Origin of the sequence: Bilifractor porci (genome assembly GCF_009696005.1) — a bacterium.
GTDB classification, from domain to species: domain Bacteria; phylum Bacillota; class Clostridia; order Lachnospirales; family Lachnospiraceae; genus Bilifractor; species Bilifractor porci.
The window spans coordinates 230,403-313,032 of record NZ_VUMV01000003.1; the positions used below are offsets into that span (position 1 = coordinate 230,403).

71 protein-coding genes (1 of these 71 running past the window's edge) are annotated in these 82,630 nt (G+C 48.6%); 26 read left to right on the forward strand and 45 right to left on the reverse strand.

Annotation, left to right across the window (positions count from 1 at the left end; genetic code table 11):
- Together trmB and trxA (FYJ60_RS06160) are read left to right on the forward strand one after the other, a co-directional pair.
- Positions 1–487, forward strand: the 3' portion of a protein-coding gene (gene trmB, locus FYJ60_RS06155; protein WP_154457789.1) for a tRNA (guanine(46)-N(7))-methyltransferase TrmB. 302 nt of this gene lie to the left of the window's left edge; only the last 487 of its 789 coding nucleotides appear in the window; its start codon lies off the left edge, out of view; the stop codon is at positions 485–487.
- Positions 488–551: 64 nt separating this feature from the next.
- Positions 552–866: a thioredoxin gene (trxA, locus tag FYJ60_RS06160; RefSeq protein WP_154457790.1), complete on the forward strand. Its 315-nt coding sequence runs from the start codon at positions 552–554 to the stop codon at positions 864–866.
- Positions 867–1,085: 219 nt separating this feature from the next.
- On the opposite strand, the gene FYJ60_RS06165 is transcribed toward trxA (FYJ60_RS06160), so the two are convergent.
- Positions 1,086–2,045 carry a 3-hydroxyacyl-CoA dehydrogenase gene (locus tag FYJ60_RS06165; protein WP_154457791.1) on the reverse strand — a complete coding sequence of 320 codons (960 nt, stop codon included), beginning with the start codon at positions 2,043–2,045 and terminating at the stop codon, positions 1,086–1,088.
- Positions 2,046–2,812: 767 nt separating this feature from the next.
- Between FYJ60_RS06165 and FYJ60_RS06170 the strand changes: the two genes are divergently transcribed.
- Positions 2,813–4,012, forward strand: a complete 1,200-nt coding sequence (locus tag FYJ60_RS06170) for a pyridoxal phosphate-dependent aminotransferase (RefSeq protein ID WP_154457792.1) — start codon at positions 2,813–2,815, stop codon at positions 4,010–4,012.
- On the opposite strand, the gene addA is transcribed toward FYJ60_RS06170, so the two are convergent.
- Together addA and FYJ60_RS06180 are read right to left on the reverse strand one after the other, a co-directional pair.
- A complete protein-coding gene (gene addA / locus FYJ60_RS06175; protein WP_154457793.1) occupies positions 4,013–7,831 on the reverse strand; it encodes a helicase-exonuclease AddAB subunit AddA in 3,819 nt (1,272 codons plus the stop codon).
- Complete coding sequence (locus tag FYJ60_RS06180) at positions 7,828–11,250, reverse strand: PD-(D/E)XK nuclease family protein (RefSeq protein WP_154457794.1); 3,423 nt, start codon at positions 11,248–11,250, stop codon at positions 7,828–7,830. Before FYJ60_RS06180 ends, addA begins: the two co-directional genes overlap by 4 nt.
- 269 nt (positions 11,251–11,519) lie before the next feature.
- Between FYJ60_RS06180 and FYJ60_RS06185 the strand changes: the two genes are divergently transcribed.
- Positions 11,520–11,789, forward strand: a complete 270-nt coding sequence (locus tag FYJ60_RS06185) for a hypothetical protein (protein WP_154457795.1) — start codon at positions 11,520–11,522, stop codon at positions 11,787–11,789.
- Between the two features lie 70 nt (positions 11,790–11,859).
- Here FYJ60_RS06185 and FYJ60_RS06190 read toward each other — a convergent pair whose 3' ends face one another.
- From FYJ60_RS06190 to FYJ60_RS12470, 3 genes are read right to left on the reverse strand one after another with little or no spacing between them, the layout of a single operon-like run.
- Entirely contained in the window at positions 11,860–13,782 is a 1,923-nt protein-coding gene (locus FYJ60_RS06190) for an NAD(+) synthase (RefSeq protein ID WP_154457796.1), read from the reverse strand.
- 38 nt (positions 13,783–13,820) lie between these two features.
- Positions 13,821–14,705, reverse strand: coding sequence for an Hsp33 family molecular chaperone HslO (gene hslO / locus FYJ60_RS12465; protein ID WP_205838981.1), 885 nt, complete (start codon positions 14,703–14,705; stop codon positions 13,821–13,823).
- 3 nt (positions 14,706–14,708) lie between these two features.
- Positions 14,709–15,524, reverse strand: a complete 816-nt coding sequence (locus FYJ60_RS12470; RefSeq protein ID WP_205838983.1) for a class I SAM-dependent DNA methyltransferase — start codon at positions 15,522–15,524, stop codon at positions 14,709–14,711.
- A 628-nt stretch (positions 15,525–16,152) separates the two neighbouring features.
- On the opposite strand from FYJ60_RS12470, the gene FYJ60_RS06200 reads away from it, so the two are divergent.
- Positions 16,153–17,310 (forward strand): uroporphyrinogen decarboxylase family protein, encoded by a 1,158-nt coding sequence (locus FYJ60_RS06200; RefSeq protein ID WP_205838985.1) that lies wholly within the window; start codon positions 16,153–16,155, stop codon positions 17,308–17,310.
- 207 nt (positions 17,311–17,517) lie between these two features.
- Positions 17,518–17,835 (forward strand): RuBisCO large subunit C-terminal-like domain-containing protein, encoded by a 318-nt coding sequence (locus FYJ60_RS06205; protein ID WP_272818876.1) that lies wholly within the window; start codon positions 17,518–17,520, stop codon positions 17,833–17,835.
- A 120-nt stretch (positions 17,836–17,955) separates the two neighbouring features.
- Here FYJ60_RS06205 and FYJ60_RS06210 read toward each other — a convergent pair whose 3' ends face one another.
- Complete coding sequence (locus tag FYJ60_RS06210) at positions 17,956–19,335, reverse strand: hypothetical protein (protein WP_154457798.1); 1,380 nt, start codon at positions 19,333–19,335, stop codon at positions 17,956–17,958.
- Positions 19,336–19,632: 297 nt separating this feature from the next.
- Between FYJ60_RS06210 and FYJ60_RS06215 the strand changes: the two genes are divergently transcribed.
- The 4 genes from FYJ60_RS06215 to FYJ60_RS06230 are packed head-to-tail and all read left to right on the forward strand — an operon-like array spanning position 19,633 to position 25,276.
- Complete coding sequence (locus tag FYJ60_RS06215; protein ID WP_154457799.1) at positions 19,633–20,334, forward strand: metallophosphoesterase family protein; 702 nt, start codon at positions 19,633–19,635, stop codon at positions 20,332–20,334.
- Complete coding sequence (locus tag FYJ60_RS06220) at positions 20,327–21,781, forward strand: hypothetical protein (RefSeq protein WP_154457800.1); 1,455 nt, start codon at positions 20,327–20,329, stop codon at positions 21,779–21,781. The genes FYJ60_RS06215 and FYJ60_RS06220 overlap by 8 nt, the downstream gene beginning before the upstream one ends.
- Positions 21,781–23,604: a serine/threonine protein kinase gene (locus FYJ60_RS06225; RefSeq protein ID WP_154457801.1), complete on the forward strand. Its 1,824-nt coding sequence runs from the start codon at positions 21,781–21,783 to the stop codon at positions 23,602–23,604. Before FYJ60_RS06220 ends, FYJ60_RS06225 begins: the two co-directional genes overlap by 1 nt.
- Positions 23,594–25,276 carry a serine/threonine protein kinase gene (locus FYJ60_RS06230; RefSeq protein ID WP_205838986.1) on the forward strand — a complete coding sequence of 561 codons (1,683 nt, stop codon included), beginning with the start codon at positions 23,594–23,596 and terminating at the stop codon, positions 25,274–25,276. The genes FYJ60_RS06225 and FYJ60_RS06230 overlap by 11 nt, the downstream gene beginning before the upstream one ends.
- A 144-nt stretch (positions 25,277–25,420) precedes the next feature.
- Here FYJ60_RS06230 and FYJ60_RS06235 read toward each other — a convergent pair whose 3' ends face one another.
- A complete protein-coding gene (locus FYJ60_RS06235) occupies positions 25,421–26,416 on the reverse strand; it encodes a hypothetical protein (protein WP_154457803.1) in 996 nt (331 codons plus the stop codon).
- Positions 26,417–26,890: 474 nt separating this feature from the next.
- On the opposite strand from FYJ60_RS06235, the gene FYJ60_RS06240 reads away from it, so the two are divergent.
- Complete coding sequence (locus FYJ60_RS06240; RefSeq protein ID WP_154457804.1) at positions 26,891–27,358, forward strand: hypothetical protein; 468 nt, start codon at positions 26,891–26,893, stop codon at positions 27,356–27,358.
- Positions 27,359–27,484: 126 nt separating this feature from the next.
- Here the strand turns inward: FYJ60_RS06240 and FYJ60_RS06245 are convergent, their stop codons facing one another.
- Positions 27,485–28,810: an IS1380 family transposase gene (locus FYJ60_RS06245; RefSeq protein ID WP_154457805.1), complete on the reverse strand. Its 1,326-nt coding sequence runs from the start codon at positions 28,808–28,810 to the stop codon at positions 27,485–27,487.
- A 356-nt stretch (positions 28,811–29,166) separates the two neighbouring features.
- Here FYJ60_RS06245 and FYJ60_RS06250 point away from each other — a divergent pair, with 356 nt between their 5' ends.
- Positions 29,167–29,511 (forward strand): MGMT family protein, encoded by a 345-nt coding sequence (locus tag FYJ60_RS06250; protein ID WP_154457806.1) that lies wholly within the window; start codon positions 29,167–29,169, stop codon positions 29,509–29,511.
- A gap of 159 nt (positions 29,512–29,670) precedes the next feature.
- On the opposite strand, the gene FYJ60_RS06255 is transcribed toward FYJ60_RS06250, so the two are convergent.
- The 4 genes from FYJ60_RS06255 to FYJ60_RS06270 form a co-directional block, all read right to left on the reverse strand.
- Positions 29,671–30,738, reverse strand: a complete 1,068-nt coding sequence (locus FYJ60_RS06255) for an ABC transporter permease (protein WP_330579130.1) — start codon at positions 30,736–30,738, stop codon at positions 29,671–29,673.
- Complete coding sequence (locus tag FYJ60_RS06260; protein ID WP_154457807.1) at positions 30,668–31,723, reverse strand: ABC transporter ATP-binding protein; 1,056 nt, start codon at positions 31,721–31,723, stop codon at positions 30,668–30,670. Before FYJ60_RS06260 ends, FYJ60_RS06255 begins: the two co-directional genes overlap by 71 nt.
- Positions 31,724–31,726: 3 nt before the next feature.
- Positions 31,727–32,953 (reverse strand): COG1470 family protein, encoded by a 1,227-nt coding sequence (locus FYJ60_RS06265; RefSeq protein WP_154457808.1) that lies wholly within the window; start codon positions 32,951–32,953, stop codon positions 31,727–31,729.
- Positions 32,954–33,106: 153 nt separating this feature from the next.
- The gene (locus FYJ60_RS06270; protein ID WP_205838988.1) at positions 33,107–34,609 is read right to left on the reverse strand and encodes a helix-turn-helix domain-containing protein; all 1,503 of its coding nucleotides are present in this window, start codon (positions 34,607–34,609) and stop codon (positions 33,107–33,109) included.
- A gap of 355 nt (positions 34,610–34,964) precedes the next feature.
- Between FYJ60_RS06270 and FYJ60_RS06275 the strand changes: the two genes are divergently transcribed.
- Complete coding sequence (locus FYJ60_RS06275; protein ID WP_154457810.1) at positions 34,965–36,200, forward strand: uroporphyrinogen decarboxylase family protein; 1,236 nt, start codon at positions 34,965–34,967, stop codon at positions 36,198–36,200.
- A 13-nt stretch (positions 36,201–36,213) separates the two neighbouring features.
- On the forward strand, positions 36,214–36,639 hold the full coding sequence (locus tag FYJ60_RS06280) for a hypothetical protein (protein ID WP_154457811.1): 426 nt from the start codon (positions 36,214–36,216) through the stop codon (positions 36,637–36,639).
- Between the two features lie 24 nt (positions 36,640–36,663).
- Here FYJ60_RS06280 and FYJ60_RS06285 read toward each other — a convergent pair whose 3' ends face one another.
- From FYJ60_RS06285 to FYJ60_RS06300, 4 genes are all read right to left on the reverse strand, one after another.
- Positions 36,664–38,088: an MFS transporter gene (locus FYJ60_RS06285; RefSeq protein WP_205838989.1), complete on the reverse strand. Its 1,425-nt coding sequence runs from the start codon at positions 38,086–38,088 to the stop codon at positions 36,664–36,666.
- A gap of 54 nt (positions 38,089–38,142) precedes the next feature.
- Positions 38,143–39,222, reverse strand: coding sequence for a uroporphyrinogen decarboxylase family protein (locus tag FYJ60_RS06290; RefSeq protein WP_154457813.1), 1,080 nt, complete (start codon positions 39,220–39,222; stop codon positions 38,143–38,145).
- 200 nt (positions 39,223–39,422) lie between these two features.
- The gene (locus tag FYJ60_RS06295) at positions 39,423–40,595 is read right to left on the reverse strand and encodes an MFS transporter (protein ID WP_154457814.1); all 1,173 of its coding nucleotides are present in this window, start codon (positions 40,593–40,595) and stop codon (positions 39,423–39,425) included.
- Positions 40,596–40,744: 149 nt separating this feature from the next.
- The gene (locus FYJ60_RS06300) at positions 40,745–41,752 is read right to left on the reverse strand and encodes a uroporphyrinogen decarboxylase family protein (protein WP_154457815.1); all 1,008 of its coding nucleotides are present in this window, start codon (positions 41,750–41,752) and stop codon (positions 40,745–40,747) included.
- 330 nt (positions 41,753–42,082) lie between these two features.
- Here FYJ60_RS06300 and FYJ60_RS06305 point away from each other — a divergent pair, with 330 nt between their 5' ends.
- A complete protein-coding gene (locus FYJ60_RS06305) occupies positions 42,083–43,618 on the forward strand; it encodes a PucR family transcriptional regulator (protein ID WP_154457816.1) in 1,536 nt (511 codons plus the stop codon).
- A gap of 232 nt (positions 43,619–43,850) precedes the next feature.
- Positions 43,851–44,093 carry a type II toxin-antitoxin system Phd/YefM family antitoxin gene (locus FYJ60_RS06310; RefSeq protein ID WP_154457817.1) on the forward strand — a complete coding sequence of 81 codons (243 nt, stop codon included), beginning with the start codon at positions 43,851–43,853 and terminating at the stop codon, positions 44,091–44,093.
- A gap of 175 nt (positions 44,094–44,268) precedes the next feature.
- On the opposite strand, the gene FYJ60_RS06315 is transcribed toward FYJ60_RS06310, so the two are convergent.
- The 7 genes from FYJ60_RS06315 to FYJ60_RS12770 form a co-directional block, all read right to left on the reverse strand.
- Complete coding sequence (locus tag FYJ60_RS06315) at positions 44,269–45,315, reverse strand: LacI family DNA-binding transcriptional regulator (RefSeq protein ID WP_154457818.1); 1,047 nt, start codon at positions 45,313–45,315, stop codon at positions 44,269–44,271.
- Between the two features lie 118 nt (positions 45,316–45,433).
- Complete coding sequence (locus FYJ60_RS06320) at positions 45,434–46,948, reverse strand: sugar ABC transporter ATP-binding protein (RefSeq protein WP_154457819.1); 1,515 nt, start codon at positions 46,946–46,948, stop codon at positions 45,434–45,436.
- A gap of 12 nt (positions 46,949–46,960) precedes the next feature.
- Positions 46,961–47,917, reverse strand: coding sequence for an ABC transporter permease (locus tag FYJ60_RS06325; protein WP_154457820.1), 957 nt, complete (start codon positions 47,915–47,917; stop codon positions 46,961–46,963).
- 92 nt (positions 47,918–48,009) lie between these two features.
- Positions 48,010–49,050 (reverse strand): substrate-binding domain-containing protein, encoded by a 1,041-nt coding sequence (locus FYJ60_RS06330; protein ID WP_154457821.1) that lies wholly within the window; start codon positions 49,048–49,050, stop codon positions 48,010–48,012.
- An 83-nt stretch (positions 49,051–49,133) separates the two neighbouring features.
- The gene (rbsD, locus tag FYJ60_RS06335) at positions 49,134–49,601 is read right to left on the reverse strand and encodes a D-ribose pyranase (protein WP_154457822.1); all 468 of its coding nucleotides are present in this window, start codon (positions 49,599–49,601) and stop codon (positions 49,134–49,136) included.
- Complete coding sequence (gene rbsK, locus FYJ60_RS06340) at positions 49,598–50,530, reverse strand: ribokinase (protein WP_154457823.1); 933 nt, start codon at positions 50,528–50,530, stop codon at positions 49,598–49,600. The genes rbsD and rbsK overlap by 4 nt, the downstream gene beginning before the upstream one ends.
- A gap of 88 nt (positions 50,531–50,618) precedes the next feature.
- Entirely contained in the window at positions 50,619–51,887 is a 1,269-nt protein-coding gene (locus FYJ60_RS12770; RefSeq protein WP_154457824.1) for a uroporphyrinogen decarboxylase family protein, read from the reverse strand.
- Between the two features lie 345 nt (positions 51,888–52,232).
- On the opposite strand from FYJ60_RS12770, the gene FYJ60_RS06350 reads away from it, so the two are divergent.
- Together FYJ60_RS06350 and FYJ60_RS06355 are read left to right on the forward strand one after the other, a co-directional pair.
- Complete coding sequence (locus FYJ60_RS06350) at positions 52,233–53,411, forward strand: pyridoxal phosphate-dependent aminotransferase (RefSeq protein WP_154457867.1); 1,179 nt, start codon at positions 52,233–52,235, stop codon at positions 53,409–53,411.
- Between the two features lie 113 nt (positions 53,412–53,524).
- Entirely contained in the window at positions 53,525–54,175 is a 651-nt protein-coding gene (locus tag FYJ60_RS06355) for a GDSL-type esterase/lipase family protein (RefSeq protein ID WP_154457825.1), read from the forward strand.
- 114 nt (positions 54,176–54,289) lie between these two features.
- On the opposite strand, the gene FYJ60_RS06360 is transcribed toward FYJ60_RS06355, so the two are convergent.
- The 6 genes from FYJ60_RS06360 to FYJ60_RS06385 form a co-directional block, all read right to left on the reverse strand.
- Positions 54,290–54,523 carry a hypothetical protein gene (locus FYJ60_RS06360; RefSeq protein WP_235903346.1) on the reverse strand — a complete coding sequence of 78 codons (234 nt, stop codon included), beginning with the start codon at positions 54,521–54,523 and terminating at the stop codon, positions 54,290–54,292.
- Positions 54,524–54,966: 443 nt separating this feature from the next.
- A complete protein-coding gene (locus FYJ60_RS06365) occupies positions 54,967–56,058 on the reverse strand; it encodes a hypothetical protein (protein ID WP_154457826.1) in 1,092 nt (363 codons plus the stop codon).
- A gap of 61 nt (positions 56,059–56,119) precedes the next feature.
- Positions 56,120–56,488, reverse strand: coding sequence for a hypothetical protein (locus FYJ60_RS06370; protein ID WP_154457827.1), 369 nt, complete (start codon positions 56,486–56,488; stop codon positions 56,120–56,122).
- Positions 56,433–56,636: a hypothetical protein gene (locus tag FYJ60_RS06375; protein WP_154457828.1), complete on the reverse strand. Its 204-nt coding sequence runs from the start codon at positions 56,634–56,636 to the stop codon at positions 56,433–56,435. Before FYJ60_RS06375 ends, FYJ60_RS06370 begins: the two co-directional genes overlap by 56 nt.
- Positions 56,637–56,662: 26 nt before the next feature.
- Positions 56,663–57,391, reverse strand: a complete 729-nt coding sequence (locus FYJ60_RS06380; protein ID WP_154457829.1) for a LytR/AlgR family response regulator transcription factor — start codon at positions 57,389–57,391, stop codon at positions 56,663–56,665.
- A gap of 59 nt (positions 57,392–57,450) precedes the next feature.
- Positions 57,451–57,594 carry a hypothetical protein gene (locus FYJ60_RS06385; protein ID WP_154457830.1) on the reverse strand — a complete coding sequence of 48 codons (144 nt, stop codon included), beginning with the start codon at positions 57,592–57,594 and terminating at the stop codon, positions 57,451–57,453.
- Positions 57,595–57,719: 125 nt separating this feature from the next.
- On the opposite strand from FYJ60_RS06385, the gene FYJ60_RS06390 reads away from it, so the two are divergent.
- Positions 57,720–57,992 (forward strand): MarR family transcriptional regulator, encoded by a 273-nt coding sequence (locus FYJ60_RS06390; RefSeq protein WP_154457831.1) that lies wholly within the window; start codon positions 57,720–57,722, stop codon positions 57,990–57,992.
- A 114-nt stretch (positions 57,993–58,106) separates the two neighbouring features.
- Here FYJ60_RS06390 and FYJ60_RS06395 read toward each other — a convergent pair whose 3' ends face one another.
- Positions 58,107–59,375 carry an MATE family efflux transporter gene (locus FYJ60_RS06395; RefSeq protein ID WP_330579132.1) on the reverse strand — a complete coding sequence of 423 codons (1,269 nt, stop codon included), beginning with the start codon at positions 59,373–59,375 and terminating at the stop codon, positions 58,107–58,109.
- Positions 59,376–59,445: 70 nt separating this feature from the next.
- Positions 59,446–59,817 (reverse strand): DUF5684 domain-containing protein, encoded by a 372-nt coding sequence (locus tag FYJ60_RS06400; RefSeq protein ID WP_205838991.1) that lies wholly within the window; start codon positions 59,815–59,817, stop codon positions 59,446–59,448.
- A 205-nt stretch (positions 59,818–60,022) separates the two neighbouring features.
- Here FYJ60_RS06400 and FYJ60_RS06405 point away from each other — a divergent pair, with 205 nt between their 5' ends.
- Positions 60,023–61,321 carry an O-acetylhomoserine aminocarboxypropyltransferase/cysteine synthase family protein gene (locus FYJ60_RS06405; protein WP_154457833.1) on the forward strand — a complete coding sequence of 433 codons (1,299 nt, stop codon included), beginning with the start codon at positions 60,023–60,025 and terminating at the stop codon, positions 61,319–61,321.
- A 40-nt stretch (positions 61,322–61,361) separates the two neighbouring features.
- On the opposite strand, the gene FYJ60_RS06410 is transcribed toward FYJ60_RS06405, so the two are convergent.
- The 4 genes from FYJ60_RS06410 to FYJ60_RS06425 form a co-directional block, all read right to left on the reverse strand.
- A complete protein-coding gene (locus FYJ60_RS06410) occupies positions 61,362–62,081 on the reverse strand; it encodes a Crp/Fnr family transcriptional regulator (RefSeq protein WP_154457834.1) in 720 nt (239 codons plus the stop codon).
- A 42-nt stretch (positions 62,082–62,123) separates the two neighbouring features.
- Entirely contained in the window at positions 62,124–64,709 is a 2,586-nt protein-coding gene (locus FYJ60_RS06415; protein WP_154457835.1) for an FAD-dependent oxidoreductase, read from the reverse strand.
- A gap of 95 nt (positions 64,710–64,804) precedes the next feature.
- On the reverse strand, positions 64,805–65,119 hold the full coding sequence (gene trxA / locus FYJ60_RS06420) for a thioredoxin (protein WP_154457836.1): 315 nt from the start codon (positions 65,117–65,119) through the stop codon (positions 64,805–64,807).
- A gap of 269 nt (positions 65,120–65,388) precedes the next feature.
- Positions 65,389–67,071, reverse strand: a complete 1,683-nt coding sequence (locus tag FYJ60_RS06425) for a phospho-sugar mutase (protein ID WP_154457837.1) — start codon at positions 67,069–67,071, stop codon at positions 65,389–65,391.
- A gap of 181 nt (positions 67,072–67,252) precedes the next feature.
- Between FYJ60_RS06425 and FYJ60_RS06430 the strand changes: the two genes are divergently transcribed.
- The 5 genes from FYJ60_RS06430 (at position 67,253) to FYJ60_RS06450 (ending at position 71,824) form a co-directional block, all read left to right on the forward strand.
- The gene (locus FYJ60_RS06430; RefSeq protein ID WP_154457838.1) at positions 67,253–67,798 is read left to right on the forward strand and encodes a glutathione peroxidase; all 546 of its coding nucleotides are present in this window, start codon (positions 67,253–67,255) and stop codon (positions 67,796–67,798) included.
- On the forward strand, positions 67,798–68,238 hold the full coding sequence (locus FYJ60_RS06435) for a MarR family winged helix-turn-helix transcriptional regulator (protein WP_154457839.1): 441 nt from the start codon (positions 67,798–67,800) through the stop codon (positions 68,236–68,238). The genes FYJ60_RS06430 and FYJ60_RS06435 overlap by 1 nt, the downstream gene beginning before the upstream one ends.
- Before the next feature lie 185 nt (positions 68,239–68,423).
- Positions 68,424–69,536 (forward strand): cation diffusion facilitator family transporter, encoded by a 1,113-nt coding sequence (locus tag FYJ60_RS06440; protein WP_154457840.1) that lies wholly within the window; start codon positions 68,424–68,426, stop codon positions 69,534–69,536.
- 151 nt (positions 69,537–69,687) lie between these two features.
- Positions 69,688–71,079 carry an MATE family efflux transporter gene (locus FYJ60_RS06445; RefSeq protein ID WP_154457841.1) on the forward strand — a complete coding sequence of 464 codons (1,392 nt, stop codon included), beginning with the start codon at positions 69,688–69,690 and terminating at the stop codon, positions 71,077–71,079.
- A 49-nt stretch (positions 71,080–71,128) separates the two neighbouring features.
- Positions 71,129–71,824, forward strand: coding sequence for a hypothetical protein (locus FYJ60_RS06450; RefSeq protein ID WP_154457842.1), 696 nt, complete (start codon positions 71,129–71,131; stop codon positions 71,822–71,824).
- Positions 71,825–71,988: 164 nt separating this feature from the next.
- Here the strand turns inward: FYJ60_RS06450 and FYJ60_RS06455 are convergent, their stop codons facing one another.
- The 6 genes from FYJ60_RS06455 to FYJ60_RS06480 form a co-directional block, all read right to left on the reverse strand.
- Positions 71,989–72,372: a VOC family protein gene (locus tag FYJ60_RS06455; protein WP_154457843.1), complete on the reverse strand. Its 384-nt coding sequence runs from the start codon at positions 72,370–72,372 to the stop codon at positions 71,989–71,991.
- A gap of 91 nt (positions 72,373–72,463) precedes the next feature.
- A complete protein-coding gene (locus FYJ60_RS06460; RefSeq protein WP_154457844.1) occupies positions 72,464–73,396 on the reverse strand; it encodes a ketopantoate reductase family protein in 933 nt (310 codons plus the stop codon).
- A 356-nt stretch (positions 73,397–73,752) separates the two neighbouring features.
- The gene (locus tag FYJ60_RS06465) at positions 73,753–74,940 is read right to left on the reverse strand and encodes an oxygen-binding di-iron domain-containing protein (RefSeq protein WP_154457845.1); all 1,188 of its coding nucleotides are present in this window, start codon (positions 74,938–74,940) and stop codon (positions 73,753–73,755) included.
- Positions 74,941–74,973: 33 nt separating this feature from the next.
- Positions 74,974–76,617, reverse strand: a complete 1,644-nt coding sequence (hcp, locus tag FYJ60_RS06470) for a hydroxylamine reductase (protein ID WP_154457846.1) — start codon at positions 76,615–76,617, stop codon at positions 74,974–74,976.
- The gene (locus FYJ60_RS06475) at positions 76,617–76,805 is read right to left on the reverse strand and encodes a ferredoxin (RefSeq protein WP_154457847.1); all 189 of its coding nucleotides are present in this window, start codon (positions 76,803–76,805) and stop codon (positions 76,617–76,619) included. Before FYJ60_RS06475 ends, hcp begins: the two co-directional genes overlap by 1 nt.
- A 15-nt stretch (positions 76,806–76,820) precedes the next feature.
- Positions 76,821–77,474, reverse strand: a complete 654-nt coding sequence (locus tag FYJ60_RS06480) for a cupin domain-containing protein (RefSeq protein ID WP_154457848.1) — start codon at positions 77,472–77,474, stop codon at positions 76,821–76,823.
- 243 nt (positions 77,475–77,717) lie between these two features.
- On the opposite strand from FYJ60_RS06480, the gene FYJ60_RS06485 reads away from it, so the two are divergent.
- Positions 77,718–78,386: a Crp/Fnr family transcriptional regulator gene (locus tag FYJ60_RS06485; protein WP_154457849.1), complete on the forward strand. Its 669-nt coding sequence runs from the start codon at positions 77,718–77,720 to the stop codon at positions 78,384–78,386.
- Positions 78,387–78,425: 39 nt separating this feature from the next.
- On the opposite strand, the gene FYJ60_RS06490 is transcribed toward FYJ60_RS06485, so the two are convergent.
- From FYJ60_RS06490 to FYJ60_RS06500, 3 genes are all read right to left on the reverse strand, one after another.
- Positions 78,426–79,418: an aldo/keto reductase gene (locus tag FYJ60_RS06490; protein ID WP_205838993.1), complete on the reverse strand. Its 993-nt coding sequence runs from the start codon at positions 79,416–79,418 to the stop codon at positions 78,426–78,428.
- A 73-nt stretch (positions 79,419–79,491) separates the two neighbouring features.
- Complete coding sequence (locus FYJ60_RS06495; RefSeq protein WP_205838995.1) at positions 79,492–80,898, reverse strand: MFS transporter; 1,407 nt, start codon at positions 80,896–80,898, stop codon at positions 79,492–79,494.
- 30 nt (positions 80,899–80,928) lie between these two features.
- Positions 80,929–82,011: a uroporphyrinogen decarboxylase family protein gene (locus tag FYJ60_RS06500; protein ID WP_154457852.1), complete on the reverse strand. Its 1,083-nt coding sequence runs from the start codon at positions 82,009–82,011 to the stop codon at positions 80,929–80,931.
- Between the last annotated feature and the right edge of the window lie 619 nt (positions 82,012–82,630).

The following is an 82,630-nucleotide window of genomic DNA, read 5'->3' on the forward strand; positions in this document are numbered from 1 at the left end:
CGCAGAGCTTCAGGGTGGAGGCAGTCTTGAAGATGCTTCCGCCGACTCTGCTCCCGGACCGGATTTATCGGAAAAAAGAGAGTCTTTCCTCCGTTCCTGCAATTTCCGCTTTCTGCGCCTGGACGCCAGGGAATTGGAGAGTGCTTTCGCTCCGGGGGAAATTGCGGGAATCTATCTGAATTTTTCAGATCCATGGCCTAAGGACCGGCACGCCCACCGAAGGCTGACTTCCCGGCAGTTTCTGAAAAGATATGAAACGGTACTGCAGCCCGAAGGGACGATTGAGTTCAAGACAGACAATATTGATCTGTTCCGGTTCTCCCTGACTGAAATCCGGGAAGCCGGATGGGAGCTTCTGGCGTACACCTTCGACCTGCACCACGATCCGGAACTGAATACGGGGAACATCATGACAGAGTACGAGGAAAAGTTTTCGTCCCGCGGCAATAAAATCTGCAAACTGATTGCCAGAAAACCGGATGTATGATACATTGCAGATGGAACACGACAGGAGCATTTCCCTGAATGATACAAAGAAAGGATGATATATTATGGTACATGTACTGAACGCAGATACTTTTGACACAGAGGTTTTGAAAGCAGACGGACTCGTTATCGTAGATATGTTCGCTACCTGGTGCGGCCCCTGCAAGATGATGGCTCCGATTGTCGATAATCTTGCCGAGGATTATACGGACGTTAAATTCTGCAAGCTGGACGTTGATCAGGCTCCCACCGTGGCTGCCAGATACGGTGTCCAGTCCATCCCCACCTTCCTGTTCTTCCGCAACGGAGAACTGGTTCGCACACTGGTAGGCGGAAGAGATGCCGATTCCTTCGCGGACGAGATCGACGCGCTGAAGTAAGAGGGGCTGTCTTTATTTACATGACACAGCTTCGTGCTGTCCATGCAGCTGCGAACAACAGCATGCAATAAAGTAAATTCGCAGGGGGATATTCTGAAAGAAACATCCGCAGCGCCGGTCCTTTCTCCCTGCAGTGCATAAGCGCTGCAGGGAGATTAGTACCGCTGCGCGAGGACAGAGCGCAAGCGGTTTCTGGAAGAATATCCCCCTGCGATTTATTTAATAGGTATAAAATCCTTTTCCCGCGTTAATTCCTTTTTCTCCCTTATCAATCTTCTCTTTCAGAAGCGCGGCGATTTTCTGCATGGTCGATCCTTCTTTTTTCGACTCCGGATTCAGGGAAACAATGTTATAAGCCGTTTCCAGTCCAACAATGTCCAGAATCTTAAACGGTCCTACCGGGGCGCCGGTTCCCAGCTGCCAGGTTTTGTCAATGGTTTCCGGATCCGATACTCCCTCCGCCCAGAGCATTTCTGCCGCGTTCAGGAACGGAACCAGCAGGGAGTTCAGAATATACCCCGGCTGCTCCTTGTGCAGCTGAAGCGGAACCATCTGCAGCTCCTGTGCAAATTCTACTGCTTTCCGGAAGCTTTCCGGACTGGTTCCCGCGTGTCCCATGACCTCCGCCGTATTGTTTTTCCAGATGGAATTGGCAAAATGAAGTGCCAGATACCTGTCCGGCCTTCCTGTATGCTCTGCGAACATGCTGGGCAGAAGGGTTGACGTATTCGTCAGCAGCAGGGTTTTCTCATCCAGCAGATCTCTCATCTTTTCATAAATCTCTACCTTGGCCTGCGGGTTTTCAGACATGGATTCAATCACTACGTCCGCCCCCTTCAGCGCCTCTGCCATATTCAGGCTGATATGCAGCAGACTGCCAAAGCGTTCCTTTGCCTGCGCCGCCAGCCTGTCAATTTCTTCCGGTGTCATGCCTTCCCATTTTGTGATCAGTCCTCTTGGATAAAGGAATCCTCCCATCGGGTTTCCGATCAGCTTTTTGGCTGCCTCCAGATCTGCCAGCATAGCTTCTTCGTAATGCTGTATTTTCGGCTGGGTTCTTCCCACCGAACCCTCGCTGCGCAGCCAAATTGTCGTGTCATGCCCTGTGTATGCGCACATCAGGGCAATCTGGGTTCCCAGAACTCCGCCGCCTACTACAACAACTTTTCCAAATTCCATGTTACTCGCCTCCTGCTCTATAACTGATTCGTATACCTATGGTGCCAAAGCGATCCTCTTCCCTTTTTCTGCACGAAGGAAAGAGGCATGTTAAAAACATAACATGTTCCGGTGGAAACTGCATCCGATAAAGAATTTTTCCTATGTATTTTTTTACATACAGACAATCGTATACGGAGGATATACAAAGTCAGTAATTATCTGAAAAATTGTTTCTTATCACACACAATTCCGAACCAGTTCGGAAAGATTTTTTACTACCGCAAAGTCAAGTGTTTTTCGGATTTTCTTCCACAAAAAAGCATTTTTATCAGAACTTCACAAAACATGCGTTCTGTTGAAAACTTATGGTAACGTGTTATTTCATCCTCTTTTTTGTGGATAAAGTGGATAACTTCGTTGATAACTCTATTTTCCGGGCATTTCCAGATATATTTTATGTGGATAGATTTGTGAATGAATGTCAGTAAATTTTTTTGTCTCCGACAGCCCGGAGGTTCTTTTGTGCAGTTTTTTTAATCTCAAATTTTCAAAGCAATTCAGACAATTTTATGTAACCTGAAATTGTTCTTTCAATTTCTGAAATGTGCCTCTTCTTCCGTTGATCCCCGGAAAAAAGATTTTACCTCTGCACCTGATTCGGGTATGATGGGTACAGGAAACAATCTGCCTTTGGACTTGCCGCCGGCAGACTGCTTTGTCCGGAGATTATATCCGGAGACTATATTAAGAAGAAAACCAGGAAATTCAGAAAAGAGGTTCTAAGAATGCTGAATACAAAAATGCAGGAGCTGGGGGAAAACCGATCGGTCATTCGTGACCTGTTTGAATATGGAAAGAAAAGAAAGGCGGAAATCGGAGAGGACAAGGTTTTCGATTTCAGTCTGGGGAATCCTTGTGTTCCCGCCCCTGATCCGGTGAATGAAACGATCTATGACCTGCTGGATTCACAGGATGACGTCTATCTGCACGGCTATACATCCGCGCAGGGTGACCTGTTAACCAGGCGGACGATTGCCGCAGATCTGAACCGCCGTTTTGGAACGTCTTTCCAGGCAGATAACCTTTATATGACCTGCGGGGCGGCAGCATCTCTTAAGCTCTCTCTGACTGCGCTGATTGTACCGGATGCAGGAGACGAAGTCCTGGCCTTTGCCCCGTTTTTCCCTGAATACCGGGTTTTTGCGGAGACCGCGGGAGCGGCGTTCCGGATTGTTCCCACCGACCCGGAAACCTTTCAGATCCGGATTCCGGAGCTGGAAAAGGCAGTCGGAAGGAATACCAAGGCGATCCTTATTAACTCACCGAATAATCCGTCCGGAGTTGTTTACCCGGAAGCCGTCATCCGGGATCTCTCCGCCTTTCTTGCCGAAAAAGAGAAAGAATACGGTCATCCCATCTATCTGATCGCGGATGAGCCCTACAGGGAACTTGTCTATCACAGCGGCACCGTTGTTCCCTACCTTCCGAATTATTATCCTGACACTTTGGTATGCTACTCCTACAGCAAATCTCTCTCTCTTCCGGGAGAACGTATCGGCTATATTCTGGTTCCGGACGAGGCGGCAGATTCCAAAGCTCTGTACGCGGCCATTTGCGGCGCGGGCAGGGCGCTGGGCTATGTCTGCGCCCCCAGTCTGATGCAGCATGTGATCGCGGCCTGCGACGGAATGGTATCTGATCTGGAGGCTTATAGGGTAAACCGGGATCTTCTGTATCAGTCCCTGGTTTCTTTCGGCTATACCTGCGTTCATCCGGACGGAGCCTTTTATCTGTTTGTAAAAGCCATGGAACCTGACGCCTCCGCCTTCTGCGAAAGGGCGAAAAAGCATGAGCTTCTCCTTGTTCCGGCGGACAGCTTCGGCGCTCCGGGATATGTGCGCATCGCCTACTGCGTGACAGAAGAACAGATCCGAAACAGCCTTCCGGCCTTCCGCGCACTGGCAGAAGAATACGGAAAGGGCTGATTATACCCGAATCTTCTTCCCCAGCGCGAACGAATACAGCCATGTCTCTCTGACAGGCGTTCCGGTAATCTGCTCCAGCGCCTTCCGGTAGAACAGAAGCTGGGGCCGGTATTTTTCCGCAAGATCGCGTCCGTCTCTTGTACGGACGCGGTCTGTTTTATAATCTACCAGGATAAAGCCTCCGTCTTCCTCGAAATAGGCATCAATGATTCCCTGCACCAGTATTTTTTCGTCCACGGGCCAGGAGGAATCAATCTCATCGGCCGGAACATCCAGAACAAAGGGCTGTTCCCGGTGCAGGCTGCCCTTCCGGGCCGCCCGCCGCATCCGCTCCCCCAGATCGGAGGAGAGAAAGCCTGCCATCGTTTTTTCGCTGATGACCGCCGCATCCGCCTGACTGAGTATTCCGTCATCCAGCATGCGCTGCTTTTCTCTGCGAACCGCCTCCTCCGCGTCCGTTTCTCCTGTTTCTGTTTCTTTTATCTGACTGTAATCAAAGGTCTGGAGAAAATGATGCCAGATGGTTCCGCGGGAAGCCCCGGCGGTTTCCTCCGGCAGCTTCTTCTCCCGCATAAACGCCGGGATATAGGGCACAATTCCCTCCGCGGGGTACATCTCCTTCCCTCTGTCCTCCTGCATCTCCTCCAACTCGGCTTTCTTCAGTTCACTGACCGTCATTTTGGCCGGAAGGGAAGCCGCCCTGCTGTAAGGATAGGAGAACGCCGATATTCTGCGAAGGGTCTGTAGAATCTGTTCCTCTTTCTTCTTATCTTCCGTTAAAGCACCTTCCTCCACGGTAAGACGGATGCCGTCTGCGCCGGTGTCCGCCTGATTATCCTCCCCTGCCGGCAGAGTGCCCGGTATCTCCCGCAGATTCCCGACATAGTGTTCCGCCGTCCGCTCTTCCTCCTCTTTCAGAAAGCTTCCGGAGACAATCTGTGTATCCAGGATTTTCCTGTCTTCCGGCCTGGCCGGAAGAATCCAGTCCAGATAGCACCTTGCACCCGTCAGCTTCGTGTAGGGGATGCTTTCTTCCGGTTCCGGCAGACCGGCGGCATCCGCCACGACGCCGGTCATAACCAGCTTTTCCTTCGCGCGGGTCAGCGCCACATACAGAACCCTCAGTTCTTCCGCCCTGCTCTCCAGACTGTTCTGCAGGGCGATGGCGCTGCGCTGCAGCGTAGAATGTTTGATTCGTGTTTCCGGATGAAAATCCTCCAGTCCGATCCCCAGACGGGAATTCAGAAGAACATTTCCCTTCTGGTCGGAAAGATTAAACTGCTTCCCCAGTCCGGAAACAAAAACAATCGGAAATTCCAGCCCCTTGCTTTTATGGATGGTCATGACACGGACAATATTCTCATTCTCGGAGTACAGGTTGACCTCCCCCTCGTCAATCTGATAGCGGTTCATTCTCTCGATATAGCGGATGAAGGAAAAAAGCCCGCAGTTTCCCGTCTGCTCAAAGGCATACGCCTTCTCTGTCAGCATATCCAGGTTGGCCTTTCTCTGTTCGCCCGCCGGCATGGAGGCCGCGTAATCGCCAAACCCGGTGCGGTCCAGAACTTCCTGGACCAGATCATGGACTGCCGTAAAAGATACCTGTGCCCGCAGCATGTGATACGTTTCAAAAAACGTCTGCAGCTTGTTTCTCAGCACTTCCGTCTCTTCTGTCTCTTCCCCGGAAAGAGGTTCGGACTTTTTCTCTGCAGGCAAATCCGGCTGCGCGAATTTTTCAGCAGCTTCGTAAACTGGGCTTTCGGGAAACGTTGTTTTCAGAAGAGCCATCTCGGTATCTGTCAGGTTTCCGATCGGGGAATGCAGCACCGCCGCAAAAGGGATTTCCTGTCTGGGGTTGTCCAGAATCCGGAGATAATCCAGTACCAGCACCACCTCCATCGCAGAGAAATAGCCCTCTCTGGACAGGCTGTAGGCGGGAATCCCTTCTTCATTCAGGACTTTTACAAAAACATCCGCCCACCCGGAAACCGAGCGGAGCAGTACGGCAAAATCGTTCCACTCCGGCCTGCGGAAAGCTTCTGTATCCTTATCCCACACCCATCCCTCTCTCTGCAGCTTTCTGATTTTTGCGGCCACCAGGCGGGCTTCCGCTTCAATCATCACATCCCTGCCATGATCCTCCTGAAATTCTTCCGAGCCGCGGTCCAGCAGGAGCAGCTCGCTGTCCGGAAAGTCCGGATCCGGGCAGCCCGGGTAATAAGCCGCCCCATAATGCAGGGCAGCCGCATCATCATAAGTAATACCGCCGAATTCCGGAACCATCAGTTTCCGGAACAGGGCATTGACGGTGTCCAGTATCTGTGCCCGGCTCCGGAAATTCTGAAACAGATCAATCCGGAGAGAATCTTCACCGGAACGCTCCTTTGCTTCCCGTCCGATCGGAACCGTCTGGCCGTCCTGTCCCGAACAGCTGTTTTTTTCCTGAAAAGGCAGATAAGAATGGTACTTTTCCAGGAAAAGATCCGGCCGGGCCTGGCGAAAACCATAGATAGACTGTTTGATATCGCCCACCATAAAACGGTTGTTCCGTCCTTCCCCATTACCGGAAACAGCAGCCAGCAGCGCTTCCTGGATGTAGTTGCTGTCCTGATATTCATCAATCATCACCGCCGCGTAGCGCCCGGAAATCTCTCTGGCCGCGTCTGTCCGGCGCAGAGTTCCATCCTCCCCCTTTTCCAGAAGAATCCGGAGTGCAAAATGCTCCAAATCCGAAAAATCGCAGAGATTTCTTTTCCTCTTTTCCTCTCCGAAGGCAGCCATAAAATCGGATGTCAGCTGTACCAGCTCCTCCATAAAAGGAGCCGTGTCCTCCATCTCCTGCAGAATCTCCTGCACGGTCCGGGAAAAATACTGTCCGCGCAGCACGGCAATCTGATCCCAGATCTGGTTATGGCGGTTCTTGATCTGTTCCTTTAATCCGGCGTCCTCCCCCTTCTGCAGACGCCTGGAGGAAAGCCTGTTTTTTTCCCATTCCGCCAGTGTCCTTCTGTAGTCCTCGTAGGTCCGGCAGGAACAGAGTGCGTTCACCGCGTCCCTGTCGTACGCGATATTGTCCGCGTAACAGGAGGGCGCATCCTCCCGGCGCATGTCCCCCAGATTTTTCGCCTGCAGCAGACGGATGCTTTCCTTCCTTTTTTCCGCCTCTGCCAGAACCGCCTGCATCCACGGAGCTTTCTCCAGTTCTTCCTCTTTTGTCACCGTGGATGTTTTCCGGCACTTCTCCAGCCATTCTCCCGGCCAGGGTTCGCTGACGGCCTGTTCGTAAACCTGAAGCACAAGCTCCTCCAGCCTGCTGTCCGTTTTCCCGGAGGCGAAAGACTCCGCAAAATTCTGAAACTCCGGCCTGTTTTGGGCATACCGCTCCTCAATCACATTTCCCAGAACCTCTCTTTTGATCATAGAGAGTTCATTTTCGTCCCCGATCCGGTAACCAGGATCCAAATCAATCCGCTGGTAATAATTCTGGATCACAGATGTGCAGAATCCGTGGATGGTGCTGATCTGGGCGTGATGAAGAAGCGCCCCCTGCTGCTGGAGATGCACATTGCCGGGATCCTCCGCCAGCTTTTTTTCCAGGGCGGCACCGATTCTTTCCTTCATTTCTCCGGCAGCCGCCCGTGTAAACGTGACAACAAGAAGCTCATCCAGATTGACCGGATGCTCCGGATCCGTAATCAGCGACAGAATACGCTCTACCAGTACCGCAGTCTTGCCGGAACCGGCCGCAGCGGAAACAAGAAGATTTTTTTCCCTCAGGCTGATGACTGCCTGCTGTTCTTCCGTCCATTTCACACTCATCTCTGGTTTTCCTCCTGACCTCCGGCCTTTCTCATTTTTTCCAGGACCGCGCCCTTTTCTTCCTTCCGGATCTGCCGGTACCGGTCTCCCAGCCGTTCATCGAACTGGCAGACCGCTCGGTAAGGGCAGTACCCGCAGGCGGTCTGGTCCCCCATCCGGTACGGGCTGACCGCTGTCTCCCCGCACATCATCCTGCTTCCGAGTTTTTTCACCTCTCTGTCCGTGTAGTCCAGAAGTACGCGGAAATCTTCCCCCGCCGCGGAACCGGAATTTTTGGACGGCTCCCCTCCCTTGTTCAGAGAGACAGGTATGACAAGCGACGCCCCGGAAACCAGATCCCGGTCAAACAGACGCACTATCGCATTCTCGGAACGGAGCAGTCCGTCCGGGCGCAGTTCCTTCAGAAGCGCCGCTTTTTCCATGCCGGGCTCCGCATCTTCAATAAAAGGATCCCGGATATGATAGTAAAACATTGCCCCCGGCTCCACACTTTCTCCGGGATATTTCTTCTGCTCCTCCTGCAGAACCGCCTGCATGTACACGGGAAGCTGAAGCTGCAGGCCATGATACAGCCGGGTCAGATCCAGCCGGGTCTCTCCGGTCTTGTAATCAATGATTTTTAAGTAACGTCTGCCGTCCTGCACACATTCGTCCACCCGGTCAATCCGCCCGGTCAGTTTCATCTGTGCTCCGCCTTCCAGGAAGTATCGGGCATCCCGCATTCTTCCGGAAAAAGAGGTCTCTGCCGACTCCGGCCGGAATTCCCCCGGCTTCAGCTGTTCCTGGAGCGCCCAGACCGTCTGACGCAGCATTTTCCTGAGCCGGCTGACCATAGCCGTATTCCTGGCAGTGCTGTAAAGAAGCCCGCTGTGATTTCCCAGCACATTTTCCAGAGCCGTATCCGCAAGAGCATCCCGCTCCGGCCCGGACAGCGCCGCCCATTCTCTGTGGTCTCTGCCCAGACTCCGTGTAAAATATTCCAGCGCCTCATGCATAATTGTCCCGAAATCCGCCGCGGTAAATACAAACTCCTCTCGTTCCTGCAGCCCCAGGCCGTAATCCAGAAAATGACGGTACGGGCACCCGGCAAATTCCTCCAGCCTGGTCACAGAATTTACCAGCGTCATGCCGTAAAGCTTTCCCGCTATCGCCCTGCCGATTCCGGTGTCTTTCCTGTAAAACCGGGACGCCAGCAGAAGCCGGTCCAGCTCCCTGCTCTTTTCCGGGCTTTCCCGCATCCATTTCGCAAGTCCCCGGAATTCTGCCGACGGCAGATTTCTGCGCATGCCGGACAGTCCCTCAAACAGAAGATTTTTTCTGCCCTCCGGCGTTTCCAGACGTTCCCCGGCCGGATGATCGGCATCCAGGTTTCGTATTTCCAGATCCGGGAACATTTTTTTTACGACGCTGATCAGATACGAAGGCATCTGCGCCTTCCCGCCGCCGGATGTGCGGCTGAAAGAAAGGTACAAAAGATCCCGCGGCTTTGTCATGCTCAGATACAGATAAAACCGCTGCTGATAGATTTCCTCTCTGGCCGTAGGCGAAAGCTCTATGTTTTTTTTCTGAAGCTCCTCCCGGTCCGTCTCCGAGAGCACTCCCCCCGCAGCCAGCGACTGTGGGATAATTCCCTCATTGACTCCCACAAAAAAGAGCACACGTACCCTGCCCAGCCTTGTCCGCCGGATATCTCCCACGGTAACCTGATCTTCCCCCGGCGGAATCAGGCCGACTCTTCCCTCCTGAAAACCGGCTTCCAGGACATCCCGGAAATCCTCCAACTTCATCGGCTCGTCTCCCAGAACCTCCACAATCTTGTCCAGAAGATCCATGACATATGCCCAGATCTGGGAATATTCTCTCTCCGAGAGCAGATCCTTCCCTTCCCTGAACCGCTCCTGTTCTGCCTTTATTTTTTCCTGACACCTGGTTTTTACCAGAAAGCGGTACAGCGCCTCTGCCTTTCTTCCGGCAGTTCCCATTCTTTCATGCAGCCCTTCGTAAAGCTCCTCCGTCTCCTGCAGGAATTTTTCCCGGAGTCCGTTGTAACAGAGCATCCGGTCCTCCCGGTCCTGCTTCGGCCGGCGCACAAAAGTCTCCCGATACATTTTATGCCCCCGGATGCCCGCAGCCAGGACATAGTTTTCCAGCAGGTCTGTTTCCTCTGGTGTAAAATCCGACAGACCGCTCCGCAGATAACGGAAAACCGACTCATAGCTGTAATTCCGGATCATCATATCCAAGACGGAACGAATACATTCCACCAGCTGATTTGTCATGACGCTTTTTTTCTGATCCAGAAAATACGGGATGTCCGCCGACGCAAAAATCCGTTCCGCTTTTCCCGCATAGGAATCCAGATCTCCGGTAACAACCGCAAAATCGCGGTAATGATACCCTCTTTCCCTGACCAGACGACGGATTTGTTCTGCCGCAAAGGTAACCTCCTGTGTGGGATCCGCCGCTTCTGCCAGGCGAATTCCGGAACATTCTTTCCCTGCCTGACCCGTCTTTCTGTACACCCGGTTTCCATACCGGAACAGATTCTGTTCCAGGAACGCAAGCTCCGGATTATCCGCAAACCGTCCCTTTCCCCTGCTGTCTGCCTTCCGGACAGGCAAAAGTTCTGTATGGGTTTCCTCTGCCAGCTTCGCGGTATCCCGGATCATCCGCTTGCTCATGTAAAAGAGCTGGTGGATGCCGCCCGTCTGCCAGGGATCCTCTCTCCCGTCCAGCGTAACCACAACCGTGACCTTTTCCGCCAGCGCCAGCAGCTCACGGACGACCAGATTCTGTACCGGCGTAAAGCCGGTAAACCCGTCCAGAAGGACAACGCTGTCCCGCACCAGGGACGACTTCCCAATGACTCCGCAGAGAAGCTCCGGCACCTCTTCCGTGGTGAGATAATGATCCCGGATGTAATCGCGGAACCCCTGGTAAACCGTCTGGACATCCCGGATTTTATCCGAAAAATAAGGACTGCTTCCCTCTGTCCACGCGGACAGCTCCCGCGGCTCAATCCGGTACTGCATCAACTCCGAAATCAGAGACTTCATCTGCTCCACCGCGCCCTGCCGGGACAGAGACTTTCCCAGCACCTTCAAATTCTTTTTCTGCGCGGATACCACCCGCTGTACCACAAGACTTTTCCCGGTATCCTCCAGAACCGGACGGCTGTCCCCGCCGGTTTCCCCGAAGACCCGCCAGGCCAGCCGGTTAAAACTGAGGATATCCACATTCAGAAGGCCGTGAACAGGGCTTTTCTGCAGAATTTCCTTCTGTGTCTGCATGGTAAACTGCTCCGGTACAATCACCAGATACTGTTTCTCCGGATGTTCCGCGGATTCCCGCAGAAGTTCCTCATAGACATATTGCGACTTGCCGGCACCGCTGCTGCCGGTTACAAACTGAAGCGACATTTTTTCACCTCTTGTCCTCTTTATCTGGCAGAAATATCATGGGATGATTTTACAATCTTCCCGGTAAAGGTTCAACCGGACGCCCCTCTTTCCGGTGTTTCTCACCCAACCCTCCGTCCGGATGGCGCCTGCGCCGCCGGAAAAATGTCAAGTACCAGTTTTACTGCAGGCAGAAGTTTTTCCGCACTACAACCTTCCGGGAAATTCTGCAAAAATAAGGATACTCCAAAATCGGCTCGGAGACGAAAGGCGCATACCGGGAGGCGTAAATGAAAAAAATACTGGATAAAATCTGGGAGGGCATTCTGATTCTCTGGGAAGATTTCCTGATTGGTCTGAAGATGGTCTTTTACATTCTTTTGATCATATTTTTTATTTTCGGCATTATTGCCCTGTTTTCAGGTGCCCCGGGTCTGGGAATTTTCCTGATTGTTCTGAACGCCCTGCTGTTTCTGCTGCTCCGAAAGCTGGACAAGGCATCCGACAAAAAATTTGAGAAGGAATTTGAAGAAATGGTCCGGAAAAATCGCGAAGAATGAGGAATCCTGCACTCTGTCCTTACAAGCGCAGGATTCCCCGGCCGGATGTCCGGCATGCGAGGCAGAGGGATCAAGAAAGATGCCGGATCTGCTCCATCCAGGCAGCGGCGCAGGCATCACTTGGCATGCGCAGATCCCCTCTGGGGCTGACCGCTACCGAGCCTACCTTGGGGCCGTCCGGAAGGCAGGAACGCTTAAACTGCTGTGAGAAAAACCGCCTGTAAAAGTTTTCCAGCCACTTTCTGACTGTCAAGGCATCGTACTGCCCGCCAAATGCATAGTTCGCCAGACGATAGATTTTTGCCGGCTCAAAGCCCGCGCGGAGCATGTAATACAGGAAAAAGTCGTGCAGCTCGTAGGGTCCCACCAGTTCTTCTGTTTTCTGGGCAATCTGCCCCTCCGACGGAGGAAGAAGCTCCGGGCTGACCGGCGTGTCCAGCACATCCAGCAGTGTATTCCTCAACCCTTCCTCTCCGCAGGTATCCGCGTAATAGCGAACCAGATGACGGACCAGGGTCTTTGGCACAGAGACATTGACGGCATACATGGACATATGATCCCCGTTATAGGTGGCCCATCCGAGAGCCAGCTCGGAAAGATCCCCTGTTCCAATGACCAGGCCGCCGCACTGATTGGCCAGATCCATCAGGATCTGTGTTCTCTCTCTGGCCTGCGCGTTTTCATACGTGACATCATGCGTGTCACTGTCCTGCCCGATGTCGCGGAAGTGAACCGTCACGGCGTCTTTAATGCTTACCTCGCGGAGCGTGGCTCCCAGTTTTTCCGTCAGTCTGCACGCATTGTCGTAGGTCCTGTCCGTGGTGCCGAACCCGGGCATGGTGACAGACAGGATGTTCTTTCTCGGAATGCCCAGCATGTCAAAGGCCCTTGTCGTCACCAGCAGGGCAAGTGTAGAATCCAGACCGCCGGAAATGCCGACAACCGCATGTCTGCACTTCGTATGCTTCAGTCTTTTCCGCAGACCGAGCGCCTGAATATTCAGAATCTCATTACAGCGCTGTTCCCTTGACTGTGCATCTGAAGGAACAAACGGATGCGGATCAATCCGGCGGGTCAGCCTGGTCTCCTCCACCTCCAGATCAAAGAATACCGTCTCATAACGGGCAGCGGCGTCCGCCCCTGCCTTCGGATAGGTGCTGAGCCTTCTTCTTTCCGCGGCAAGGCGGTCCACATCAATTTCCGAGACAGCCGTGTCATTGGAAAAGCGCCGGGATTCCGCCAGAATCGTTCCGTTTTCCGCAATCATATCCTGGCCGCCGAACACAAGGTCTGTCGTAGACTCATCAATCCCGGCCGAAGCATAGAGATAGGCGCACACCAGGCTGGCCGAATTCTGGCAGACCAGGGAACGGCGATAAGAGTCCTTGCCTACCATATCATCACTGGCGGAAAGATTTACCATCACAGTGGCTCCCGCCGCCGTATGCGAAATTCCCGGAGGACATGGTACCCAGAGATCCTCACAGATCTCCGCCGCCACAACCAGGTGAGGGACCTGTCTGCAGGCAAAAAGCAGATTCATGCCGAAGGGAACCTTCCGGCCGTTCCAGTCAATCCAGATCACGGACTCTTCCCCAGGCGTAAAATGTCTGCGCTCATAAAACTCATTGTAATTGGGAATGTGTTTTTTGGGCACGAACCCCAGAAGCCTTCCTCTGTTCAGCACAGCCGCCGCATTGTACAGCTTTCCCTTTACTTCCAGCGGAAGGCCGACAAAAATCAGCGCGTCTGTATCCTCCGTCTGCTCCCGCAGATTTTCCAGCTGCTGTGCCGCCTCATTCAGCAGGCGGTCCTGAAGGAACAGGTCGCTGCAGGTATATCCTGTCAAACAGAGTTCCGGAAATACCATGACTTTTACGCCGAGTTGCCGCATTTCCTGTATCCGCTGCCGGACAGCCTCCGCATTTGCCCGGCAGTCCGCCACACAAACCTCCGGTGTCGATACGCCGACTTTAATGAATCCCTGTCTCATGCTGTAACCCTCTTTTTTCTCTACTCTTTCTGTCAGTTTCAACCCTGCTGACGGGCGGCGGCAAGAATCTCCTTCATCTCTTCCACGCTGAAGCTGTAGGATTTTCCGCAGAAATTACAATTCAGCTCCGCAGGTTTTCCCTCGTCAATCAGGGACTGCAGTTCTCTGGCGCCGATGCTCAGCAGCACCTTGCCTACCCGCTCCCTGCTGCAGTTACAGTGATACTTGGCAGGCATGGTTTCCAGTATTTCCGGCCGAAGCCCGCGCAGGATCTTCTCCAGAATCTGTTCCGGAGTCAGTCCGTTTTCCAGCAGCTGTGTAACCGAATGCAGTTCCTTCAGATTATTTTCCAGCGCAGTAATTACCTCATCGCTGACTCCCGGCATCAGCTGGACAATGAAGCCTCCGGCCTCTTTGACGCTCTGGTCCCTGTCCACCAGAACACCCAGTCCGACAGAAGACGGCACCTGTTCGCTGACCGCAAAATAATTCGTCAGATCCTCTCCGATTTCTCCGGAAACCAGCTCTACCTGGCTGGAATAGGGTTCCTTCAATCCCTGATCCCGAACCACGGTAAGGGTTCCCCTGCCCACAGCCCCTCCGACATTCAGTTTGCCGTCCGGCCTCGGATCAATCCACACCTCAGGCTGATAGGGAAATCCTTTTACTCTTCCCTTCGCATCGGCCGTCACAGTGATTCCCTGCAGGGGGCCGTCACCCCGGATGGTCAGCGTAAGCAGATCCCCTTCTCCCTTCAGCATGATCCCCATCATGCACCCGGCCGTAAGAAGGCGCCCCATGGCGGCCGTCACCACCGGACTTGTCTTATGTATGCTTCTTGCTTCTTCCGTTAAATCTCTGGTAGAAGCAGCGAATGCGCGGATATATCCATCCGCGGCTGTTCCTCTGACAACATAATCCATTACTTAAACTCCTTTTTCTGTTTTCTTTCCGTTTTCCCTGGCCAGGTATACAATCCTCTGACTTTCCTCTGTGGCAGCCCTGTCTGTGTAGCTGTCATACATCGTCTCAAAACGCATTCCTGCCTCCTCCAGAATGCGGATCACTGTTTCCGGAGGATAGGCTCTTTCCAGATGAACCTCCTCCGTTTTCCTGAAAATCCGGTCATCCTCTTCCCAGTCATCATAATTCTCCGTGCGCTGTATGCCGTCATTTTCCGGCAGAAAAAGAGTCAGATCATACTCATTGATTTTTTCCTTTTCATCGTAGCTGTTCTGCCAGATAAAGCTTCCCTCTTTCCGGTTCTCCGCAATCGTACTCTCCCCGATCCGGCGGTATTTCTCCTCTGTATTCATATCAAACAGAAAGACGCCTTCCGGATCCAGATAATTATTGACCCAGCGGAAGGTCTGCAGCAGATCTTCTTCTTCCAGCAGATAATTCATGCTGTCACAGACACTGACAATCGCGCGCACCGTTCCATAAAGCTCGAAATCCCGCATATCCTGCTCCAGATAGAGAATATCATGTCCGGACACGATTTTTTTCTCCTGCGCTGCCTCCAGCATATCGACCGAGCTGTCGATTCCGATCATATCATATCCCGCGGAAGCCAGCAGCTCTGTCATGGTTCCGGTTCCGCATCCCAGCTCACAGACAAGGCCGTCCCTGATGCCATTTTCCTTCAGCCTCCTGACAATAAAATCCTTCCACCCGCTATAATCCACATCCTCCATAAAAGGATCATAGACCGAGGCAAAGCTCCCGTACATAGAATTCATGGTGTGTAAACTCCGTATTTCAGTATTTCAATGACCCGCCATGCCCAGGACAGGGCATGGCCGCATGGAACCAGCCTGCACGGCTTTATGCTCACATGCACAGAAGCATTCTATCACATTTTTAACGATAATAATCCCAGGACTTTTACAGTTCCCATCTGTTCTTATCTCCGTTCTTATCTCCATCTTCTCACATTCAACCTTTCTTTGTTATTATTACAGTATAATAAAGCAAGAAACAGACTGGCTGTCATACATTTTATCATAGGCTTCCGTCTGCATTTCCGCTATAATATTGTTAACCCTGAATTATTCATGACGACTCAAAAATCGTACTAATCAGTATTACCGAAAAATTTGTAACCCTTTTCGCAGATAACAGTTGATTGCTCCTGAAAAATGAGCGCACTTATCCTCTTGTCATGATATGGTACGATTCTGAGTTGTCAAAGTGCTTCACAATTGTTATTCCAGCTGCGGCTGTCATGTCTGCTTATGCTCCGGGAGGAAATCTTTTTACGGTGATCGATGAAGCGGCCAGGTATCAGAATTTAGCGTAGATTTTTATGATGAATAAATACGTGTTGCAGACTGATGATGCGAGATGCAAGCTATAAAGAAGAAAAAAATGATTATTCCAGACTATAACCCCAGTGAGCAGGAAACTGTCGGAACCTACAGGGTCTACCCTGCTTTTCAGGCTATGTTCAAGGCCTTCGGATTCCCCGTTTCGGATACCGAACCAAGATTCAATCGTCCGATTACTCCGAAAGAAAACATGAAGCTCCTGTTCTTGGGCCAGACTCCGTTCTGGATCCCGGAGGACAGCCCCATGATGGTGACCGCCGACACTCTCGGATTCTTTCCCAGGCAGACGCCCGATAACTTTGCCACACGACTCGTGCTCGATGGCGGTGAGGAGCCTTGCGTATTCCCCGGGCTCACACAAAAAAGCGCTTGGTTTGATCTCAACTGGCAATTTGTCCCGGCTGCAGGCGGTGCCACCGTGGCCCCGGGTGCCCCGAAGGTCCCGGATATGGCGGAATGGGAAAGGTACGTCTCCATCCCCAATCTTGACGATATGGACTGGGACGGTATGGAAGCCATGAATAAACAATACTTCTCAGATGGCAAATTCAATATCTTAAATGTCCTAAATGGGCCCTGGGAGCGTCTGATGTCTCTGATGAATGTTTCCGAAGCCGCTATGGCTTTAATCGATGCGGATCAGTACGACGGTATCCATCGCTTTTTTGACGCATACTGCATTTTCTTTGACGATTACATTACAAGGGTTGCTGGGCGCTGCAGTATTGACGGCGTGCTTATGCACGACGATTGGGGCCATCAGAACAGTGCCTTCTTTTCCCCCGCGACCGCAAAAGAAATGCTTCTTCCATATTTGAAGAGGATCGTCGCCTCTTGCCATAAAAACGGTCTGATTTACGAGCAGCATAGCTGTGGGAGAAATGAAGCGTTCATTGAAATGTATGCCGAGGCCGGTGTGGACCTCTATTGTCCACAGAACATCAATGACTTCGACTATATGTTGGAAAAATGTAAGGACAGTCAGTTGGTGCTTGCTTGTCCCACCCCCATGTTGCCCCCCGATGCCTCTCCTGAGCAGGTTTACGCTGCAGCGCAGGCGTGGTTTGACCATTATGGAAAATACCGGGTAATGGCAGGCGCTATGTTCCCGAATTCTTTATTCTATGCCGCTTTGTATGAAATCAGCCGCAAGGCTTATGCAGAGCAGGCGTGCGCATCGAGGTCAAAGGAACAATAATTGGCAACTGCCCGAGACTGAAAAAGCCGGAAATGCACAGCGTTTCCGGCTTTTTCAATATGAGGGGCAGGCAGTCAGTCTGTGGTGATTGCCAACACTTGAAATGGAGTCTCAACCTGCCTTTCGGACGGTGAAAATGAGCCTCGACGGGCAGGATTCAAAAGAGATCGAAAATAACAAATTACGTTTGATAACTACATCATTAATATGATCACCGCTAAGGCGCCGATATATGACGTGAAGCCGATGCTTCCATTCGTGGGAGACGGAGTTGTGCCGGGACTTGTTCCGAAGTTCATGAAAGATGCGGGCAATGATATTCTTCTTGGCGTAGGAGCCGGTATTCACGCACATCCGATGGGACCGCGTGCCGGTGCAAAGGCGTTCCGTGAGGCAATTGATGCGTGTATGAATGATGTGCCGCTTCGGGAGGCTGCCGAGAAAGGATCCGAAGAACTTAAGGTGGCGGTTGCCAAATGGGGAATTTACGGAGAGGATCACAGCAAGAATTTGTATGCTCTGTAATTAGTAGAAGCATTTATAATTCAATGAGGCTGGCGCGTTAGATGCGTTAGCCTTTTTTTGAGTAGTGTGACAGGCGGTGCACGATTCTAAGCAGTCTCTCTTTCAGAATCATGGTGTGTTTTACGCCACAACCTCAAAGCAGAGTGTGTTGTCGTTGTAATTATAGTAGAAACAGTCTCCGTACTGAAAACCGATTTCGTTGATCATCTGATTTAAAATCTCGCAGTTGTTACTGAGCAGATAGCCCATTGCATCCTGATAAGCGGCGAAATTGCTGAAGCGGATTGAGAGATTGCTGGTTCCGGCTGCGTACTGGACGGCAAATGCGTTTCGGATCGCTTCATAATTATAAGAATCAAAGTAGCTGCCAGTTCTCTTATTATAGTTGAAGACATCGGGATTGTTGTAATACGTGCTGTAGTCAAACTGCTTGTAATGAGAATCTATAAGATTTAATTCCTCATAGGTGAGACCAAAATAATCGTACTGGATACAGGCAGCCCCGTCAGGCTCAATGACATCCGGATCATCCCAGGTCACGTCGATATAGGTGTCGTTTCCGGGAAAACTGTCCAGGTAATTCCAGCAATGGCTCTCGTCGTCACTAACAACAACCGATGCAGCTTCTCCTGCCTGCTCCATCAGATAGGAAAAGACTTCTGCATATCCCACGCAGACGGCGTCTCCGGTTACCATGGCATACAGAGAGCGGATATAAGGAAGACTGATACTCTGGTCATAGGTAAGTCTTACGACCAGATCGTCATGGATAATTTTGGCTTTTGTCCAGCAATCTGCGCCGGCCGGAATCTTGGCCAGAACTTCATTCCTTACCGCTGCAATTTCATTCTGCTTTGAAGTAATCTGCGCCGGATCTGTTGTGTGATACGTAAAATGAACTACGATCACAGGGATGTATCCGCCAATGGAATGCTCTCCTGTATAATCCGAATAAGTGTTCTGGTCAATCCAGAAACAGTCACGAGTAATAGCGAAATATACTGTGTTGTAGGAGAGGGTACCGGCATCAATCAGAACCAGATCGCTCGGGCAGCTCATAGAGATAGAATCAAAGTAGTTTTTGGCTTCCTGCAGGCCGTTGCTCAGATCGATAACCGGGGTATTCTCGCTATAAGAAAGACTGGAGAGCACATATTCTTCCACTGTCTCCTGGGTCGGGTCATACTGGTCATTCAGGATAGAGGCTGATTCTTCTGTCTCAGAAGAAACCGTGTCATACTCATTGCTATAGAAATTAGCATCATCCGCTTCATCCGCAGATTCCTGCTGACTTTCCTCTGTGGTCTGCGCGGATTCGTCATAGTCTGAATCGTTCAGAGCGTTTATCTCCCTGCGAAAATCGGATGCAGGACTGTTGGAATCTTCCCACTCGGTTTTGACTGTGCGGGTACTTTCCTTTTCGGAGACAGAATCGTATGCCGTTAAGGGCAGGAATACGGCAGCTGTAAGAATCAAGGCTGTGATCGTTGTCTTTTTCATCTTATTTCTCCTCCTCAAGTGATTTCTGCTTCAGAAATCAACGGTGTGTCATTTGGTATGCTCTTATCATAGAAGCTGGTTTTGCCATTTTTTTCAGAATGGACTCCTTTGCCATGCCTCAGTTGCCATCTGGCTGGCGGCTGTTTCGGTCAGAATCCGTTTTCTTGAATTTAAGGTCAGATTCGGTCTTTTGCAGGACAACCAGGTCACAGGCCCGGAACGTTGATCATGAAACATTTTCGGCAAAACCAGATGCTATAGTTGTCAGGAGACAATAGATGGGAGTACTATTAAAATATGCTTTATATACGTGGCGATACGCACCGGCAGTTTGCCGGTGTCCGGGCATTCTGTGCCTGGAAAAAGACCAGCAAAGCAGATATTCTAATCATCACCGGGGATGTCGGAATCAATGGAAGAAATCCACAGCAGGATCGGATTCTGAAACAAGAGCTTCAGGAATTCCCGATCACGTTCTTCTGCCTGCGTGGCAATCATGACCGGAGACCGACGGCTCTGGAGAGCTATCGGGAAACAATCCGCTATGGGGGACTGGTCTATCGGGAAGAGGAGTTTCCAGATCTTCTTTTCGCCAAAAACGGGGAGACCTATGAGCTGAACGGGCGTAAGGCGTTTGTCATTGACGGCGCCTCAAGTTCGGATTGTACCTACCGCCTGGAGCACGGGCTCCCGTGGTGGGCAGATGAACAGCTCTCCGAGCCGGAGCGAAGACATGTGGAGCAGCAGCTTGCCCTGCAGGGATGGAAGGCAGACCTGATTCTCTCGCACACCATGCCGGAAAAGTATATCCCGAAAGAATGTCTGCAGAGGAAGCGGAAGACAGGAAATCCGGATCTGTCTATGGAAGCCTGGATGAACCAGCTGGAAGAAAAAACAGCGTACCGCAAATGGTACGCCGGGCACTGGCATGTGGAGAAACAGGTAACTGACCGCATGGAAATTTTATATCAGAATTTTACAGAGGTGGAGGATGGATAACAGAACAGACTGGTCCGTGGAATTCATTGAAAATGAGAGCAGGCGCATGGAAATCATCCGAAAGGGATTTGCGGAGCATCTCACAAGCCGGAGCGTGAATAAACTGCTGCTGGAAAACTACTGCGAGGCACTGTATGCCCGCAATATTTACGAGGCTGCGCTGATCTACTGCTTTGACCATGAGAAGACCTATGCGGAGTGGAGAGAAATGGTCACACAGTGTGATCAGGTGTATCATCCGGATCCGGATAAATCCGGAACTGTCATTCTTCTCTCGAAGCTGCGGGACTATGTGGAAAAGGAGTCAACGCAGGAGGGAAACGGGCTCAATACCGCCTTTATCACAAGGAAAATGCAATCGGAATTGGAGGAGACGGCGAGTGAGGAAAGCTTTATGGATTTCCTGCTTAAGAACATTGAGAATTTCAGTGCCGTGCGGGAAAAAGCCAGATATTATTTTTCCAAGTACACGCTTCTCTATATTGATGAGAAAATAGAAAATTATCTGTCTGCCTGCGAAAAGGTGGATATTCTCCGGAGCCGGAAGGCAGGAATGCTCTCCGAAGAAGAAAAATATCCGGAGAAAGCAGCAGTAGAGGAACTCTCTTTTCTGAAACCCCTGAAACCGCTGCAGCGCTCTGCGGATACGGCAAAATTTGACACAAAAAACTATCTTCCAATGGAAGAAAAAAAGAAGCTGCTGGGAGAAATGTCTCTGACATCCGGTGGAATTTTCGATGCCATGAATCAGTACTATTTCGGCTATATTTCCATGGACTGGCTGGAACTGTGCCTGGAGATGTATCCGGAGATCGAGGGCTGGCCGACAGAGACAAAACGAAAGATTGCGCAGGCGCTTGGTCTTTTAAAGCCGGACACGACAGAGGAGGAAGAAAAACAGATTCTGGATTCCCTGGAAGACCGGATTCTGGAGAAAGAGGAAGAACTGGAACTGCAGCGGGACAGGGCGTACGCGAGAAAAAAAGAACCTGCCACGACGCCAGCCGGAGAAGATTCCGCTTCCCCAATTACAGCTTCCGAAAAGCAGGCGGAGAATCTTTTGAATTCCGAGACGCAGGAGAAAAAGGCCACACTGGCATTTCGCGATTTTCTGCTGGGCAGAAAAGATATCAACAGGAGAACACTGCTTCTGTATCTGTTGTTCATACAGGCCAGAACGTCGCTGTCGGAGGAAAATAAGATCACGGTGCCGCGGCTCAACAAGATCCTCCTGAACTGCGGCTTTTCACAGCTTCAACCAAACAGGGAGTTTGACCGGTTTGTCATGGGCTTTTTAAAGGCGGAAGATCCGATTGGGTATTTCCAGCTCTTTGTAGAGGACAGGCTGAAAAATCAGAAGGAGTCTGTCCTATATGGAATTTATGAAAACTCCTACAGCCACCAGAAAGAACTGGTGCGTGATATGCTCAGAAAAAGGATGATGTAATGACGGAACAGGCAGAGAGTAACAGATATCTTCCGAACGGCAGCATTCTGCTGGAACGGTATAAGATTATCCGGGCGCTTGGACAGGGAGGCTTTTCCATCACATATCTTGTCTTTGACAGGGTTCTGTCGGTAAATGCTGCCCTGAAGGAGTGCTTTCCCTCGCAGATGGCAGTGCGGGAGTCGGATGGAAGAACCGTTTCTGTGCTGCCGGACCAGCAGGAGAGATTTGCGCATATCCGGGACTCCTTTCAAAAAGAAGCGGAATTTACCTTTGGAGATTACGACCAGACGGGAATCTGCGCCGTAAAGGATTTTTTTGAGGCGAACGGAACGGTCTATATTGTAGAAGAGTATCTTCCGGGAGGCACCTTCAAAGAATATCTGCGGCAGAAATCGGATCACCGGGTACCTGCAGAGGAACTTCGAAATCTGTTTCTTCCTGTCATGAAGGGGCTGGCTTTTCTGCACGAAAAGGGAAGTATTCACGGAGATATTTCTCCGGATAACCTGATGTTTGACGGCCAGGGAAGGATGAAGATTGTGGATTTTGGCTCTTCCTGGCTGTTTGCGGAAGAAAAGAGAAACTATCGGACCTTCAAGCCCGGTTACGCTGCTCCGGAACAGTATCTGACAGATGGGATCATCGGGCCATGGACAGATATCTATGCCCTATGCGCGGTTTTGTACGAGGCACTTACCGGAAAATGTCCGTACAGTGCGGAAAAAAGAAAGAAGGGAAAAGAATTACGTCCGATCCGGGATATCACAGATCTGGACCCCGGTGTGGAGAGCGCTGTTCTGCAGGGTCTGCAGCTGGATATTCCGAAGCGGTTTTTCTGGATGGGAACGCTGATGGAGCGTCTGGAAATGGAAGATGCAGATGTGCAGAAACGCCTTCCGGAAACCAGAAAACAGTGGAGCGAGGCGTGGATGCAAGCCGCCATGGCTCCCTCCTTTCTTGCTGCAAAGCGAAGACGGCTGAGCAGGAGGCAGAAGACCCTGCTAAAGCGGACGGCTATTGCTCTGGCGGCAGGGTATGGACTGCTGATAGCGGGATCCTTTCTTTATCTGCGAATGCATCCGGTGGAGGCGTTTCAGATTCGGCTGCAACAGGCCAGAGTTTCTGCACAGAGGCAGAAAGAAAATGCCTATTACCCGGCGGATGCCGCTCTGCGGAAAACGCTGGAATCTTATCCATCCTCGACCACAGACTCGCATGTCACCTACCAGTCCATACCGGAATCCTGGTTCAGGAAGCATCACATTTATGGCAATCAGGCCAATCTGTTTGCCGCGGATGTGGATCTGATTGAGGATGTTATGGCGTACGCGTATGGTCAGAATATCCATGTCGCATCCTCCGAGTTTTCTGGAGATGTGACTTATGATACGGATTATCAGGATCTGAAGGCAGCTTGTGAGGCAGAGAATACTTATCACATCCGGACGGATGATGCGGATTCTGCCACAATTATTCAGATCACCTATGATATCAGGGACAACCGGATCCTTCATCTTTCAGTCAATGGCTCGAAAGAAGCTGCGGCTGCTTTTCTGCGGGAGGTCTTCCCTTATCTGGCCGCGGGAAAATACCTGAAGGATGCGGAAATAGAAGAATTATTTGCGACGGCGCACCGGCAGAAGAACAGGCACGAAGAAGATTCCTCCGAATCCGAAGGAGCGAAATGGGAGACGAACCGGAGCGGCTGTCTGTTTTTAAAAGAAGATCCGATGAATTCGGATGATTCTAATAACTATTCTCTTGATGTTTCCAGGACAGACGACGCGTTATTCGGATGGTTTGGATACTATGAGTATTGAGGAAAAACGGATTATGGAATTGGCGTCTGGTACCATCCTGAATCAAAGATATCGGATCGTAAAAAAGCTCGGGCAGGGAGGATTTGCCATTACTTATCTGGCCGGAGATCTGCAGCTGAAAAAAAGGGTTGTGATCAAGGAGTTTTTTCCTTATGCCATGGCATCCAGAGACGGAGAGAGCGCAGCCGTATTGCCTCCGGAAGGTGAGCTGCAGAAAACGTATCTGAAGTATAAAAAGGATTTTTTGAAAGAGGCCATAATACAGGCATCCCTGTTCGAGATCACAGGCGTTGTCAAAGTACTCGGGTATTTTGAGGAAAATGACACGGTCTATGAAGTCATGGAATACGTGGATGGCATTACGCTGCGAGCGTTTCTGGAAGAACATGGAGAACTCTTGAATTTTACTCAGGTATGGAAACAGATGCTTCCCGTGCTGGAGGCTGTGGCGGCGATCCACGAAAGAGGGTATGTGCACAGAGATATCAGCCCGGATAATATTATGGTTCAGAAAGACGGGCGCCTGAAGCTGATGGATTTCGGAGCTTCCCGTGTGTACCAGACTGACACGGACCGTCAGAAGACTATGACAGTTCTTATCAAGGATGGTTTTACGCCTCCGGAGCAGTATGATTCGCATGGAAAGCAGGGCCCCTGGACGGATATCTACGCGCTTGCTGCTGTTTTTTACTATCTTCTTACCGGATATACGCCGGAAAGTGCCATGGAGCGGCAGGTGCAGGATACCCTTTTTCTGCCCTCGGAATTTGGATGTGAGATCCCACCGGAGACGGAGATGAAATTGGTGTCCAAAGGGCTTTCCCTCAATCCCAAGGAACGGTACCAGTCTGTCTGGGAGATGGAGAGCGACTTAGTCGGAGCGGAGACACAGGCTCCGAGAGAACAAAAAAGAAGAAAGGATTTTCTTCCGGCAGCTGTTCTCCTGGCCGCCGCCGCTCTCTGTTCCGTTGCTGCCGCCGCCGCTTTTGCGGATTCGCTGCATCTGGAGCCGCCGACACAGGCACAGGAGTATGACAGGAATTCAGCGAAAAATACGGAATTGAAGCAATATCTGGAGGAACATGCTGCTTCCGAAGAAGAGACAGAAGATGGGATTGTGTATCAGCTGAAAGAGGCGGACGCAGAAGCCCTGAACCTTACCAGTGATGTCAATTTTCTGAATCTGACACGGGAGGATCTGCTCTCCGGGTATGAAAAAGAAGGATTCCATGTGGAAACCGTTTCCGAAAAGGCAGATCTTACGGTGACAGAGCAATATGGAACAGACACGGTAAAATTTTTAAAGACGCAGCGACTGTCTGTGCCAGAAAAAGACTGCCTGGTGTTTGTGAACTATGATCTCTATTCAGAAAAAATCCATCGGATTTCCATTCGACTTCAGGAGGACACAGAGGACCTTGCCGCATTGAGTGACATTAGCAACGAGACACTGCAGATTGTACAGAGTTGCCTGCGGCTTCCGGACAGTGCCCGGGAAGGCAAAAAAGAATTCCCGGAAGACTTCTCAGAGATGGCTGCTCAAATAGAAGAGGGGAATCAGGCAAGCGTGGCCGGCCTCTATTTGGGAAGAGATGCAAAGCTGCTCATGCTCCATACCGATGCCTCTTCCGGGCTGACCGTACATGTTATTCCCTTTAAAGATGGAATCTGAAGATCATGATACGGAAGAGCTGCCGGCTGCCTGTCATTTGCTTATACATCTGACAGCTGCGATTGGCGGCCCTTTTCATTGGCATACAGGGAAAATGTTTACGTGATGCTGGTGTCTGGCAGATGAAAATTTCTCTCTATAAAATCAGAATTGATAATGAGAGGCGAAGATCCCATCCACATGGTTCCTGAGTTCTACTTCAGAGCGGATCTGATTGCTGTTAAACTGAATCATTTCTGCATTGCACGCGATTCTCTCCAGCTGCGCATTCGAAACCTGCGATGCCGACGCAATTCTCTGCAGATCCTGATCTACGGAAGAAATGGCGTCCTGCATCTGGCAGAGCTGCTCGCTTGATTTGTTTACCGCAAGGAACAAAGCACGCTGATTGAATTCAATTTTATTCAGATGGGAAAGAATTTTATTCTGCCCTTCCGCAAGATGATCCATTCTTGCTTCCATACTGTAAAGATTGTAAGCACCTTCGTGACCTTCCAGACTGCTGCATCTTCCCGATGACAGATACTCAAAAAAAGAAGTGACGGCAGCACGGTTCCGATAGGCCGGATAAATAATATTGTAACTGTAGATATGGGTTAAATCTTTTTCTATGACAGCAAGCTCTTTCTGCAGGTCATACAGGCGATTCTGTAAAACACCCGCTAATTTCTTTGCGGTATGTGCTTTTCGCACGCTTTGGTCATAGGCTTTCTTATTGGCCAGATACAGATCCCGGTTTTTCTGGTTCTGTGCGTCAATGCTTTTGTTTTCCTTACGAATCTTCACATTTCTGATTATGTCACAGAACCCTTTGATCACAGCAATAGTACTTCCAAGCATGGCAAAGCTCATACATACCGAAAGAGCATAGCCGACGCCGCTTCGAGCCAGTGAAAAAAATTCCATCAGAATAGAGGAAAACAGGAAGAATACAACGCCCAGGGAAATGGTTTTAAAAGCCTTATTTTCCTTCTGGGAAGGTACGACCGCCTGCACCGGCTCCGGAAGAGGCATAGTATTGTTCAGGTTCTGGATAGTGCTTTTTAAATTCTGAATCGCTGTTTCCTGATTATATTTCAGCTTTTCCATCAAATAAACATCTCCGACATATTTCTTTAACGCACCATTGCTTAACGTCATAATCTCCTCCTATCTGGATGACATATTTTACTCTGCCATCCGCTGAATGTTCTGCGTTTTTCTATGTTTCCATCTTATCCGCTGAAATTGCCAATTTTTATGTATAAGTCCAGTCGCAAAGCAGGGACGAATGCATGCTTGCATGCAATTCCGGCCCTGCTTTAGCGACTGGACTTATACATATTGTGGCAGGAGGATGGACAAATAGATTTTAAGCATTTTGTGTTATGTTCGGTTGTTCATATTTAGGAAATGCGCTATTATTAACAATAAGTAAGCATGCGTTCACTCATATAATTAGGTGAAGTGACGGCGTTTGCTGTGGTTAGACAGCGCAAAATGAAAAATAGTACAGCCGCATTGTTTCGACTGTGTTGCCAGCTCCGATTGTGAAACTGCGAGTAAGCAGGAAAGCTCCTTTGGGCAAAAAGAATTTCAGCTGGTTTTATACCTGGACCAGCTGGAACAATTTCCGTGCGTTCTACCTATTATAAAGACGAAACGGATTATGACATTGTCAGCGGACCAGAGGGAGCACTGAGCGCCGCCTCAGACTGTCTGCAGACAGGGTACAGTGCAAAGATAACGGGAAATATGGATTTTATCTATCAGCCCCACCAGAATAGCGACACTAGGGAAGAGAAGATCTACCAGTGTATGACAGAGGACGGAATGCTTCTCTACCAGTTTACTGGTACAGAGGATAAAATCCCGAAAACCCTGGAGACGGGGAGCAAGGTATATGCCCGCTCTTCCAAGAAGAATGACAGTCAGGATTCAGGTGTGGTTTTTGTTTACTATCAGCTGCAGGAAGATACGAATACGCATTACACTGTTAAAGTGACTTATGTTGATGAAGAAAGTGGCAAAGAAATAACCACACGTACCTTCTACGTCAATAATAGGCCTGAATTATTCATGACGACTCAAAAATCGTACTAATCAGTATTACCGAAAAATTTGTAACCCTTTTCGCAGATAACAGGTGATTGCTCCTGAAAAATGAGCGCACTTATCCTCTTGTCATGATCTGGTACGATTCTGAGTTGTCAAAGTGCTTCACAATTGTTATTCCAGCTGTGGCTGCAGCTTTTCTATGTTAGAAAGCGTTTCATAGAATTCCATCTTATAGGGACAACTGCTGCACAGTTTGAATGTAATATATCTTGCTGAACGAATCACCCTTGCAGCGATCTTCAGCAGCTTCAATCGGATGGTGTCGATTCTCTGCTTCCTCATGGAAGCGGAAAGCGCCAGCCGGCGAAACCAATTAAATAAGTTGTATGCCAGAGCGTGGACTCTGAGGCGGTTTGCGTTAACAACTCTGGAGTGACTGCTTACGGAAGAAAAATCAAAGCCACTTTTACTCTCTTTGATGAAGTTTTCCATCTTTCCGCGGCCACAATAATACTGGAGGACCTTGTATGGTTCCATTTCCATCGTTGTTACGACAAAGGTATAAAGATGCGTCAGCTGATTCGCCGGCTTTTCAGTCTTAAAAACCACACGTCTCGGATGTGACCAGCTTCCGGCCTGATACTGGAATTCGCCATATTCTACGGCATAATCCACGGCGTTGTATTTGGTTGCACGCGCAAGCGCATCATCCGCATTGACAGCGAGTTCCCGGAGTTTTGCATTTTCCTTTAAGCGGATTGCATACTTACAGCCGTTTTTTTCGCAGATTTCATAAACCTCAGGAGACGCAAAACCACTGTCTCCGCGAAGATAACGCTGTATGGACGGATATTTGATGCGAAACTCTTCTAATAGAGGTTCCATAAAAGCGCCTGCGCCGTTGCTGCAGTATTTCGTTCCATCCCGAAGTTCTGTTTTCAGCAGATCCCCGGTAAGACCGTCGTAGCAAAGAAGCGGATGATAACCGTGAGCCTGATAGTGGTAATTGAAGGCTTCGCCTTCCTGATTCCCATAAGTATTCAGCAGTGTTGAATCCAGATCAAAGAGCATGAATTCTGGCTTTTGGATGGAATAGACGATCTCCCTCATACGGGAGTCGATCTGATCCATCTGCGCCAGAGTGGATTCGTCCATACGGTTCCAGAAACTGGAAAGTGTAGGCTGAGAAGCCAGACGATCCTTCCCCAGAACCGTCTTAAAAATCGGATCATCTGTCAATTCATCGGAACAGTCGTCTTCAAAATATGCCGCGATGATCTGGTAGATCATCTGTAAGAGATTATCTGAATCTGTGTGCAGTCTGACTTTGGTGTAATCTGTAGTTTTAAAAAATTTCTTTACGAGGTGTATCAATCCTATTTTGGAAGCAAACTCCTTGATTAGAAGAAGTCCTGCGTCAGAAGAAAGATCGCCACCGTTGAAATTTATTTTAATTTGTTTGTTGCTTTCAAGTGAAATGGTGTTTACAATTGCCATAAAGGACTTCCTTTCGAGGTTTGGTTTTTGGATTAGGACACCTTAATCATACCAAGGATGAGGTCCTTTTTCTATTCACTTTTCAGATGAAAGCAATAAAACTTGTAACAACAGTAACTATACGGCTTTCAGCCGCAATCACCGCATCGCGGTGAATAATTCAGGTTAACTGTTCAGCACCCCTGAAAATCGATGTGAAGAGGCGGCACAAGCTTACTTGTGCGGGCCGATTTCCATCAATTTTCGGGGCGGCCAAGGCGCGCAGCGCCTATGACCGCCCACAATGTGAGGTGCGCAGCTCCTCGCACATGAGAATGCTGAATAGTTACTTATTTGAAAGAAAGGGAACCCGCGAAATGAAAGAAAACAGCTCTTTTCAGAAAATCTATGAAGTAGTCCGTAGGATTCCGGCAGGCACCGTGGCAACCTACGGACAGATTGCCGCCCTTGCGGGAAACCGGCACTGGGCCAGGGTGGTCGGCTATGCTCTCCACGCGAATCCGGATCCGGAGCATATCCCCTGCTACCGTGTTGTCAACCGGAACGGACAGGTCTCTTCCGCCTTTGCGTTCGGCGGAAAGAACCGGCAGATTGAACTGTTAGAGGCCGATGGGGTTCCCTGTCCGGATGGAATCGTTGATCTGAAAAAGTACCAGTGGAAGCAGTTTCCCCTGTCATACTTTCAGGAACAGGAAGTGTAAAAAACCGTCCCTCCCTTTGTACAGACCATCCTATCATTACCCTGGCAATGCGGTAATTCCGTGCAATGAAGTAATTATAGATAGTATTCACAAAGAAAGGAACGGTTTTCCGGCATAAGAATTGCCCCGTTCACTGTGCATATACGCACAATATATGATTTATGCTCTGATTTCTTTTCTCATAAAGCTGATGTACGCTGCCGCAAAGCCGACCACAGCCACCGCAATCATTGTAATGATGTGAGGAACAATCTGCAGCATGCTCTGCCCCAGCGTCAGGTAGCTTGCGACCGCGCCCTCCTGCGACTCCATGATGGAAATAACATTCGTCGAATGCACATTCGGATTCATCAGGATAGAAGTAATCTCGCTGAACAGATAATAGGGCGAAACCCTGTTCCATGCCATCTGCGTCTGATAGTTATTCAGCATATTCATCTGCGCATTCGCTCCGGTAAGCGGATAAACCAGGCTGGCAATCCCGGAGGCAATCAGACTCTGGAACAGCGTCAGCACCAGCCAGATGGCAACGCAGGCCAGCGCAGCTGTAGCCGCATGCCTGCAGACCACGGAAAAGAATTCCGCCCAGGCCAGCCACAGACAGATATACACAGTCGCCAAAAGAAGATAAATCACCAGGCGTGCGATCTGTTCCCCGGTGGGAATCAGTCCGGTAGCCACCATGCTGAACCCCGCGGCGATTCCTCCGATGGAAAAGATCATGATGGCAACCGCTGTGGCTCCTGCCAAAAACTTCGCGTTAATAATCGTATCTCTGTAAATAGGCTGCGCCGCCAGACGGTTCAGGGTTCCCTGCGCCATCTCTTCGTTGATGGCGTCAAAGCCCAGCATAATTCCTACCAGCGGTCCCAGAAAAGCGATAAACGTCGAGAAGGAATAAATATTGCTGCCGGAAGTTGTAAACAACTTCAGAAAAATAAACTCTGATGTCGCTGCGGCTGCCGTTTTTGCGTCTGTGGACTGCGCCGCGGAAGAAATAGAGCCGATTGCCCCGTACAGCGCGATAAACATAATAACAGCAAGAAGAAGGAACAGGATCCGGAAGCGGATGGAATTCAGATGGTCAGAGAGCTCTTTCTCATACAGAATCTTCATCCCATGACGATTGGTTTTCGCCGCACTGCTGTTTTCTTCTTCAATGAATTTTTTCCAGCTGTTCTTTATTCCGGCCAAACCGTCTTTGTTTTCCGTCTTTGCTGCTTCCACTGTTCTCTCCTCCTTCCTTTTCTGCCTGCTCAAAATACCTGCGGTATATTTCCTCCAGATCGCCGCCGCTCTGATGCATCTCCCGGATCACATAATCCTGATCCGCCAGAAGCCGAACCAGTTCCTTCTGCATGTCGCGGTTTGCCTCTACATGAATGGATCCGTCCACCTTTTTCCCAATCAGTTTCACGCCGGGGATCGACCGGATGCTCTTCTGAAAGGCGTCCGTCCAGATGTTTTCTCCGTTTCGCTCCACCTTGAAATCAAAAATATACAGCCCCTCGCTCCGAAGCTGCGCGCCCAGCTCGTCGATTCTTCCGCAGGCAATCATCTTGCCCTTCACAAAAATGCCGACGCGATCCGAGATCGCCTGAATCTGATACAGGTCATGGGATGAAATCAGGATCGTCAGCCCGTCCTTATCCGCCAGCTCCCGAATCAGTTTTGTCAATTCCCGCGTTCCCTGCGGATCAATGCCGGACGTCGGTTCATCCATAATGATAATCTTCGGTTTTTTCATCAGGACATCCGCAATGCCCAGCCGCTGCCGCATACCTCTGGAATAGGTTCCCGCCTTCCGGTCTCCCGCATAGGCAATTCCTACCCGTTCCATCAACTCGTCTGCCCTCTGCGCGGCTTCTTCCCGCGCGAGCCCGTTCATCATACCGCTGAAGATAAGATTCTCCCTGCCGGTTACCGACGGATAAAAGCCCACCTTATCCGGCAGATAGCCCACTTCGTTTTTCACAGCCAGAGAATTTCTGGTACAGTCTTTCCCATCAATCGCCGCGTGCCCCGAGGTCGGATCGGTAAGTCCAAGCAGCATCAGGGTGGTTGTTGTCTTTCCCGCTCCGTTCGGCCCAAGCAGTCCGAAAATTTCTCCCGGATAAATTTCCAGATTCAGCTTTTTTACTGCCTGCACATCTCCGTAGTTTTTACTCAGGCCGCTGGTTCTGATGATGGGTTTCGCATACGCTCTGCTCATACATCAGTGCCTCCCGAATTTTCTGAATACAGCCACAAGCGCGGCCGCGATGGCAATAATCACCACGACACCCACAACGCCCCAGACCGTCTGTGTCTGAACCGTTACACGGAACTGCTGGTCGGAGGATGTCTCTGTCGCAGACGCAGTCATTGTAACCGCGTAATCTCCGCTGATGGATGACTGAGAAGGTGTCACATAGGCGGTAACCTCCTTCGTTTTCCCGGCTTCCAGAGAATCAATCGTGCTCTCGGAAAATTCCACCGTCCAGTCGGTAGGCGCGCTGGCCGTCAGATTGATATTGGTAAGCGGAAGGTTGCTGTTATTTACCACGTCAATCACAACTGCCGTCTTTTTATTCGCCTTGGCATTAAAGGACAGCGTCTGGTCCTGCGTAGTAAGGCTCAGGCTGTAGGTACCGGTAATTTTTACCTTCAGTGTAAGGTTCAGCGTTTCATTTGCGGATTTTGCCGTAATCGGGATTTCATAGTCGCCGGCATCCGCGTCCTTTTTCGGCGTAACCGTGACGGTGACAGAAGAAGTAGAGCCTCCTTTTACGTCGACGGAAGAAACATTATTGGATTCGCCGGAAGGGGTGAATGTTGTTGTCCATCCGTCCGGGCTTTCCGCGGAAAGGCTGTAGGACTGATCGGATGTAGAATTGTTCTGAAGAGTTGTATTAAAGGTGAAGGTTCCGTCGGAAGTTCCTTCCTGGGAATCATAATCTGCTGTCAGTGTACTGGCGCCCAGATCTTCCTGCGATACGTTCAGCGTCAGATCCAGGGTATCACTGCTGGTCTCGCCCTGGGCTGTCAGTGTAATGGTATAAGTGCCCTCCGCCAGATCCTCCGGAAGATCAACAGAAAACGTCGCCAGGGCACTGTTCTGCCCGTTTTTTACATAAACGTTGCTGATGGTATTTCCTCCGCCCTGGAAATACCCGGTGGCTCCGTCCGGAACACCGGAGCTGCTCAGGCTTACCAGCTCGCCGCTGCCGCCGTTGGCAAAATCCAGGTCAAAGGATACGGTGCTGCCCGGCTTCGCGGAAACGCCCGGATAAGAAGTGCTCATCTCCAGACCGTCGCTGATAACCCGGTTCGCATCCTCCGATTCGGAAGTTGAGGTGGCTGTGTCCGCGGCAAAAACGCCTGCCGATGTCGTAAACACCATGCAGGACGCCAGTGCCGCAAAGCCCAGTGCTTTCATCCATCTTGTGCTTTTCTTTTTCATCTTTGAGTGACCTCCTGATTTTTTTCAAACCTTCCTTTTTATTTCGGGTTTATGTTTGTATGAAAATTCTAAGAAAAAATTGTGGTCAGACTGTCACTCTAATGTGTTAATTCTGTGAAGAAGGTGAAGCGACGAACAAAGGAAATATCGCACTTAACCTATTGTTTTCCATCCCTCCTCCAGCATCGCCAGCGAAGCCATCAGATGAATTCGGATTTCCGGATATTCCAGATTTAATCCGGTCAGTTCCTGTATTTTTTCTACACGATGCTGAACGGTATTTCTGTGCACAAACAATTTTTCTGCCGTTTTCCTGTAATCTCTTTCGTTAATCAGAAAACAATCCAGTGTTTGAATAAGCTTTGTGCCATGCTGTTTATCATATTTTTCCAGAATATGTACCGCCGGATGGCAGAATTCAGGACCCGCATATTTTTGAAAAAGCTCTCTTAAATATGCAAAGATATAATTCTCACATCGGTTTACAGCCCCAGCTGTATGCTTCCCGTAAATCAAAGCCGTTCTCGCAAAAACGATCTGTTCCGGAAGCTCCGAAAAATCAGTAAAGACATAACTCATGCCACAAAAACTTTCTGTGTCATGCAGCATTTTGCCAATTTTTTTATCTATACCGTTATTTGCCTCCGCGTCAGCCAGATCCAGATTTAGAAAAGCCACTGCCTGTTTTTCCTGGCAATCCGCCATAACATACATCAGATGATTCATTTTTCTGCACAGCGGAATCAGAATTCCGGAATCACCCCTGATATTTTCTATCAGCAGGATCTTTTTTCTCTGCTCCGGAGCCCATCCCAGTTTATTCGCATAGTTCTGGAATCTGGCAGCATTTGTTCTGGAGAATAATTTATCCGTAGAAAACACCGTCCGAAACAGATGATGCATCGTCAGTTCTTCATCGGCACTTTTCCGGTTTTTCTCCATCCAGATCTGAATCGTTTCTCCGAGCTTAAAAAATATCTGTTCCTTGGCTTTTTCTGCATCCGTATTATAGTTGATTTCAATCAAATTATAGATATGTATGTCATCCAGATACAATCCCATGACATAGCAGGGAGATATCCCCGGCCCGACACTGTCCAGAATAAGACGGTTCTTTAATAGCGCAGCCGTTTTTTTCTGGCGGACACGGGCGATATACTCCAATGGTAGCGACTGATTTGCCTCCACATCCTCATACAATTTTCTTTCCTTCTCAAATCCATTCTCGGTTCTTTGCAGCGGATAAGACAATTCTCCCCGGATCAGATAGCTTTCGTCTGTGACATAGACAGTATCATGAAAAAAGGGGCGGCTGGCATCCAGAATTTCCTGTAGTGATGCGCCCCGCTCTATCATTTGCATACAGGTATCGTCCCACATGTTATAAACATCAAAGCAATCCAGAATAGAATTAAAAACCTCATCTATATCATTAGTGTCCAGAACAAGCATATCCTGACGGTGAACACAGATAACTTTATTTTTTTCGCTCTCAATATAATCCTCTGCACGTGCCAGATACAGATTATTTTCCGTCCGCATGGGAACATCAGCAAGAATCCGCACTCCGCGAAGTTCCATATTGCCGGATTTAATAAACGCTCTTGGATGATAAGTCTTCAAAAAATCTCTGATTATCCACATACTCAGTTTCATCGAGTACCTTTCTCCCCCTCTGAGAATTTTATTATTTCTAAAATACTGAACATGTTTTCTTTCCGTACGGCACCGGCTCCCACACCCGGAAAGCCGGACAGCTGCATTCCCGTAATGCTCTGCGCTGTAAAAACTGTCGTACAACCTATACATTGCATAAGATTGTAATTTTTTACAACATAATTTTATCTTTTAGTCATAAAAATGTAAACCGCTACCTTGTGAATACACAGCTTCACTGGTAGCTTATGAACTATAAAAAAGCAGCGGATTCCGCACCTCGTTTTTTAGGAGAATTCTCAGCAGTCAGGATAGCCATGATCTGAAACAATATAAAAGGCAGAAAGGTAAACACATGAAAACTCAAGAATTTAATGAAAGAATCGGCCGTGTCATGGATGCAGTATCTCTGCGGGAGGGAGATCGTGTTCCGTTCATCCCATCCATGAACAATTTTTATGCTCTGCATTACGGAGTCAGCATTCAAAATGCCATGAATGACTGCCGGAGCCTTACACAAGCAATACAAAAATATGTAAATGATTACAACCCTGATATGGTTTACTCTCCGGGAGCCTTCTTCCCGATTCCTCCGATGGAAACAGCTGGCTATACCAATGCCAAGTGGCCGGGAAGTTACTGGGATTTACCGGAAAATACACCTTATCAGTATGTAGACAGCTCCTATATGGATGAAGATGACTATGAAACCTATCTGAAGGATCCTTCTGCCTTTCTTCTGCACCGGGTACTACCCGGAAAATATAAAAATTTATCGGGGCTTTCCATGCTGAATCTTCCGGGTCTCTGCGGCCAGTCCATTTACTCATTAGCCGCTTTCGGACTCCCTTCTGTCCAGAAAACACTCCAGACAATGATAAAAGTCGGCCAGCAGGTATCGGAAGCTCTGCAGCGCGGTGCTGAATTATCTTTCACGCTGGTAAATGAAGGATATCCGGTTTACGGAGATGCCGTGGCATGCTGCCCGTTTGATGATTTTGCAGATAATGTACGGGGGCTTCTTGATACTTGCATGGATCTTGTAACCGATCCGGAGCCGTTGAATGAAGTCCTGACCCGCTGGGGGGATGTCTCTATTCCTGGCGCTGTAGAGACGGCCCGCATGACACACCAGCAGTTTGTATTCATTCCTCTTCACTGCGGAACGGATAACTTTATGTCACCGGACAATTACAACAAATACTACTGGCCACACCTGAAACGCCTTCTGCTCGCACTGATCAAAGCCGGACTTACGCCTTTTGTTTTCTGCGAAGGACACTACGACACACGGCTGGAGACTATCCGGGACATTCCAAAGGGGAAAGTCATTTATTCCTTTGAATCCGTGGATATGAAAAACGCAAAACGTATTCTGGGTGACACTGCCTGCATCGCAGGAGGATTTCCCACCAGTCTTCTGATGGAAGGTCACAAACCTGAAGATGTTGAAAATAAGGTGAAAGAAATGATGGATATCTGTGCACCAGGCGGAGGTTTTATCATGTCTAACTCTGTAGCTCTGGATTATGTGGAACCGGCACTGATGCACGCCTGGAGAAACGCGACAGAAAAATACGGAACATTTTAAGGAGGATTTCCAGATGAAAAAAGCAACCGTCTCCAAACTGAGCTTTTTATCCGTTATGAGTCTGTATCTTGTCTACCTCGGAACAGCAGAAATTTCCCCGGCCCTGGCAACGCTTGCACAACATTTTACAGGAAAAAACGTCACATGGATTTCTACCGTTCCCTCTCTTTTTCTGGTTATAGGCTCCCTTCTTGCAGGTGCTGTCCTGGGAAAAAGAATACATTTTCGATCCCTGATCATTCTGGCTTATTCTGCTCAGCAGACTGTTCCAAAACGGCATAACAGGAAATCTGATCATCGATATCTTTTTACTTTTTGCTGTTGGAATTCTGTTTTTGATCCGTTCCCCATTCCGAAAAACAATAGGAACACATCCAGCCAAAACAGACTAAGACCAGCGATGCCTGAACAGGGGCTGCCGTTTGGCAGCCCCTGTTGATACACTCTTGCGATTTTGCATTTTTCACTCTGGACTTCCTGCTTTCGCAGCCTTCATCTGCTCCTGCATTTTCTTTGCGTTTTCGCCTGCATAAAAAGCAGCCTTCTCATCAGTCAGTTTGTAGAAAATGCCTGTAACCAATGCACCGATCAGTACCAGCACCGAAGGGATAATCCCCAGCAGGAACATAAAATGGTTCTGGAATTCCGGCGTTACCTGAATCCCTGCCCGGTAGCCAATCGCATCCAGCCCGTAAACGGCGATTGCTCCGCCGAGCATCATTCCTATCTTCATGGGGACAGAAAACATGGCAATGGCAATATTCCTGGTATCTTTTCCGGTCTTATACAGATAATACTCTCCGCAGTCTATAAAATAATTCGGTCCGAATCCCGTAAACAGGTAAACAAAAGCACCACCGATCGCGCCGAATACCGTGTACAGGATCCAGTTTCCTCCGACAAAGAAATACACACAGATAAAAGCCAGCGCATAAATAACCAGAGCTGATACAAATGCCCTCTTCTTTCCCAGCTTCTTGCCAAGCTGCGGAACAAACAGAGAGGCTATCGTACCCGTAATCATGGTGATTGTCATACTGACAGAGATTTTCATATAATCTCCGACGATATACATGAAATAGTAGGTGCTAAGGCCCTGAATGGTATACAGCCCAATATAGTAAATAGAATAGGCAATAAACATGACAAGCATCTGATTGTTCTTTACAACAGAGAGCACCATGTCCTTAATGGTGATCTGCGGACCTACCACCACTTTCTCCGGATTGTCGGGATCGCACTCCTTGGTAATGCCGTTCAGCATCTGAACCCCGAAAATGTACGGAATGGCAAAAATAAGCGCCACAATCATATAGCCCCATCCGGCTCCAACCACTGGAGTCAGTGCTGTTACCAGCGGTACCGTTAATGCGGAAGTAATCAGCATGGCCACACACATAAACTGCGCGCCTCTCGCACTCAGGCGGAACCGATCTGTCATGTTTCCCTTAGCCAGACAGGGCGCAAGAGCATAATAAGCATTTGTAACGAAACTGAACGTAACGTTCAGCACAATGTAACCGACAAATGCCACGCCGACCCGGAACCCCATCGGCCAGGATGAGGTATCAAAGAACGAACAAACGATACCAAAAATAATAAACCATCTGCCGAGCAGCAGCCAGGAGCGGTAACGGCCCCATTTTAAGTGAGACCTTTCAATAATACCTCCGCTGAGAATTCCGATAACCAGATCGATTGCCCTGGCTATCAGCAGAGTTGTCGCCACAACACCTGCCGAAATCATAAGCGTATCTGTCATAAAAATGGTCAGATATGTCATCTGCACCATTGCCGCCAGAGATGAAAACATCAGATACGCACCGTAAATATTGACCTGTTTATTGGACAGGGCGCCTTTTTCAGCCTGCATCGCCTGTTTTGCCATATTCAGATTCCTCCTCCACATTTCATTATTTGCCTATTCTGTGATATAGCCTCTTCATGCTTTTCCGTAGGTGCCCACCACCTTGTGGACCTCCGGACCGTTTCCGTAGAAGGCATCTCCGTACCTGTAAACCTCCTCAAAGAGCACTTTGTTTTTCCGGATAACCTCCTGATCACCGACGGCGCCCAGATAACCTCCGCACCACGCAAAGCCTCCTCCTTTTGCGTACCTGTCCATCGTGTCCCGGACAGACTGCCGGATCTCTTCATCGGTCACATCCGGTTCGATCAGTCTTCCTCTGGCATCCCAGGCTCCCATGATGGCAAGCTTATTGCCATATTTTGCCTGTATGGCATCAATATCGTTACTGAGCTGCGCCGGATCCCATCCGCTGACTCCAATAGAAAGCCAGTCATCAATAAATTCCGATGCCTCTCCGCAGCAGTGCATCGTAATCCGCATTCCTCTATCCCGCGCAAGCTTTGCTTCTCTGTCATGGCACGGCAGGAAAATATCATGATACATCTGCTCGGAAATAAAAGGTGCTCTCCAGGTAGAAACGTCGTCCATCAGATCAATGCAGTCCGGTTTCAGGATATCCAGAATATGCTCCTCTACCTCTGTATACCAGTCGCAGATGTAATCCATCAGGGCTTTTACCTCTTCCGGTTCCTCGTACAGAGCACACAGACCATTTTCAAATCCCATAAAGGCCACAAAATCCTGGAAATAGCCGGCATGCATGTTGTAAGAAAGGGCAGAATCCTCCCGGTTATAGCCCATTTTGTACAGACCGTCCATGCCGTCTTTTACGACTTTTTCCCAGTCAATCCCCTCCAGAGAAGGTGCCTTAATCACATCGTGCCATTTTTCAACGTCGTCCAGAATAAAGTTTCCCGGTTCCGGGAGAATAGCCTTTCCGGTAGAATCAGACCCCACATAATTGACTCCCCACACATCTTTTCCCCCGCCTTTCATACGGAATTCCCCGATAAACGGAGGGGTGAAAATCGCGCTGGTGCAGGGTCGTGTCTCTCCCGGCATCGGCCCGAAAGAATAAATCGGAACCCATTCGGGTTCTTTTCCGTCCAGCATCATAAGATAATTCTCACGCTCAGTTAATTTTGCCGCCATTGTGATGCTTCCTCCTTTAAAATTTCAGGCATTTCAACTTGTTTCGTCCTGCAGGAACTCTTTCGTCTGAATATTGTCTGATATTTATTCTATTATTCTGTTTGTCTCCCTTCTATGTTCTGAAAGCACAAAAAACGCGCCCTTATAGGCGCATTTTTTTGATACAGTTATTTATGATTTGTTAAGCTTGCAAACTTTTTTTACTCTCCCCGCAGGGCTGTCCAGAAAATGACGCCCATCAGATTCACAACCGCCAGTGTGATCCAGCACGCGCTGAAGGCACCTGTCGCGTCCACAATTCCGCCGACAATCATCGGGGACAGGATGGACGCCATCTGGAATACACAGTTCTGCACACCCATGGTGGAGGCAGAAAGTCCTGCCGGCGAATATTTCGTAACCAGCGCATTAAGCTGCGCATTCGGAAGATAGGTAAGAAAGCCGTAAAAGAAGCCGATCACGGAAAGCGCGGCTGCACCTGTGGTGTTCCCGAACAGCAGAGTAAACACCGAAATCAGCACATAAACGACAATCAGATATTTTTTCATACTCAGATGAAAGGTTTTTACAATGATCCCTGTCAGAAGCGAGCCGATCACGCCCCCGACACTGTAAATTGTCATCACGTTAGCCGCCTGGTTAGCACTCATCCCCAGGTTATTCAGATAGGTATTCGCCCATGTGGACACGCCCAGATTCAGGAACATATAAAAGAAACCGCCGAAGCAGACACAGACCAGGTTCCTTGTCGTAAAAACAATCCTGATTCCCGTTAACAGATTCGGCTTCACACCGCCCTGTGCTTTTGTATTCCGGATGAACACAGCTGTCAGGATACCTATAGCAATCGCCACGTAACCTACTGCCCGGAAAGCCGTTCTCCAGCTGTATGCGGTAAGAAGTGCCGCCCCCAGTTTATTGGCCACCGTCAGTCCAAGAGTCGGTCCCACCAGCAGGACGCCGAAGGCAATTCCCCGGTCTTTCTGCTCAAAGTTCTCACTGATCACCTTTGTGCAGCAGCTCATTACCACGCCTGCGCCCAGGCCTGTCACCACCCGCAGCGCAAGACCGGCTCCATAGCTGTTGATCAGCGATACGCCGATGGTCGCCGCTCCGGAAATAAAAAGTCCCACAGATAACGTTACTTTCACACCTATCCTGTCGGCCAGCGTGCCGCCCGGAATCTGTGTGATAACATATCCGATAAAAAATGCCGACATAAAGGACCCGGCGGCAACATTGCTCATATTCAGCTCGCTCATCACCGTTTTGCTGACCGGTGACCAGACAAAACGGGTCATAAAGGTCACAGCAAACGATGCCAGAAGCAGAAGCAGGATCATCCATCTTCCCGCACTATTTTTCTTTTCCACGATAGTAAGCCTCCCTGCTCATTTTTCTAATATAATGTCTTGTCACACGGACGGCGCCGCAGGTTATAACTGCTGCCGCGCCGCCTCTCTGCAGCACAATCCCTGCGCTGCTCAAAAAATAAATCACCCATGTGTGTCCGGACAGGACGTCAGGAAATTGCGACGCCGTATTTTTCCCTGTTATACCTGTTAATTTCGTCAATAATAATCTTCTCCACTTCCGGATAGATGGTTCCGGGTCCTCCATAGGTAATGCCCGGCCAATAGCCTTTCAGACCGCCGTATTCTTCACAGGCCCTGCGTGTTTCTCTGCGGATTTCTTCTTCGCTGGCATCTGCTCTGTCAATGACTGAATCAATGCCTCCCATCAGCAGCATACGGTCTCCCACTTTCTCGGAAATTGCCGCGACATTATTGGTCGGCAAAACTCCCTGCCAGATATCAATGCCGATTTCCGCCATATCCTCCACAATCGGTTCCATATAGGAATCGCCGTGATGCATGACGATTACTCCATTCTCATGCAGATAGGAGTACAGTTTTCGATAAGGCTCCTTGAACAAATCCCGCCAGGTTGACGGAGACATAAACAGGCTTGTCTTGGATCCCCAGTCATCATGAGAAATAATCAGATCCGGATGAAGGTGTTCCACAACCAGTTTCATATAGGTCAGACGATATTCACAGATCGCATCAATAAGTTCCTGCATATCGTCCGGTTCTTCCAGCATATTGCAGAGAGTGTCCTCGAAAGTCATCAACATATGCAGCTGCTCAAAAATACCTGTTCCCATAATGACACAGGTCAGATAACGGTCATGGTCGATGGCTTTTTCATTTTCTATGGCTGTCTCCCATCCTTCACTGCACCGTCCGATCAGATCCGGCACTTTGACATAATCACGCCAGTGCGTAATATCCTTGATGACCTGATTTTCTTTTGTGACAATCGGGACTGCCGCCGGCGCATCCTGCGGAAAAGAAATATGTGTTCCCCAGACATCCTCCGACTCCGTTCCGCGAATTCTGTTTCCACGGATCAGCTTAAAACAGGGGTCTCCTCCGATGGGCTTCAGCATGGTAAAGGAATTGCAGAGACATTCCGGCTTTCCGTCCTTCTTTAACGTCTCCAGCAGGTTCTGTTTTGGTGTGAGCATATGGCTTCCTCCTTCTCTTTCCTGTTACGTTACGGCCGCCAAAAGTTGATTACGGACAGCTCCGTGTTTCCATTCCATCTCCCGCTTGTGGCACTTCGTACAACATGTGAATATCCTGATCTTAGCAGGGGATTCTTTTCCTATCCATGATTTTTCATCCTCTGTTTTCTATCAATATCCGTCACTTTGATGGATCATGTACGCATCTTTTTTTACAGTTCTTGCAATCATGGAAAAAAGCTTTTATGATCAGAGACAGGCCCGCAGATAAAAAACGGGCAGTAAACAGTCCAGTCCGTATAGAATTGCCGAAAAAGAGGAGAATCCCGAATGTTTCTGACAGCTGAAATTCTGAAGAAGATGCTTTCCCGCCGGTACCGCATCATGCCGGATACTCTCCCATCGAATCCGTCATTTTGCGGCTTTCGCTTTTATAACGGTTCTGCGCCGCAGAAAGATCATCTCTGCGTCATCTCTCCGGAAGAACTTGCCTTCCTGCGGCCGGAAAACGGACCCGGAATTTTCCTCTGCAACGGTACAGGAACCGAAACAAAAGATCTTTGTCTTCCGGAAGACTTCACGGTTCTCTGCCTTGAAAACCGCGTGGAATCCGGCGAACTGATCAATGCGCTGAATGAAATCTTTGAAGAAATTGAAAGCTGGGAGGGATCCCTGACCAGGCTTACTCCCGATGTTTCCGATATTAGAAACGCATTAAATGAGAGCCGTAATCTCCTGCGGGGGAGCATTATTCTGGCAGACAACCGTTTTCACTATATTGCCTACACCGATGATTTCCGGGGAAATGCCGCCCTGATCCAGACGATAGAAGGCATTCCGAAATATGTCACGGAAGATATCCTGACAGATCCTGCCTACCAGGCGGTCCAGTCATCCAGACGCGTCATGCTCTATCAGGTGCATACCGCCCGCCAGGTTGTCCCTGCCCTGTGCTATAACCTGTTCAAAAAGGACAGCAGCATCTACAATGCTCGTATTATGCTGACATCAAAGGAGGCATTCACCCCAGACCAATACGACCTGCTGAAAATCCTTGGCGACCGGCTGGCCGATGTGCTCTGGCAGATAGCCCCCTTTTCTTTCCCGATTCCCGCCTTCAGCAGTCTGCATCACGCTGTGGCATCCTGTCTGAAGGAAGAGCCCGCATCGCGGCCGCTGGTTCACGCCATTCTCCGGATGGTTCACTGGAGTGCACAGGACAAATATGTGCTTGCTCTGTTTTCCCCTTATTTTATCCGGGAAAAAGACGAGATGAACGCGGTCTCTGTCAATCAGCTGGAGCTGCTCTTTCCGAATTCGTGCGGTGTGATTATCGACCAGCGGGTGGCACTTCTGGTAAATCTGGGCTCTAAAAAAGAGCAGGGACACTTCCGCTTCCAAGAAAATATCGCCACGTTTCTGCGGGATTCGCTATACAAGGCCGGAATCAGCAGTGAATTTGATGATTTTTTCCGAATCCGCTATGCCCTGTATGAAGCGGAATCCGCACTCCGAATCGGGAATATCCGCGACAGCATGTACTGGTACTACCGTTTTCCCGACTATGCCATGGCGTACACGCTGGATCACGCTTCCCGCGACGTTTACTATAAGGATCTGGTCAATCAGTCCTTCCTTGACCTTCTGGATTATGACCGGGAGCACTCATCCTCCCTTGCCAAAACGCTGGAACAATATGTAAAAAACAAATTTAATGTGTCGCATACAGCCTCTGCCCTTTACCTGAACCGCTCCACAGTTCTTGCCCACCTGAAAAAAATAGAGGAAATAACCTCTCTGAACCTGGATGACTGGCACACCCATCTGCATCTGCTGCTGTCCTTTGCGCTGCTGGAAAATGAATAGGGTTTGTAACTTAGACTTCCTTTAGCACGTATGCTTCAATACATTTTAACGATGCACCCCTTTTGGTATCAGGGGATTGCATGTTTTAACGATAGCACGAAGGCCGCTGTTTTAGCGCATTTTCGTCATGTGATCGCTTCTTTTTCAGACTTACATCCGCCGTCACTCAATAGGTTTAATTTCTCCTACTGCTCTGATATACTGATGTAAATGAAAAAAGGAGGTTTTTATCATGACCGTTAATACAGATAACCTTGTTTCCATCACAGAAGCTAACCAGAACTTCTCCCGGGTGGCCCGGATGGTTGACGAGAAAGGCTCTGTTGTAATTCTTAAAAACAACACCCCCCGCTATCTTCTGGTAGAATTCAACAGTGCCCAGAAGGAGCAGATCGCAGACGATGAGGATGTCATGTCCATTTCAAAACGTCTGATTGCCAAAAACCGGAAAGCCTATGAGGTGCTTGCCAAATGATCATTCTCTCCCGTGAGCAGATTATCGCCCTGCACAGTCAGCTTATTTCCGAAACGGGAGGCATTGACTTGATACGCATGGATTATTGACCATCCGATATAAAGAGTAAAAAGAAAAGCGCCTCCAATGAGGCGCCTTACCCTTTATTTCTTTTGGCTCTTTTGCATTTCAAATATTACTCTTCTATTGTTTTTATTCTTCCATCGAGATGAAGCTGCGGCTGAAAAATAACCTTTTTTTCACCTGTATCTTCTGATTTTATCTCGCTGATCAGATATTCCGCAGCCTTCTTCCCCATCTCTATCCCTCCAAGCCGAATCGTTCCTATCTGGGGTCTGATGAGGTCTGCCAGCATGGTTCCATCACAGCCAATCACCGAAATATCATCTGGAATCTGAAGTCCCCGTTCCAAAATTGCCCGGACCGCTCCGATCGCCATCAGGTCATTTCCTGCCATTACGGCAGTAAAATCCGGTTTTTTTCTGTCCCCGCATCCGTGCTCATCCAAAAGTCTCCTCATACACTCTTGTCCGGATTCAAGTTTGTAATCTCCCGTCAAAATTAAGGAATCATCCACCAACAATCCGTTTTTACTAAGTCCGTTCCGAAATCCTTCCTGCCTCCGGTTGGCATTGACCGCATTGGAAGGACCGCTGATATACGCTATCCTCCGGTGCCCGCTTCTGTACAGATAATCCACTACCTGTTCCTCGGCTTCCCGGTTTGCAAAAAGAATTCTCGGCACATCTTTCAGTTCTTTTCCATACCTTTCTACAGTAACAATCGGAAACCCTTTTTTGTGGAGATCCACGATAGTCGTATTATCATCCTTGGCATTCGATGTACTTATGATAATTCCGTCCGTCAGGTTCTCCGCCAGGCTAAGAAGATAGTCCCTTTCCTTTTTGGAATTGCCATCTGTATTGCAGAGTATCAGCTGATACCCCAGCCTGGATGCGTATTCTTCGACGCCCCGGAATAAGTCCTGGAAAAAGCTGTTATAAATATCCGGAAAAATAACTCCGATCAGATTTGTTTTCTGTGTTACCAGCGATCTCGCGATCTTACTCGGATGATAATTGAGCCGTTCAATAGCAGCCCAGACTCTCTGCTCCGTATCCTTTGAGCAGTATCCTTCCACATGATTCAAAAGCCGGGAAACTGTAGTCGTCGATACACCGCTCTCTTTCGCAATATCCCGAATTGTTACCTTTTTGCCCATCACAACAACCTGATTAATTCTGTATTGCCTGCATAGTCGGCAAAGCCGACCTCTAAACCCTATCCTTATCTTATCCTAATCGGGGAATGCTGACAATAAAACAATCCGGCAAAATTGTTTATTCATCCGCATACCGATAATCATCTTTCAAGGCGGCCGCATAGCGCATAATGCCTGCCTCTGTTGCCTCGTCTCCGCTTACTTCTCCGGTAATTTTCCCTTCATGCATCACCAGAATTCTGTCACAGAGCGAAATCAATTCCGGAAGTTCTGAAGAAACGATGACTATACCAATACCTTTGCTGGCAATTTTCCGCAGGATTCCATATATTTCATCCTTTGCTCCTACATCAATACCGCGGGTAGGTTCATCACACAAAAGAATCGACGGATGGTTTGCGATCCATCTGGCAATCACCACCTTCTGCTGATTTCCTCCGCTGAGAGTGAAAATCGGATTGGAAGGGTCTCCTGCTTTAATCAGATAATCAGAGGTCATCTTTGCCATTAGATCATCTGACTTTTTCTTATTCAGGAAGATTCCGTTTTTAATTTTATCCAGAACAACCATCTGCGCATTCTGCTGCACCGACATGGATGCAATCAACCCGTCATCTCTGCGGTTCTCCGGGATCATACTGATCCGATGCCGGATCGCGTCAGCAGGTGATTTTACACTTACTTTTTTCCCTTCAAGATAGAGCTCACCACTGTCCGGCCGGTTTGCCCCGAAAATAGCCGTAAGAACTTCTGTGCGTCCGGCGCCGACAAATCCGGCAAGTCCAAGAATTTCGCCCTTTTTCAGCTGGAAACTGACATCCTCAAACTGCCTTTTCTTGCTAAAATGCTTCACTTCCATCAATACTTCGTCCCGGACATAGCTTTCTCTTTTCTTCGACCGGTCTATTTTTCGTCCTACCATCAATGTAACGATGTCATCCATAGTCAGGTCTTTGATATCTCTTGTCGTGATAAAGCAGCCGTCGCGAAGAATCGTTGCCCTGTCTCCCAGTTCCATGCATTCCTCAAGCCTGTGAGAGACATAGAGAACCGTAGTCTTCTGATTCTTAACCAGTTCTCTGACAACTGTATACATAACATCCCTCTGGTCATCCGTAAGCGCCGCTGTAGGCTCATCCAAAATCAGAATTTTCGGTTTATAATATACAGCCTTAGCGATCTGAATAATAGACTGCTCTGCAATGCTGAGCTCCTCCACCAGCTGCGTCGGCTTCAAATTCAGCTGAAACCGTTTCAGGAGTTTTTCCGTCTCATCATTCATATATTTTTTATCCAGAAACAGTCCCTTTACAGCCTCTTTGCGATTCAAAAAGATATTTTCCGCAATCGTCATATTCAGACAAAGTGGGATTTCCTGGTGTACAATGGAAATTCCCAGCTTTTCCGACTGCTCCACTGTTTTAATGACTACCGGTTTGCCTCCGATGAAAATCTGTCCTTCTGTCGGCTGGAAAATTCCTCCGCACAGATTGATCAACGTAGATTTTCCCGCGCCGTTTTCTCCACAGAGACAATGGATCTCACCTTCGCGTATATCAAAGGAGACCTGATTCAATGCAGTCGTCCCGCCGAACTTCTTGGTTATATTCTTAAACTGAATATAAGCTCCCATAGCTGCCTCCTGTTATCCTCTGGAATCTTTTCTGTGCATAAAGGTATCCAGCAATACTGCAAGAATCAAAACGACGCCGATAAACCCATCCTGCCAGAATACCGGAACACTAAGAAGAACCATTCCGTTCTTGACTACACTGATAATCATCGCGCCGATAAAGGTTCCCAGCATGGTACCGCGTCCGCCGCTTAAAGAAGCGCCTCCAAGAATAACTGCCGCGATTACATCCATTTCACGGCCTTCTCCTGCTGTTGTCGGCACTGAGCCCAGATATGCAATACTGATCATAGCCGCAAGTGCACTTACCGCTCCTGAAATGATAAAGCCGAGAATTTTAACACGATCTGTGTTAATACCGACCAGGTTTGCTGCCTTCGGATTGCCGCCTGTCGCATACATATTATAGCCGGCCTCTGTTTTTGCCAGAACAATTCCTGCTACAATAAAAATCACCGCCATGATGAAAATCTGAATCGGAATCGGCCCCAGGGAGCCTCCCATTTTGAAAACCCAACTGTTTGTCACAGATTCCGGGAAAACACTGATACTTTGTCCACCGGAAATCGCGTAGGCCACACTGCGGAAGATTTTCATGGTACCAAGTGTTGCGATAAACGCCGGTATTTTCGTCTTTGTGACAAGGACACCATTCAGCAGTCCAATCGCACAGCCTGCAAGAATTGCAATCAGAAATGCCAATGTCGGATTAACATTACCTTTATACAGAGTTGCCGCCAGCATGCCGGTTGTACCGAAAATGGATCCTACCGACAGATCCATCTCTCCGGAAATAATCAGAAACGTCATACCTACCGCCATAATGCCAATCTGCACCGTCTGACGGACAACATTTATAAAGTTTGTGGGTGAGATAAACACTGGTCTTGCTAGGGTAAGCAAAATAATCAATGCAATCAGAACACAGATAACTCCCAGCTCACGAAATGATTTTAATTTTTCCTTCATGCTATTCACTTTTCCTTTTTACAGTCATAAATTCTCTTCCGACATTTCAGCAATGCCGGAAGAGACGCTCTTTAGCCATTTTCAGCCAGTTGTCATTCCGGTTCTACGCTGTCCACGTTGTCTGCGGTTACCATCTGTGCTCCGGTATTAATATCAATGAAATCCGCGCCGTCTGCCAGGTTCATGTAAAGTTCCATAACCGAATAATATCCCTGCAGATAAGGATTCTGTCCGACTGTCAGCTGCATATCACCATTCTTGACATGTTTCAGGGTTCCCTCTGTCAGATCAAAGCCTGCCCCGTAAACCTTTCCGGTAAGCCCGTAAGCATTGATAAAGTTTCCGATAGCCTCACTGAATACGTCTACACCGAGAAATGCGTTGACATCCTGATGTGCCAGATATGCGCTTTCAATCACGCTGTAAGCGTTGTCCAGATCTGTTCCGATATCAATAGTGTCAATATACTCCACGTCCGGATATTCTTCCGCAGCCTTTTTAATTCCTGCCTCTCTTGCTTCCAGGGCCGAATCTGTCGGTCCGCAGCTGGCAACAATATATTTGCCTTTTCCATTCATAACGGTTCCAAACATATACTTACCAAGCTGATACCCGGCGTCCTCATAGTCCTGTCCGATAAATGCCTTTGTTCCACAGTCCTCTGCATCCTGATTAAAGCCAACTACCGGAATCCCCTGATCCTCCGCTTTCTTAATGACAGAGTTGAAGCCAGTGGGATCCCATGTTACAGTCGCAATCCCATTATATTTAGCGGCAATCGCTGATTCTATCAGGTTGACCTGAGCGTCCAGGTCACTGGCCGTGGAAGGAGAAGTCACATCGACGGTAATCCCCAGATCCTTACCTGCCTGTTTCGCTCCGTCTGCAAGCGTCGTATAAAAGGAACTGTTCATGGCATGCATAACGACAGAGATTTTAATGTCCTTGGAACCGGTCTGCGTCTCCCCGGAGCCGGATGCAACTGCCTCTCCGGAGGCAGAAGTGCCAGTAGTTGTCCCCTGCGAAGCCGTGCTGTCCGCTGCTGTTCCTGATCCAGATGCTCCCCCGCAGCCAGCAAGTGCCGCTGCCATCAGTCCACTTAGTGCCAACGAAAGAATACCCTTTTTTGTCATAGTTGAAAGCCCTCCGCTTTTTTATTTTCTATATAGTTTTTGCTTTTTCGGTCGATTTCCGCCAAATTCCCTGCCGATAAAAATTATCCTTTGTATTCTACCCGTTCCTCATAATAGCCGGGAACCAGACATCCGTCCTTGGCAAACCATTTCGGTGCGTCAATCCCCGCCTGAAGAACAACATTTCCAAAAGGCTCAAAAGAACCGGTTCTAACAATATATTTTGCCTTTGGAAGATAGGTGGAAAACAGCTGCTCATGAGGCATGGTTTCCACCTGACACCTTTTGGAGAGCCCGGACACCGCCTCAAAATGCTTCGGATTGTATTTTTTCTGTTCCTCCGCCACAATCACCTTTTCATAAATCATCTCGTCCATGATGTACTTCAGCACCTGCTGAATGGTCGGAATATCCTGCGCCAGCGCCAGATCAATTCTTGTCGCGCTGTCCGGCACCGGTACCCCGGCATCGCCGATTACCATAATCTGAGTATGGCCCATATCGGCAATAGCCCTCATCAGATCTCTATTCAGAATCCCTCCTGCCTTCATTTGTTCTCCTTCCTGTAAGAATCTACTTCTTTTCTATAGGGAATGGCGTCCACCACACCATATCTGGTAACTGCAAGACCCGCCGCAATATTTCCGAACTCCGCGGCCTTGTTCGGATCCTGCCCCTCCGCAACCGCTACACAAAATGCCCCGCTGAAGGTATCGCCCGCGCCAGTGGTATCAACCGCTGCGACACGGATTCCCGGTACAATTCTGCTTCCGCTCTCCGTAACCAGAAGGACTCCGCCTTCGCCGAGCGTCATCACTACATTTTTTATTCCACGGTTACAAAGCTGTATCCCCACCTCTTCATCCGAGATATTCTCCGAAAGAGAAATTCCCAGCATCTGTCTGGCTTCTGTCTGGTTCGGGGTTACATAGTCACAATATCGGAAAATTTCCTCTGGAAGTTCCCGGAAGGGAGCCGGATTCAATACAAAGCTGACTCCTGCTTCCTTACATCTTTTTGCTGCATGAAGCACCGTCTCTACTGGCATTTCAAGCTGCATCAGAAGAATTTTGCACTTCTCAATTTCAGGGAAGATACGATCAATATCCTCGGATGAAAATTCATTATTGGCTCCCAGGCCGATAACAATCTCGTTTTCTCCGTTTTCATTCACATAAATAAGTCCTGCGCCTGTTGCTGTTCCCTCTGTGCTTTTCCGAATATATTCAGTGCTGATCCCTTCCTGCTGGTACAAATCGAGGCACATCTGTCCAAAGGAATCATCCCCGATGCAGGTGGCGTATAGAACCTCCGCGCCCATTCTGTGTGCTGCAACCGCCTGATTGGATCCTTTTCCTCCGTGCATCATCTCAAAGCCATGCCCCGGTACTGTCTGTCCGGCTGCAGGAAATTGTCTGCATCTTATGGTTGCTCCCACAGCATAACTGCCAATAACAGCAATCTTTGCCTTATTTTCCATTTTTCCGTTCTCTCAACCCGTCAATATTTATCTCTGCTAAAAAATAATCAAGTTCCAAACATCTTATTGTTCTAATTTCGTCTGCAGCCTACTGTGCGTTAAACCACTCCGGTACCCCGTACTTTTTCGCCGTATCAAACAGCGCCACGATCTTTTCCGGCGGAATGTCTGCAAGGATGTTATGGATCTGAGAAAAAACAAATCCACCTCCGGGAGCAAAAATCCGAATCATCTCTTTTGCTTCATTTACAATATCCTCAATGCTTCCGTGCGTCATCGTAGACTGTGTACTGCACGCGCTTCCCCAGATCGTAAGCCGGTCTCCGAATTCTTTCTTGATCTGAGCCGGATCCATATTGTCACAGTCCCGCTGAATAGGATTCAGAATATCAAAGCCGCTTTCGATAATATCTCCGATAATCGGATAAATGCTTCCGTCGCAGTGCAGAGAGATATGCATATCCGGGCATTTCTTTTTAATTGCCGCATTGATTTTTGCATGCCTGGGTTTTATAAACTCCCGGTAAATTTCAGGAGAAATCAGCATGGCTTTCTGTGACCCGAGATCGTCATTATTCTGCACGATCTGAATATAATCCCCTACCGCATCCAGATATCTTTCCATGTAAGTAATATAGGCATCCGTCATTTTATCGAGGTAATACTCCGCCAGATCCGGATCTTCATAAAACAGCATCAGATAATTTTCATATCCAAAATCCTTGAATCCACGTTCAAACAAACTGAAGCTGGTAAATCCCGAAATGGCAAAATCCGTGTTTTCATAGATATACTTAGCTCTGTCATGCAGGTAATGCATCTCGTAATCGCTGATCTGCGGAAGTCCGAGGTACTGGCTGTCGCCGTCTTCATCCTCAATACTGAGGCCACGGTCTACATCCTCCTCCGTCTCCGCATTTTCCAGAGGATGATATACCTCATCATAAAAAATGCCACCCTTGGGTCTGACCGCTATCAGATGTCCATGCTTGTCATAAATTCCCATCCCGCCGTTATCCAAAGGCTTTGGATGATAGTATTTTGACTGCAGACAGGGTCCGCCATTCTCCGGAAGCTCTCCGTCCGTCAATTCATCAATACGGATCCCGACGGAAGGAACCAGCCTGGGAAGAATAACAACATCGCTCCCGATTCTCTTTGCCACTTCAAAATCCATTTCAGCAAGCAGCTGCTTCACATCGAAAAGAACGGTTTTACTGTCCACGCCCAAGTATTGTTTCAATTTGTTATATGCAATGGCGTTGATTCCTGTTGATCTGGAAGAACCGAGATCAATCGGCACCCTGTCAGTTTCTTCATGATTCAAGGCCATTAACACACGCTCGCGGGAATTCACAATTTCTCCTCCTTAGTAGAAGCCTAATGTTAACCGTTATTGTTAATCGGTTTTGTTAATCGTTACACATACACTATCACTAACCCTTCCTGTATGCAACAGAAAAAGTAACTTTCTACAAATTCCATGATTTTATCCTTATATTTTTGTGCACTAATACTTGTGTTTTTCGTCTTTTCTGCAGACCATCCGCCTGTAAATAAATTGGACGCTGAACATTACCAGAAGCCATCAAAACAGTTGTAAATTCTTTATTCCCGCACGCCAACCTCTTGACTCCCTGTATCACTTATGTCAGGATTCAATCTGTAATCTGGAAATTGTTCACAAATGGAGAACTACATCATGCCGGAATTAAGCAGAAGAACAGAACAGTTTACCGATTCTGTCATCCGCAGAATGACAAGAATCTCAGATGAATACGGAGCGATTAATCTTTCCCAGGGATTTCCTGACTTCGATCCGCCCGAAGCCCTCACCGCCAGGCTGGCGGAAATTGCCCCAAAAGGGCCTCATCAATACGCCATTACCTGGGGCGCAGAGAATTTCCGGGATGCCCTTGCGGAAAAACAGCTGCATTTTTCCGGCCGGAAGCCGGACCCTGAGAAAGAAATTACGGTTACCTGCGGCAGCACAGAGGCCATGATGGCAGCAGTAATGTCCGCGGTGAATCCGGGTGAAAAAGTTATCGTCTTCTCACCTTTTTACGAAAACTACGGAGCAGATGCCATCCTGTCCGGTGCCCGGCCGATCTATGTGCCTCTGGTTCCGCCTGATTTTTCCTTTGATCCGGAAGTTCTGGAAGATGCCTTCCGTCAGGGCGTAAAGGCTTTGATCCTGTGCAATCCTTCCAATCCCTGCGGAAAAGTATTTACCGAGGACGAGCTGCGCCTGATTGCCGGTCTGGCGGAGAAATACGATGCCTTTGTGATAACCGATGAGGTATATGAACATATTCTGTACACCCCGAACCGCCACATCTATTTCAATACCCTCCCCGGCATGTGGGACCGGACGATCATGTGCAGTTCTCTTTCCAAAACCTATTCGATCACAGGATGGCGCCTTGGATATGTGATCGCCAATGAACGTATTTCAGAACGTGTGAAAAAAGTGCATGATTTTCTGACCGTGGGAGCTGCCGCCCCTCTGATGGAAGCCGCTGTTGCCGGACTGACCCTGCCAGACTCCTATTACAGAGATCTGCAGGCTCATTACCAGCATATGAAGGAGCTGTTTGCCGGTGGATTGAAAAACCTCGGTTTTATCTTTACCGATCCACAGGGCGCCTATTATATCTTAATTAATATTGATAAGTGGAGAAAAAAGAATGAGTCGGATCTGGAATTCTGTGAATGGCTTGCGCGGGAAGTCGGCGTCGGCGCAGTGCCCGGATCCAGTTTTTTCCGCGAGCCGGTAAATAACCTGATTCGTCTGCATTTCGCCAAACAGGATGACACGCTTCTGCAGGCTCTGGACCGTCTTTCCGACCTGGACAGAAAAGCAGCAAGCCGCTATAGTTGATTTAAGGCATTTTTGCATTTGCAGCGGCATATTTTCTATTGGCCATAATCATAAATGGGCGAAAAAAGCTTTTATCAATCATATAATATAGCGAAACAAGGAGGAAAAAGCTGATGAAACGCATTCTATGCTACGGAGATTCCAACACTTACGGCGCGGATGGGCGCAGATACCGGACGGAGAGGATTTCCCTGCGTTATGATGAACAGACCAGATGGACCTCACTGCTCCAGAAAAATCTCGGTTCCGATTATCTGATCTCCGAAGAGGGATTTAACGGCCGCACCACTGTGTTTGATGATCCTATGGAAAACGGCAGAAATGGATTTGCTTATCTTGATGTGATTTTCGGCTCTCACCAGCCTCTTGACCTGGTTATTCTGATGCTTGGAACGAACGACGCAAAACCGCGTTTCTCCGCTTCCTCCAGAGATATATCCAGAGGAATGGAACGCATCATCCTTCACCTCAAGGATCTGATCCGATCCTCCATAAACCCTGACACAAAGATTTTGCTTCTGGCTCCGCCGCATATTGAACGCTGTGAAACAGGCGAATATCTGTACGGATTTGATGAAAATTCATCCCTGAAAAGCCATGAACTGGCTGTAAAATATTCTCAGCTAGCCGGGAACAACGGCTGTCTGTTTGCGGATACCTCCAAATGGGTTTCTCCGGATCCCAGTGACGGAATCCATCTGGGCCCGGAAGCCCACAAAGTATTCGCACAGAAACTGACAGAGCTTCTGACGTCTATTTTGTAACCTGCAGCCCGATTAGGAAAAATATTCCCTTTCGTTGGCAAAAAGTCCGGGCCGGTTTCCGCAATAAACAGAAACCGGCCCGGACAGCTGCAGTTTTTACTTCCTGTTCTGATATCAGTGGTTCAGATTTTTCAGTTCTTCCATCATTTCCAGATCATCTGCGGTTACGCGGATATTCGTTGTTACTTTATCCTCGCCCGGTTTGGTAACAGACATCTCCACAACCGACCCTTCCGGAAGCCCGGAGAGCAGAACCCTCTGCACAAAAGAAACTGCTTTGGGATGATTGTGCTCGAATTTCTTTTTCATCTGCATCAGCTTAAATACATTTGCCGGATTCATTGCCATGACAATCAATACCTCCTCCGCACAAAAATTAAATCTCTGCCGTTTTACCCGGTACTTCAGAGTATATCAAGGCCGTCTCTTTTCGTCTATCCACAGGAGAATTTCTTATTCACGTGTATAACCGCTTGTCTTCTTATACCACGGGTAGGAATGTCAATGTACCTTTGCCGCCTATGTCATGTATAGTTCTGCTGATATTTTCCTCCCCGGTCAGCTTCCCGGGTTCTTCCTGTCAAGTACGAATTTTTCCGAAAACCGGCCCCAACCTGTACTTTTTTCATACCACGTCCCGAAGCATAATAAATCATGTTCCGGACAGCCGGGCAGCAGAGTACAGACAGCAGACCGGGTGCATACTGCAGCAGATTCCGGATGATATGGCTGCCCGGACATTTCACCACACAAAGGGCTCTGCCCGAAAAGAAAAGCAATAAAAGAAAAAATCAATGGAGGAAAATGTTAATGAAAAAGAAATTACTTGCATTCCTGATCACCGGCGCGCTTTCCTGCTCCTTTTCCCTGCGTGAAACCTGGATGGACTTTCGGATCTGCAGGCCTCCGATCAGGCTCATAAAGACGCAGAAAATCATGCCGCCGAAAATGAAATAAGTGGAACTGGAGTACACGATGCTGTCCGAATAGTGGATTATCTCCAGTATGCAGGCGACAGAAAGAATCAGCATGGGACCCACCCAGAGCATTCCAGCCTTGTTTTTGTACCGGATCGCTTCCGCAATTACGGCGACAGTAAAAGAAAAAATAGAAACCGGAATAAGAATCTGATAAAGGCGCGTGCTCTGTGTAAACATACCCGTGCCTGTCATCTGAAGGATGATACACGCAAGCATGGAAGCCATCAGAAAAAACCTCAGAGCCAGCAGCGGTTTTTTCTGATGAAACTTCACACTGTTTTCCCGCAGAAGCTCCAGCGGAAGGGCGAGACTGAAAAAGCTGATATAGCTGACCACATACCACAGATTCGGATCGTTGATGAGGAAGAGCGCCATGTCACAGTTGGAAAAGCCCCATAATCCGGTCAGCGCCATGAAGGCTCCCAGCCACAGCAGGAGCACACCACTTCTGTCCATATGGATGACAATCAGTGAGACAAAAATCACTATCATTCCCGCCAGCATCATGATAGTGCTTCCCGCCATCAGGCCCATCATGGTAATCATGTGATAGCGCACAAGTCCGGACTGATTGGAAACCAGCAGCTGGGGAATGGACACACTGCTCCTGGTATTCGGAGAAGTATACTGAAGCGTTATCGTGACTTCTCCGGTCTCATCCACAGGAACCATATGGATGGCCGTCCCCGGATCTTTCATATACGAAGGACGCTCATCCGCCTCTCCAAAGGAATATTCCTCCTCCCCGTTTACATACACGGTAAGAGGGGCAAAGGCGGTCCGCACCTCTATATAGCAGTCACTCCGTTCATTGATAAACCGGAACTCTGCCGTAACCCGTGTGCCGGGCGTCAGGTTCTTTACCCTCAGTGGAAGTGTCTCTGTACTGGTGGAGCCGTTCACAGTTACCTCTGCCGTATTGATTTTCCTGAGTACTGCCGCCTCCCCCGAATAGGAATGGGCGTCAAAATATGGAATCAGACGCAGGAAAGGAAGACAACCTCATCTCCCTCGGATGAATCCCCCTGCTTGTCATGGAATCTCCGCCTTCTTCCAGGCCGTCGTAGGTGCCCAGTACCCGATAAGCTTCCTCCGTAAAATCATAGACGGCGCGCAGGTTAGTTTCTTCCCCGTTCACTTCTGCCGGAATGGAATAAAGATTATAATTGTCCGTTTCTTCTATCAGTTCTGCGTTTACCGGTTCTCCCCCGGTGTAGTCATCAAAAGCGCTGTCCAGCATGCTGATATTTGACAGATTGACAACGGAAAGCGTTGCCTCATCTTCGCTGTCCCGCCTGGAATTCTGCCTCAGTCCCGTCTTCTTCCGATGCATCGGCCGCCCCGTTTTCTTGTGCAGCCACATGGTCAGAATAACCCTGTACGTCCTGAGCGCTCCTGTCCTCTTCCTGTCCGCAGCCGGAAAGCCCTGTCCCGGCGGCAAGCAGAGCTGCCATAAGCAGAGCTGCGTATCTTCTTTTCATGTTCTGACTCTCCTTTGCAGAACCCTTTATGTCTCCTTCCACCCGTCCGCGATGGAAAAAAGGTACTGCTCATAAGCACGCTTTGCGGCAAAAAAGCCCTGCCTGTGGATATGGACGTGCTGTCCGTCTTCCATGACAAAAGTCATCAGTTCTCTGTCGATCCCCCGTATTATTGCCAGGTTCACCAGGAAGCTCTTATGGCAGCGCGGGAAATATTCGGCCGGAAACCTTTTCTCCTCATCATCCAGTTTCCCGCGGACCTGCAGTTCTCTGCCGTCGTCCATATGGATCCACAGCTTTTTTCCTTTCTGCTCCACAAACAGAATTCTGTCAAAAGGTATTCGTATCCTTGTACCGTTTGTTTCGCCTTCATAATGCGGTTCCGCTTCTTTTTTCCGGACAACTGTCTGCACAAGGTCACGAACCTCTTCCTGGTTCACAGGTTTCTCCAGATACCGTGCGGCACGAAGCCGGTAGGATTCCAGCGCAAAGTCCTGACTGGTGGTTGCAATGGCGGCTGTGACACGCCCGTCTGCCTTCCGTATTTTCTCCAGTGCGTCGATCCCTGTCATTCCTCCCATATAAATATCAAGGATAATCAGGTCATACTTTCCCGGATAGTACGATTCCAGCAGCTCTTCTGCGCTTCCGAACGCCTCAGCTTTCACCTTCTCCGCTGCTTCTGTCACCATGTCAAGGAGACGTACCCATTCTTCTTTATCGTCTTCGCAAATTCCTACCAAAAGCTGTTCCATTCACAGGTTCCTCCTTCCCCGGATGTCCGGAAAAAAGGATTTTCTCCTTCTCATTTTGATTATAAATTTAACACGTTCAATTCTTCAACGGTCAGATCTATCAGCTTTTCCGCGGCTTTGGTATTCTTTCCGAGCATTCCGCCCAGACCCGGCAGGCCGCGGGTAAGGTCATTCAGTGCATAATTGACTTTAACCCCCAGCATAATTCCTCCATGAAACCGCTTCTATTGAACTGGCTTGTATCACTTTCTGCACGTGCTGCGTATCAGGATGGGAACAGCGCCCTCCTTATGATTCAGGCTTTGCCGATGTCCCGGAGGAAGAAGGAATGGATGAAAAGACAACACTGCGCATTCTGAACGAAACAATCAACCGCAAAATGGGGCTTCCAAAAGAAATTGTGCGCACACCCTCACTGGCGGCAGGAGACCTGGTCGTTTTATACGCTCTTCTGACAGAAGACCGCGCACTGGCGCAGTCGGAAATCGCCAGATTTTTGTTCCGGCCGCGTCAGACGATCAATTCCTCTCTTCAGAAAATGCAGCAGCAGGGAACAGGAACAGTTTTCCGGACTCCTGATCAAATTCGGCGACGCGATTGAACAGGAAACTGCGTTACAGAAAAAAGCGAAAAATTTATCTCAGAAAAGCCGGTCAGGACAAAATCCCGCCGGCGCTTTCACAGGAAGATAGGTAGAAGACTTCTTTCCAATCTTTCACGCATATCCGTATTTCTTTTTCTTTGCTGCCCAGAATCCGATTGTCACCGCCAGTGAGCAAAGCTCAGCCGCAAAGGTGGCAAACCAGATCCCGGTCAGTCCCAGAAGAGCCGGAAGCAGCAGAACCGCCCCGATCTGGAACACAAAAGTCCGGCTGAAGGAAAGAAAGGCAGAAACACCGCCGTCTCCGAGCGCGGTAAAAAAAGCCGATCCGTAAATGGTAAACCCGACAATAAGAAAGCTGAGAGAGAAAATACGGAAGCCCGCCCTGGTCATGGCATGAAGCCCCGGATCGTATCCTACAAAGATCCATGTCACAGGATCCGCGCACAGCTCTGCCAGAAGAAACATGATCAGATCCATGCTGCCGATGATAACCAGGCTCTTTCTGAATAGATTTTTCAGCTCTGCCTGGTTCTGGGCGCCATACTGATAGGAAACAATCGGGGCGCTTCCGTTTGCATATCCCATCAGAATCGCCGCAAAAATAAACGCCATGTACATGATCGCCCCATAAGCGGCAACACCGTCTGCTCCGGCAAGCTCCAGCAGACGGTAATTATACAGAATAGAAACGACCGAGCTGGAAATGCTGCTGAGCATTTCCGAGGAGCCGTTGGTACATGCCTTCCCAAAAACTCTTCCCTCAAAATGCGCCCTGCGCAGCCGGAGAAGGGAATCATTTTTCCGCAGAAAATAGATAACCGGTATCACACCGCCCAAAATTTCACTGATATTGGTAGCCACGGCGGCGCCGACGAGCCCGAAACGGAATACGCCGACCAGAAGAAAATCCAGAACAATATTTGCTCCCCCGGCCATCACCGTAACCGCCAGCCCGGCCTTAGGTTTTTCCGCCACATTAAAATACATCTGAAAGGATGTCTGCAGCATAAAAAAAGGCATGCTTAATGTTGTAAAACGACCATACAGAATACTGTAATCCTGCAGCTTTCCGGACGCACCCAGAAGTCCCGTCAGGGGCTTCAGAAAAATCTCGCACAGCACGGTCGCCGCCACACCCAGCCAAAAAGTAACGAAAACAAGCATGGAAAAATATTCCTGTGCCTGTTCGTTTCTTTTTTCGCCCAGAGCCTGCGCTACAATGGCGGATCCTCCCGTCCCAAGCATAAATCCGATTGCACTTATAATCATAAAAACCGGATAAACAAGATTTACCGCTGCAAAGGCTTCCTTTCCGACATAATTAGAAACAAACAGCCCATCTACGATGCTGTAAATGGATGTGAACACCATCATCACCATAGATGGGAAAGTATACCGTAACAGACGGCCATATGTAAAATGATCAGATAAACGAATACGCATACAAATTTTATTTTACAGGACCCAGATACCGGTCCGATCCAAACCCAAGAATCAACGTGAAAATATTCGGCAGAAAAATCAGCCCCAGTGCAAATCCGGCTCCATGTCCGAATGCCTGTGAGAGCTTGACAGTTTTAATAATTTCAATCACCCATCCGACAAAGGGAATCAGCATAAGCAGAAAATACCAGCCCTCACCCCAGGCGATTTTATAAATTTGATACAAGTTCAGAAACGGCACAAGCGCCATCCAGCCTTCTACCCCCGCCTTTGTAAAAATCTTCCACCAGGCTATAACAAGAAGAACATAAAAACAGATCGCGCACGCCCAGATTCCGGCGGCCATACTTCCCACTAGCCATTCCATCCAAAAATTCATATTCCTCTGTCCCCCTTCATTTTCTATAGTAAAATTCTACCCTGCTTTCCGCATAAAGTCCAGCCCCGGACGCCCCAGACAATCCTTCACAAAACTTTTGTCTCCTGCGGTTCTTATGCTATACTGATACATATTTCCCTGTTGTTTACAGGAGAATATCCGGAAACCTGATTCGTCAATGAATAAAAAAGGAGAGGAAAAACCGATGGCAGACTTTCATATGGAAACAAAATGCGTTCAGTCCGGCTACCGCCCGAAAAACGGCGAACCGAGAGAAGTGCCGATCATCCAGAGCACAACCTTCAAATACGATACCAGCGCAGACATGGGAAAACTGTTTGATCTGGAGGCATCCGGCTATTTCTACAGCAGACTGCAGAACCCCACCAATGACTATGTAGCCGCAAAAATTGCAGATATGGAAGGCGGAACCGCTGCCATGCTGACCTCTTCAGGACAGGCAGCCAACTTTTTTGCCGTATTCAACATTGCCACCGCGGGCGATCATGTGGTGGCTTCCTCCTCCATCTACGGAGGCACCTATAATCTGTTCCACGTTACGATGCGAAAAATGGGAATTGATTTTACTTTTGTCAGCCCGGACTGTACGGAAGCGGAATTAAACGCCGCATTCCGTCCGAACACCAAGGCTGTATTCGGCGAAACCATTGCAAATCCCGCGCTGACCGTTTTTGACTTTGAAAAGTTTTCAAAAGCGGCGCACGCCCACGGCGTACCCCTGATTATAGACAACACCTTTGCCACACCGGTAAACTGCCGCCCGTTTCAGTGGGGAGCAGATATCGTAACCCACTCTACCACAAAATACATGGATGGACATGGTTCCTGTGTGGGCGGCGCCATTGTAGACTCCGGGAACTTTGACTGGATGGCACATGCGGAAAAATTCCCCGGACTGACCACACCGGACGACAGCTATCACGGAATTGTATATGCGGAACGTTTTGGAAAAGAGGGAGCATTTATCACCAAAGCAACCGCACAGCTGATGCGTGATTTCGGCTCCATACCAAGCCCCTATAACTCCTATATCCTGAATATCGGTCTGGAAAGCCTGCACTGCCGTATGAAACAGCACTGTGCAAACGGACTGGCCGTGGCAAAGTTTCTGTCCGAAAGTGATATGGTAGAGCAGGTAAGCTACCCGTCCTTACCCGGAGACCCGTACTACAGCCGCGCGCAGAAATACATGAACGGCGGAAACACCTGCGGAGTAGTTTCCTTCCGGATAAAAGGCAGCCGCACAGATGCGGAAGCCTTTATGAAACATCTGAAAATATTTGCAATTGAAACTCACGTTGCGGATGCCCGTTCCTGCTGTCTTCACCCCGCAAGCTCCACACACCGTCAGCTTTCAGATCAGGAGCTTCTGGATGCCGGAATCAGCTCCAACCTGATCCGCATGAGCTGCGGACTGGAAAACACAGAAGATCTGGTGCAGGATATCGCACAGGCTCTGGACGCGGTAAAAGCTTCCCGGTAATCCCGTGAAGCCCTCCTGGCGCAGGATCAATTCGGAAGGGTCACTCCTGCCGGCAGTTAAAGCACAGGTTCTTCAGCATTTCCATGTCTGTAACCTTTATTTTCCCTCTGCCGGCACGAAGCAGCCCCTCCTCTGAAAACCTCTTAATCATCCGCGCCACGACTTCTCTGGCCGTATTGATATCCCTCGCGATCTGATCGTGCGTAACCGCAATTTCCGTGCTTCCGGTCTGCTCGCAGGTCTGTACAATCCAGGAGGCAATACGCTGGTCGATACGCAGAAACAAAACTTCCTGAAACGTCCATGTCACATCCGAAAAGCGCCTGGTAAGCAGCTCATAAATCATGCAGCGGACATAGATATTGTTTTCCTTCAGCCTTGCAAGGACAATGGATGGAACAATCAGAATGCGGCTTTTTTCCTCTGCCTCCATCTGCGTGTCAAAGGTAATCTGAGACACGACGCAGGAAGCGGAGAGGACGTCGTCCTCTCCGGCACGAAGGTGATAAAGTGTGATCTCCCTTCCTTCTTCCGAGGTTAGAAATGTCCGGACGGAGCCGGAGAGTACACGGATAAAACCCAGGCACTCACTTCCGCGGGAAAAAACCGTGCTGTTTTTATCAAAAACACGGACGATTGTATGTTCACGAACCAACTTCTGCTCCGCGTCACTTAATTTGTCCCAGAAGGGCAGCGCCGCCGACAGCTTTTCTGTTTCCGTTCCTGTGTGCAGCTCCTGTTTTCTTCCGTATTTCTCCATCTCCTGTGTCCCTCTGGCGTATCCGCCCGCATTGCTCTCTGTTTATATGAAAAGATTCACATTCGACTCTTCTGCCTCTCCCAGATAGCTTCCGACACCGCCGATTTCCACGCCGTCAATCAGTTCTTCCTTCCGGATTCCCATCACATCCATACTCATGGAACAGGCTATAATCTTTACGCCGTTTTCCATGGCTTTTTTCATCATATCTTCCAGCGAATCAATGTTCTTATCCTGCATAATCCGGCGCATCATGGCAGTTCCCAGTCCCCCCATGTTCATGCGGGAGAGTTTTAACTTTCCTGTGCCTTTCGGAAGCATTTTCCCAAACATGGCCTCCACCGGAGATTTTCTGACACCGGAAGCCGTTGGTTTCCGCAGCGCCGTAAGTCCCCAGAATGTGAAAAACATCGTCACCGGACGTCCCATGGCCAGCGCACCGTTGGCAATGACAAATGCCGCCAGAACCTTATCCATATCGCCATCAAAAACAATGATGGTTTTTCCCTGCGGTGTGTCCATTATAACATGATCCTCGGATGCCGGAACACTGCTTCCAGGAACCGGAACTGCCGATCCGGTGTTATTTCCTTTGCAGAGAACAGCAACAAAGTCTGTTCCCTGCTTTTCGTTGGAAAGAAGCATGTTTCCCGTGCGGCGGCACCAGGAAATAATATCCTTCGCGAATCCCGGATCCGACGCGGTCACCTCCAGGATATCTCCATCCCGCATCTTCTCCATGGCATGGTAAACTTCCATAATGGGACCGGGGCACTGCAGACCGGAACAATTTATACGAATCCGTTCATGTTTTATATGTTTCCCGGTATTTCCCGGCATCCCTTTTGTATCCGGCTCGGTATCCTCCTGCCCTGTTTTTCCGTCCGGCTTCCCTGTGCCGGGATTTCCTTTCACCGCCGAAACTGAACTGCTTTTAGCTTCGCCATCTGTTCCGGATCCTGCGGTTTGACCATCCGGGTGAAAAGAGCGGTAAAGCCTGGCTCCTCCCGGGTAAACCTTGATGTGGTCAAACCCGTGCTGCAGGAGTATTCTTGCCGCTGTATACGCCCGAACCCCAACCGCGCACAGAACAATATAATGTTGTTTCCGATCGAGCTCTTCCAGTCTGCCGCGCAGCTGTCCTAAGGGTATATTCACCGATTCTTTCGGAGCCCAGGCCAGCCTCTCCGCCTCTTCTCTGACATCCAGAATCATTTCCCCGCTGTCCGGCTTTGGATCATCCCATTCCGCAAATGATACCAGCTTCCGGATCACATTTTCTGCCGCAAAAGCTGCCATATTTACCGGATCCTTGGCGGAGGAATACGGCGGTGCATACGCCAGCTCCAGATTTTTCAGCTCTGCAATCCCTCCTCCCATCTGCATAACCGTCCCGATCGTATCAATTCTTTTATCCGCACCATCTCCGCCCACAATCTGGGCTCCGAAAATCTTTTTTCCATCCGGAGAGAACAGCAGCTTAATGATCAGCGGAAGCGCACCGGGATAATAACCCGCATGAGAATTCTGGCTGATCACGACTTTCTCATAATCCCTTCCTCTTACCATGCCTCGACGGATCAGCTTTTTTTCTCCTGCTCCGACAGAAGCAGCAGTCAGATCAAATACCCTGGCAACAGAAGCGCCCTGTGTTCCCCTGTATCTTTCCTGTCCGCCTGCTATATTATCGGCCACAATCCTGGCCTGCCGGTTGGCGGGACCCGCCAGCGGAATCATCGTCTTCTCTCCAAAAACGGGATCATTTACCTCTATCACATCGCCGGCAGCATAAATATCCGGATCCGAGGTGCGTAGCTGCTCATCCACACAGATTCCGCCCCTTTCATTGCACTTTAATCCGGCCTGCACGGCAAGCTGGCTGTTTGGACGCACGCCTATGGAAAGAATCACAAAATCCGCGGAAATCTCTCTTCCACTTGAAAGTCTTACAAATACCGTCCGATCCTCTGTCCGGAACGAAGCGACCCCATCCGAAAGGTATAGTTCCACCCCGTTCTCCCGGATATTTTCTTCCAGAAGCATGGCCATTTCCCGGTCAAAGGGCGCCATAACCTGGTCCAGCGCTTCCACAATAGAAACCTGCAAACCTTCCTTTCGCAGATTCTCCGCAGTCTCCAGACCGATAAAGCCTCCGCCCACTACAACAGCTTTTTTATTTTGACTGTCTGAGGCCATGCTCCGGATTTTTTCCGCATCCGGAACCGTCCACAGAGTGAAAATCCTGTCAGAATCAATGCCGGGAATACGAGGGCGGACCGGAGAAGAACCGGTGGCGATGACCAGCTTGTCATAGCTCTCCTCGTATGCCCGGTTCGCCGCCAGATCGGTCACCAGAATCTTCTTTTGTTTCCGGTCAATCGACGTCACCTCATTCCGGGTTCTGACATCTACCCGGAATCTCTCCCGAAGAGTCTCTTCCTTTGTCACCAGAAGCGCATCTTTCGATTGAATAACATTTCCGACATAATAAGGAAGTCCGCAGTTCGCGTAAGAAATATACGGTCCTCTTTCCAGAAGCACAATTTCCGCGCCTTCATCCAGTCTGCGCAGGCGGGCAGCGCAGCCCGCGCCCGCCGCCACTCCTCCGATAATCACAGTTTTTCCCATCCTCGTCTCCTCCTTTTTTTCCGGCTCTTTCCCGCAGCTTTTTCCCGGATGCGGCCACAGTCCGGCCGGATTCCTCTTTCCTGCTCTCGTCTGCTTTACAGTCCCAGCATATCTTCAATATCCTCTCTGGCCTGGACGCCAACCGAGCTGGCCGCTGCCTTTCCACCCTTAAAGACAATCAGGGTAGGAATGCTGGATACCCGATAGGCTGAGGCAAGCTCCGGTTCTTCATCCACATTTACCTTGCCAACCTTGTATTTTCCCTCTGCCTGTGCGGCTATTTCCGAAATGATCGGCGAAAGCATCCGGCAGGGTCCGCACCAGGCGGCCCAGAAATCTACCAGAACCGGCACCTCTGCCTGCAAAACTTCTCTCTGAAAATTATCCCTTGTAATTTTTATTTCCGCCATAATAAACTCCTTTCATCGCAATATACCTTTGAATAGGATTCACATCTTTCTGATGCATTCACTCTACACCTTATTTTCCGCAGTTTCTGTGACAAGGTCACACAACAGCAGATATATAGAAAAATCACGGGGGATCATTCCGGATTCACAGCTGTCAAACCTCCGCAATCATTCTCCGTGATTCTTTTCTTTTATTTTTTTCCGGTATAAAATCGGAATATCATTCAGACATTCAGGCGAACACGAACAGGATCATTTTTCTGTCCGGCTCATGAAACTACGCGCAAAACCTCCTGCTGCAGGGAATCCACTCTCTTTTCCGCCTCCTGCCTGCAGTCAGCCTTCGTGTAAAAGTAAAACTTCAGCTTCGGCTCCGTCCCGGAGGGACGCATGGCAAACCAGTCCCCGTTTGTCATGCGGAATTTCAGGACATCCGAAGGCGGAATATCCTGCCAGCCATGAAGGTAATCAATAATCTCCGCAACCTGGAATTTCCCGAACAGACCCGGTTTTTCCGCTCTGGCCTTCTGCATGATCCCGGAAATTTCCTCTGCCCCGGACTGACCTTCTCGGATCAGGGAAACCTGCCGTTCCGCAAAATACCCGTATTTCCGGTAAAGAGCTTCCAGCGCATCCGCCAGGGTCATATTTTTCTTTTTATAGAATGCCGCCATCTCCATCATAAGCAGACCCGCACAGATGCCGTCCTTATCCCTTACCCTCTCTCCCGGCGCGCAGCCGATGCTCTCCTCGTAGGCAAAGAAATACTGAAACCCTGCCTTTTCCATACGAGGAATCACCCCGCAGATATTCTTAAATCCTGTGAGTGCCTCAAACACCCGGATTCCGTATGCCTCGCAGATGGTTTTTCCCATATCTCCGGTCACAATGGACTTGATCATCGCTCCCTTCTCCGGAAGCATGCCCGCCGCCTTCTGGCTTTCCGCCATATAAGCGATCAGCATGGCGCCTGTCTGATTTCCGTTCAGAGGATAATATCCCCCTTTTCCGTTCGGAAGCTCCACTGCCATGCGGTTGCTGTCCGGGTCTGTGGCAATCAGGAGTTCTGCATGGAGTTTCTTTCCCAGTTTTTCCGCAAGAGCAAAGCCCTTCGGGTCCTCCGGATTGGGATAACCGACAGTCGTAAAATCCGGATCCGGATCTTTCTGCTCCGGTACAATAGCAAAATTCCGATATCCCATTTCCCGCGCGACGGTTTCCATGGGAATACTGCCCGCACCATTTAATGGTGTGTACACGACTGCCACCGACTTATCCAACTCTTCTTCTGGTCTCTGTGCCATTCCTTCCACATAATCCAGATACCGGCGGTCCATTTCTCCCCCGATCATCCGAATCAGTCCCAGTTGTTTTCCCTCTTCCAGCGGTATTCTGGAAAAAGAATCAAAAAGATCCAATGCCTGAATCTCCTTCATGATTTTCTCTGAAACAGCGCCGGAAATCTGTGCCCCATCCTGCTGGTAAACCTTATATCCGTTGTACTCCTTCGGGTTGTGGCTGGCCGTCATGTTAATTCCGGAAAGGGCATGGAGCTCCCTTACCGCAAAGGACAGCTCCGGCGTCGGGCGCATGGACGGGAAAAGCCAGACACGGATGCCGTTTCCCGCCAGAATTTCCGCCGCCAGCTCCGAATACTCTCTGGAGTGGTGTCTGCAGTCATAGGCCACCGCAACCCCTCGCTCCAGATCTTCTCCGGTTTTCTTCAGGTAATTGGCGATCCCCTGTGTCGCCCTTCCGACGGTAAGAGGATTCATGCGGTTGGTTCCCGCCCCGCAGATTCCTCTCAGTCCTGCCGTCCCAAACACAATCTCCTGATAAAACCGGTCATTGATTTCCTTCCTGTTCCCCCGGATGGACAATAATTCTTTTCTCATAGGGTCTTCTTCCGGAAGTTTATCCAGCCAGATCTCATATCTTTCTTCTGCGTTCATTGTACTTCCCCCTTCCCCTTTGCTTCTGTTCCGTCTGTAAATCTATTATATCTGCAAGCACAATCCTATGACAACGAAACACACGTTTTTTTATAAAACTCTTGACTTCCCATTATTATTTGATACAATATAATTGTTCGAAATATTTATGTTGTTTATTCCCTTTCATGGAGGTTTTGCTATGAGCGGTTTTTATGATTATTCTGTAACGAAAAGAGATGGTTCTTCCCTGTCTATGGAAGAATTCCGGGGAAAAGTTGTGCTGGTTGTAAATACGGCTACCGGCTGCGGTTTCACGCCGCAGTACAAGGATCTGGAAAGCATCTATGAAGAATTCCACGACAAGGGTCTGGAAATTCTGGATATTCCCTGCAATCAGTTTGCGGGCCAGACTCCCGGAACGGACGATGAAGTCCACAGCTTCTGCACCTTAAAGTACAACACACAGTTTGACCAGATGACCAAGAGCGACGTAAACGGCGATAATGCGCTGGATTTATACAAATATCTTAAGAGCCAGAAAACCTTTGAAGGCTTCGGAAAGGGACCCAAGGCTCTTATGATGAGCGCTATGCTGAAGAAAATCGATCCGGATTACAAAAACAACGCCGAAATTAAATGGAATTTCACCAAGTTTCTGGTGGACAGAAACGGGAACGTAGTCAGCCGTTTTGAACCCACCGAGGATATGAAGGCTGTCCGGGAAGCCGTGGAGAAGCTGATCTGATGGAAGAGCTTACCTATCATCCGGACGAAGCCCTTCTGCTGAAAAATCAGCTCTGCTTTCCGCTGTACGCGGCCGCCAGAAAGGTGACCGGGGCCTATACCCCTTTCCTGAAACCTTTCGGCATAACCTATACGCAGTACATCACCTTCCTGGTCCTGTGGGAAAAGGACGGGATCACTGTGGGCGAAATCGGCACCCGGCTCCATCTGGATAACGGAACACTCACCCCCCTGCTGAAAAAAATGGAAGCACAGGGCTTTATCACCCGCCGCCGCAATGCGGAGGATGAGCGTAAAGTTACGGTTTACCTGACGCCGGAGGGGCTGGACATGAAAGAAAAGCTGAAGGATGTGCCTCTGAAGATCGGTCACTGCCTGACCATCGGCCAGGAGGACGCAAAAACGCTTTACCGGATTCTCTACAAAATCCTGGACATCTGAACATACACATGGACTGCCGCCGCACACAGATTCGTGCTTCCCAGCGGCAGTCTTTTCCCTGTCTGCCGTTCCGGTTCGGCAAAGCGCCGGGCATGGCGAGAATAGAGGAACAAAGAGCGGAGCACGGCAAAAAGAGAGAAACCAAAAGTGGAGTACGAAAAAAAAAGAAGAAAGAAGATTATAAAATGAACGAAAACCGCGATAAAATCATCATCCGAACCAGCATCATCGGCATTCTGGTAAATGTTCTGCTTGCCGCCTTCAAAGCTGCCGTAGGCCTGCTGTCCCGTTCCGTGGCTGTCGTAATGGATGCAGTTAATAACCTGAGCGATGCGCTGTCTTCCGTAATTACCATCCTGGGGACAAAGCTGGCTGGAAAAGAACCGGATAAAAAACATCCTCTCGGCTACGGGCGGATCGAATATCTGAGTGCCATGATTATTTCTGTAATCGTGCTGTACGCCGGTGTCACCTCTCTGATTGAATCGGTCAAAAAGATCCTGCATCCGGAAAAACCGGACTACTCCGCCACCGCCCTTCTGATTATCGCCGTGGCCGTCGTCGCAAAGGTCGCCCTGGGAAGATTTGTTAAGAAAAAGGGGGTTGAAGTAAAATCCGATTCCCTTGTGGCCTCCGGGAGCGATGCCCTGCACGACTCCATTATATCCGTCTCCACACTGGCCGCTGCCGTTATCTATCTCTTTTTCCACATCAGTCTGGAGGCATGGCTGGGCGCCATTATCTCTGCTGTTATCGTCAAATCCGGACTGGATATGCTTCGGGACACTGTAAGTGAAATTCTCGGCGAACGGATTGACGCGGAAACTGCGCAGTCTGTTAAAAATACGATCTGCCAGACAAAGGGCGTCCGCGGGGCTTACGACCTGGTGATCAATAATTATGGTCCGAACCGCCAGATCGGATCCGTCCACATTGAGGTGCCGGACACCATGACAGCCGGAGAACTGGATGGGCTGGAACGGGAAATCTCAATGAATGTTTTTCAGAAGCATCATATCATTCTGACCGGTATTTCCGTCTACTCCATGAATATCGATGACGCGGAGGCCGTCCGGGTAGAAACCGGTATCCGGAAAATTCTGGAGGGATACCCGGACATCCTGCAGATGCACGGCTTTTTCCTGGATAAAAACGACAAGAGCATGAAATTTGACATCATCATCAGCTATGACGCACCGAACAGAAAACAGATCTACAAAGAGATTACGAAAAGAGTGAAAGCTGCCTTCCCGGAGTACACGCCGCAGATACAGCTGGATTTTGATATTTCCGACTGACACAGCAGATCCGGCAGCCATTCCGCGGCGCCGCGATAACTGGATAAATGAAAGCTGCGAGGACAGTGATAATTAACGGATGCAAAATTTTTATTTCGTGATACCATAGTTCTGTCACCGGACTTGAAAGAATATCAGGATAATATATTTTATGAAAGTACAGAACAACGTGTTGACTCGAAAAATCTATGATACTGACAAGATCGACTGGAACCATCTGCAGTTTTCCCCCTCGGATCTCCGGAAGCTTCTGATCCCGCTGATCATTGAGCAGCTGCTTACATCCTTCATGGGTATGGCAGATACAATGATGGTATCCCGCATCGGCAGTGCCGCCATCTCCGCCGTTTCTCTGACGGATTCCATCAATGTGCTCGTCATCCAGATCTTCGAGGCGCTGGCAGCAGGAGGAACCATCGTCTGCTCCCAGTACATCGGCCATAAAGACCTGAAAAGAAGCAATTTCGCTGCCTCGCAGCTGACGATTACTGTTTTTTGTCTCTCTGTTGCACTGTCAGTCATCTGCGTCCTCTGGAGAAGGCCGATTCTTTCCCTGGTATTCGGCAGCGTAGAACCGGATGTAATGCATAATGCCATCGTCTACTTCCTGTTCACCGGGGCGTCCTTCCCTTTTCTCGCCCTGTTCCAGGCCGGAGCTTCCTTTTACCGCGCCGGCGGAAACAGCCGTTTCCCCATGATCATATCCGTCCTCTCCAACCTGATGAATATTGCCGGAAACGCGCTGTTCATCTTTGTTTTCAGATGGGGCGTGGCGGGAGCCGCTCTTTCCACGCTGCTCTCCAGAATCTTCTGCGCAGTTGTTATCTTCGGATTCCTGCGGCTTCCAAGACAGGCCATTGTGATCCATCGCTACCTGGTACGCCCCGACTTCCGGATGATCAAACGCATTCTTTCCATCGGAATACCTTCCGGCATTGAAAATGGAATGTTTCAGTTTGGAAAACTTGCCATTCAGTCCAGCGTATCCACCCTTGGTACCATTTCCATCGCGGCTAATGCCATGACAATTATCCTGGAAAACCTGAACGGAATCGGCGGAATCGGAATCGGAATCGGCCTGATGACCGTGGTCGGGCAGACCATAGGAGCCGGAAAACCGGATGAGGCAAAATTCTACATCGCCAGAGTAACCTGGTATGCAGAGCTTGTTATTCTAGGCTCCTGTCTGCTGGTATTTGTCCTGACAAAACCGGTAACTGCTCTGGCAGGCATGGATCCGACAGCCGCTGATATGTGCTTTCAGATGGTTGTCTTCATTACGGTTCTGAAACCCATTGTGTGGGTTTTCTCCTTTATCCCTGCCTACGGCATGCGCGCCGCTGGCGACGTAAAGTTCTCCATGATCGCATCCAGCCTGACCATGTGGCTCTGCCGTGTTCTCCTGACCACGCTGCTGATCCGCGTATTTCATTTCGGACCGATTGCCGTCTGGATCGGAATGGCCAGCGACTGGACCTGCCGCGGCATCGTTTTTACCATCCGCTTCTTCTCCGGAAAGTGGCTGAAGCATTATGTTATCTGAACAAAAAAACCGCAAAATAAGCCGCCGATACGGCAGAATAGAGGTAAACATGAACGATGAAATAAAAGAAAAGAAAAAAAGAAGAATGCCTGAGATCGGCGAATCCGTGTTTGATATCGGATATCTGCTGTTTGACCTTATTGCGGCCATCCTGTTTTTTACAAAGGCAGACGGCAGACAGCTCTTTTATCTGTACGGAACACTGACCCTGCTCTTGGGAGGAGGAGATGCTTTTCATCTGATTCCCCGTGTAGACCGGGCGCTCCGGGGTAGCACCCCTTCCACAGAAAAACGCCTTGGCTTCGGTCTTGCCGTCTCCTCGGTCACAATGACTGTTTTCTATATTCTGCTGATGTACATCTGGATGGCCACATTCCCCGGCCTGACCGTTCCCCCGGTTCTGTTTGTGCTGGTTTGGGGAACTGCTCTTCTGCGCATAATCCTGTGTCTGTTTCCCCAGAACAACTGGCTGCACAGGGAGGGCAATCCCCGCTGGTCCTTCTATCGGAATGCACCGTTTGCCGTAACGGGAATCTGTCTGATCATTCTTAACCTGATATCCGGAAACACAGGCAATTACGGGCTCTGGAAAATGGCGCCCGCCATAATCGGCAGCTTTGCCTGCTACCTTCCGGTTACGGTCTGGGCGAAGAAAAAACCAATGATCGGCATGCTGATGATCCCCAAAACATGCATGTATATCTGGATGATTGCCATGGGGCTTGGGCTTCTGGGAAAAATCTGAGTCGAACAACACCGGATTTTTACAAAAAGATCCGGTGGAAGTGAAATAATTAAGCAGCCATTTTTTCAAATAGCTGCTCAAAATCGTAATGTTGTATAGTCTAAAAATACCAGAACATCCCTTTCAGGAAGTACATGGATGTAATCCACAGATGTTTTGTATCTTTATAGGAACTGGCTGAATTCTATCTTTTCCGCATTCGGTCCCTCAATGGTAAAAAATTTCACTCCATTCTCCCAATACGGCAGGAAATGAATGGTATCCTTCAGTGTATTCATGCCCATACTGCAAATCTCATCATATACTGCCTCTACATCGGTTACATTGATTGCTACATGTTCAATAGCACCATAGGCTTTTGCCGCTTTCGGCACTTCATATGTTTCCATTACCAAGTCATTTAATTTAAAAAATATCACTTCAGACCCCTCGTTTACGGTCTCAAAGGCTGCCTTAAACCCCAGTTTTTCATAAAATTCCCTGGTAGCCGCCATGTCCTCTGTAGGAATACCGATATGCTGGATTCCTGTAAGTAATTCTTTTTTCATTGTATTCGCCCTCCTTTTACGTATCACCTACAACTAACTGGTGGTGTGTCAGTTTTCTACTTTTTTATGCTAACGCTCCACAATACACATTTCAATATGCTTTTTGCTCTGAGAGCTCTCCCCGCAGTTTTTCTGCCGCCTTTTCATATGCCGGAACACGGACATGCAGCCGGTGCGCGGTCCGCACAACCTCAAAGATCAGGCCGTCCGCCTCGGAATTTTTTCCCGCTGCAATATCTTTCTGCATCGAGGTGGTCATATCCGGTTTCAGGCTGTCCAGAATATCCAGATTTCTTTTCACAATATTTTCTGTAAAACAGATTCCCTGCGCCTGCGCAAGCAGATCAATCTCATGAACGAGCTCACGGAAAAAATTCCGGCACTCACCTTCCTGCTGCATAGCGCCTGCGCTTACACCGTAATAGAGCCCGCATGCCCCCTGGGGTGAGACATAAGAAAACTTCATCAGCGCGTCTCTCCGGATATCTTCGCTAAGACCTCCGCCAATTCCACAGGAAGCAAGCTCTCCTTCTATCTCCTTCAGTTCCGGGTGGAATTCCTCTGCGCTTCGGACACCGAAAACCACACGCAGAATATCGCCGCTCATTCTTATCACACCGGGAGACTCCAGCTGCGCTGCCACGTAAATGCACCCGTCCAGCACAAGAATACCCGGAAGTTTCTTCTGCATGGCAGCTCCGGTGCCATAGATGTTCAAAATCGGAATAACAATCGTATTCTTGTGCGCCACCCTCCGGATAAATGGAATCAGCGGATCGAGAGAATATCCCTTCACACAGACAAAAATGACATCCGGCCGATCCCGGTATTCCTCCATGGGGCACGCCTTCACCGGATTTACCGTAAACTCATCCCCGGTCCGTATCACCCGAAGTCCCTGCCGCCGCATCGCCGCAAGATGTTCTCCCCGCGCAATAAAGGAAACATCCTTTCCCGCCCTGACAAGATATGCCCCCAGCGTGCCTCCTGTACCCCCCGCGCCTATAATCAGATATTTTCGCATCTCACACCTTCATTCTTACGGCAGACGGTGCCATTCCTTGTCTGTCATTTCACGTCTGTCTCTTTCTGTTTACCTGACTGCTTCTTTCTTATTCCATCCGGAGTACCGGTTTGATGCAGCCGTCCTTTCTGGACTCCTGAATCACTTCGTTTATTTTCTCAAACGGATAAAATGATAACCCGTTTTTGTTTCCCGGTGTAACTCGGAATCTTAAAGATTTATATTAACATACGCGGTCGGGTTCCGTCACATGTCCTGCCTATTTTCCCTCCTCCCGTTATATGGAAATGATTACCGTTGAAAAGAAAAAAGCCGACACCCGGAAATTTCCGGATATCGGCCCGATCCTTTTATTTTTATCCAAGAAGCTTTTCAACCAGAGTCGGAACCTGCGCGAAATCTGACTCGTCCGGATTCCATTGAGACCGGACGTTCTCATCAACAACTGTAAAGCCCGCTTCTTTCAGCTTCGACTGAAGGATCTTGACGGATTCACCGCTCCATCCATAACAGCCAAATGCCACCGCCTTTTTATTTCTAAACTTCAGCTGCTTCAAAAACTCCATCCATCCGGCTACACTGGAAAGAATGCTGTTGCTGACTGTCGGAGAGCCTACCGCTATTGCCTTTGACTTAAAGACTTCCGTCATTATTTCGTTCTTATCGCCTCTGGCAATGTTGAATACTTTGACGACCGTATCCGGGCTCTGCCTGTGAATCTCGTCAGCAATCCTGTGCGCTATTTTTTCCGTGCCCTCCCACATCGTATCATATGCAACCGTTACCTGATCCTCCTGGTAGGCATCCGCCCAGGCTGCATACTTTTCCACAATCTGCAGGGGTTCTTCTCTCCAGATCGCCCCGTGAGCGGGAGCGATCATTTCAATCGGAAGATGTAGCCCGGAAAGTTCCTCCAGCTTCTTCTTCAGAATAGGCGCAAACGGATTCAGGATATTGGCAAAATATTTCATAGCCTCCTTATTCAGCACACAAGGATCCGCTTTGTCGTTAAAAAGCTCTTCCACCGCATAATGCTGTCCAAAAGCGTCCATAGAAAAAAGAACATTGTCTCCGGTCAGGAACGTTGCCATAGAATCCGGCCAATGAAGCATACGCATTTCCACGAAAATCAGCTTCTTTCCGTTTCCGACATCAACCGTATCTCCTGTTTTAACGACCCGGAAATTCCATCCTCGTTTTCCGTACTGCCCTTCTATGCTTTTTACCGCATTTGCTGTACAGTAGATCGGCGTATCCGGAATTTCTTCCATCAATGCCGTCAGCGATCCCGAATGATCGCACTCTCCATGGTTTGCAACAATAAAATCAATCTTATTAAGATCAATCTCACTCCTCAAATTTTCCACAAAGTCAAACCGGTGCGGTATCCACACAGTATCAACCAGAACTGTTTTTTCTTCTTCAATCAAATACGCATTCTGGCTGGATCCGTTAAGAATCGAGTAGTCATCACCATGAAAACGTTCCAGCTCCCAGTCCAGATACCCTATCCAGCTGATATTTCCCTTCACATGTTTTCTCATCCCTGCCACCTGCTTTCGGACCGTATTTCTGTTTTATGCTTCATCTCCGAAGAAAAGCTTCAGATCGTCATCCACGGTTCCGATTCCTGCGATGCCAAAGTTGTCTACCAGCACCTTAGTTACGTTCGGAGAAAGGAAAGCCGGAAGCGTCGGTCCGAGATGAATATTCTTAACACCCAGATACAGGAGCGCAAGAAGTACAATAACGGCCTTCTGCTCATACCACGCGATATTGAACACGATCGGAAGATCATTGATATCATCCAGCTTGAAGATTTCTTTGAGTTTCAAAGCAATCAGCGCCAGAGAATAGGAGTCATTGCACTGACCCGCATCCAGAACCCTCGGAATACCGCCAATATCGCCAAGATCCAGTTTGTTATATTTATACTTCGCGCATCCTGCTGTCAGAATCACAACATCTTTCGGAAGCTTCTTCGCAAACTCTGTATAGTACTCCCGTGTCTTGTGTCTGCCGTCGCATCCTGCCATCACAACGAACTTCCGGATGGCGCCGGTCTTGACCGCGTCCACGACCTTGTCCGCAAGTGCAAATACCTGCTCATGTGCAAATCCGCCGGTAATTGTTCCTGTCTCGATCTCCGTCGGCGCAGGACAGTTCTTCGCCTGTGCAATGATTGCAGAGAAATCCTTGGTCTCTCCATATGCGCCGTCGATGTGCCTGCAGCCGGGGAATCCTGCCGCACCGGTCGTCCAGAGACGGTCTTTATAGCTCTCTGCGGGAGGCACTACGCAGTTGGTCGTCATCAGAATCGGACCATTGAACTTCTCAAACTCTTCCTTCTGTTTCCACCACGCATTTCCGTAGTTTCCTGCAAAGTGCGGATATTTCTTAAATGCCGGATAATAATGCGCGGGCAGCATCTCAGAATGGGTGTAGACATCCACACCGGTTCCTTTTGTCTGCTCCAGCAGCATCTCCAGATCACGAAGGTCATGCCCGGAGATCAGAATACCCGGATTCTTACGGACGCCTATATCCACCTGTGTCACTTCCGGATTTCCGTAAGCCTCTGTATTTGCCTTATCCAGAAGAGCCATACCCTCTACGCCGTACTTGCCTGTCTCAAGGGTAAGGGATACCAGATCGTCTACTCCAAGAGAATCATCCAGTGTTTTTGCAAGTGCTTTCTGGATAAACGCGTCTACCTCTTCATTGTCCTGAAGCAGAGCGTTTGCGTGCTTGGAATAAGCGGAAAGTCCCTTTAATCCATAGGTAATCAGTTCGCGGAGAGAACGGATATCCTCGTCTTTGGTGGCAAGCACTCCAACCCCCGCCGCCTTTGCGTCAAAACTATCAGCCGCTCCATTCCAGAAAGCGGCATCCGGAAGGTTCTCTTTGTTTTCCAGCTTGCCAAGAAGCTCCTGCTTTACCGCAAGTGTCTCTTCGACCGCCTGGCGAATCGCATCCCTGTCAAAGTTCGCGTTGGTGATCGTCATAAAAAGATTTCTGGTAACCAGATGGTTCACATCTTTTTCCACGGGAATTCCTTCCTCGCGCATCCTGGATGTCACACAGGACAGCCCCTTCGTCACGTAAACCAGCAGATCCTGCATAGCTGCCACTTCCGGTTTTTTCCCGCAGACACCGGAGATGGTGCATCCCTTACATCCGGCTGTTTCCTGACACTGATAACAGAACATCTTGTTTTCCATCACTGAACCTCCTCAATCGCCCCTACCGGGCATCCTTCTTTTGCTTCTGCAGCTGCAGCGAGCTGCTCCTCCGGTACATCTTCATCCTTTGCTACGGCAGTGCCTTCCTCACTCATCGAAAAAATCTCCGGGCATGTGCTCTCGCACAGGCCGCAGCCGATGCAGGTATCATTCACAAAGTACCGCATATTACTCTCCTTTCCTTATTCCAGCGTCAATAATAATGCCATCTTAAATCTTCCATCCGCCTTAACCGCATGCATTCCGCCGCTTGCGAAGCGGAAATTTTCTCCCGCCTGGATCGGATGGTCTACCCCTTCATACCGGATGATTCCCTTTCCATCCAGCGCGAAAATCAGCGCATCACCCGGCGCCGCATGCTCGGAAAGGCCGGTACCCTCGTCAAACGCCATAACCACAAACTTCATCTTGTCGTTGTGGACGATGTCCATATTGACAATTCTGCCCTCCTGATATGGGACACACTCCGCAAGTTTGAATACTTCACCCGGTTTTAATACTTCGTTCATCTTATCTTCCCTCCTGACTGCAATCTCTGTATAGACGGACGCTTCATCCGACCGCATACCAACCGGAGTCCGGACCGGCGTCAAAATCATATCCCCGGTTTCCAGCCTCCCGATGACGCCATCTGCTCCATAGACCTCAAGCCTGCCTTCCTGCACATAAATCAGCTTGTGATACGAATACAGCTCGGCGCTGATATCTGTGCCCGCTGCCAGGGAAAAAACGGTAACCGAATTTTCTCCGTCATAAATCATGTCCGAAACCGTGCAGCCCGAAACCGGCGCATGCTCCCTGAAAATAGAAAACACTTCTCCGACTTTTTGCTTCATGCAGATACCTCCCTTGCCTGGCTTAATACCGCGTGCTCTTATCCCCCTGACCGGCTGACCGCTGCAGGCTCTTGTTGTCTTTCTGTGGATAGTATAGTAGGATAGGAGAAAGAAGTGCGTTGCAAATGCCACATAAATAAAAATTTTTTTCGTTCTTAAAAAACAGCTGAAAATCCAAAAACAGGGACACCCGGTGATCTTTACCTATTGCAAAAACGCCCGACTGCGGGCATGGAGACTGCTATGAATGAAACACTTCTGTCGAAAACCGTTCTTTTCAGGGGATTAAGTAAGGAAGAAATTCACGACGCGATGCTGGCGCTTCAGGCACGAGAACTTCTATATAAAAAAGACGCTTCCATCCTTCTGGCCGGAAGCACAACTGAAAAAATGGGACTGGTCCTGGAAGGAAGCGTAAGAATAGAAAGCAACGATATGTGGGGGAACCGCACCATCTTAAGTCACGTCGGTCCCGGTCAGTTTTTTGCTGAGACCTATGCGTTTTTGAATAACGAGCCTCTGCTGGTCGATGTCGTAGCAAATGAAGACTCCCGGATTCTTTTTCTCAAAATCCACAGCCTGAAAGAAACGAATGCGGCCACACACACCTGGGTGCTGAAGCTCCTGACCAACCTGCTTGTGGTCACTGCCCATAAAAACCTTGTCCTGTCCGGCCGCAGCTTCCACACCTCTCCAAAGACAATCCGGGGAAAAGTACTGGCATACCTGAACTCCGTAGCACTGCAGAGCGGCAGCCACCGGTTCGACATTCCCTTTGACCGCCAGCAGCTTGCGGACTATCTGAATGTCGACCGGACCGCGCTCTCCAAAGAACTGGGAAAAATGAAAAACGAAGGGCTGATTACCTTTGAAAAAAATCACTTTGAGATTCAAAAGGCATCCAGTTTTTGATTTTAGCAGGAAACAGCCGTGGGAACTGCTCGTCTCCCTCTATCTGAAATAGGTAAACCTGTCTCCTTTCAGCTGAGCCCATATAGCATCAACCAGATTTTCCGTACCTGAATCGAATGACAATTCTCTATCATTATTCTCCATAAATTTCAGGTTCTGCTGCATTTGTTCATAACTGCTGAAGCCCATGATAACAGAGCTCACTTCTTTATGAGACAGAATCCAACGATAGGAAAATTCTACCAGGGACATCTCCTGCTGTTCCGCAACCTTCTGAAGCTGTAATACTGCATCTGCATTCTTCTGGGAATAATATCTGTCCCGGTAGCCCTGATTCTCATCGAGCCTTCCTCTTACTTCCTGCTTTTTATCTCCTGTATACTTCCCGGTAAGCATCCCTCCCGCAAGAGGATTATAAGCAGTAAATCCCATCTGATATTTCCGCAGGAACGGCATGAGTTCATCCTCCACGCCTCTGGTAAGCAGATTATAAACCCCTTCGTAGGCCGCTGGTAATACCTTCCGGTTTTCCAATGCCATCCGACTCATCTCACACACTTGCCACGCCGGAAAGTTACTGACCCCATAATACCGGATTTTTCCGGCGCTCACCAACCCATCCATTGTTTCAATGACTTCAGAGATATCCACTGACGGATCCGGAACATGAAGGTAATACAAATCGATGTAATCTGTCTGCAACCTGGCCAGGCTGCCATCCACCGCTTTCCGGATATGCGCCCGGCTCAGTCCTCTGTCGTCTTTCCCCGGTCCCATAGGACCGCCGACCTTAGTTGCCAGGATGACCTTGTCCCGAAATCCTTTCACCGCACTGCCTACCAGTCGTTCACTTTCGCCCTGTGCGCCGCGGGGATAAATATCAGCCGTATCAATAAAATTTACCCCCTGGCTGTAGGCATACTGTACCGCCCTGACAGCTTCTTCCTTATCGATTTTCTCTCCGAATGTCATCGTTCCCAAGCAAATTTCCGATACCGTCAGATCCGTTTTACCAAGCTTATGACTATGCATAACTTTTTTCCAATCTGTAATACAAAACAACGTAAAAAGTCTTTTTACAGCAGTATGATATTTTAATATTATATCACCTGCTATTCTTTGTCCTTCCCGCTTTAATGTCTTCCTGCATACTCTTGATTTTTTCATCTGTCAAAGGGAATAGAAGGAATACAACTACTCCTATGAACAAAATTGCAGCCGGAAGAGCACTGAAAAGTACACGCAGTCCACTTGCTGCAGAAGCCGTAACATTTTCCTTTTGAAAACCAATTGCAACAAGACCATAACCAAGAACTGTATTGCCAATAGCAGTTCCAATTTTCGGTAAAATATTAAACATTGACATCATAAACGGCTTGAGATCTTTGCCAGTCTTCCACTGTGTATAATCAACAATAGATGAGTACAATGTTATCTCTGTTGTATGTGAAATAGAATATCCAACATATCCTACACAGAGCAAAACTGTAAAAGCAATTCCTGATTTACCGAAAAAATAAGCGAGTGCAAAGCTCCCTCCATAAATACCTAGTCCCAAAGCATAACTCTTTTTTAGAGAATTAATCGCCTTAGACACAAAGGGCGCAATATAGGAACCAAAGATCATAATAAATGTACTAAGAGACAAGTACACTGTCAGCATATTTTTATTTCCTACAACATAAGTGTAATAATATGCAGCTAATCCCATAACTGTAAAGAAAGCAGCAGTCTTTGTTGTTACACCAAGAACAAAAAGTATAAAAGGTTTCGTAATGGTATACTTAATCATTTGCCAAACAGAAGCATTATATGAATCTTCCGTTTTACTCTGCTTTTTCGTATTCTGATTGGTATTATCTTCAGCTGCGGCCTCTTGAACAACGTCAATATCTTTCATCATCACAAACAACTGAAAATACGCAAGTACAACACAAACAGCAATTAAAACTGCAAATAACGTATAGCCTCTTGCCTCATCGCCATTACCAAATAACGAAATTAATTTGACACTAAACAATGAAAATAAAAACTTTCCTATGGAATTGCAAATGTTCTTGGACGCAGAATATGCCTGTCTTTCGTCACGATCTTTCGCCAACAACGGAAGGCTTCCAATATATGCCGAATAACACATATTATATCCAATATAGCAAAGAACATATGCTGCTCCGAACCAGAGTCCCTTTGCTGCTCCAGAGAGATTTGGATTGCTGAATGAAAGGACACGAAACAGAGCCGCCAGGATCGCTCCTATCATTAACCATGGACGAAACTTACCCGATTTGAATTTTGCTTTCTGCATAATAGCGCCGATAAACGGAACTGAAATCATATCCACAAAACCTGCTGCCGTAATAATTGCTGCCATTGTTTTTGTTTCCAGTCCTACGGCACCAGTCAGATAAACAGCCCAATAAGTAGATGCAATTGTTGAAATCCAAGTCGAAAATCCATTAGTCAAGCCATATCTCATAGATTTCAGAGTATAAATATGCTTTTTCTTTTCCATGTATGAATCCCCCGTCATATCTCTTTTGTTTTATTCAATTCCCAGGTATTTTTCTCTTGAATATCTATAAACCGATTCAAAAAATCTCTGGTTCTTTATTTCGGAACTAAACCCTATCATCCCCGGCTTCCCTGGTACAAAAAACTCATCTACATATTTTTTTGCGATCGCATCAACTTCATCATTTCCCATATTTTCTGAAATAACTGGTGTTTCAATTCCAATCAATATTTTATCTCCATACGCATGATACAGAGCCACTTTATCATTCATGGGTTGACCACTCCAGGAATCCACTCCGATTTCTATCATTGCCGGGAGCAGTTTTTCAACCTTTCCACAACAGTGCATGTCATAGATCAATCCGCATTTATGAAGATGATCCGCAACCTTTCGCATATGTGGAACCAGCATTTCTTCAACTGTTTCCAATGAGAAAAACGGAGCACGCTGACTTCCCCAGTCATCATGAATGGTAAAACCTGCAACCTCAGGAAAATACTTTCGATATAAATCTATAATTCTAATATACAGATCCGCCAGACGATCTAAAAATGCATGCACTGCATTCTTCTGTTCATCATCAATTAAGGCAACAGCCGCATTCTCAAAATCCATCATAGAAATAAGCCGTTCAAAATAGCCATTCATTATTGTCGGACAAAGTAAAAGGTCATTCTCATGAATAAAACTTTCGCTAATCTTCCTTTGTCCCTCCCAATCCCATTTAGAAGGATCCGGCCATGAAATCTTCTTCTCCCACTCATTCATATCATCCAGAAGCGGATGGCCTGGTTCAACCATCGCTCCACCTACAACTTCCACAAAATTCCACTTAATGCCAAACATATCATTAAATCCCTCTGGATGCCTGGCCACTGGCTGACCATCCAGATTAAATCCTCTTGCCTCGATATCGGGAAATATTTTAGGACAGAAGTTCTGATAATATCTATAATTTGGCATATACTTCGGATTTTTCTCTCTAATTGCTTCCAGCATCACCTCCTTAGGTGAAACCGGCGCATTATAAACAGGAAGATCTATCCTGCCCCTAACTCCTGGTAAAATGTAGCGAACCTTCATTTCTTCTTCTGAAAATAAATCACTCATTCTTGCACCCCTCCTGTTCTATTGCATATGTGCTGTTTAAGACAAAATAACTCAAATGCTTTTCAATACCGGGCTATCATCAAAATTCCATCCTCCAAAACTTTTATAATCTGTTATCTATAGGTATATTTGAGTTATTTTCTGTCTCTATATTCTTATTATAAGTTCCGATTGCATTCCGTCAATCATATATGTATACATTTTTGTTTTTCATCACTATATACAAAGCGTTAAATATATTTTTTGTATACTTTTTTATTATTCTATTATTATGCAAAATTAATTTAACCTTTATCTCTTTTTCTGCTATGATCATAGAATAGCATCGAAAATTATTTAGAAGGAGAATTTAAATTGATATCGTTTCCACCTGAAATTGTCGAAATGTACAAAGATTTAAAGCCTACTCATAATCGAATCTATAGAATCATTCGGGACAGTATATTCTCCGGTAAAATAAAAACCAATGAAAAATTTACAGAAGAAGCTATCTCCGGGTTTTCAACAGTTGTAACTGAATAATACGTAACACCAAATGCCTTCCAAGCCGCAGAAATGCGACTTTTTTTGTGCTTAAAACTTGTCAAGCATTGAAAAAAAATGTTGTATATGTTGTGTC

Bases quoted from the DNA above. Each gene is read 5' to 3' on its own strand.
- FYJ60_RS06250 (WP_154457806.1), top strand. From the start codon at position 29,167: ATGAAAGAAAACAGCTCTTTTCAGAAAATCTATGAAGTAGTCCGTAGG.
- FYJ60_RS06405 (WP_154457833.1), top strand. From the start codon at position 60,023: ATGGCAGACTTTCATATGGAAACAAAATGCGTTCAGTCCGGCTACCGC.
- rbsK (WP_154457823.1), bottom strand. From the start codon at position 50,530: ATGGAAAATAAGGCAAAGATTGCTGTTATTGGCAGTTATGCTGTGGGA.
- hslO (WP_205838981.1), bottom strand. From the start codon at position 14,705: ATGGATTATGTTGTCAGAGGAACAGCCGCGGATGGATATATCCGCGCA.
- FYJ60_RS06440 (WP_154457840.1), top strand. From the start codon at position 68,424: ATGAACGAAAACCGCGATAAAATCATCATCCGAACCAGCATCATCGGC.
- FYJ60_RS06210 (WP_154457798.1), bottom strand. From the start codon at position 19,335: ATGAAAAAGACAACGATCACAGCCTTGATTCTTACAGCTGCCGTATTC.
- FYJ60_RS06330 (WP_154457821.1), bottom strand. From the start codon at position 49,050: ATGACAAAAAAGGGTATTCTTTCGTTGGCACTAAGTGGACTGATGGCA.
- FYJ60_RS06475 (WP_154457847.1), bottom strand. From the start codon at position 76,805: ATGCGGTACTTTGTGAATGATACCTGCATCGGCTGCGGCCTGTGCGAG.
- FYJ60_RS06395 (WP_330579132.1), bottom strand. From the start codon at position 59,375: ATGGTGATGATGGTGTTCACATCCATTTACAGCATCGTAGATGGGCTG.
- FYJ60_RS06410 (WP_154457834.1), bottom strand. From the start codon at position 62,081: ATGGAGAAATACGGAAGAAAACAGGAGCTGCACACAGGAACGGAAACA.
- FYJ60_RS06245 (WP_154457805.1), bottom strand. From the start codon at position 28,810: ATGGCAATTGTAAACACCATTTCACTTGAAAGCAACAAACAAATTAAA.
- FYJ60_RS06445 (WP_154457841.1), top strand. From the start codon at position 69,688: ATGAAAGTACAGAACAACGTGTTGACTCGAAAAATCTATGATACTGAC.
- FYJ60_RS06490 (WP_205838993.1), bottom strand. From the start codon at position 79,418: ATGCATAGTCATAAGCTTGGTAAAACGGATCTGACGGTATCGGAAATT.
- FYJ60_RS06425 (WP_154457837.1), bottom strand. From the start codon at position 67,071: ATGAACGCAGAAGAAAGATATGAGATCTGGCTGGATAAACTTCCGGAA.
- FYJ60_RS06465 (WP_154457845.1), bottom strand. From the start codon at position 74,940: ATGAGAAAACATGTGAAGGGAAATATCAGCTGGATAGGGTATCTGGAC.
- FYJ60_RS06215 (WP_154457799.1), top strand. From the start codon at position 19,633: ATGCTTTATATACGTGGCGATACGCACCGGCAGTTTGCCGGTGTCCGG.
- FYJ60_RS06305 (WP_154457816.1), top strand. From the start codon at position 42,083: ATGTTTCTGACAGCTGAAATTCTGAAGAAGATGCTTTCCCGCCGGTAC.
- FYJ60_RS06205 (WP_272818876.1), top strand. From the start codon at position 17,518: ATGATCACCGCTAAGGCGCCGATATATGACGTGAAGCCGATGCTTCCA.
- FYJ60_RS06280 (WP_154457811.1), top strand. From the start codon at position 36,214: ATGAAAAAAGCAACCGTCTCCAAACTGAGCTTTTTATCCGTTATGAGT.
- FYJ60_RS06315 (WP_154457818.1), bottom strand. From the start codon at position 45,315: ATGGGCAAAAAGGTAACAATTCGGGATATTGCGAAAGAGAGCGGTGTA.
- FYJ60_RS06325 (WP_154457820.1), bottom strand. From the start codon at position 47,917: ATGAAGGAAAAATTAAAATCATTTCGTGAGCTGGGAGTTATCTGTGTT.
- FYJ60_RS06310 (WP_154457817.1), top strand. From the start codon at position 43,851: ATGACCGTTAATACAGATAACCTTGTTTCCATCACAGAAGCTAACCAG.
- FYJ60_RS06290 (WP_154457813.1), bottom strand. From the start codon at position 39,222: ATGGCGGCAAAATTAACTGAGCGTGAGAATTATCTTATGATGCTGGAC.
- FYJ60_RS06400 (WP_205838991.1), bottom strand. From the start codon at position 59,817: ATGAATTTTTGGATGGAATGGCTAGTGGGAAGTATGGCCGCCGGAATC.
- FYJ60_RS06190 (WP_154457796.1), bottom strand. From the start codon at position 13,782: ATGAGACAGGGATTCATTAAAGTCGGCGTATCGACACCGGAGGTTTGT.
- FYJ60_RS06200 (WP_205838985.1), top strand. From the start codon at position 16,153: ATGATTATTCCAGACTATAACCCCAGTGAGCAGGAAACTGTCGGAACC.
- FYJ60_RS06285 (WP_205838989.1), bottom strand. From the start codon at position 38,088: ATGGCAAAACAGGCGATGCAGGCTGAAAAAGGCGCCCTGTCCAATAAA.
- FYJ60_RS06435 (WP_154457839.1), top strand. From the start codon at position 67,798: ATGGAAGAGCTTACCTATCATCCGGACGAAGCCCTTCTGCTGAAAAAT.
- FYJ60_RS06415 (WP_154457835.1), bottom strand. From the start codon at position 64,709: ATGGGAAAAACTGTGATTATCGGAGGAGTGGCGGCGGGCGCGGGCTGC.
- FYJ60_RS06430 (WP_154457838.1), top strand. From the start codon at position 67,253: ATGAGCGGTTTTTATGATTATTCTGTAACGAAAAGAGATGGTTCTTCC.
- FYJ60_RS06495 (WP_205838995.1), bottom strand. From the start codon at position 80,898: ATGGAAAAGAAAAAGCATATTTATACTCTGAAATCTATGAGATATGGC.
- FYJ60_RS06360 (WP_235903346.1), bottom strand. From the start codon at position 54,523: ATGGCAATGAATCCGGCAAATGTATTTAAGCTGATGCAGATGAAAAAG.
- FYJ60_RS06230 (WP_205838986.1), top strand. From the start codon at position 23,594: ATGAGTATTGAGGAAAAACGGATTATGGAATTGGCGTCTGGTACCATC.
- rbsD (WP_154457822.1), bottom strand. From the start codon at position 49,601: ATGAAGGCAGGAGGGATTCTGAATAGAGATCTGATGAGGGCTATTGCC.
- FYJ60_RS06260 (WP_154457807.1), bottom strand. From the start codon at position 31,723: ATGAGCAGAGCGTATGCGAAACCCATCATCAGAACCAGCGGCCTGAGT.
- hcp (WP_154457846.1), bottom strand. From the start codon at position 76,617: ATGGAAAACAAGATGTTCTGTTATCAGTGTCAGGAAACAGCCGGATGT.
- FYJ60_RS06235 (WP_154457803.1), bottom strand. From the start codon at position 26,416: ATGACGTTAAGCAATGGTGCGTTAAAGAAATATGTCGGAGATGTTTAT.
- trxA (WP_154457836.1), bottom strand. From the start codon at position 65,119: ATGGCGGAAATAAAAATTACAAGGGATAATTTTCAGAGAGAAGTTTTG.
- FYJ60_RS06220 (WP_154457800.1), top strand. From the start codon at position 20,327: ATGGATAACAGAACAGACTGGTCCGTGGAATTCATTGAAAATGAGAGC.
- FYJ60_RS06350 (WP_154457867.1), top strand. From the start codon at position 52,233: ATGCCGGAATTAAGCAGAAGAACAGAACAGTTTACCGATTCTGTCATC.
- trxA (WP_154457790.1), top strand. From the start codon at position 552: ATGGTACATGTACTGAACGCAGATACTTTTGACACAGAGGTTTTGAAA.
- FYJ60_RS06485 (WP_154457849.1), top strand. From the start codon at position 77,718: ATGAATGAAACACTTCTGTCGAAAACCGTTCTTTTCAGGGGATTAAGT.
- FYJ60_RS12470 (WP_205838983.1), bottom strand. From the start codon at position 15,524: ATGAATTCTATGTACGGGAGCTTTGCCTCGGTCTATGATCCTTTTATG.
- FYJ60_RS06370 (WP_154457827.1), bottom strand. From the start codon at position 56,488: ATGCATCGGAAGAAGACGGGACTGAGGCAGAATTCCAGGCGGGACAGC.
- FYJ60_RS06450 (WP_154457842.1), top strand. From the start codon at position 71,129: ATGAACGATGAAATAAAAGAAAAGAAAAAAAGAAGAATGCCTGAGATC.
- FYJ60_RS06390 (WP_154457831.1), top strand. From the start codon at position 57,720: ATGGATGAAAAGACAACACTGCGCATTCTGAACGAAACAATCAACCGC.
- FYJ60_RS06170 (WP_154457792.1), top strand. From the start codon at position 2,813: ATGCTGAATACAAAAATGCAGGAGCTGGGGGAAAACCGATCGGTCATT.
- FYJ60_RS06385 (WP_154457830.1), bottom strand. From the start codon at position 57,594: ATGCTGGGGGTTAAAGTCAATTATGCACTGAATGACCTTACCCGCGGC.
- FYJ60_RS06500 (WP_154457852.1), bottom strand. From the start codon at position 82,011: ATGAGTGATTTATTTTCAGAAGAAGAAATGAAGGTTCGCTACATTTTA.
- FYJ60_RS06265 (WP_154457808.1), bottom strand. From the start codon at position 32,953: ATGAAAAAGAAAAGCACAAGATGGATGAAAGCACTGGGCTTTGCGGCA.
- FYJ60_RS06225 (WP_154457801.1), top strand. From the start codon at position 21,781: ATGACGGAACAGGCAGAGAGTAACAGATATCTTCCGAACGGCAGCATT.
- addA (WP_154457793.1), bottom strand. From the start codon at position 7,831: ATGAGTGTGAAATGGACGGAAGAACAGCAGGCAGTCATCAGCCTGAGG.
- FYJ60_RS06185 (WP_154457795.1), top strand. From the start codon at position 11,520: ATGAAAAAAATACTGGATAAAATCTGGGAGGGCATTCTGATTCTCTGG.
- FYJ60_RS06180 (WP_154457794.1), bottom strand. From the start codon at position 11,250: ATGTCGCTTCAGTTTGTAACCGGCAGCAGCGGTGCCGGCAAGTCGCAA.
- FYJ60_RS06480 (WP_154457848.1), bottom strand. From the start codon at position 77,474: ATGAAGCAAAAAGTCGGAGAAGTGTTTTCTATTTTCAGGGAGCATGCG.
- FYJ60_RS06380 (WP_154457829.1), bottom strand. From the start codon at position 57,391: ATGGAACAGCTTTTGGTAGGAATTTGCGAAGACGATAAAGAAGAATGG.
- FYJ60_RS06320 (WP_154457819.1), bottom strand. From the start codon at position 46,948: ATGGGAGCTTATATTCAGTTTAAGAATATAACCAAGAAGTTCGGCGGG.
- FYJ60_RS06270 (WP_205838988.1), bottom strand. From the start codon at position 34,609: ATGAAACTGAGTATGTGGATAATCAGAGATTTTTTGAAGACTTATCAT.
- FYJ60_RS06275 (WP_154457810.1), top strand. From the start codon at position 34,965: ATGAAAACTCAAGAATTTAATGAAAGAATCGGCCGTGTCATGGATGCA.
- FYJ60_RS06375 (WP_154457828.1), bottom strand. From the start codon at position 56,636: ATGAAAAGAAGATACGCAGCTCTGCTTATGGCAGCTCTGCTTGCCGCC.
- FYJ60_RS06355 (WP_154457825.1), top strand. From the start codon at position 53,525: ATGAAACGCATTCTATGCTACGGAGATTCCAACACTTACGGCGCGGAT.
- FYJ60_RS06300 (WP_154457815.1), bottom strand. From the start codon at position 41,752: ATGCTCACACCAAAACAGAACCTGCTGGAGACGTTAAAGAAGGACGGA.
- FYJ60_RS06460 (WP_154457844.1), bottom strand. From the start codon at position 73,396: ATGCGAAAATATCTGATTATAGGCGCGGGGGGTACAGGAGGCACGCTG.
- FYJ60_RS06165 (WP_154457791.1), bottom strand. From the start codon at position 2,045: ATGGAATTTGGAAAAGTTGTTGTAGTAGGCGGCGGAGTTCTGGGAACC.
- FYJ60_RS06455 (WP_154457843.1), bottom strand. From the start codon at position 72,372: ATGAAAAAAGAATTACTTACAGGAATCCAGCATATCGGTATTCCTACA.